At 71.1% G+C, this 112,900-nt stretch carries 105 protein-coding genes, 4 tRNA genes and 1 riboswitch (2 of these 110 cut by a window edge); of the genes, 67 read left to right on the top strand and 42 right to left on the bottom strand.

What is annotated here, in order from left to right; genetic code table 11:
• Together LY625_RS09160 and LY625_RS09155 are read right to left on the bottom strand one after the other, a co-directional pair.
• On the bottom strand, window positions 1-1,354 hold the 5' portion of the coding sequence (locus tag LY625_RS09160; protein WP_233739722.1) for a glycosyltransferase. 35 nt of this gene lie to the left of the window's left edge; 1,354 of the gene's 1,389 nt are visible here — the first part of the coding sequence; its start codon is at window positions 1,352-1,354; the stop codon falls past the left edge of the window.
• Between the two features lie 11 nt (window positions 1,355-1,365).
• The gene (locus LY625_RS09155; RefSeq protein ID WP_233739721.1) at window positions 1,366-2,742 is read right to left on the bottom strand and encodes a pyridoxal-phosphate dependent enzyme; all 1,377 of its coding nucleotides are present in this window, start codon (window positions 2,740-2,742) and stop codon (window positions 1,366-1,368) included.
• Between the two features lie 376 nt (window positions 2,743-3,118).
• Here LY625_RS09155 and LY625_RS09150 point away from each other — a divergent pair, with 376 nt between their 5' ends.
• Window positions 3,119-3,676, top strand: coding sequence for a heat-shock protein (locus LY625_RS09150; protein WP_233739720.1), 558 nt, complete (start codon window positions 3,119-3,121; stop codon window positions 3,674-3,676).
• A 285-nt stretch (window positions 3,677-3,961) separates the two neighbouring features.
• Here LY625_RS09150 and LY625_RS09145 read toward each other — a convergent pair whose 3' ends face one another.
• On the bottom strand, window positions 3,962-4,180 hold the full coding sequence (locus tag LY625_RS09145; RefSeq protein ID WP_233739719.1) for a YdcH family protein: 219 nt from the start codon (window positions 4,178-4,180) through the stop codon (window positions 3,962-3,964).
• 469 nt (window positions 4,181-4,649) lie between these two features.
• On the opposite strand from LY625_RS09145, the gene LY625_RS09140 reads away from it, so the two are divergent.
• On the top strand, window positions 4,650-4,904 hold the full coding sequence (locus LY625_RS09140) for a hypothetical protein (protein WP_233739718.1): 255 nt from the start codon (window positions 4,650-4,652) through the stop codon (window positions 4,902-4,904).
• Window positions 4,905-5,088: 184 nt separating this feature from the next.
• Here LY625_RS09140 and LY625_RS13440 read toward each other — a convergent pair whose 3' ends face one another.
• Together LY625_RS13440 and LY625_RS09130 are read right to left on the bottom strand one after the other, a co-directional pair.
• Window positions 5,089-5,676 carry a hypothetical protein gene (locus LY625_RS13440; RefSeq protein ID WP_305067671.1) on the bottom strand — a complete coding sequence of 196 codons (588 nt, stop codon included), beginning with the start codon at window positions 5,674-5,676 and terminating at the stop codon, window positions 5,089-5,091.
• Window positions 5,673-6,053: a DUF4398 domain-containing protein gene (locus LY625_RS09130; protein WP_233739717.1), complete on the bottom strand. Its 381-nt coding sequence runs from the start codon at window positions 6,051-6,053 to the stop codon at window positions 5,673-5,675. The genes LY625_RS13440 and LY625_RS09130 overlap by 4 nt, the downstream gene beginning before the upstream one ends.
• A gap of 109 nt (window positions 6,054-6,162) precedes the next feature.
• Here LY625_RS09130 and LY625_RS09125 point away from each other — a divergent pair, with 109 nt between their 5' ends.
• Window positions 6,163-7,266 carry a PilT/PilU family type 4a pilus ATPase gene (locus LY625_RS09125; protein ID WP_233739716.1) on the top strand — a complete coding sequence of 368 codons (1,104 nt, stop codon included), beginning with the start codon at window positions 6,163-6,165 and terminating at the stop codon, window positions 7,264-7,266.
• A 24-nt stretch (window positions 7,267-7,290) separates the two neighbouring features.
• On the opposite strand, the gene maiA is transcribed toward LY625_RS09125, so the two are convergent.
• The 5 genes from maiA to rplM all read right to left on the bottom strand — a co-directional run bounded on the left by maiA (window position 7,291) and on the right by rplM (window position 10,289).
• Window positions 7,291-7,953, bottom strand: coding sequence for a maleylacetoacetate isomerase (maiA, locus tag LY625_RS09120; RefSeq protein WP_233739715.1), 663 nt, complete (start codon window positions 7,951-7,953; stop codon window positions 7,291-7,293).
• A 121-nt stretch (window positions 7,954-8,074) separates the two neighbouring features.
• Entirely contained in the window at window positions 8,075-9,058 is a 984-nt protein-coding gene (locus LY625_RS09115; protein WP_233739714.1) for a fumarylacetoacetate hydrolase family protein, read from the bottom strand.
• A 278-nt stretch (window positions 9,059-9,336) separates the two neighbouring features.
• Window positions 9,337-9,411 (bottom strand) — tRNA-Gln (locus LY625_RS09110).
• A 45-nt stretch (window positions 9,412-9,456) separates the two neighbouring features.
• Window positions 9,457-9,849: a 30S ribosomal protein S9 gene (gene rpsI / locus LY625_RS09105; RefSeq protein WP_233739713.1), complete on the bottom strand. Its 393-nt coding sequence runs from the start codon at window positions 9,847-9,849 to the stop codon at window positions 9,457-9,459.
• Window positions 9,850-9,860: 11 nt separating this feature from the next.
• Window positions 9,861-10,289, bottom strand: a complete 429-nt coding sequence (gene rplM / locus LY625_RS09100; protein WP_233739712.1) for a 50S ribosomal protein L13 — start codon at window positions 10,287-10,289, stop codon at window positions 9,861-9,863.
• A gap of 174 nt (window positions 10,290-10,463) precedes the next feature.
• Here rplM and LY625_RS09095 point away from each other — a divergent pair, with 174 nt between their 5' ends.
• Window positions 10,464-11,693, top strand: a complete 1,230-nt coding sequence (locus tag LY625_RS09095) for a (Fe-S)-binding protein (protein ID WP_233739711.1) — start codon at window positions 10,464-10,466, stop codon at window positions 11,691-11,693.
• Window positions 11,694-11,702: 9 nt separating this feature from the next.
• Window positions 11,703-12,347, top strand: coding sequence for a 2-polyprenyl-3-methyl-6-methoxy-1,4-benzoquinone monooxygenase (coq7, locus tag LY625_RS09090; RefSeq protein ID WP_233739710.1), 645 nt, complete (start codon window positions 11,703-11,705; stop codon window positions 12,345-12,347).
• Between the two features lie 51 nt (window positions 12,348-12,398).
• Here coq7 and speD read toward each other — a convergent pair whose 3' ends face one another.
• Complete coding sequence (speD, locus tag LY625_RS09085; protein WP_233739709.1) at window positions 12,399-13,202, bottom strand: adenosylmethionine decarboxylase; 804 nt, start codon at window positions 13,200-13,202, stop codon at window positions 12,399-12,401.
• Between the two features lie 221 nt (window positions 13,203-13,423).
• Here speD and crp point away from each other — a divergent pair, with 221 nt between their 5' ends.
• The 18 genes from crp (at window position 13,424) to pncB (ending at window position 29,551) form a co-directional block, all read left to right on the top strand.
• Window positions 13,424-14,080: a cAMP-activated global transcriptional regulator CRP gene (gene crp / locus LY625_RS09080; RefSeq protein ID WP_233739708.1), complete on the top strand. Its 657-nt coding sequence runs from the start codon at window positions 13,424-13,426 to the stop codon at window positions 14,078-14,080.
• Between the two features lie 394 nt (window positions 14,081-14,474).
• Entirely contained in the window at window positions 14,475-14,747 is a 273-nt protein-coding gene (locus LY625_RS09075) for a ribbon-helix-helix protein, CopG family (RefSeq protein ID WP_233739707.1), read from the top strand.
• Window positions 14,744-15,046: a type II toxin-antitoxin system RelE/ParE family toxin gene (locus LY625_RS09070; RefSeq protein ID WP_233739706.1), complete on the top strand. Its 303-nt coding sequence runs from the start codon at window positions 14,744-14,746 to the stop codon at window positions 15,044-15,046. Before LY625_RS09075 ends, LY625_RS09070 begins: the two co-directional genes overlap by 4 nt.
• 135 nt (window positions 15,047-15,181) lie before the next feature.
• A complete protein-coding gene (gene gspE, locus LY625_RS09065) occupies window positions 15,182-16,894 on the top strand; it encodes a type II secretion system ATPase GspE (protein WP_233739705.1) in 1,713 nt (570 codons plus the stop codon).
• Window positions 16,895-17,008: 114 nt separating this feature from the next.
• A complete protein-coding gene (locus LY625_RS13495) occupies window positions 17,009-17,569 on the top strand; it encodes a GIY-YIG nuclease family protein (protein ID WP_343223478.1) in 561 nt (186 codons plus the stop codon).
• Window positions 17,570-18,787, top strand: coding sequence for a type II secretion system F family protein (locus LY625_RS09055; protein WP_233739704.1), 1,218 nt, complete (start codon window positions 17,570-17,572; stop codon window positions 18,785-18,787).
• 76 nt (window positions 18,788-18,863) lie between these two features.
• The gene (gene gspG, locus LY625_RS09050; protein ID WP_233739703.1) at window positions 18,864-19,298 is read left to right on the top strand and encodes a type II secretion system major pseudopilin GspG; all 435 of its coding nucleotides are present in this window, start codon (window positions 18,864-18,866) and stop codon (window positions 19,296-19,298) included.
• Window positions 19,276-19,749: a GspH/FimT family protein gene (locus tag LY625_RS09045; RefSeq protein ID WP_233739702.1), complete on the top strand. Its 474-nt coding sequence runs from the start codon at window positions 19,276-19,278 to the stop codon at window positions 19,747-19,749. The genes gspG and LY625_RS09045 overlap by 23 nt, the downstream gene beginning before the upstream one ends.
• Window positions 19,746-20,165 (top strand): prepilin-type N-terminal cleavage/methylation domain-containing protein, encoded by a 420-nt coding sequence (locus LY625_RS09040; protein WP_233739701.1) that lies wholly within the window; start codon window positions 19,746-19,748, stop codon window positions 20,163-20,165. Before LY625_RS09045 ends, LY625_RS09040 begins: the two co-directional genes overlap by 4 nt.
• Window positions 20,162-20,818, top strand: coding sequence for a prepilin-type N-terminal cleavage/methylation domain-containing protein (locus LY625_RS09035; RefSeq protein WP_233739700.1), 657 nt, complete (start codon window positions 20,162-20,164; stop codon window positions 20,816-20,818). The genes LY625_RS09040 and LY625_RS09035 overlap by 4 nt, the downstream gene beginning before the upstream one ends.
• Entirely contained in the window at window positions 20,815-21,738 is a 924-nt protein-coding gene (locus tag LY625_RS09030) for a type II secretion system protein GspK (protein WP_233739699.1), read from the top strand. Before LY625_RS09035 ends, LY625_RS09030 begins: the two co-directional genes overlap by 4 nt.
• The gene (locus LY625_RS09025; protein ID WP_233739698.1) at window positions 21,735-22,919 is read left to right on the top strand and encodes a PilN domain-containing protein; all 1,185 of its coding nucleotides are present in this window, start codon (window positions 21,735-21,737) and stop codon (window positions 22,917-22,919) included. Before LY625_RS09030 ends, LY625_RS09025 begins: the two co-directional genes overlap by 4 nt.
• Entirely contained in the window at window positions 22,900-23,523 is a 624-nt protein-coding gene (gene gspM / locus LY625_RS09020; protein ID WP_233739697.1) for a type II secretion system protein GspM, read from the top strand. The genes LY625_RS09025 and gspM overlap by 20 nt, the downstream gene beginning before the upstream one ends.
• Entirely contained in the window at window positions 23,513-24,220 is a 708-nt protein-coding gene (locus tag LY625_RS09015; RefSeq protein WP_233739696.1) for a general secretion pathway protein GspN, read from the top strand. The genes gspM and LY625_RS09015 overlap by 11 nt, the downstream gene beginning before the upstream one ends.
• A gap of 112 nt (window positions 24,221-24,332) precedes the next feature.
• Window positions 24,333-26,543 carry a type II secretion system secretin GspD gene (gene gspD, locus LY625_RS09010; RefSeq protein WP_233739695.1) on the top strand — a complete coding sequence of 737 codons (2,211 nt, stop codon included), beginning with the start codon at window positions 24,333-24,335 and terminating at the stop codon, window positions 26,541-26,543.
• Window positions 26,544-26,559: 16 nt separating this feature from the next.
• A complete protein-coding gene (locus LY625_RS09005) occupies window positions 26,560-27,393 on the top strand; it encodes a glycosyltransferase (RefSeq protein WP_233739694.1) in 834 nt (277 codons plus the stop codon).
• The gene (locus LY625_RS09000; RefSeq protein ID WP_233739693.1) at window positions 27,390-28,352 is read left to right on the top strand and encodes a glycosyltransferase family 2 protein; all 963 of its coding nucleotides are present in this window, start codon (window positions 27,390-27,392) and stop codon (window positions 28,350-28,352) included. The genes LY625_RS09005 and LY625_RS09000 overlap by 4 nt, the downstream gene beginning before the upstream one ends.
• A gap of 8 nt (window positions 28,353-28,360) precedes the next feature.
• Window positions 28,361-29,551 carry a nicotinate phosphoribosyltransferase gene (gene pncB, locus LY625_RS08995; protein ID WP_233739692.1) on the top strand — a complete coding sequence of 397 codons (1,191 nt, stop codon included), beginning with the start codon at window positions 28,361-28,363 and terminating at the stop codon, window positions 29,549-29,551.
• A 369-nt stretch (window positions 29,552-29,920) separates the two neighbouring features.
• On the opposite strand, the gene LY625_RS08990 is transcribed toward pncB, so the two are convergent.
• The 4 genes from LY625_RS08990 to LY625_RS08975 all read right to left on the bottom strand — a co-directional run bounded on the left by LY625_RS08990 (window position 29,921) and on the right by LY625_RS08975 (window position 34,911).
• Window positions 29,921-31,237 (bottom strand): NCS2 family permease, encoded by a 1,317-nt coding sequence (locus tag LY625_RS08990; protein WP_233739691.1) that lies wholly within the window; start codon window positions 31,235-31,237, stop codon window positions 29,921-29,923.
• 37 nt (window positions 31,238-31,274) lie between these two features.
• A complete protein-coding gene (gene pyrF, locus LY625_RS08985; protein ID WP_233739690.1) occupies window positions 31,275-32,087 on the bottom strand; it encodes an orotidine-5'-phosphate decarboxylase in 813 nt (270 codons plus the stop codon).
• A 31-nt stretch (window positions 32,088-32,118) separates the two neighbouring features.
• Window positions 32,119-33,780 (bottom strand): energy-dependent translational throttle protein EttA, encoded by a 1,662-nt coding sequence (gene ettA / locus LY625_RS08980; protein ID WP_233739689.1) that lies wholly within the window; start codon window positions 33,778-33,780, stop codon window positions 32,119-32,121.
• Window positions 33,781-33,921: 141 nt separating this feature from the next.
• Entirely contained in the window at window positions 33,922-34,911 is a 990-nt protein-coding gene (locus LY625_RS08975) for a putative sulfate exporter family transporter (protein WP_233739688.1), read from the bottom strand.
• Window positions 34,912-35,014: 103 nt separating this feature from the next.
• On the opposite strand from LY625_RS08975, the gene LY625_RS08970 reads away from it, so the two are divergent.
• From LY625_RS08970 to thiL, 9 genes are all read left to right on the top strand, one after another.
• Window positions 35,015-35,917: a LysR family transcriptional regulator gene (locus LY625_RS08970; RefSeq protein WP_233739687.1), complete on the top strand. Its 903-nt coding sequence runs from the start codon at window positions 35,015-35,017 to the stop codon at window positions 35,915-35,917.
• 26 nt (window positions 35,918-35,943) lie between these two features.
• On the top strand, window positions 35,944-37,212 hold the full coding sequence (gene glyA / locus LY625_RS08965; RefSeq protein ID WP_233739686.1) for a serine hydroxymethyltransferase: 1,269 nt from the start codon (window positions 35,944-35,946) through the stop codon (window positions 37,210-37,212).
• Window positions 37,213-37,302: 90 nt separating this feature from the next.
• A complete protein-coding gene (gene nrdR / locus LY625_RS08960) occupies window positions 37,303-37,821 on the top strand; it encodes a transcriptional regulator NrdR (protein ID WP_233739685.1) in 519 nt (172 codons plus the stop codon).
• Window positions 37,818-38,918, top strand: coding sequence for a bifunctional diaminohydroxyphosphoribosylaminopyrimidine deaminase/5-amino-6-(5-phosphoribosylamino)uracil reductase RibD (ribD, locus tag LY625_RS08955; protein WP_343223477.1), 1,101 nt, complete (start codon window positions 37,818-37,820; stop codon window positions 38,916-38,918). The genes nrdR and ribD overlap by 4 nt, the downstream gene beginning before the upstream one ends.
• 124 nt (window positions 38,919-39,042) lie before the next feature.
• Window positions 39,043-39,198: riboswitch (FMN riboswitch) on the top strand.
• A gap of 141 nt (window positions 39,199-39,339) precedes the next feature.
• Entirely contained in the window at window positions 39,340-39,936 is a 597-nt protein-coding gene (locus LY625_RS08950) for a riboflavin synthase (RefSeq protein WP_233739684.1), read from the top strand.
• Window positions 39,933-41,066: a 3,4-dihydroxy-2-butanone-4-phosphate synthase gene (ribB, locus tag LY625_RS08945; protein ID WP_233739683.1), complete on the top strand. Its 1,134-nt coding sequence runs from the start codon at window positions 39,933-39,935 to the stop codon at window positions 41,064-41,066. The genes LY625_RS08950 and ribB overlap by 4 nt, the downstream gene beginning before the upstream one ends.
• Before the next feature lie 37 nt (window positions 41,067-41,103).
• On the top strand, window positions 41,104-41,589 hold the full coding sequence (gene ribH / locus LY625_RS08940) for a 6,7-dimethyl-8-ribityllumazine synthase (protein ID WP_233739682.1): 486 nt from the start codon (window positions 41,104-41,106) through the stop codon (window positions 41,587-41,589).
• Complete coding sequence (gene nusB / locus LY625_RS08935) at window positions 41,586-42,047, top strand: transcription antitermination factor NusB (protein ID WP_233739681.1); 462 nt, start codon at window positions 41,586-41,588, stop codon at window positions 42,045-42,047. Before ribH ends, nusB begins: the two co-directional genes overlap by 4 nt.
• A 67-nt stretch (window positions 42,048-42,114) precedes the next feature.
• Window positions 42,115-43,125 (top strand): thiamine-phosphate kinase, encoded by a 1,011-nt coding sequence (gene thiL, locus LY625_RS08930; protein WP_233739680.1) that lies wholly within the window; start codon window positions 42,115-42,117, stop codon window positions 43,123-43,125.
• 10 nt (window positions 43,126-43,135) lie between these two features.
• Here the strand turns inward: thiL and LY625_RS08925 are convergent, their stop codons facing one another.
• The 4 genes from LY625_RS08925 to LY625_RS08910 form a co-directional block, all read right to left on the bottom strand.
• Window positions 43,136-43,729, bottom strand: coding sequence for a uracil-DNA glycosylase family protein (locus tag LY625_RS08925; protein WP_233739679.1), 594 nt, complete (start codon window positions 43,727-43,729; stop codon window positions 43,136-43,138).
• An 83-nt stretch (window positions 43,730-43,812) separates the two neighbouring features.
• On the bottom strand, window positions 43,813-45,210 hold the full coding sequence (locus LY625_RS08920; protein WP_233739678.1) for an FAD-linked oxidase C-terminal domain-containing protein: 1,398 nt from the start codon (window positions 45,208-45,210) through the stop codon (window positions 43,813-43,815).
• Window positions 45,211-45,227: 17 nt separating this feature from the next.
• Window positions 45,228-45,605: a YraN family protein gene (locus LY625_RS08915; protein WP_233739677.1), complete on the bottom strand. Its 378-nt coding sequence runs from the start codon at window positions 45,603-45,605 to the stop codon at window positions 45,228-45,230.
• Entirely contained in the window at window positions 45,589-46,704 is a 1,116-nt protein-coding gene (locus LY625_RS08910; RefSeq protein WP_233739676.1) for a penicillin-binding protein activator, read from the bottom strand. Before LY625_RS08910 ends, LY625_RS08915 begins: the two co-directional genes overlap by 17 nt.
• A gap of 160 nt (window positions 46,705-46,864) precedes the next feature.
• Between LY625_RS08910 and rsmI the strand changes: the two genes are divergently transcribed.
• Window positions 46,865-47,686, top strand: a complete 822-nt coding sequence (rsmI, locus tag LY625_RS08905; RefSeq protein ID WP_233739675.1) for a 16S rRNA (cytidine(1402)-2'-O)-methyltransferase — start codon at window positions 46,865-46,867, stop codon at window positions 47,684-47,686.
• A gap of 480 nt (window positions 47,687-48,166) precedes the next feature.
• Here rsmI and LY625_RS08900 read toward each other — a convergent pair whose 3' ends face one another.
• From LY625_RS08900 to LY625_RS08875, 6 genes are all read right to left on the bottom strand, one after another.
• Complete coding sequence (locus LY625_RS08900; RefSeq protein WP_233739674.1) at window positions 48,167-49,468, bottom strand: c-type cytochrome; 1,302 nt, start codon at window positions 49,466-49,468, stop codon at window positions 48,167-48,169.
• On the bottom strand, window positions 49,461-50,111 hold the full coding sequence (locus LY625_RS08895; protein WP_233739673.1) for a cytochrome c oxidase assembly protein: 651 nt from the start codon (window positions 50,109-50,111) through the stop codon (window positions 49,461-49,463). The genes LY625_RS08900 and LY625_RS08895 overlap by 8 nt, the downstream gene beginning before the upstream one ends.
• 11 nt (window positions 50,112-50,122) lie before the next feature.
• The gene (locus tag LY625_RS08890) at window positions 50,123-50,551 is read right to left on the bottom strand and encodes a hypothetical protein (RefSeq protein ID WP_233739672.1); all 429 of its coding nucleotides are present in this window, start codon (window positions 50,549-50,551) and stop codon (window positions 50,123-50,125) included.
• A gap of 4 nt (window positions 50,552-50,555) precedes the next feature.
• On the bottom strand, window positions 50,556-53,072 hold the full coding sequence (gene ctaD / locus LY625_RS08885) for a cytochrome c oxidase subunit I (RefSeq protein WP_233739671.1): 2,517 nt from the start codon (window positions 53,070-53,072) through the stop codon (window positions 50,556-50,558).
• A complete protein-coding gene (gene coxB, locus LY625_RS08880; protein ID WP_233739670.1) occupies window positions 53,069-54,025 on the bottom strand; it encodes a cytochrome c oxidase subunit II in 957 nt (318 codons plus the stop codon). The genes ctaD and coxB overlap by 4 nt, the downstream gene beginning before the upstream one ends.
• A gap of 163 nt (window positions 54,026-54,188) precedes the next feature.
• Window positions 54,189-54,623, bottom strand: coding sequence for a DUF4124 domain-containing protein (locus LY625_RS08875; RefSeq protein WP_233739669.1), 435 nt, complete (start codon window positions 54,621-54,623; stop codon window positions 54,189-54,191).
• A gap of 95 nt (window positions 54,624-54,718) precedes the next feature.
• Between LY625_RS08875 and pssA the strand changes: the two genes are divergently transcribed.
• The 12 genes from pssA to radA all read left to right on the top strand — a co-directional run bounded on the left by pssA (window position 54,719) and on the right by radA (window position 67,666).
• The gene (gene pssA, locus LY625_RS08870) at window positions 54,719-55,504 is read left to right on the top strand and encodes a CDP-diacylglycerol--serine O-phosphatidyltransferase (protein WP_233739668.1); all 786 of its coding nucleotides are present in this window, start codon (window positions 54,719-54,721) and stop codon (window positions 55,502-55,504) included.
• Complete coding sequence (locus LY625_RS13435) at window positions 55,501-56,049, top strand: hypothetical protein (protein WP_305067670.1); 549 nt, start codon at window positions 55,501-55,503, stop codon at window positions 56,047-56,049. The genes pssA and LY625_RS13435 overlap by 4 nt, the downstream gene beginning before the upstream one ends.
• Window positions 56,046-56,531: a ribosomal protein S18-alanine N-acetyltransferase gene (rimI, locus tag LY625_RS08860; RefSeq protein WP_233739667.1), complete on the top strand. Its 486-nt coding sequence runs from the start codon at window positions 56,046-56,048 to the stop codon at window positions 56,529-56,531. Before LY625_RS13435 ends, rimI begins: the two co-directional genes overlap by 4 nt.
• Before the next feature lie 604 nt (window positions 56,532-57,135).
• On the top strand, window positions 57,136-58,152 hold the full coding sequence (gene ribF, locus LY625_RS08855) for a riboflavin biosynthesis protein RibF (RefSeq protein ID WP_233739666.1): 1,017 nt from the start codon (window positions 57,136-57,138) through the stop codon (window positions 58,150-58,152).
• A gap of 59 nt (window positions 58,153-58,211) precedes the next feature.
• Entirely contained in the window at window positions 58,212-61,040 is a 2,829-nt protein-coding gene (gene ileS / locus LY625_RS08850) for an isoleucine--tRNA ligase (protein ID WP_233739767.1), read from the top strand.
• Window positions 61,041-61,074: 34 nt separating this feature from the next.
• Window positions 61,075-61,572: a signal peptidase II gene (gene lspA / locus LY625_RS08845; RefSeq protein ID WP_233739765.1), complete on the top strand. Its 498-nt coding sequence runs from the start codon at window positions 61,075-61,077 to the stop codon at window positions 61,570-61,572.
• 36 nt (window positions 61,573-61,608) lie between these two features.
• Window positions 61,609-62,562 (top strand): 4-hydroxy-3-methylbut-2-enyl diphosphate reductase, encoded by a 954-nt coding sequence (gene ispH / locus LY625_RS08840; RefSeq protein ID WP_233739665.1) that lies wholly within the window; start codon window positions 61,609-61,611, stop codon window positions 62,560-62,562.
• 104 nt (window positions 62,563-62,666) lie between these two features.
• Window positions 62,667-62,742 (top strand) — tRNA-Thr (locus LY625_RS08835).
• 125 nt (window positions 62,743-62,867) lie between these two features.
• Window positions 62,868-64,145 (top strand): Vi polysaccharide biosynthesis UDP-N-acetylglucosamine C-6 dehydrogenase TviB, encoded by a 1,278-nt coding sequence (tviB, locus tag LY625_RS08830; RefSeq protein WP_233739664.1) that lies wholly within the window; start codon window positions 62,868-62,870, stop codon window positions 64,143-64,145.
• On the top strand, window positions 64,142-65,182 hold the full coding sequence (locus LY625_RS08825; protein ID WP_233739663.1) for an NAD-dependent epimerase/dehydratase family protein: 1,041 nt from the start codon (window positions 64,142-64,144) through the stop codon (window positions 65,180-65,182). Before tviB ends, LY625_RS08825 begins: the two co-directional genes overlap by 4 nt.
• A gap of 63 nt (window positions 65,183-65,245) precedes the next feature.
• Window positions 65,246-66,160, top strand: a complete 915-nt coding sequence (locus LY625_RS08820) for a DUF808 domain-containing protein (RefSeq protein WP_233739662.1) — start codon at window positions 65,246-65,248, stop codon at window positions 66,158-66,160.
• 93 nt (window positions 66,161-66,253) lie between these two features.
• Complete coding sequence (radA, locus tag LY625_RS08815; protein WP_233739661.1) at window positions 66,254-67,666, top strand: DNA repair protein RadA; 1,413 nt, start codon at window positions 66,254-66,256, stop codon at window positions 67,664-67,666.
• Window positions 67,667-67,685: 19 nt separating this feature from the next.
• Here the strand turns inward: radA and LY625_RS08810 are convergent, their stop codons facing one another.
• Genes LY625_RS08810 through LY625_RS08795 form a run of 4 tightly spaced genes read right to left on the bottom strand, consistent with a single transcriptional unit; the run spans window position 67,686 to window position 72,390 of the window.
• On the bottom strand, window positions 67,686-69,245 hold the full coding sequence (locus tag LY625_RS08810) for a DHA2 family efflux MFS transporter permease subunit (RefSeq protein ID WP_233739660.1): 1,560 nt from the start codon (window positions 69,243-69,245) through the stop codon (window positions 67,686-67,688).
• Between the two features lie 19 nt (window positions 69,246-69,264).
• On the bottom strand, window positions 69,265-70,458 hold the full coding sequence (locus tag LY625_RS08805) for an HlyD family efflux transporter periplasmic adaptor subunit (protein WP_233739659.1): 1,194 nt from the start codon (window positions 70,456-70,458) through the stop codon (window positions 69,265-69,267).
• Entirely contained in the window at window positions 70,455-71,900 is a 1,446-nt protein-coding gene (locus tag LY625_RS08800; protein WP_343223479.1) for an efflux transporter outer membrane subunit, read from the bottom strand. Before LY625_RS08800 ends, LY625_RS08805 begins: the two co-directional genes overlap by 4 nt.
• Window positions 71,901-71,943: 43 nt before the next feature.
• On the bottom strand, window positions 71,944-72,390 hold the full coding sequence (locus LY625_RS08795) for a MarR family transcriptional regulator (RefSeq protein ID WP_233739657.1): 447 nt from the start codon (window positions 72,388-72,390) through the stop codon (window positions 71,944-71,946).
• A 156-nt stretch (window positions 72,391-72,546) separates the two neighbouring features.
• On the opposite strand from LY625_RS08795, the gene LY625_RS08790 reads away from it, so the two are divergent.
• The 9 genes from LY625_RS08790 to LY625_RS08750 all read left to right on the top strand — a co-directional run bounded on the left by LY625_RS08790 (window position 72,547) and on the right by LY625_RS08750 (window position 81,928).
• Complete coding sequence (locus LY625_RS08790; RefSeq protein WP_233739656.1) at window positions 72,547-75,642, top strand: TonB-dependent receptor; 3,096 nt, start codon at window positions 72,547-72,549, stop codon at window positions 75,640-75,642.
• A 52-nt stretch (window positions 75,643-75,694) separates the two neighbouring features.
• Entirely contained in the window at window positions 75,695-76,480 is a 786-nt protein-coding gene (ccsA, locus tag LY625_RS08785; protein ID WP_233739655.1) for a cytochrome c biogenesis protein CcsA, read from the top strand.
• Window positions 76,481-76,547: 67 nt separating this feature from the next.
• A complete protein-coding gene (gene ffh, locus LY625_RS08780; RefSeq protein ID WP_233739654.1) occupies window positions 76,548-77,918 on the top strand; it encodes a signal recognition particle protein in 1,371 nt (456 codons plus the stop codon).
• A gap of 64 nt (window positions 77,919-77,982) precedes the next feature.
• Window positions 77,983-78,258: a 30S ribosomal protein S16 gene (gene rpsP, locus LY625_RS08775; protein WP_233739653.1), complete on the top strand. Its 276-nt coding sequence runs from the start codon at window positions 77,983-77,985 to the stop codon at window positions 78,256-78,258.
• Window positions 78,259-78,295: 37 nt separating this feature from the next.
• Entirely contained in the window at window positions 78,296-78,814 is a 519-nt protein-coding gene (gene rimM / locus LY625_RS08770) for a ribosome maturation factor RimM (RefSeq protein WP_233739652.1), read from the top strand.
• A gap of 35 nt (window positions 78,815-78,849) precedes the next feature.
• Window positions 78,850-79,581 carry a tRNA (guanosine(37)-N1)-methyltransferase TrmD gene (gene trmD, locus LY625_RS08765; RefSeq protein ID WP_233739651.1) on the top strand — a complete coding sequence of 244 codons (732 nt, stop codon included), beginning with the start codon at window positions 78,850-78,852 and terminating at the stop codon, window positions 79,579-79,581.
• A gap of 166 nt (window positions 79,582-79,747) precedes the next feature.
• Window positions 79,748-80,221 carry a 50S ribosomal protein L19 gene (rplS, locus tag LY625_RS08760; protein ID WP_233739650.1) on the top strand — a complete coding sequence of 158 codons (474 nt, stop codon included), beginning with the start codon at window positions 79,748-79,750 and terminating at the stop codon, window positions 80,219-80,221.
• 100 nt (window positions 80,222-80,321) lie between these two features.
• On the top strand, window positions 80,322-80,726 hold the full coding sequence (locus tag LY625_RS08755; RefSeq protein ID WP_233739649.1) for an RNA-binding S4 domain-containing protein: 405 nt from the start codon (window positions 80,322-80,324) through the stop codon (window positions 80,724-80,726).
• 41 nt (window positions 80,727-80,767) lie between these two features.
• Window positions 80,768-81,928 carry an aminotransferase class I/II-fold pyridoxal phosphate-dependent enzyme gene (locus LY625_RS08750; protein ID WP_233739648.1) on the top strand — a complete coding sequence of 387 codons (1,161 nt, stop codon included), beginning with the start codon at window positions 80,768-80,770 and terminating at the stop codon, window positions 81,926-81,928.
• A 14-nt stretch (window positions 81,929-81,942) separates the two neighbouring features.
• On the opposite strand, the gene mgtE is transcribed toward LY625_RS08750, so the two are convergent.
• The 6 genes from mgtE to LY625_RS08720 form a co-directional block, all read right to left on the bottom strand.
• On the bottom strand, window positions 81,943-83,355 hold the full coding sequence (mgtE, locus tag LY625_RS08745; protein WP_233739647.1) for a magnesium transporter: 1,413 nt from the start codon (window positions 83,353-83,355) through the stop codon (window positions 81,943-81,945).
• A gap of 274 nt (window positions 83,356-83,629) precedes the next feature.
• Window positions 83,630-86,209: a DNA mismatch repair protein MutS gene (mutS, locus tag LY625_RS08740; protein WP_233739764.1), complete on the bottom strand. Its 2,580-nt coding sequence runs from the start codon at window positions 86,207-86,209 to the stop codon at window positions 83,630-83,632.
• A gap of 117 nt (window positions 86,210-86,326) precedes the next feature.
• Window positions 86,327-87,019: a class I SAM-dependent methyltransferase gene (locus tag LY625_RS08735; RefSeq protein WP_233739646.1), complete on the bottom strand. Its 693-nt coding sequence runs from the start codon at window positions 87,017-87,019 to the stop codon at window positions 86,327-86,329.
• 2 nt (window positions 87,020-87,021) lie between these two features.
• Window positions 87,022-88,107 carry a hypothetical protein gene (locus LY625_RS08730; protein WP_233739645.1) on the bottom strand — a complete coding sequence of 362 codons (1,086 nt, stop codon included), beginning with the start codon at window positions 88,105-88,107 and terminating at the stop codon, window positions 87,022-87,024.
• Window positions 88,104-89,183 (bottom strand): GNAT family N-acetyltransferase, encoded by a 1,080-nt coding sequence (locus LY625_RS13490; RefSeq protein ID WP_233739644.1) that lies wholly within the window; start codon window positions 89,181-89,183, stop codon window positions 88,104-88,106. Before LY625_RS13490 ends, LY625_RS08730 begins: the two co-directional genes overlap by 4 nt.
• Window positions 89,184-89,345: 162 nt before the next feature.
• Window positions 89,346-90,788: a diguanylate cyclase gene (locus LY625_RS08720; RefSeq protein WP_233739643.1), complete on the bottom strand. Its 1,443-nt coding sequence runs from the start codon at window positions 90,786-90,788 to the stop codon at window positions 89,346-89,348.
• A gap of 85 nt (window positions 90,789-90,873) precedes the next feature.
• Between LY625_RS08720 and LY625_RS08715 the strand changes: the two genes are divergently transcribed.
• From LY625_RS08715 to LY625_RS08680, 8 genes are all read left to right on the top strand, one after another.
• Window positions 90,874-91,374, top strand: a complete 501-nt coding sequence (locus LY625_RS08715) for a CinA family protein (RefSeq protein ID WP_233739642.1) — start codon at window positions 90,874-90,876, stop codon at window positions 91,372-91,374.
• A gap of 43 nt (window positions 91,375-91,417) precedes the next feature.
• Entirely contained in the window at window positions 91,418-92,068 is a 651-nt protein-coding gene (gene lexA, locus LY625_RS08710) for a transcriptional repressor LexA (RefSeq protein ID WP_233739641.1), read from the top strand.
• A gap of 160 nt (window positions 92,069-92,228) precedes the next feature.
• On the top strand, window positions 92,229-93,272 hold the full coding sequence (gene recA, locus LY625_RS08705) for a recombinase RecA (protein WP_233739640.1): 1,044 nt from the start codon (window positions 92,229-92,231) through the stop codon (window positions 93,270-93,272).
• Window positions 93,273-93,349: 77 nt separating this feature from the next.
• A complete protein-coding gene (recX, locus tag LY625_RS08700) occupies window positions 93,350-93,844 on the top strand; it encodes a recombination regulator RecX (RefSeq protein WP_233739758.1) in 495 nt (164 codons plus the stop codon).
• A gap of 150 nt (window positions 93,845-93,994) precedes the next feature.
• A complete protein-coding gene (alaS, locus tag LY625_RS08695; protein WP_233739639.1) occupies window positions 93,995-96,649 on the top strand; it encodes an alanine--tRNA ligase in 2,655 nt (884 codons plus the stop codon).
• 131 nt (window positions 96,650-96,780) lie between these two features.
• Window positions 96,781-96,981: a carbon storage regulator CsrA gene (csrA, locus tag LY625_RS08690; RefSeq protein ID WP_233739638.1), complete on the top strand. Its 201-nt coding sequence runs from the start codon at window positions 96,781-96,783 to the stop codon at window positions 96,979-96,981.
• Between the two features lie 61 nt (window positions 96,982-97,042).
• A tRNA-Ser gene (locus tag LY625_RS08685) sits at window positions 97,043-97,135 on the top strand.
• 83 nt (window positions 97,136-97,218) lie between these two features.
• Window positions 97,219-97,295 (top strand) — tRNA-Arg (locus LY625_RS08680).
• Between the two features lie 70 nt (window positions 97,296-97,365).
• On the opposite strand, the gene LY625_RS08675 is transcribed toward LY625_RS08680, so the two are convergent.
• A complete protein-coding gene (locus LY625_RS08675) occupies window positions 97,366-99,054 on the bottom strand; it encodes a GMC family oxidoreductase (protein WP_233739637.1) in 1,689 nt (562 codons plus the stop codon).
• 187 nt (window positions 99,055-99,241) lie between these two features.
• Between LY625_RS08675 and LY625_RS08670 the strand changes: the two genes are divergently transcribed.
• Genes LY625_RS08670 through LY625_RS08660 form a run of 3 tightly spaced genes read left to right on the top strand, consistent with a single transcriptional unit; the run spans window position 99,242 to window position 102,573 of the window.
• Window positions 99,242-100,636, top strand: coding sequence for a TIGR03013 family XrtA/PEP-CTERM system glycosyltransferase (locus LY625_RS08670; protein ID WP_233739636.1), 1,395 nt, complete (start codon window positions 99,242-99,244; stop codon window positions 100,634-100,636).
• A gap of 60 nt (window positions 100,637-100,696) precedes the next feature.
• Window positions 100,697-100,963, top strand: coding sequence for a phosphopantetheine-binding protein (locus tag LY625_RS08665; RefSeq protein WP_233739635.1), 267 nt, complete (start codon window positions 100,697-100,699; stop codon window positions 100,961-100,963).
• Entirely contained in the window at window positions 100,960-102,573 is a 1,614-nt protein-coding gene (locus tag LY625_RS08660) for an AMP-binding protein (protein ID WP_233739634.1), read from the top strand. Before LY625_RS08665 ends, LY625_RS08660 begins: the two co-directional genes overlap by 4 nt.
• A 37-nt stretch (window positions 102,574-102,610) precedes the next feature.
• On the opposite strand, the gene asnB is transcribed toward LY625_RS08660, so the two are convergent.
• The 3 genes from asnB to LY625_RS08645 are packed head-to-tail and all read right to left on the bottom strand — an operon-like array spanning window position 102,611 to window position 106,334.
• Window positions 102,611-104,581, bottom strand: coding sequence for an asparagine synthase (glutamine-hydrolyzing) (gene asnB, locus LY625_RS08655; protein WP_233739633.1), 1,971 nt, complete (start codon window positions 104,579-104,581; stop codon window positions 102,611-102,613).
• A 1-nt stretch (window position 104,582) separates the two neighbouring features.
• On the bottom strand, window positions 104,583-105,314 hold the full coding sequence (locus LY625_RS08650; protein WP_233739632.1) for a J domain-containing protein: 732 nt from the start codon (window positions 105,312-105,314) through the stop codon (window positions 104,583-104,585).
• A 12-nt stretch (window positions 105,315-105,326) separates the two neighbouring features.
• Window positions 105,327-106,334 carry a polysaccharide deacetylase family protein gene (locus LY625_RS08645; protein ID WP_233739631.1) on the bottom strand — a complete coding sequence of 336 codons (1,008 nt, stop codon included), beginning with the start codon at window positions 106,332-106,334 and terminating at the stop codon, window positions 105,327-105,329.
• Window positions 106,335-106,470: 136 nt separating this feature from the next.
• On the opposite strand from LY625_RS08645, the gene LY625_RS08640 reads away from it, so the two are divergent.
• Complete coding sequence (locus LY625_RS08640) at window positions 106,471-109,059, top strand: right-handed parallel beta-helix repeat-containing protein (RefSeq protein ID WP_233739630.1); 2,589 nt, start codon at window positions 106,471-106,473, stop codon at window positions 109,057-109,059.
• 9 nt (window positions 109,060-109,068) lie between these two features.
• Here LY625_RS08640 and LY625_RS08635 read toward each other — a convergent pair whose 3' ends face one another.
• Genes LY625_RS08635 through LY625_RS08625 form a run of 3 tightly spaced genes read right to left on the bottom strand, consistent with a single transcriptional unit; the run spans window position 109,069 to window position 112,380 of the window.
• The gene (locus LY625_RS08635) at window positions 109,069-110,082 is read right to left on the bottom strand and encodes an NAD-dependent epimerase/dehydratase family protein (RefSeq protein ID WP_233739629.1); all 1,014 of its coding nucleotides are present in this window, start codon (window positions 110,080-110,082) and stop codon (window positions 109,069-109,071) included.
• A gap of 1 nt (window position 110,083) precedes the next feature.
• A complete protein-coding gene (locus LY625_RS08630; RefSeq protein WP_233739628.1) occupies window positions 110,084-111,211 on the bottom strand; it encodes a Gfo/Idh/MocA family oxidoreductase in 1,128 nt (375 codons plus the stop codon).
• The gene (locus LY625_RS08625; protein WP_233739627.1) at window positions 111,202-112,380 is read right to left on the bottom strand and encodes a glycosyltransferase; all 1,179 of its coding nucleotides are present in this window, start codon (window positions 112,378-112,380) and stop codon (window positions 111,202-111,204) included. The genes LY625_RS08630 and LY625_RS08625 overlap by 10 nt, the downstream gene beginning before the upstream one ends.
• 227 nt (window positions 112,381-112,607) lie before the next feature.
• Here LY625_RS08625 and LY625_RS08620 point away from each other — a divergent pair, with 227 nt between their 5' ends.
• Window positions 112,608-112,900 carry the 5' portion of an oligosaccharide flippase family protein gene (locus tag LY625_RS08620; RefSeq protein ID WP_233739626.1) on the top strand. It continues 1,279 nt past the right edge of the window, so the window shows 293 of its 1,572 coding nt (coding positions 1-293); the start codon lies at window positions 112,608-112,610; the stop codon falls past the right edge of the window.

The raw sequence follows: 112,900 nt of genomic DNA, 5'->3' as shown, positions 1-112,900 counted from the left end.
CGACGGCACTGGCGCTCTGGGTCCAGGACCACGATTCCACCGCTTCCATGCCGAGCTGGAGTCCGGAGGCAAGCGCTCCTTCCCGGTGCGCCTCGGCCAAGCGGTGGAGCTCGTGCTCGATCGTGCTCCGATCACCGGCGCAACTCCATCCCCGGGCCAGCGCGCCGAGCAGTTCGCCGGTGGCGTCCAGCCCGGAGCCCGCCAGCAGGTGCAGCACCGGCCTGCCCGCGCCCAGGTACTCGTAGAACTTGCCCGGAACCTGACTGGGGTCCGGGTTGGCGAGGTTGACCAAGACATCGATCTGGCGCTGCAGCACAAGCAGGCGCCTGTGGGGCACCCGCCCGAGCAGGCGCACCTGCGCGGGACGTTCGCGCGCAACCCCGGCCAACCACTCGGGCACGTTGCCGGACGCAACGTTGAGCCGGACGCCTGGCACCGCCAGCACGGCATCGACCAACGCACGAGGATCGCGGAAGCTGTAGAAGCTCCCGGCGTACAGCAGCTCCAGCATCGAATCCGGCCTGCGCGACACGTCCTGGGCCGGCGGCATCCGCTCGTCGAACCCTTGTGTCACCACGGAGACGTCGGCGCCCGCGCCGTGCCGCTCCCGCAGCAGTGCCGCCGCTTGCGCGGTCGTGACGAGCACATGGTCGGCCCTTCGCATCACGGTGGCCTCCAAGGCATGTGCGCGGTGGCGCCAACGCCACGGCGTGTAGGCCGCGAGAACCGGGTCGCCCATGTCCACCACCCAGCGGAAACCCCGCCGTTCTGCCTGCAGGCCCAGCTGCAGCGTCGTGCAGGGCTCATGCGAGGTCACCACGACGTCTGGCCTGAGATCGTCAAGGAGGCGGTGCAGTGCCTTGCGCGCCGGCCTGTGCCACTCCGCCCGCAAATCCGGGAACAGCAGCCACGATACGCCGCGCTGGAAGCGCTCCAGCAACCGACCCTTCCAATTCAGCCGCGGGGGTTCGACTGCGGCAGGTATCTCCAGGGTGTCCCGGACCCCGTCTCCCGGCGTTTCGCTGGAGGTGGGAACGCCTGCGGAACTGCCGAACACAACAGGAGCGGGCCTCCGGCGCGCCAGCCAGCCCAGCGCACCCCTGACAGGCCCGGGAAAGGTTCGGTGCACCTGGATCGCCCGCCCAGGATCGGGGAGCCCTTCCATGCTTCCACCAATGTCTGGTGCCAGCACGTGCACTTCATGACCCAGTGCTGCGAGGCGGTCGGTCAGGTACGCCCAGCGCAGCGACTGCGGCGATGGACTGGGCGGAAACTCGTAGGCGATCAGGAGGATGCGGAGCGGCCGTTCGCGGCTGGAGCCGCCGGGGCCTGGGTTGGAGGGTGTCTCTTCCACGCCGCCCCGGATCACTCCACCCGCCTGCGCAGATGGTTCAACAGATCAATCCGCGTAATCAGCCCCAGGAACCGCTCCCCCTTGGTCACGATCGCCACGTGCCCGCGGTCGAACACCGGCAACAGCGCCTCGATCGACTCGCCCACGTCCACCTTGTCCAGCTTCCGCACCATCGCCGTACTCACCGGATCCCGGAACTTCGCCTCGTCTCCGTACACGTGCAGCAGCAGGTCGGACTCGTCGATCAGCCCGACCAGCTGGTCGTCCTCCATCACCGGCAGCTGGCTGACGTCGTACAGCTTCATCCGCTGGTAGGCGGTGACCAGCAGGTCGGCGGGGCTGACCACCACGGTGTCGCGCTTGGCGAACGGCCGCCCGATCAAGTCGCGCAGGTCCCCGTGGCGCTCGCGCTCTAGGAAGCCGTTGTCGGCCATCCAGTAGTCGTTGTACATCTTCGACAGGTACTTGTTGCCGGTGTCGGGCACCAGTACCAGCACGTTCTTCGCCTCGGTCTGCTCGCGGCAGTACTTCAGCGCGGCGGCCAGCAGGGTGCCGGTGGACGAGCCGCCCAGCACGCCTTCCTTCTCCAGCAGCTCGCGGGCGGTCAGGAAGCTCTCCTGGTCGCTGATCGCGTAGGCCTTCTTCACCCGGGTGAAGTCGGAGATGCTCGGCAGAAAGTCCTCGCCGATGCCCTCGACCATCCAGCTGGCGGACTTGTCGGACAGGGTGCCTTCGTTGATGTACTCGGTGAGGATCGAGCCCATCGGGTCGGCCAGGATCAGCTCGGTATCGGGCGATTGCCTGGCGAAGCAGCGCGACAGGCCGGTCATGGTGCCGGAGCTGCCGCAGCCGAAGACGATCGCGTCCACGCCGCCGGCCTCGGCCATCTGGGCCAGGATCTCCGGGCCGGTGCCGTGCTCGTGGGCGGCCGGGTTGTCCGGGTTGCCGAACTGGTTGATGAAGTAGGCGCCCGGGGTCTCGCTGGCGATGCGCTCGGCCAGGTCCTGGTAGTAGTCCGGGTGGCCCTTGGCCACGTCCGAGCGGGTCAGCACGACCTGCGCGCCCATGGCCTTGAGGTTGAAGATCTTTTCCCGGCTCATCTTGTCCGGGACCACCAGGATCAGTTTGTAGCCCTTCTGCCGGGCGACCAGGGCCAGGCCCAGGCCGGTGTTGCCGGCGGTGCCCTCGACAATGGTGGCGCCGGGCTTGAGGTCCCCGCGGGCCTCGGCGGCCTCGATCATCTGCAGCCCGATGCGGTCCTTGATCGAGCCGCCGGGGTTCTGCGACTCCAGCTTCAGGTAGACCGTGCAGGGGCCGGTGTCGAGGTTGCGGGCGCGGACGATCGGGGTGTTGCCGATCAGGTCGAGGACCGAGTGGGCGATGGGCATGGGGGGACTTGGTGCGGGTGTGGGGGGATTCTACCTGCCCGGGAAAGCGTCATCCCCGCGTACGCGGGGATCCATGGACGGTACGGGCGAGGAACGAGTGGAGAGGAACGAGGAACGAGTGGGGGCGACGTCCTTGGGTTCCCGCGTGCGCGGGAACGACGGTGTCCGTCACGTAACCCCGTAGCCCGGGTAAGGCGAAGGCTGCACCTGGCGCGCGCATCGCACAACGCCCCACCGCCCCTCGTCTACCAAGGCGCCCTGCGCTACAAAGATGGTAGCCGCGAAGCAGAGATCGAGCAGGTGCACGGGCGATGCAAGCGCGTCGCGCCAGATACGGCGTCTGACGACATGGAAGCCTTGGCGCAAGGAGGCGCAGTTGAACTCTTCGTACTATCTCCCACTCATCGTCGGCGGGCAGTCGATCGATCTGTCTCACCTGGAGCCGTTCAAGCTCCAGGTCGTCAGCACGCATGCGAAGACAACACTCAGGGTGCATGTGACGTTCACCAGCCATTGCTTCAGCGAGAAGCTGGACAGCACTTTACTCGCTCAAGGTGATCCAATTATCGATCGGAACACTCGGCATCCGCGAATGTTCTGCCCCACCCGCTACAGGTTGTCGCACAAGTTGCCAGGCTTCCTCCAGGAGCTGCCCGGACGGTCGGTGAGTCTGACAAGTGCCCAGCGGAACTGGGTTTACACAGTCACCATTGAGGATCCTGCGGGGCCTTACCATGTGTTCTTCGAACTGGGCCGCGCCCCAATCGAGCAACGCACTTGGCAGGACCTGAACCTGGTCGTGGAGAGCGCCTACCCTGAAACCAAGGCGCCTCCGGGTGTTCGCGGTCGTCCAAAGCCGTTCGCGCTGGTGTGCGGTGAGGTGTACACCGGGAACCGGGCCAAGCCCAAAGCCAAACCCAAGCGCCGTCGATAAAAAGAAGGCGCCCAAGGGGGCGCCTTCCATACAGCAGATCCGGAAAACCACTTGCGAACCGCCTTGCGCGATTACGGCTCTCGCCGCTGGGAGGCGCTCGATTTCATCCGGTCAGTCGCCTCAACTACCGAAGCAAGTCTACGCCAATCTTGACATGGCGTGTCAACTCAGCCATGCACCTGTTCAGCCCAGGATCCCAAAGACGTACATGGATCAAAAAAGCAGACGGGCGGTGGCAGCCCCGACGAGGATAGGGCCACCACCGCCCGTATGCGGTACGCGTGATCAGTGCGTGCGGGCTTCGTACATGCGTTGCAGCTGGTCCTTGGCGGCCAGCTTTTCGCGCTTCCATTGCGTCACCGTGTCCGGATCCATTGGCAGCACGCCCAGCTCGGCGTCCATGACCTTCTTGTCGAGCTTCTTGTGGTGCTGGTAGAGCTGCCTGAACTCGCGGTCGTTGTCCATGAGCGATTCAACGTCCCGCTGCGACTGGTCTTCGAACATGCGTGGCCTCCTGTGCGACAGAAACACGACGCCCCGGCCGGGGCCGGGGCGTACGGGGTGGAACGGACGGGGTTGGAGCAGCGCGGGCGAGGCGGTCGCGGCAATGGGCTCACCATCACGGGGGCGGGCGTCGTGGCGACGCGCCGCGGTGTGCCCTGTGGGCGGGATGGTGGTGTCGAACCCTCGCGTCATCGGCCTGGTCCTGCCAGGCGGCGGCCGGATGCCGCCCCTGGATGATCGACCCTACTCCGGACCTCCGGGGCCGGCAAGCGGGGCCGCACAGTCAGTGATGTGAGGGGGTGCGGAGGGGTTCAGGTAGGGGTTTCCGGCGCGTCGTTCCCGCGGACGCGGGAACCCATGGACTGCTTGGGTCCCGAGGTGCGCTTTGCTTCCCCGAGCCTACGGAATGCCTGATGGCCGATTGTGTAATCATTGTCTGTCGCTTGCACAATCATTGCCTGGAATCCCCATGCCAACCGCAATCGATTTGTCGGCTGCCCGCGCGGAGGCAATGCGGGTCAGGGACGAGGACGCGCGCTATGCAGTCATGCTGCGGGAGGCCGCTCTGGAAGCACAGGCTGATACCCGCCCGACGCTGTCCCACGCCGAGGTCCGGCGCAGGATGGACTGCCTCAAGGCCGATCTGCAGGCGCGGCTTGATGCAGCACTCGGTGACGGCAAGCAGGTACCCGCCTGTATGCCTGCCCTGACGGACGGCACCTGATCCTTTACCGCCGCGAGGACGACTGCGTCAGGATTGAGCGGGTACTCCCGAGCCGGTCGCACTGGGATCGGGGCGGCACGTAGCCCGGGTAAGGCCGAAGGCCGCACCCGGGGTTTCTGGTAGCGGGGGCCGGCAAGGGGGACCCGGGTGCGCTTCGCTTACCCGGGCTACGGGGTACGGGGCCTCAGTCGTCGGCATCCCGCATCAGTTCTTCCTCCATCCGCCGCAGCTCGGCTTCGCGCTGGCGGGCGGCGCGCAGCTGGGCGGCCTGGGTGTCGGCGACGCCTTCCAGGGCTTTTTCCACGTCGGCCATCATCTCGGCGTCGGTCATGGTGCGGGCGCGCAGGCGGGCGGCTTCCTCGGCCTGGATCTGGGCCTCGATGCGCAGGCGCTCGGCTTCGGCGCGGGCGGCGGCGGCGTCGCGGCGGCTGGCTTCGACGATCAGCTCGCTGCGCTCGCGGTCGAGCCGGTCGGCCTCGCGCTCCATGGCCGCAGTGCGGGCGACCACCTGGGCGATCTGCACCCGGCGTTCGGCGACGTAGCGGGCGCCGGCGAAGGTGCTGGAGCGGGCCTGGGCGGCGGCGTCGATGGCCTGGCTGGCCTGCAGGCGCTCGTAGGCGGCCAGGCTGCCCAGTTCCGGGTCGGCTTCCAGCCGGACCAGCTGGGCGCGCAGGTCGGCGAGGCGGTCATCGTTGGACTGCGCCTGTGCCGGGGCGGAGACCACGGCGAAGGCCAGCACGGCGGTGGCCAGGACGGTGCGGTGGGTGCTCATCGGCGGGCCTCCGGCTGCAGCTGGGTTTGCAGGCGCTGGATCTCGGCGCGCCGCTGGGCGACCTGGGCGGTGGCCAGGGCCTCGCGGCTCAGGGCGTGGGCCAGGTCGGCGTCGGCCTGGGCGGCCAGGGCGAAGGCGCGGGCGTTGTCGTTGTCGCCCTGGGCCATCGCCGACTGGGCGCGGGCCAGGGCCTGGCGGGCCAGCTCGATCTGCTCGCGCGCGTACTGGTCGGCATCGGCCCCGGTGGCACGCACCACCGCCTGCTGGGCGGCGTTGAGCTCGCTGGTCGGCGGCGGGAGGGTCGCGCAAGCGGCAAGTGCGCAAGCGAGAACTGTGCCCGCCAGCAGGCGGCGCATCTGTGAGAAGCTGGGCGTCATTGGGGAGCCGGCTCGCGATAGGGTTGCCGGCATTCTGGTCAACGTACCGCCGCGCCGCAACGCTTTGCCGTCGCGCGTGCCGGCTCTATCTGATTCCGGGGGCGATTTGATGGACATCGGCTACTTCCTGAAGCTGATGGTGGAGAAGAACGCGTCGGACATGTTCCTGACCACCGGCGCGCCGGTGTACATCAAGATCGAAGGTCGGCTGCACGCGCTCGGCAACACCGGACTGCCCCCGGGCATGGTCAAGAAGATCGCCTATTCCCTGATGGACGAGGGCCAGGTGCCGATCTTCGAGCGCGACCTGGAGCTCAACACCGCCTACGCCCTGGCCGACACCGGGCGCTTCCGCATCAACGTGTTCAAGCAGCGCGGCGAGGTGGCGATGGTGATCCGCGCGATCCGCAGCGTGATCCCCTCGATCGAGGAACTGCAGCTGCCGCAGGTGCTCAAGGACATCATCATGGCCCCGCGCGGGCTGGTGCTGATCGTCGGTTCCACCGGTTCGGGCAAGTCGACCACGCTGGCGTCGATGATCGACCACCGCAACTCCAACGTCGCGGGGCATATCCTGACCATCGAGGACCCGATCGAGTACCTGCACCGGCACAAGCGCTCGATCGTCAACCAGCGCGAGGTCGGCCTGGACACCCACGCCTTCCACAATGCGCTCAAGAACGCGATGCGCGAGGCGCCGGACGTCATCCTGATCGGCGAGATCCTCGACCAGACCACGATGGAGGCGGCGATCAGCTTCGCCGAGACCGGCCACCTGTGCCTGGCCACGCTGCACTCCAACAACGCCGACCAGACCATCGAGCGGATCCTCAACTTCTTCCCCGAGGCCGCCCACCGCAACGTGCTGATGAACCTGGCGCTGAACCTGCGCGCGGTGGTCAGCCAGCGCCTGGTGGTCGGCACCGATGGCCGCCGCGTGCCCGCCACCGAGGTGCTGATCAACACCCCGCACATCCGCGACCTGATGCGCCGCGGCCAGGTGCACGAGATCAAACAGGCGATGGAGGAGTCGCTGGAGGAAGGCATGGAAAGCTTCGACCAGTGCCTGTTCCGGCTGGCCAAGGAAGGCAAGGTCGACCAGGACGAGGCCCTGCGCGCCGCGGATTCCCGCGACGGCCTGGCGCTGAAGTTCCGCCTGTCCGAGGGCGCCGGCGCCGAGCACGATCCCTACGGGGATGTGTTCAGTACCTGATCCGGGCGGGAGCGACCGTTGGCATCAAACCCGGGGGGCGTCCGGCTGGTTTTCCGGGCGGGCGGCGTCGAACGCGGGCAGCGCCAGGCAGGCCGCTTCGATCCGGGTGATCGTCGGATACGGCGCCAGGTCCACTCCGAACCGCCGGGCGTTGTAGACCTGCGGTACCAGGCAGCAGTCGGCCACGCCGGGGATGTCGCCGACGCAGAAGCGGCCGGTGCCCGGGTGGTCAGCCAACATCTCCTCCAGCGCGGCGAAGCCCTGCCCGATCCAGTGCCGCACCCAGTCCTCGCGCTCGGGCTGGGGCACGTTCCAGGTGTTCTCGAAGTACTGCAGCACCCGCAGGTTGTTGATCGGGTGGATCTCGCAGGCGACGGTCTGGGCCAGTGCCCGGGCACGGGCGCGTCCGCGGCTGTCGGCGGGCAGCAGCGGATGCTGCGCCCAGGTCTCGTCCAGGTACTCCAGGATCGCCAGTGACTGGCGCAGCACCCGCTCGCCGTGCTGCAGCACCGGGACCAGTTCCTGCGGATTCAGGGCGTGATAGCCGGGCGTGTGCTGTTCCCCGCCATCGCGCACCAGGTGCACCGGCACGATGGCGTAGTCCAGGCCCTTGAGGTTGAGCCCGATGCGCACGCGGTAGGCGGCGCTGGAGCGCCAGTACGAATGGAGCTGGAGTTGGTCGGCCATGGTGGACCTTTCCCGGGTCATCGTATGCCGTCCGTCATCCCCGCGTACGCGGGAGGTGAGCGGAGCCCGCCGCGAACGGATGCCTTTACTCGTTCCTCGTTTCTCTCCACTCGTTCTCGCCTCACTCGGCTTGTTCGATCCGCTGCTCGATCGCACCGAAGATGCTGTTGCCTTCGCGATCGAGCATCTCGATGCGCACGGTATCGCCGAAGCTCATGAACGGCGTGGTCGGCTTGCCATCGCGCAGGGTCTCGACGGTGCGCTGCTCGGCGAAGCACGAGGCGCCCAGGCTGGTGTCCTCGTTGGCGATGGTGCCCGAGCCGACGATGGTGCCCGCCGACAGCGGCCGCGTTCGCGCCGCATGGGCGACCAGCTGGGCGAAGTTGAACTGCATGTCGACCCCGGCTTCCGGCGCGCCGAACCACTTGCCGTTGACGTGGGTGAGCATCGGCAGGTGGACCTTGGTGTCGCGCCAGGCATCGCCGAGCTCGTCGGGTGTCACGAACACCGGGCTCAGCGCCGAGCGCGGCTTGGACTGCAGGAAGCCGAAGCCCTTGGCCAGCTCGCCGGGGATCAGCCCGCGCAGGCTGACGTCGTTGACCAGCCCGACCAGCTTGATGTGGCCAGCGGTGGCCTCCGGACCCGCGGCCATCGGCACGTCGTCGGTGATGACCACCAGTTCGGCCTCCAGGTCGATCCCGTGCTCCTCGCTGGGCACCACCACCGGGTCACGCGGGCCATGGAAGCCGGCGCTGGTCGCCTGGTACATCAGCGGATCGGTGTAGAAGCTCTCCGGCACCTCGGCCCCGCGCGCCTTGCGCACCCGCTCCACGTGCGGCAGGTAGGCACTGCCGTCGACGAACTCGTAGGCGCGCGGCAACGGCGCGGCCAGCGCGGCGAAGTCGACATCGAAAGCGCCCTCGGCACGGCCGTCGTTGAGCGCGTCGTACAGTTCCCCGAGCTTCGGCGCGGTCGTGGCCCAGTCCTCCAGCGCACGCTGCAGGGTGTCGGCGATGCCGGTGGCACGCACCGCACGCGACAGGTCGCGCGAGACCACGATCAGGGTGCCGTCGCGGCCGCCCTCCTTCAGGGAACCGAGCTTCATCGTTGACTCCTTGGCTTGACCCGCGCCTTTGGGACGCAATGGTTTCAAGTGTAACCAAGGGCGAGGAACGAGTTAAGGGCGAGAAACGAGTGAAGAGGAGTGAGGAACGAGTGAGAGCAAAGGCCGAAGCAGGGGCCCGCCCACATCGGGGACGCACGCCTTTGCCGTTGCTTTTACTCGTTCCTCACTCCTCTTAACTCATTCCTCGCCTTTCTCGCTCCTCTTCACTCGTTTCCCGCAACAAAAAACCCGCCTTTCGGCGGGTTTCTTGTTGAAGATGGCAGCCCCGGATGGATTCGAACCACCGAATGCCTGAGTCAGAGTCAGGTGCCTTACCGCTTGGCGACGGGGCTGTGGGAGGCGGATTGTAAACCAATCCGCCCCGTGGGCAAAAGCCCTTAGCGCTTGGAGAACTGGGTCGCGCGACGGGCCTTGTGCAGGCCGACCTTCTTGCGCTCGACCTCGCGGGCATCGCGGGTCATGAACCCGGCGCGGCGCAGGTCGCCCTTCAGGGTGTCGTCGTAGTCCACCAGCGCGCGGGCGATGCCCAGGCGGATGGCGCCGGCCTGGCCGGTGGTGCCGCCGCCGCTGACGGTGACCTTGACGTCGAACTTGTCCAACGACTGGGTCAGCTCGAGCGGCTGGCGCACGATCATGCGCGCGGTCTCGCGGCCGAAGAAGTCCTCGATCGGACGGTCGTTGATGGTGATGGTGCCCTCACCCTTGCGCAGGAACACGCGGGCGGTGGAGGACTTGCGACGGCCGGTGCCGTAGTTCTGCTGGATTGCCATGATCGGTGACCTTAGATGTCGAGCGGCTGCGGCTGCTGGGCGGTGTGCGGATGCTCGGGGCCGGCGTAGACCTTGAGCTTGCGGTACATCGCGCGGCCCAGCGGGTTCTTCGGCAGCATGCCCTTGACCGCCATCTCGATGACGCGCTCGGGGTGGCGCTGCAGCGCCTGGCCCAGGGTCTCGCTCTTGAGGTTGCCGATGTAGCCGGTGAAGCGGTAGTACTTCTTGTCCGCCAGCTTGTTGCCGGTCACGGCGATCTTGTCGGCATTGACCACGACGATGTAGTCGCCGGTGTCGACGTGGGGGGTGTACACGGGCTTGTGCTTGCCGCGCAGGCGGTGGGCGAGCTCGGCGGCGAGGCGGCCGAGGGTCTTGCCGGAGGCATCGACCACGTACCAGTCACGCTGGACGGTCTCGTTCTTGGCGGTGAAGGTCTTCATGACTGATTGGGGTACCTGGTCGGGCTGGTTCCGTCTGCTGCCGCATGCCGTGTCCGGCCGCTGCCGCGGAACTCCACCATCGCGTTGTGAAAAGGGTGGAACGAAAGACGCGAAGTGTAGCCGCCACGGGCAGCCACCGCAAGTCGCGCGAGCCGGCCATGCTAGCATCGCCCGGTGCCCCGCGCCACTCCCCGTGACAACCTGATCGCACTGGCCGACCGCTGCGTGCAATGCGGCCTGTGCCTGCCCGCCTGCCCCACCTATTCACTGGAGCGGCTTGAGCCGCAGTCCCCACGCGGCCGTATCGCGCTGGCCCGCGGCTGGGCGCTGGACCTGGTCGAGCCGACCGCGGCCGGCGACCGGCACCTGGACGACTGCCTGGCCTGCCGTGCCTGCGAGGCGGTCTGCCCGGCGGGCGTGCAGTACGGCGAACTGCTGGTGGCCGCCCGCGGCATCCAGCGTGGGCGGCGCGGGGCCGGAACCGGGCAGCGGGTGATCGAGTGGCTGGTTGCGCGGCCGCGCTGGCTGGCACTGTTGTTCGGCCTGTACCGGCGATTGGGGCCGCTGGTTCCGGCTGCCTGGCGGCCACTGCCGGTTCCGCCCATGCCGACCCGGCCAATGCCGGGCCCGGCCCAGGCGACTCCGCCGCGCGCGGCGACCGGGGCCCCCAGCACCAACGTCGCCCTGCCCCGGCGCGTGCAGCTGTTCACCGGCTGCGTCGCCCGCGCCTACGAGCCGCCGGCCCGCGCCGCCCTCGTCCGCCTGCTGGCCGCACTGGGTATCGCGGTCGACGTCCCGCCGGACCAGACCTGCTGCGGCGCCCTGCACTCCCACGCCGGCAACCTGCAGGCCGCCGACGCATTGGCGGCACGGAACCGCTCCGCGTTCGCCAGCCCCCCATCACCCACGGGAGCGGCTTCAGCTGCGACCACCCCCATCCTCACCCTTGCCACCGGCTGCCACGAATCGGTGGCCCGCGCTGTCTCCGGCCGCAGCTTCGACGCACTCGACTTCCTCGACCGCCATGCCGATCGCCTGGCCTTCGCGCCCCTGGCCGAGCGCATCGCCCTGCACCTGCCGTGCACCCAGCGCAACGTGGTCGGCTCGGTCCCGGCGCTGCGCCGGCTGCTGGCGCGGGTGCCGGAGTTGCAGGTGCTCGAACTCGACGCCGGCCACGGCTGTTGCGGCGCCGCGGGCAGCGCCATGCTGCTCGATCCGCAGCGGGCCGACGCCTTCCGCCAGCCCCTGCTGGACCAGCTCCGGGCCAGTGGCGCGACCGCGGTGTTGAGCGCCAACATCGGCTGCCGCCTGCACCTGGCGAACGGCGCCGCGGTGCCCGTACAGCACCCGCTGGAACTGCTGGCGGATCAACTCCAGGCCGCCCCCATCCGGCCGCCGCATTAGAATCGCCCCATGACCACCATCCGCCGCCTCACCCCGCTCGACCGCCTGCTGGACCAGGGCCAGCGCGCCCTGGAGACCGTGTTCGGAAACCCGCCCGCCGCCCGCCCCAACCCCGCCATCGGCGAGCCGGAGGTCGTGCTGGAGGACGCCGAGCGCCGCCACGCCGCCGGCCTGATGCGCATCAACCACGTTGGTGAGGTCTGCGCCCAGGCCCTGTACCTGGGGCAGGCCACGGTCGCCCGCGACGAAGCCACCCGCGAACACCTGCTGCACGCCGCCCAGGAAGAGACCGACCACCTGGCCTGGTGCGCCGACCGCCTGCGCGAACTCGACAGCCGCCCCAGCCTGCTCAACCCGCTGTGGTACGCCGGCAGCTACGCGATCGGCACCGCCGCCGGCCTGCGCGGCGACGGCTGGAACCTTGGGTTCGTGGTCGAGACCGAGCGCCAGGTCGAGGCGCACATCGACGAGCACCTGGACCACCTGCCGCCGGCCGATACGCGCAGCCGGGCGATCCTGGAAGTGATGAAGGCCGACGAGGCGCGCCACGCCGACAACGCCGAAGCGGCGGGTGCGCGGGTGCTGCCCTTCCCGATCCCGTCGGTGATGGCGGCCGCGTCGAAGGTGATGAAGGCGGTCGCCTACCGGATCTGAGGCGCGTAACGTCCATGGATCCCCGCGTGCGCGGGGATGACGGCGCGGGGGTCAGTCGGCCAGGTTGCGGCCGTGGTAGAGCTCTTCGATCTCGCGCTTCAGGCGCATCTCGACCTTCATGCGGTCCTTGAACGACAGGTTGCGCGCGCGCTCCTCGAACAGGTACTGGTCGAGGTCGAAGTCCTTCAGGTGCATCTTGGTGTGGAAGATGTTTTCCTGGTAGACGTTGACGTCGAGCATCTCGTAGCGCGACTTGATGTTCTTGGCCAGATAGTCCTGGATCGAGTTGATCCGGTGGTCGATGTAGTGCTTCTTGCCCTTGATGTCGCGGGTGAAGCCGCGGACGCGGTAATCCATGATCACGATGTCGGACTCGAGCGACTCGATCAGGAAGTTCAGCGCCTTCAGCGGCGAGATCACCCCGCAGGTGGCCACGTCGATGTCGGCGCGGAAGGTCGCGATGCCGTTGTCCGGGTGGGTCTCCGGATAGGTGTGCACGGTGATGTGCGACTTGTCCATGTGCGCGACCACCGCATCGGAGATCACGCCCTTGGCGTCCTTCTTGTCGACCACCGGCTCCTCGGAAATGAGGATGGTCACCGACGCACCCTGCGGGTCGTAGTCCTGGCGGGACACGTGCAGGATGTTGGCGCCGATGATCTCGGCGACGCTGGTCAGGATCTGCGTCAGCCGGTCGGCGTTGTACACCTCGTCGATGTACTCGATGTAGCGGCGGCGCTCGTCTTCCGACGAGGCGTAGCAGACATCGTAGATGTTGAACGACAGCGCCTTGGTGAGGTTGTTGAACCCCTGCAGGCGCAGACGCGGCAACGGCTTGGGCTGGACCACTGGCATTTACCGGGTTCGGGACACAAGAGCGGAATTATGCGGCATGCGCCACCCGTGTTGGAACCATGCCCGGGCTGGAGTTGCGACGGTGTTCAAGTCGGCGGGGCGCGATGTCAGAAGCTGCCGCGCCGCGACATCATTTGCCACCGCGTGGCGTACCGCCTAAGCTCGCGTGAAAATTTCGTTCATGAACCATGTCTGCCTTCCCGGTCACTCCTACTACCCTGATGCGCCGCCCGCATACGCCGTTGACCCCTGACGGGGCGACGATCGAACGCTTCCTGGCGCACTGCCATCGCCGGCGCTACCCGTCGCGTACCGATGTGTTCCGGCCGGGCGATCCCGCCAATACGCTGTACTACCTGGTGTCCGGCTCGGTCAGCATCATCGCCGAGGAAGATGACGGGCGTGAGCTGGTGCTGGGCTACTTCGGGCCGGGGGAGTTCGTCGGCGAGCTGGGCCTGTTCGTGGAGAGCACCCACCGCGAGGTGATCCTGCGCACCCGCACGCCGTGCGAGCTCGCCGAGATCGGGCATGAGCGCTTCTACGAACTGCTGCTGTCGCGACTGGCGCCCGACGCGCCCAAGCTGCTGTACGCGATGGGCGCGCAGATCTCCCGCCGGCTGCTGGACACCAGCCGCAAGGCCAGCCGGCTGGCATTCCTGGACGTCACCGACCGCATCGTGCGCACCCTGTTCGACCTGGCGCGCGAGCCGGAGGCGATGAGCCATCCGGACGGCACGCAGATCCGGGTCTCGCGCCAGGAGCTGTCGCGCCTGGTGGGCTGCTCGCGCGAGATGGCCGGGCGGGTGCTGAAGAAGCTGGAGGCCGACGGCAAGCTGCATGCGCGCGGAAAGACCATAGTGGTCTACGGGACGCGATAAGCGCCCGTCATCCCCGCGCACGCGGGGATCCATGGACTTTGAGGTTTTCCGGGAGGGCGCGTGATCCTTCGGGGACTTCGCGGGGAGCCGGCTGTCGTGGGGGAGAGGCCGCCCTCCTGACGGGCCTTCGGCCCTTTTTGAAGTCGGGCGGCCTCTCCCCCACGACAGCCGGCTCCTGGCGGTTGGCGATGGCTTCGGAGGCACGCCTTCCGGATACGGCACCGGCGCCATGGCTCCCCGCGTGCGCGGGGATGATGGGAGGAGGGCTGTGTGTGTGTGGGTGCCTCGCCCGGCTACCCGCTTTTACTCGTTCCTCACTCCTCTTCACTCGTTCCTCGCTCCCGCCTGTAGCACGACGTACTACACTGTCCCGGGACCCCTATCCGGAGCCCCCATGGCCGTGACCAGCATCCGTTTGCAGCCCGAAGTCGAACAGGACCTTCGTGAAACCGCGCAGCAGTTGAACCGCAGCCGGAACTGGCTGGTCAACGAGGCGGTGCGCGAATACGTGGCCCGACACCAGGCGCAACGTTCGCGCATGGAGGAGACCCTGGCTGCCATCGATTCGGTCGCCCGCGGTGAAGTCGTGTCGGGGCAGGCGGTGCACGCCTGGCTCGACTCGTGGGGCAGTGACGACGAGCTCCCGCCGCCCGCTAGCGGCCAATGAGGCTCACGTATTCGAAGGACGCTGTCGCAGATCTCACCAGGCTGCGGCGATTCATCGCCGTGCATGACCCGACCGCTGCCGCGAGGGTCGCTGGGGATCTCACGGCCCGCGTGGAGCGGCTTTCTGCGTCTCCTTTCATGGGGCGCAGGGTGGAGGGGTTCCCCCCGCCTGCAGAAATTCGTGATTTCTCCTTTGGCGACTACGTAGTGCGCTATCTGGTGCGCAAGGACTTTGTGGTCATCCTGCGCGTATGGCATCACCACGAAAGTCGCGTGGGTGAAGCCGCCAGTCCCGGCTAAAGCGCTACTACATTCGTCGGTGGGCTACGCGCCTTTACTCGTTCCTCACTCCTCTCCACTCGTTCCTCGCTCCCCGTTCCTCGCTCTCCCTTTCCCACTGCTAAAGTCGGCGCCACCCCCCGGCGGAGGCCCGGCGTGAGCGCGGCCATCGAGTCAACTCCCATCACGACACCGGACGAGCGCATCGTCGAGGCGCTGCTGGCGCGCGGTGCGCTCAAGTCGCCCGACCTGGTCCGCGCCCGGCGGCTGCAGGCCGAGACCGGCGGCGGCCTGCTCGGGTTGCTGGGCCGGCTGGGGCTGGTGTCCGAGCGCGACCATGCCGAGTCCAGTGCCCAGGTGCTGGGGCTGCCGCTGGCCGATACGCGCGCGCTGCCGGAGTTCCCGCCCGAGGATGTGGCGCTCACCCCGCGCTTCATGAAGCAGTTCGCCGCCTGTCCTGTTGCGGTCGACGAAGGGACGGTCGACCTGCTCGCCGCCGATCCGCACGATGCCTACATCGTCGACGCGGTGCGCCTGGCGACCGGTCGCGAGGTGCGCCTGCAGGTGGGCCTGCGCTCGGAAATCGTCGATCTGGTCGAGCGCTGGCACGGCCAGGGCCGCAGTGCGATGGGCACGATCGTGGAGACCGCGGAGGGCGAGTCCGGGGACCTGGACGACGTCGAGCACCTGCGCGACCTGGCCTCCGAGGCGCCGGTGATCCGGCTGGTCAACCTGTTGATCCAGCGTGCGGTCGAGCTGCGCGCCTCGGACATCCACATCGAACCGTTCGAGAACCGGCTCAAGGTGCGCTACCGCGTCGACGGGGTGCTGGTGGACGGCGAGAGCCCGCCGGCCAACCTGACCGCGGCGGTGGTCAGCCGGATCAAGATCATGGCGCGGCTGGACATCGCCGAGCGCCGGCTGCCGCAGGACGGGCGGATCATGCTGCGGGTGCAGGGCAAGGAGCTGGACCTGCGCGTGAGCACGGTGCCGACCGCGCATGGCGAGAGCGTGGTGATGCGCCTGCTCGACCGCCAGGCGGTGGTGCTGGATTTCCACCAGCTCGGCTTCACCGATGAGTTCCTGCCGCAGTTCCGCAGGGTGCTCGCGCAGCCGCACGGCATCCTGCTGGTGACCGGCCCGACCGGTTCGGGCAAGACCACCACGCTGTACACCGCGCTGGGCCAGCTCAACACGCCGGACGTCAAGATCATCACCGTCGAGGATCCGGTCGAGTACCAGATCGAGGGCATCAACCAGATCCAGGCGCGGCCGCAGATCGGCCTGGACTTCGCCGGCGCGCTGCGCTCGATCGTCCGCCAGGACCCGGACATCATCATGATCGGCGAGATGCGCGACCTGGAGACCGCGCGCATCGCGATCCAGTCCGCGCTCACCGGCCACCTGGTGCTGAGCACCCTGCACACCAACAACGCCGCCGGCGGCATCACCCGGCTGCTGGACATGGGGGTGGAGGACTACCTGCTGACCTCGACGGTCAACGGCATCCTCGCCCAGCGCCTGGTGCGCCGGCTCGACCCGGCGAGCGCCCGGCGCTACCCGGCCAGCGCGGAGCAGATCGAGCGCTTCGGCCTGCGCCGTTTCCAGCCCGACGGCGAGATCCACCTGTATCGTCCGGTGCCGTCCGAGGCCGCGCCCACCGGCTACCGGGGCCGCACCACGATCATGGAGTTCATGCCCATCGACGACGCCCTGCGCGCGGCGGTGATGCGCCACGCCGGGATGGGCGAGATCGAGCACCTGGCCCGCGAGGCCGGCATGCGCACCATGTTCGAGGACGGCATCGCCAAGGCCCTGGCCGGCATGACCACGCTGGAGGAAGTCCTGCGCGTCACCGAGGACGCCTAGTCCCCCGTCATTCCCGCGAACGCGGGAATCCATGGACGTCGCTGTCGCCCGGTTCCCCGTCATTGCCGCGAACGCGGCAATCCATGGACCTGCCGCTTCAAGGAGTGAAGCAAAGTGGAAAGGCACCCCTGCGTCTACCTGCTGGCCAGCAAACCCAACGGCACCCTCTATCTCGGTGTCACCAGCAATCTCATAGCCCGCATATGGCAGCATCGGGAACACGCAGTCGACGGCTTCACTGCGAAGTACGACATCACCCGCCTGGTCTGGTACGAGCAGCATGAGACGATGGAATCGGCGATCCTGCGCGAGAAGCGACTGAAGAAGTGGCGGCGGGCCTGGAAGGTGGAACTGGTGGATTCGTCCAATCCCTCATGGCGTGACCTGTGGCCCGACATCGTCGGACTGGAGCCGCGACCTGCCGCACCGTCATCCCCGCACGTCGACACGTCATCCCCGCACATCGACACGTCATCCCCGCACATCGATTCGACAGCCCCGCACATCGATTCGACAGCCCCGCATGTCGATACGTCATCCCCGCGCACGCGGGGATCCATCACCGCGGACCAGGAAACCATAACGTCCATGGATTCCCGCGTCCGCGGGAATGACGATCGGGACGTCCGCGGGAATGACGATCGGGACGTCCGCGGGAACGACGGAGCCGGATAGATGCCGCTGTATTCCTACAAGGCCCTCAACACCCAGGGCGAGCTGCTGGAGGGCCAGATGGAGGCCGCCAGCGACGCCGAGGTGGCGGTGCGCCTGCAGGAGCAGGGCCACCTGCCGGTGGAGGCGCTGCCGGCCGGCCAGGGTGGCGGCACCGCCTCGTGGCGGGCGCTGTTCAAGCCCAGGCCACTGGCCGGCGAGCGGCTGGTGCAGTTCACCCGCCAGCTGGCCACGCTGCTGGGGGCCGGGCAGCCGCTGGACCGTGCGCTAACGATCCTGCTGGAGCTGCCCGACGACGAGCCGGCACGGCGGATCGTCGCCGACATGCGCGAGGCGGTGCGCGGCGGTGCCTCGCTGTCGGCGGCGCTGGAGCGCCAGCACGGGACGTTCTCGCGGCTGTACGTGAACATGGTCCGGGCCGGCGAGGCCGGCGGCGCGCTGGCGGAGACGCTGTCGCGGCTGGCCGATTACCTGGAGCGGGCGGCGGCGCTGAAGGCGCGGGTCATCAACGCGCTGGTGTACCCGGCGATCCTGCTGGTGATGGTCGGGCTGGCGCTGCTGTTCCTGCTCGGCTACGTGGTGCCGCAGTTCGCGCAGATGTACGAGAGCCTGGACGCGCCGCTGCCGCTGTTCACCCGCGCGGTGATCGGGGTCGGGATGTTCGTGCGCGAGTGGTGGATCGTGCTGCTGGCCGCGCCATGCCTGGCGCTGCTGTGGCTGGACCGGCGCAGCCGCGATCCGGCGTTCCGCGGGCGGCTGGACGGCTGGCTGCTGCGCCGGCGTTTCTTCGGCCCGCTGGTGGCCAAGGTCGAGACCGCGCGCCTGGCGCGCACCCTGGGCACGTTGGTACGCAACGGGGTGCCGCTGATGGCGGCGCTGGGCATCGCGCGCAAGGTGATGGGCAACCGGGTGCTCGGCGCCGACGTGGAGGCCGCCACCGAGCAGGTCCGCAACGGCGTGCCGGTGTCGTTGGCGCTGGGGCGCGGGGAGCGTTTCCCGCGGCTGGCGCTGCAGATGATCCAGGTCGGCGAGGAGTCGGGCGAGCTTGCCGCGATGCTCGAGCGCGCCGCGGACACCTTCGAGCAGCAGACCGCGGTGGCCCTGGACCGCCTGCTCGCCGCGCTGGTCCCGGTGGTGACCGTGGTGCTGGCGGCGGTGGTCGGGGTGGTGGTGATGGCGGTGCTGACCCCGCTGTACGACCTCACCGGCGCGATCGGCTGACCGCTCGCTGGCCGAGGCTGACCGCCACCGCCAAACCCGGCACACTCCCTGTTCCCGCGACACACAGGACACACGCATGACCCGCAAGCGCCTGCCGACCCGTTCCCGCCTCGCCGCCGGCCAGTCCGGCATGAGCCTGGTCGAGATCATCATCGTGATCGTGCTGATCGGCGCGGTGCTGACCTTCGTCGGTTCCAGGGTGCTGGGCGGGGCCGATCGGGCCAAGGTGAACCTGGCGAAGTCGCAGGTGATGACCCTGGCGCAGAAGGTCGAGGCCTTCCAGATGGACACCGGCCGCCTGCCGCAGAGCCTCGGCGAGCTGGTCACCGAGCCGGCCGGCGTCGGCGGCTGGTTGGGCCCGTACGCCAAGGCGCCGGAGCTCAACGACCCCTGGGGCAACCCGGTGCTGTACAAGGCGCCCGGCGAGAACGCGCCCTTCGAGCTGGTGGTGCTGGGCCGTGACGGCAAGCCGGGTGGCAGCAGCGCGGATGCCGACATCCGCCACGAGTAGGCGTCGCGGCCAGCACGGCGTCTCGCTGCTGGAGATGCTGCTGGTGGTCGTGCTGATCGCCGCGATCGGGATGATGGCGGCGGCGGCCTTCACCGGCGGGCTGGCCGGCGTGCAGCTGCGGCAGGCGGCACGCGAGGTGGCGGGCCAGCTGCGCCATGCCCGGGTCCGGGCGATCGCCACCGGGACCCCGCAGCGCTTCGCCATCGACCCCGTCGCGCATGCCTGGAGCGGGGCGGACGGGCGCGCCGGCGAGCTGCCGGAGGAACTCGGAATCCGCTTCATCGGCGCCCGCCAGGTGCAGCCCACGGAAGGGGAAGGCGCGGTGGTGTTCTTTCCCGATGGCGCCTCCACCGGCGGCCGGATCCGCCTGGTCCGCGACAGCGCCGCCTGGGACGTCGAGGTCGCCTGGCTGACCGGCGAGGTGAAGCTGTCGCGGGTGCAGGCACAGTGAGCCGGCGGACGCGACAGGATGGCTACAGCCTGATCGAGGTGGTCGTCGCCTTCGCCCTGCTGGCGCTGGCACTGACCCTGTTGCTGGGCACCCTGTCGGGCGCGACCCGGCAGCTGCGCTGGTCCGACGACGCCGGCCGCGCCGCACTGCACGCGCGCTCCCTGCTGGCCGAGGCGGGCGTCGACCGGCCGCTGCGGCCCGGGGTGAGCCGTGGGGAGCTCGAGGACGGCCGCTACCGCTGGTCGCTGCGGGTCGAGCCGTGGGACGAGCCGGGCCTGTCGCCACAGCCGCGCGATCCGGCCGGCGGCGGACTGCATGCGCTGGAGCTGCAGCTGCAGTGGGGCGACGGCGGCCCGGGCGAGCAGTTGGCGGTGCGCAGCCTGCGCCTGCTGCCGCCGGAGCCGGTGGGCCGATGATCCGCCGCCCGCCCTTGCGCAGCCGCGGCTTCACCCTGGTCGAGGTGCTGCTGGCGACCGTGTTGCTGGCGGCCGGCCTGGCGCTGGCCTTCGCCACGCTGACCGCCGCCAACGGCACCGTGATCCGCGGCGAGCGCATCGCCAGCGAAGCCGAGCGCATGCGCGCGGTGGAAGGTTTCGTCCGCCGGCGGCTGGCCGGCGCCCGGCACATGGCCTTCGACTCCCCCGCAGGCGAGCCGCCCCGTCGCTTCCTGGGCGCCCCGGACCGGGTACGTTTCGTCGCCGACCTGCCGGACTATTTGGGGCAGGGCGGCCCCTACCTGCACGACTTCCGCATCGAACGCGTGCCCCGGCGCGACGGCAGGGTCCGGCTGCTGGTCGAACTGCGGATGGTGCTGGCGGGGCAGGCGATGGAGGGCCCCTCCGGCCGCCCGCCGGAATTGCTGGCCGGTGAACTGCGTTCGGCGGGATTCCGTTACCGCGGACTGGACGAGGACGGGGAGCCCGGTCCCTGGCAGGAGCACTGGGACGAGGCGGAACGCCTGCCGCTGATGGTCGAACTGGTGCTGGTCGGCGAAGACGGGCGGGCGTGGCCGCCGGTCCGGGTGCTGTTGCCGCAGGCCGCCGCGCCGCCGCCGGGAGACAACCGGTGAGCGGCCGGCCCGCCCGCGGCGCCGCGCTGGTACTGGTGCTGTGGCTGATCGTGCTGCTGACCGCGGTGGTCGGCGGCTACGCACTGGTTGCCCGGACCGGGCACCTGCAGGGGCGGGTGGAGACCGGCCAGCTGCAGGGGGATGCCGTCGCGCGGGCCGGACTGGAGTACGCGGTCTGGCGCCTCAACCATCCCGAGCCGGCACTGCGCTGGCACCCGGACGGGCGACCCTACCGGTGGGAGTACGACGGCGCGCAGGTCGAGGTGCGGATCACCGACGAACGCGGCCGGGTCGACCTCAACCGGGCACCGCCGCAACTGCTCCAGGCGCTGCTGCAGGCGCTGGGCACCGATCCCGGCCGGGCCGCCGCGCTGGCGGCCGCGATCGCTGACTGGCGCGGTGCCGACGGCACGCCCGGTCCCGGCGCGGCCGGGGACGCGGCCTACGCCGCCGCCGGGCGCGCCTATGGCGCCAAGGGCGCGCCGTTCGAGTCGGCGGCCGAGCTGCTGCAGGTCCTGGGGATCGAGCCCGACGATTACCGGCGCCTGCGCCCCTACGTGACCGTCCATTCCGGCCTGCCGCAGCCGGAGGCCGCATTCGCCGCGCTGCCGGTGCTGGAGGCGCTGGGGGTGCGCGACGCCGCGTTGCTGGTGCAGCTCCGCGGCCAGGCTGGCGGGGCCGGGAACCCGGCTGCACCCGACCTGCAACGGCCCGGCGCCGATGCCGCGTCGGCCGCCCACCTGCTGCAGCGGGCGGAGGGCGGGGCGGTGCGGCGTGGAACGTATAGTATCGACAGCCTTGCCCGCCTCCCGGACGGCAGCCGGACGGTGACGCGGGCGGTGGTACGCCTGCAGGGGACGGGGGCGCCGGGAATGGCGTACATGGTGTTGGCCTGGGAGGAGGGAGCTTCGCCGCAATGAGCGTGACGGGTGCCATCCCGGGCTCGGCCCTGGACCGGATCGGCGTGCGCCTGGCCGGGGCGGGCGGCTTCATGGGCTGGTGGGGGCGCTCGCTCGCCCAGCTGCTGCCGCGCCGCCTGCGCCGCGCGCTGGAACTGGAGCCTGGCCGGATCCTGCTGGAACCGGTCGGCGAGAGCGTCCGCCTGCGCCTGCAGCGCGAGGACCGGCTGCGGGATCTTGCCGCGCTGGACCGGTCCCTGCTGGACCCGGCCCTCCAGGCCGGCCTGGCGCCCGCGCCGGACCGCGACCCGCTGGCCAGCCAGCTGGATCCGTCCTGCCGCCACCTCCCACGCTGGCTGCTGCTGCCTCCGGCGGCCGCCCTGTGCCGTCGCCTGCGCCTGCCCGCGGCCGCCGGCGAGCGCCTGCGCCAGGTCGCCGGCTTCGAGATCGAGCGGCAGACCCCGTTCACCGCCGATGCGGTGGTGTTCGATGCCCGCGCCCTCGGACCGGCGGCGGACGGGCAGCTGGACGTCGAACTGGTGGTGGTGCCGCGCGCCCAGCTGCAGCCGCGGCTGGATGCGCTGGGTCCGCTCGCCGGCACGCTCGCCGGCATCGACGTCGCCGCCGGCGACGGGCGCCCGCTGGGCATCAACCTGCTGGCCCCGGCACAGCGCCACCGGCTGCGCGACCCGTGGACGGCGGTGAACTCGGTCCTGCTGGTGATCGCGCTGCTGGCACTGGTCGCGGCCGGTGCGCAATTGCTCGACAACCGCCGCGATGCCGCCGATGCGCTGGAGGCCGCGCTGGCCGCCCGCGCCGAGGCCGGCCGGCAGGAGGCCGCCAGCCTGCGCCAGGCACAACTGCTGTTGCAGGGGCAGGGTTTCCTGGAACGCACCCGGGCCGCCCGGCCCACCGCCACCGCGGTGCTGGCCGAACTCACCGGGCGGCTGCCGGACGACACCTACCTGGAAAAGCTTTCCATCGAAGGCGACCAGCTGATGCTGATCGGCCTCGGGCGCAGTCCGGCGGGGCTGGTCGAGCGCCTGCAGGGCGCGGCGCTGTGGCAATCGCCGGCGCTGGCGGGCGCGGTGATGCCCGACCCCGCCAGTGGCCGCGACCGCTTCACCCTGACCGCGCGCCTGGCCACCCCGGCCACGCCCGCCGGCAACCCGGAGGCCGCCGATGGCGACGGCCCTGGCTGAGCGCCTGCGCGGGCAGGACCGCTGGGTGGCGCTGGCGCTGTTGCTGGCGCTGCTGGCCCTGGTCTATGCGCTGCTGGTCCATCCGTTGTGGACCCGGCCGATGCTGGAGGCCGGCGAACGCATCGACGGGCTGCGCGAGCGCGAGCTGCGCCTGCGCATGCGCGAACAGCAGGCCCCGCAACTGCGCGAACGGATGGCCGAGCTTGCCCGGCGCCAGGGCGACCGCCCCGGCTTCCTGCTCGCCGCAACCCCCGAGCTGGCCACCGCCGGCCTGGTGCAGCGGCTCGAGGCGGTGGTTTCGGAGGCGAGCCCCGGCAACCGCAGCTGCGCGATCAGCAACCGCTCCCCGCTGCAGCCCGACACCCGCGGCGAGTACGTGCGGGTGGCGGTCCAGGTCCGCCTGAGCTGCGGCACGCCGGAGCTGGCGGCGGTACTGCACGCGCTGGAAGGCGGCAGCCCGCGGCTGTTCGTCGACAACCTGGGCATCCTCGCCCAGCGCATGTATGGCGCGGGCGGGGCGGCGAATGACAGCGGCGGCCTCGACGTGGCCTTCGACCTGTCCGGCTACCTGCTGGCCAGCGGGGAGGGCGGCGATGCGCCTTGAGCACGCCGGGCCGCGCACCCGCCTGCTGGCCGTGCTCGCCGGCGTGGCGGTGCTGGCGTGGGTCGCCACCCTCAGCGGGCTGGGCGGCCGGGTCACGCCGCTGGCCGACGACCCGTCCCTGCTGCCGGCGCTACCCGATCCGGGAACCGACGCCGCGCCGGCGCTGGAGCCGTTGTCCGCCTACGCCGTGATCGCCGAGCGCCCGCTGTTCTCGATGGACCGTACGCCCAGGCCGTTCTTCCTGGCCGGGCGCGACGGCGAACCCACGGGCGGCGGCTTCGACTACCAGCTCACCAGCGTGATGCTGACCCCTTCGCTGCGCATGGCGATCCTGCAGCCCGCCGGCGGCGGCGAACCGGTGCGCGTGCGCGAGGGTGCGGCGCCGCCCGGCGCGCCGGACTGGCGGCTGGCCGGCCTGGACCGTCGCAGCGCGGTTTTCGAAGGGCCCGACGGGCGCCTGGCGCTGGGCCTGCGGGTTTTCGACGGTTCCGGCGGCAGCGCGTCGCCGGAGCCGGTCGCCACGGAAATGGACGCCGACTCCTCCGACGCCGATGCCGAGCCCGCGGCCGATGCAGATGCCGCCGCCAATGCAGATGCCGCGGCCAGGGCGGTCCAGCCCGATGCCGCCCAGGTCGATGCGATCCGCCAGCGCATCCAGGCCCGCCGGGCCCGCCTGCAGCAGCAGGCCGGGCAGTAAACCCATGCCGCAACGCGCCCGAACCAGAGTGCACCCGATGACGCATCACGACCGCCCCCGTCCACCGCTCTTGCCCGCACGCGCCGCCGCTACCCGGTGGCCCGCGGCCCGCGTGCTGCTGTCCGCGCTGGCGGTGACCCTGGTGCTGGGCGCTTGCGCCAATGTCCCGGTGGCCGACATCCGCCGTGCGCCGACCCTGCCCGACGCGGGCGTGGCGGGCACCCCGGCGCAGTCGCCGGCGACACCGGCGGCCGCGGGGCAGGTGGCGGTCGAGGGGCTGGCCGACGACAGCCCGCAGGCGCAGATCCGCCGCGGCACCGGCGAGGTGATCAACCGCGCCGCCGCCGCGGCGCCGCGTCCCGGCGTGGGCGGCACCAGCGGCGAGGCCACCTTCAACTTCGAGGGCGAATCGCTGCACGCGGTGGCCAAGGCGATCCTGGGCGACATGCTGGGGCAGAACTACATCATCGCCCCCGACGTGCAGGGCACGGTGACCCTGGCCACCCCGCGCCCGGTCAGTTCCGCCGAGGCGATCAGCCTGCTCGAGCAGGTGCTGGCCTGGAACAACGCGCGGATGGTCTACAGCGGCGGGCGCTACAACATCGTCCCGGCCGAACAGGCGCTGGCCGGCAACGTCGCCCCGCGCACCGGCAGTGCCGCCGGGGCGCGCGGCTTCGAGGTGCGCACCGTGCCGCTGCGCTACGTCTCGGCCGAGGAGATGAAGAAGATCCTCGAGCCCTACGCCCGGCCGGACGCGATCGTCGGCACCGACAACGCGCGCAACGTGATCAGCATCGGCGGCAGCCGCGCCGAGCTGGAGAATTACCTGCGCACCATCGAGGTCTTCGACGTCGACTGGCTGGCCGGGATGTCGGTGGGCGTGTTCCCGCTGGAGACCGGCCGCGCGGCCCGGGTGGTCGAGGACCTGGAAGCGATCTTCGGCGAGCAGGGCGAGTCGCCGGTGTCCGGGATGTTCCGCTTCATGCCGGTCGAGGGTGCCAACGCGGTGATGGTGATCACCCCGCAGGCGGAGTACCTGGAGCACATCCGCCAGTGGCTGGAGCGGATCGATGGCGCCGGGGCCGGGATCCGCCTGTACAGCCATGAGCTCAAGTACATCCGCGCCCGCGACCTGGCCGACCGGCTGGCCGAGGTCTTCGGCAGCGGCAACGCCGGCGGCGAGCCGGGGACCGACGGCCGCGACGGGCCCTCGCTGATGCCCGGAAGCGAGGCGATGGAACTGTCCTCCGACGGCGGCAGCGCGCGCGGCGGGGTGTCGTCACGGCGCGGCGGCACGCGCAGCGGCGGGGGCGGCGGACTGGCCGGCAGCGGCGGCGGGCTGGAATCCGAGCTTGCCCTCGACCCGGCCACCGAGGGAAACGCCAGCGCCCGGATGCAGGTCGAGGGCGACCCGGTCGGGGTGTCCGCGGTGGAGGAAACCAACTCGCTGCTGGTACGCACCACCCCGCGCGCCTGGAAGTCGATCCGCGAGGTGATCGACCAGCTCGACGTGATGCCGATGCAGGTGCACATCGAGGCCCAGGTGCTGGAGGTGCAGCTTTCCGGGGCGCTGGAGTACGGCGTGAACTGGTTCTTCGAGCGCGCGGTCACCGACGCCGGCCTGCCCAGCGCCCGCGGCCGCGACACCTGGAGCACCCTGGCCGGCAGCGTGCGCTCGGCGAGCGGCGACCCGGCCGGACTGGCCTGGACCTTCCTCGGCCGCGACGCCGCCGCGGTGGTCAGCGCGCTGGACGAGGTCAGCGACATCAACATGCTGCAGACCCCCTCGGTGGTGGTGCGCAACAACGCCGAGGCGACCTTCAACGTCGGCAGCTCGATCCCGGTCGCTTCGGTGACCATGAACCCCGGGTATGGCGGCGACAACACCTACAGCCAGGTCGAGTACATCGACACCGGCGTGATCCTCAAGGTGCGCCCGCGGATCACCCGCGACGGCCTGGTGTTCCTGGACATCGTGCAGGAGGTCAGCGCGCCCGGCGCGCAGGAGGACCGCTGGGGCAACGTGCGCATCGACACCCGCCGGCTCAAGACCGAGGCCGCCATCAGCAGCGGCGAGACGGTGATGCTGGCCGGGCTGATCCGCGACAGCGTGGCACGCGGCTCGTCGGGCTTTCCCGGCCTGAGCCGGATCCCGGTGATCGGCGGGCTGTTCGGCACCCAGAGTTCGGAGACCCGCCGCGAGGAAACCATCGTCCTGCTCACGCCCACCATCGTGCGCAACCCGCTGGAGGCGCGGAACCTGACCGACGAGTACGGCCGCCGGTTCCGCGCGCTGGAACCGCTGCGCACCGGCCAGCCGTAGCAAGCCAGGAGTACCGATGAGCGAACTGCCCATCGTGGTGCTGCCGGTCGGCAGCGACGACGACGCCCTGGATGCCACCCTGGCCGCGCTGGAGGCCGGCACCGCGCCCGGTACCCGGGTGTGGCTGGCCGACAACGCCAGCACCGGCCCGCGCGGCGCGGCGATCATCGAGCGCTGGCTGGCCGCCACCCGGCTGCGGGCCGACTACAGCCGCCGCCAGCGCCGCATCGCCGAACTCGACCACCTCGACGAGGTGCTGGCTGCGTGCGGCGGCGCCGACGTCGCGGTGCTGGCAGCCGACGCGGTGCCGTTGCCGGGCTGGCTGGAACGGATGGCCGCCTGCCTGGCCTCCGACGGCGCGGTGGCCAGCGTCAGCGCCTGGAGCAATGCCGGCGAGGCGGTGGCCTGGCCGCGCATCGGCGAGACCGTCCCCCCGCCCGCCGAACCGGCCCGCCTGGCCCGCGCCGCGGCCCGCATGCCCGCCGGCACTCCCGAGCTGCCGGCCGCGGTCGGCCATGCGGTGGTGTTGCGCGGGGCGGCGCTGCAGAAGGCCCGCGGGCTGGACGTGGACAGCTTCGGTTCCTGGGATGCCGGGCTGACCGACCTGTCGCTGCGGCTGGCCGGGCTGGGCTGGCGCAACGTGCTGTGCACCTCGGCCTTCGTCGCCCGCCCGGCCGAGGGCCTGCCGGCCGATGGCGACATGGAGCGGCTGGCCGCGCGCTGGCCGGACTGGCATGCCCGGCTGGCCGGTTTCCTGATGGACGACCCGCTGCGTGGCGCGCGGGCGCAGCTGTCCGCACTGCTGGCGGACACCGGCCCGCCGCACCCGCAGGCCGACCTGTTCCCATGAGCCCGCCCCCCGGCTCCATCGCCGCGGTTGTGGTCACCTACCAGAGCGCGTCCACCATCGACGAATGCCTGCGCCGGCTGCGCGCCGCGCAGGGCGTGGCCGCGATCCGCGTGGTCGACAACGCCTCCGGCGACGACACCCTGAGGCTCGTCCAACGGCACGCCACCGCCGACGCCCGGGTACGCTTCATCGCCAACCCGGACAACCCGGGCTTTGGCACCGCCTGCAACCAGGGCGTGGCGGAGGTGGCGCCGGATGCCGCGGAATGGGTGGCGCTGGTGAATCCGGATTTGATGGTGGAAGGGGACTCGCTGGCGCGGGTGGCGGCGCTGGCGGGGACGTCCATGGATTCCCGCGTCCGCGGGAATGACAGGGAGGATTCCCGCGTGCGCTGGAATGACGACGTGCCCCCGTCGCGTCATCCCCGCGAACGCGGGGATCCATGGACCCTGCTCGGCGCCGACCTCGTCGGCGAGGACGGCGTCCGCGACCCCGCCGCCCGCCGCCGCGATCCCGATTTCGCGGCCATGCTGCGCACCCTGCTGTCCGGCGGCAGCACCGCCGCCGCAATGGCCATCCCCCCCGACGACCGCCTCGCGCTGCAGCCGGTGGAGGCGGTCTCCGGCGCGCTCATGCTCCTGCCGCGCGCGCTGTACGACCACCTCGGTGGCTTCGACGAAGCCTACCGCCTGCACGCGGAGGACCTCGACCTGTGCCGTCGTGCGCGCCAGGCCGGCGCGGCGATCGCCGTCGCCAACCAGGTCCGCGTGCTCCACGTGCGCGGCGTCTCCAGCCGCTCCAACCCGGTGTTCGTCGAGTGGCACAAGCACCACGGGCTGTGGCGCTACTTCAGCCGGTTCGAGGCCCCCCGGCGCGGCCTTGCCACCCGCGTCGCCGTCTGGCTGGCAGTGTGGGCGCGTTTCGCACTCGCCATGCTGCGCCATATCGCGCGGCCCTGAGGACAGCCATGCCGGTCATCGAATCCCTGCTCGACACCGATCTGTACAAACTCACCATGATGCAGGCGGTGCTGCACCAGCACCCCGGGGCGCACGCGCAGTACCGCTTCCGTTGCCGCACCCCCGGCATCGACCTGGCCCGCGACATCGACGCCATCTCGGAGCAGATCGATGCGCTGTGCCAGCTGCGCTTCACCCAGGACGAGCTGGACTACCTGCGCGGGCTGCGCTTCATCAAGCCCGACTTCGTCGACTTCCTCGGCCTGTTCCGGCTCGACCGCAAGTACCTGACCCTGCGCCCGGACGCGGACGAGCCGGGCGGGATCGAACTGGAGGTCGCCGGTCCCTGGCTGCACACCATCCTGTTCGAGGTGCCGCTGCTGGCGATCATCAGCGAGGTGCACATGCGCGGCCTGGCCGGCGCGGGCACCCGCGCCGAAGGCCTGCGCCGCCTGCGGGCCAAGGCCGCGCAACTGCGCGACGCGGTCGGCTACGAGGACTGCCGCATCACCGACTTCGGCACCCGCCGGCGCTACTCCCGCGCCTGGCACGGCGAAGTGGTGGAGATGCTCATGGCGGAACTGGGCGAGAAGTTCGCCGGCACCAGCAACGTCGACCTGGCCCGCCGGCTCGGCCTGAACGCCCAGGGCACCATGGCCCACGAATGGCTGCAGGCCTTCCAGGCCCTGGGCCCGCGCCTGCGCGACTCCCAGGTCGCGGCCTTCGACAGCTGGGCCCACGAGTACCGCGGCGACCTGGGCATCGCGCTGACCGACGTGATCGGCCTGGACGCCTTCCTGCGTGATTTCGACCGCTACTTCTGCAAGCTCTTCGACGGCATGCGCCACGACTCCGGCGACCCCTTCGAATGGGGCGAGCGGCTGATCGCCCACCTGCAGGGGTACCGCATCGACCCGCGCACCAGGGTGCTGGTGTTCAGTGACGGCCTCGATGTCGACCTGGTGATGCAGCTCTACGCCCGCTTCCGCGGCCGCGCGCGCACGTCCTTCGGCATCGGCACCAACCTGACCAACGACCTGGGCGTGCCGCCGCTGAGCATCGTGATAAAGATGATCCGCTGCAACGGACAGCCGGTGGCCAAGCTGAGCGATTCGCCGGGCAAGACGATGTGCGACGACGAGGGGTATTTGGCGTATCTGCGGCAGGTCTTTGAAGTCGGCGGGCGAGGAACGAGTTGAGAGGAACGAGGAACGGGTAAAAGCCGGTGGTTTCGGAGAGGTCGCGGCTGGAGCCGGCTGTCTTGGGGGACGGGCCGCCCTCCTGCGCACATGTGCTTCTTAACGTCGGGCGGCCCGTCCCCCAAGACAGCCGGCTCCCTCCACAACACTGCCCCTTCGGGGTGTGGTGGATGGGCTTCGGTGCCTGCCACCGGAGCCAAGGCACTTCCGCCGCGTTGGCAGTTCGAATGGAATACCAAGCCCCCGAACCGGCAGTGCGTCACGTGGGAGGTGGCTGTCGTACAGGCGGGGCCGCCCGACTTTAAAAAGCACATGTGCGCAGGAGGGCGGCCCCGCCTGTACGGCAGCCACCTCCCCCGCGATACCCCCTCACTCCAAAGCGAACCGCAACACGAACAACCCCGCCACCACCCACACCGCCGGATGCACCTCCCGCCAGCGCCCCGTGCCCGCCTTCAGCGCGGCGTAGGAGATGAAACCGAACGCCAGTCCGTTGGCGATCGAGTAGGTGAAGGGCATCGCCAGCGTGCACAGCGCGGCCGGGACCGACTCGGTGATGTCCGGCCACTCCACGTCCACCAGTTCGCGCAGCATCAGCCCGGCGACGAACAGCAGGGCCGGGGCGGTGGCGTAGCCGGGGACCATGGCCGCCAGCGGGGAGAACAGCAGGGCGAGCAGGAACATCGCCGCGACCACCAGTGCGGTCAGGCCGGTGCGGCCGCCGGCCTGCACGCCCGAGGCGCTCTCGGCGTAGGCGGTGGTGCTGCTGGTGCCCAGCAGCGAGCCGGCGAGGATCGCGCTGCTGTCGGCCAGCAGGGCGCGGCCGAAGCGCTTGCGGCCATCGGGCAGTTCCATCAGCCCGGCGCGGCTGGCCACGCCGTAGAGCACGCCGGTGGCGTCGAAGACCTCCACCAGCACGAACACCAGCACCACCTGCAGCAGAACCGCCATCGGGGCGCCGCCATCGTGGTGGAGCAGGCCGGGCAGGTCGAGTTGCAGGAAGGTCGGGGCCAGGCTCGGAGGCAGCGAGACGATGCCCTGGAAGCCGACCTCGCCCAACAGCAGGGCCGCGCCGGTGACCGCGAGGATGCCCAGCAGGATCGCGCCGCGGATGCCGCGTGCCTCCAGCACGGCGATCAGCAAAAAACCGCCCAGCGCCAGCAGCGGCGGCGCGGAGTCCAGCGGGCCGAGGGTCACCAGGGTGTCGGGACTGGCCACGATCACGCCGGACTTCTGCAGCGCGATGATCGCCAGGAACAGGCCGATGCCGGCGACGATCGCCGAGCGCAGCGAGGCCGGAATGCCCGCTACCAGCCAGGCCCGCACCCCGGTCAGCGACAGTGCCAGGAAGATCAGCCCGGAGATGAAGACCGCGCCCAGCGCCTGCTGCCAGGGATAACCGGCCGCGCCGACCACGGTGAAGGCGAAGAAGGCGTTCAGCCCCATGCCCGGTGCCATGCCGACCGGGAAGTTGGCCACCAGTGCCATCACCAGCGAACCCAGCGCCGCGGCCAGGCAGGTCGCCACGAACACCGCGCCCGGATCCATGCCGGTGCTGCCAAGGATCTCCGGGTTGACGAAGACGATGTAGGACATCGTCAGGAAGGTCGTCAGGCCCGCCAGCACCTCGGTGCGCACGCTGGTGCCGTGCTGTTGCAGGCGGAACAGGCGCTCGCTCAGAGGCATGGCGGGTCAGGCGGATGGATGGACGTTCCTCGCCTCATCACCGCCAGCAGTTGATCGCATCCCGCAACTCGCGCGCGGCGCCCGCCGCCGCCTCGGCAAAATCATCGCCCGACGAGGCATACAGGATCGCCCGCGACGAGCTGATCACCAGCCCGGTGCCGTCGGCGCTTTTCGCGTTGGTCACCACGGCCTCGACGTCGCCGCCCTGGGCGCCGACACCGGGAACCAGCAGCGGCATGTCGCCGACGATCGCGCGCACCTCGCGCAGCTGCGCCGGCCAGGTCGCGCCGACCACCAGCGCGCAGTTGCCGTTGCCGTTCCACTCGCCGGCGACCTTCTGCGCCACGTGCTGGTAAAGCGGCCTGCCATCGACGACCAGGTCCTGCAAGTCGCCGGCGCCGGGATTGGAGGTGCGGCACAGGATCACCACGCCGCGGTCGGCGTGATCGAGGAACGGCTGCACCGAGTCGCGGCCCAGGTACGGGTTGGCGGTCACCGCATCGGCGGCGTAACGCACGAAGGCCTCGGTGGCGTAGTGCTGCGCGGTGCTGCCGATGTCGCCGCGCTTGGAGTCCAGGATCACCGGAATCCCCGGATGGACCTGGTGGACATGGGCGACCAGCCGCTCCAGCGCGTCCTCGGCCCCCAGCGCGGCGAAATGCGCGATCTGCGGCTTGAAGGCGCAGGCGTACTCCGCGGTCGCATCGACGATCGCCCGGCAGAAGCCGAAGACCGCGTCCGGATCGTCGGCGAAGCGCACCGGGAACTTCCCCGGCTCCGGATCCAGGCCCACGCAGACCAGCGAGTCGGAGGTGGTCCAGCGGTGTTTCAGGGCCTGCATGAAGCGCATGGGCTGCCTCTCCACTCGTTCCTCGCTCCTGCTATTTAAGCGCCTTGAACCGCAACCGCTTCGGCCCGGCGTCATCGCCCAGCCGGCGCTTCTTGTCTTCCTCGTACTCGCGGTAGTTGCCCTGGAAGAACTCCACGTGGCTGTCGCCCTCGAAGGCGAGGATGTGGGTGGCGATGCGGTCCAGGAACCAGCGGTCGTGGCTGATCACGAAGGTGTTGCCGGGGAACTCCAGCAGCGCGTCTTCCAGTGCGCGCAAGGTCTCGATGTCCAGGTCGTTGGACGGTTCGTCCAGCAGCAGCACGTTGCCGCCCTGCAGCAGGGTCTTGGCCATGTGCAGCCGGCCGCGCTCGCCACCCGACAGGGTGCCGACCTTCTTCTGCTGGTCCTGGCCCTTGAAGTTGAAGCGGCCGATGTAGGCGCGCGACTGGATCTCGACGCCGTTGATGTTGAGGATGTCGGCGCCGCCGGAGACTTCCTGGAAGACGTTGTGGTCGCCCTCCAGCTTGTCGCGGCTCTGGTCGACGTAGGCGATGTTGACCGTCGGGCCCATCTCGATGCTGCCCGAGTCCGGCTTTTCCTGGCCGGTGATCATCTTGAACAGGGTCGACTTGCCGGCGCCGTTGGGGCCGATGATGCCGACGATCGCGCCCGGCGGGGCGATGAAGCTCAGGTCGTTGATCAGCAGGCGGTCGCCGAAGCTCTTGGAGACGTTCTTGAACTCGATGACCTTGCTGCCCAGGCGCTCGCCCGGCGGGATGAAGATCTCGTTGGTCTCGTTGCGCTTCTGGTAGTCGACCGACTGCAGTTCCTCGATCCGGGCCAGTCGCGCCTTGCCCTTGGAGCGGCCGCCCTTGGCGTTGGAGCGGGCCCATTCCAGTTCCTTCTGGATCGCCTTCTGGCGCGCCTTCTCCTGGTTCTCCTCGCGCTTGAGGCGGTCTTCCTTCTGCACCAGCCACTCGGTGTAGTTGCCCTTCCACGGGATGCCGCGGCCGCGGTCGAGCTCGAGGATCCACTCGGCGGCGTTGTCGAGGAAGTAGCGGTCATGGGTCACTGCCACCACGGTGCCGGTGTAGCGGGCCAGGAACTGCTCCAGCCACTCCACCGACTCGGCGTCCAGGTGGTTGGTCGGTTCGTCCAGCAGCAGCATGTCGGGCTTCTGCAGCAGCAGGCGGCACAGCGCGACGCGGCGCTTCTCGCCACCGGACAGGTTGCCGATCACGGCATCCCACGGCGGCAGGCGCAGCGCGTCGGCGGCGACTTCCAGCTGGTTCTCCAGGGTGTGCGCGTCGCCGGCGGCGAGGATCGCCTCCAGGCGCTCCTGCTCCTTGGCCAGGGCGTCGAAGTCGGCGTCTTCCTCGGCATAGGCGGCGTACACCTGCTCCAGCTGGGCCTGGGCCTGCAGCACCTCGCCAACGCCTTCCTCCACCGCCTGGCGGACGGTGTGCTCGGGGTTGAGCTCGGGCTCCTGGGCCAGGTAGCCGACCTTGATGCCCGGCTGCGGGCGCGCCTCGCCGGAGAAATCGGTGTCGACGCCGGCCATGATCCGCAGCACGGTCGACTTGCCCGAGCCGTTCAGGCCGAGCAGGCCGATCTTGGCGCCGGGGAAGAAGGACAGCGAGATGTCCTTGATGATCTGGCGCTTCGGCGGAACGGTCTTGCTGACCCCGTTCATGGTGTAGATGTATTGCGACATGGGGGCTCCGGAGTGAACGCGGCTGCCGCCGGGCAGTGGCACGGCGGGCCAGGATCGAAAAGGGATCGCGCGGATTATAGCGGCTTGGCATTGCCCCGGCCGCCCCCCGCCGGCGGCCGGCAGGTGCCGTTGCGGCGGGGGTCAGGCCTGCCCGCCGGCAACCTGCAGCAGCAGGCTGCCGCAGGCGACCGCGATCCAAACCCCCAGCCCGAGCAGGATCGGCCGCGGCCCGGTGGCGCCCATCCGCCGCAGGTCGGCCGACAAACCGATCGCGGCCAGCGCCAGCACCATCAGTGCCACCGCGCCCAGGTGCAGCGGCGCCAGCAGGCCCGCCGGCAGCAGCCCGGCGGTGCGCACCGCGGAGGCGGCCAGGAAGCCGAGGATGAACCACGGGAAGACCCGCGCCAGCCCGGGCCGCGCCGCCTGCGCGCCGGTGCCGCCGCCGCGCCAGGCCACCGCCGCGGCCAGCGCGAGGCAGACCGGCACGATCATGGTCGCGCGGGTGAGCTTGACGATGGTGGCGTAGTCGCCGGCCTCGCGGCTGTAGGCGTAGCCGGCGGCGACCACCGAGGAGGTGTCGTTGATGGCGGTGCCGGCCCACAGCCCGAAGCCGGCATCGCTCAGTCCCATCAGGTGTCCCAGCGGCGGGAACAGCAGCACCGCCACCAGGTTGAACAGGAAGATGGTGGAGATCGCGAACGCGGTTTCGTGCTCCTGCGGGCGCAGGATCGGGGTCACCGCGGCGATCGCCGAACCGCCGCAGATCGCGGTGCCCACGCCCACCAGCACGGTCAGCTTGCCGGGCACCTTCAGCCAGCGCCCCAGTGCCCAGGCGGCGAGGAAGGCGACCACGAGCGTGCCCAGCATCACCCCCAGCGACTCCGCCCCGGTGCGGGCGACCTCGCCCAGGTCCAGCCCGAAGCCGAGCAGGATGATCGACCACTGCAGGCCCTGCTTGCCGGCCAGGCGGACGCCCGGGTCGAACCGCGGCCCCGGCGCGAACACCGCCCGTGCCAGAACCCCCAGCACGATCGCCGCGACCGCCGCGCCCACCAGCGGCAGCGCGGCGCCGATTCCCCACGCCAGCACGGCCACCAGCAGCGCCAGCCCGATCCCGTCCAAACGCCCCATGCCGGGACCTCCGCAGTGCGGCAACGCCGCGATGGCCGCATCGTGCGGTATCGGTCCCATAAGTGGAACTTCTTGTTTCTGATTGCCGTTATCATTTTTCCTGATGATCAACGTCAGCCCGCGCCAGCTCCAGGTGTTCGTCGGGACCGTGGACGCCGGCAGCCTGCGTGGCGCGGCGGCGCGCCTGCACCTGACCCAGCCGGCGGCCAGCATGGCGCTGGCGGAAATGGAGCGGCTGCTGGGCGTGCCCGTGTTCGACCGCGAGCGCGGGCGCCTGCGCCTGAATGCCCGTGGCCGCGAGCTGTTGCCGCTGGCGCGGGAACTGCTGGAGCGCCACGCCGAGTTCGGCCACCGGGCGGCCATGGACGGAGGCCGGCTTTCGGGCGAGCTGCGCATCGGCACCAGCAATACGGTGGGCAACTACCGGGTCGGCGAACTGCTGGGACCGTTCGTGCGGGCACAGCCCGGGGTCTCGATCCGGCTCCAGGTCGACAACACCACGGCGATCGCGCGGGCGTTGCTGCGGCACGAGCTGGACGTGGGCTGCGTGGAGGGCCCGGTGCTGGATCCGGCGCTGGAGGCGCTGCCGTGGCGGGAGGACCGGCTGCTGCTGTGCGCGCCTCCCGGGCACCGGCTGGCGGGCCGCGCCGCGCTGCAGCCGGCGGACCTTGCCGGCACCGCCTGGGTGCTGCGCGAACCCGGTTCGGCCACCCGCGCGCTGTCGGAGCTGGTCCTGGCGCGCCTGCCGCCGCCCGCCAGCATCCTCGAGCTGAGCCAGAGCGAGGCGATCCGGCAGGCGGTCGCGGCCGGCCTGGGGGTCGCGCTGCTGCCGGAGGTGGCGGTGGCGGAGGCCGTCGCCGCGGGCCGCCTTGCCCGCCTGGAGGTCCCGGTCCTGGAGCCCCTGCTCACCCGGCGGATGTCGCTGCTGCTGCCCTGCGGGCGGTACCGCGGCGCGGCCCTGGAGGCGTTCGTGCGGGCCGCGACCCGCGGGCTACAATCGGCCTGAACCCACCCCAGCGTCCTGGAGTCCCGATGTTCCCGCGCGATGCCCGCATTGAAGGTTATGACCCCGAACTGGCCCAGGCGATCGCCGCCGAGGCGCAGCGCCAGGAGGACCACGTCGAGCTGATCGCCTCGGAGAACTACGCCAGCCCCCGGGTCATGGAGGCCCAGGGCAGCGTGCTGACCAACAAGTACGCGGAAGGCTATCCGGGCAAGCGCTACTACGGTGGCTGCGAGCACGTGGACGTCGCCGAGCGGCTCGCGATCGAGCGGCTGAAGGCGCTCTACGGCGCGGGCTCCACGGAAGGAATGTATGCCAACGTGCAGCCGCACTCGGGCAGCCAGGCCAACCAGGCGGTCTACCTCGCCCTGCTGCAGCCCGGCGACACCATCCTGGGGATGAGCCTGGCGCATGGCGGCCACCTCACCCACGGGGCGAAGGTCAACGCCTCCGGCAAGCTGTTCAACGCGGTGCAGTACGGCGTCGACGACCACGGCCTGATCGACTACGACGAGGTCCAGCGCCTGGCCGACGAGCACCGGCCGAAGATGCTGATTGCCGGGTTCAGCGCCTATTCGCAGGTGGTCGACTGGGCGCGCATGCGCCGGATCGCCGACTCGGTCGGGGCGATCTTCTTCGTCGACATGGCCCACGTCGCCGGCCTGGTCGCCGCCGGGGTGTACCCCAGCCCGCTGCCGCACGCGCACGTGGTCACCTCGACCACCCACAAGACCCTGCGCGGTCCGCGCGGCGGCATCATCGTGGCGAAGGACCCGTCCGAGGAGCTGGTCAAGAAGCTGCAGTCGATCGTCTTCCCGGGCATCCAGGGCGGACCGCTGATGCACGTCATCGCCGCCAAGGCGGTCGCTTTCAAGGAAGCACTGGAGCCGGAGTTCAAGGCCTACCAGCAGCAGGTGGTGAAGAACGCCCAGGCGATGGCGAAGACCATCATCGAGCGCGGCTACCGGATCGTCTCCGGCGGCACCGAGAACCACCTGATGCTGGTCGACATGATCGGTAAGGGCATCACCGGCAAGGACGCGGAGGCCGCCCTCGGCCGCGCCCACATCACGGTCAACAAGAACGCGGTCCCCAACGACCCGGAAAAGCCCTTCGTCACCTCCGGCCTGCGCATCGGCACCCCCGCGGTGACCACCCGCGGCTACCTGGAAGCCGACTGCATCGAGCTGGCCAACTGGCTGTGCGATGTCCTCGACGCCCCGGCCGACGAGGCAGTGATCGCCCGGGTCCGCGACGCGGTGACCGCCCAGTGCCGCAAGTTCCCGGTTTACGGGTGAGAGCGAGAAACGAGTAAGCGAGAAACGAGTAAAGGCAAAAGCAAGCGCTCTCCTCTCGTTCCTCACTCCTATTCACTCACTCCTGCTCCCATGCATTGCCCCTTCTGCCAGCACACCGACACCCGGGTGATCGACTCGCGGGTCTCCGACGACGGCGCCACGATCCGCCGGCGGCGGGTGTGCGAGGCGTGCGGGGAGCGGTTCAGCACGATCGAGACCATCGAGCTGAAGTTGCCGGCGATCATCAAGTCCGATGGCCGCCGCGAGGCCTTTGATGCGCGCAAGCTGCGGGCCGGTTTCGACCGCGCGCTGCAGAAGCGCCCGGTGGCCGAGGAGCAGGTGGAGGCCGCGGTGCGCGCGGTGGTGCACCAGCTGCGCATGAGCGCCGAGCGCGAACTGCCGTCGATGCGCCTGGGCGAGTTCGTGATGGGCGAGTTGCGCAAGCTCGACCACGTCGCCTACGTACGCTTTGCCTCGGTGTACCGCGACTTCAAGGACGTGGCCGACTTCCGCGAGGAACTCGACCGGCTCGAGAAGGACAACAACGGCGAGGCGCAGCTGCCCTTGCTGGACGCGGCCGGCCCCCCGCCAGCCCGGAGGAAACGTTGAGCGAATTCACTGCCACCGACCACCTGCTGATGGCCCGCGCCCTGCGCCTGGCCGAACGCGGCGCCTTCACCACCCGCCCCAACCCGATGGTCGGCTGTGTCCTCGCCCACGGCGGGGAGGTGGTGGGCGAGGGCTGGCACCAGCGCGCCGGCGGCGCACACGCCGAGCCGCTGGCCCTGCAGGCCGCCGGTGAGCGGGCCCGCGGCGCCACCGCCTACGTGACTCTGGAGCCCTGCGCCCATACCGGCAGCACGCCGCCGTGCGCCGATGCCCTGGTCGAGGCCGGCGTGGCGCGGGTGGTGGCGGCGATGCGCGACCCGTTCCCGCGGGTCGATGGCGCCGGTTTCGACCGCCTGGCCGCCGCCGACATCGAGGTGGCCACCGGGCTGATGGAAAAGCAGGCGCGCGCCCTCAACCGCGGCTACCTCTCGCGCATGGTCCGCGGGCTGCCTTGGGTGCGGGTCAAGCTGGCCACCAGCCTGGACGGGCGCAGCGCACTGGCCAGCGGCGAGTCCAAGTGGATCAGCGGCGAGGCCTCGCGGCTGGATGTGCAGCACTGGCGCGCCCGCTCCGGGGCGATCCTGACCGGCGCCGGCACGGTGCTGGCCGACGATCCCGCGCTGACGGTGCGGCTGGGCGACGACACGCCATTCGAGCCGCCGCTGCGGGTGGTGCTGGACGCCGGGCTGGCGACGATCGCCCGCGGCCGGGTCCGCGAGGGCGATGCGCCCACCCTCTACATCCACGCCCCCGATACCAAGCTCAGCCGCGGCATCGACGCCCAGCTGGCCACCGCACCGGTGCAGGGCGCGCGCTTCGACCTGCACCAGGTGCTGCGGCTGCTGGCCGGGCGCGGCATCAACGAGGTCCAGGTCGAGTCGGGCGCCACCCTGGCCGCGGCCTTCCTGGAGGCCGGACTGGTCGACGAGCTGCTGCTGTACGTCGCGCCGGTGCTGCTGGGCTCGCATGCCCGGCCGCTGTTCGACGGCCTCAACATCCACAGCATGGCCGACCGGCTGGAGCTGGAGATCGTCGACACCCGCCAGCTGGGCGAGGACATCCGGGTGCTGATGCACCCGCGCCCGCGCGGCCAATAGCGCCGTCATCCCCGCGAACGCGGGGATCCATGACCATGAACCATCCCACCCGCGCGCCCACAGCTTTCCACGCGCCGCTCCCCGCCGCGCGCTAGAATCCACCGGCCGGCCCGTCCGGCACACACGACGTCTTCAGGGCGGGGTGCAATTCCCCACCGGCGGTAGGTCTGGGCGCACCCGTCCCGACGAGCCCGCGAGCGCTCCCGGCCCCGCCGGGAGGTCAGCAGATCCGGTCCGACTCCGGAGCCGACGGTCACAGTCCGGATGAAAGAAGACGGCCCGCGCACCTGCTGCGGCAGCCTGCGCGTGCCCCTTGCCTTGGGGCGTTTTTCGCTGGCTCTGATCGCGGGAAACGTTTCATGACCCACCACTTCGCACCACCGTGCCCGACCGGCCAGCGCTGCCGGCAGGGGGCGGTCTGATGTTCACCGGCATCATCGAGGGCGTCGGCCGGCTGGCCGTGCGCGAGCCGCGCGGCGGCGATGTCCGCCTGCGCCTGGAAACCGGCAGCCTGCCCTTCACCGGCGTCCGGATGGGCGAGAGCATCGCGGTCAACGGCGTCTGCCTGACCGTGGTCGGCCACGGGCCGGACTGGTTCGACGCCGACGCCTCCAACGAGACCCTCGCCCTGACCACCCTCGGGCGCCTGCAGGCCGGCGCGCCGGTCAACCTGGAACGGGCCATGCGCCCCGACGACCGGCTCGGCGGCCACCTGGTCAGCGGCCACGTCGACGGCCTGGGGGCGGTCGAATCGGTCACCCCCGACGCCCGTGCCCAGCGCTGGCGCTTCAGTGCGCCGGCGGCGCTGCTGCGCTACATCGCCCGCAAGGGCTCGATCTGCGTCGACGGGGTCAGCCTGACCGTCAACGCCGTGGACGAGGGCGGCTTCGAGGTCGCCCTGGTGCCGCACACCGTCGCCCACACCGCCTTCGCGTCGACCCGCCCGGGCGACGCCGTCAACCTGGAAATCGACCTGGTCGCCCGCTACGTCGAGCGCCTGCTGGGAGAACGCACATGAGCTTCGCCACTGTCCCCGAACTGATCGAGGAGATCCGCGCCGGCCGCATGGTCGTGATCGTCGACGACGAGGACCGCGAGAACGAGGGAGACCTGATCATGGCCGCCGAGCTGGTCCGCCCCTCGGACATCAACTTCATGGTCACCCACGCCCGCGGCCTGGTCTGCCTGTCGCTGACCCGCGAGCGGGTCAACCAGCTCGGCCTGCCGCCGATGGTCCGCGACAACACCTCCCCGCACCACACCAACTTCACCGTCAGCATCGAGGCCGCCGAAGGGGTGACCACCGGCATCAGCGCCTACGACCGCGCCCACACCGTGCGCACCGCGGTGCGTCCGGATGCCTCGCCGGCCGACGTGGTCCAGCCCGGGCACATCTTCCCGCTGCAGGCGCAGCCGGGCGGGGTGCTCAACCGCGCCGGCCACACCGAGGCCGCGGTCGACCTGGCGCTGCTGGCCGGGCTGGAGCCGGCCGGCGTGCTGGTGGAGGTGCTGAACCCCGACGGCACCATGGCCCGGCGCCCGGAACTGGAGGCGTTCGCCGCCGAGCACGGGCTGAAGATCGGCTCGATCGAGCAGCTGATCCGCTATCGGCTGGAGACCGAGCACACCGTCGAGCGCATCGACGAGCGCGACATCGACACCGACCACGGCCCGTTCCGGCTGGTCACCTACCGCGACCGCCTGCGCCACGGGCTGCACTTCGCCCTGCTGCGCGGCGAACCCGACGCCGCCACCCCGAGCCTGGTCCGGGTGCACGTGCACAACCCGCTGGCCGATGCGCTGCACTGGCGGCGGGCGGACTTCGGCCCGGCGGTGGGCGACGTGCTGGGCGCGATCGCCGCCGAGGGCCGCGGCGCGCTGGTGCTGCTGGCCGACCACGCCGATGCCGACGCGCTGCTGGCGCGGATCCGGCGCGATCCGTCCGAAGCCGAGGCCCCCGCACCCGAACTCAGCCCGGGCGCCGGCCAGGGCCTGACCGAGTGGCGGCGCAACGGTGCCGGCAGCCAGATCCTCGCCGACCTGGGGCTGGGCAGGCTCAGGGTGCTGGGCACCCCGCGCAAGCAGGTGGGCCTGGCCGGCTTCGGGCTGGAAGTCGTCGAGTACGTCGACGCCGTGCCCGCACGTTAAACTGGACGCTTTCCCCGCACCGACACCGACCGAGCCCATGGCCCATCTTGAAGGCGATCTGCGCAGCCCGCCGCAGGCGCGTTACGCGATCATCGCCAGCCGCTGGAACCCGCGCATCACCGACACCCTGGTGGCCGGCGCGCGGCAGACCTTCGCCGACCACGGCATCGACGGGTCGGCGGTCGACGTGGTCCGCGTGCCCGGCGCCTGGGAGATCCCGGTCGCCGCGCGCGCGCTGGCGGTGGCCGGCGCCCACGCCGCGATCGTCGCCCTGGGCTGCGTTGTCCGCGGCGACACCCGCCATTACGAGCAGGTCGCCGACGGCTGCGCGGAGGGCCTGATGCGCGTCGCCCTCGACCACGGCATGCCGGTGATGAACGGCGTGCTGGCGGTCGAGCGCCACCAGGACGCCGAGGCCCGCGCCGGCGGCAGCCACGGCAACAAGGGCGAGGAGGCCGCGCTGGCGGCGATCGAGATGGCCAACCTGCTCGCGCAGGACGCCTTCCGGGGAGCACGCGCATGAACCGCAAGCGCAACGACGGCATCGACCCGGTCACCCGCTCGCGTGCCCGCAAGCGCGCCCTGCAGGCGCTCTACGCCTGGGCGATGTCCGGCGGCAGCGCCCGCGAGGTCATCACCCAGTTCGCCCACGAGCAGGCCCGCGAGATCGCCGACCTGGCCTATTTCGAGGACCTGGTGAGCGGCGTGATCACCCACCACCGGGGGCTCGACACCGGGCTGGAGCCATTCCTCGACCGCGAGATCGCCCAGGTCGATGCCGTGGAACTGGCCGCCCTGCGCATCGCCGCCTACGAACTGGTCCACCGTCCGGACGTGCCCTACCGGGTGGTGATCAACGAGGCGATCGAGGGCGTCAAGCGCTTCGGTGCCGAGCACGGCCACACCTACGTCAACGGCGTGCTCGACCGCGCCGCCGCCCAGTGGCGCCAGCCCGAAGTCGAAGCCGCGCGCCGGCGCTGAGCCGGCCGCCGGGCCGGCGGCGCGGACCTGCCGGCCGCCGCGGCCGGCCAACCACCGGAGCCAGGCCGTGGCCGAGTTCGACCTGATCGACCGCATCCGCAGCCGTGCCCCGGCCCGGGCCGACGTGGTGCTGGGCATCGGCGACGACGCCGCGGTGCTGCAGCTGCCTGCCGGGCGCCAGCTCGTGGTCTGCACCGACGCCCTCAACGCCGGCGTGCATTTCCCGCACGATACCGCCGCCACCGACATCGGCTGGAAAGCCCTGGCGGTGAACCTGTCGGACCTGGCCGCGATGGGCGCCGAGCCGGCCTGGTGCACGTTGTCGCTGTCGCTTCCGGATCCCGGCGAGGCATGGCTGGACGGCTTCCTGGACGGCTTCCTCGAACTCGCCGCCCTGCACCGCGTGTCACTGGTGGGCGGCGACACCACTTGCGGCCCGCTGGCGGTCGGCGTGACCGTGCACGGGTTCGTCGAACCCGGCCGCGCATTGCTGCGCAGCGGCGCCCGCCCCGGCGAGGACATCTGGGTCAGCGGCACCCTGGGTGATGCCGCCGGCGCGCTGGCCCTGCTCGGCCACGCCGACCTGGCACCCGCGGAAGAGGGCGCGGCACCCGCTCCGGGCGCCGCGGAAGGCGACCCCGCCGGGATCCTCGCCACCCTGCGCCCCAGGCTGGACCGGCCCACGCCACGCGTGGCACTCGGCCGAACCCTGCAGGGCACCGCCAGCGCCGCCCTGGACCTCTCCGACGGCCTGCTGGCCGACCTCGGCCACCTCTGCCGCGCCAGCGGGGTGGGCGCCGAAGTGGCCCTGGACGCGCTGCCCGCCTCCGAGGCACTGCACGCCGCCTTCGCCGCGCAACAGCGCCACCTCCTGCAGGCGACCGGCGGCGACGACTACGAACTGTGCTTCACCGCGCCCCCGGCGATGGCGGAGCGGATCGGGGCCGCGGGCAGCGCGGCCGGCGTCGCGCTCACCCGGATCGGCCGCACCATCCCCGGCTCGACCGCAACCGCGTTCACCGTCGACGGCCGGCAGTGGCAGCCACCACGCAGCGGGTACATGCATTTCGCCGGGTGACGGGTGGGCGTCACAGCAGCTCGCCCACCCGCGCCCGCAACCCCGGCAGCACCTCGCCCTCGAACCACGGGTTGGCCTTGAACCAGGCCACGTTGCGCGGGCTCGGGTGCGGCAGCGGAAGCAGGCCGGGCAGGAACTCGCGCCAGGCGCGCAGGTTCGCCGTCAGGCTGCCCTTGTGGCGATCGCCCAGGTAATAGCTCTGCGCGTACTGGCCGATCGCCAGCACCAGCCCGATGTCGGGCAGCAGTGGCAGCAGGCGCGGGTGCCAGGCCGCGCGGCACTCGCGGCGGGGCGGGGCGTCACCCGAGCCCGCCTTGCCGGGATAGCAGAAGCCCATCGGCACCAGCGCGACCTTCTGCGGGTCGTAGAAGGTGGCCTCGTCCATCTGCAGCCAGTCGCGCAGGCGGCGGCCGCTGGCGTCGTCCCAGGGCACGCCGCTCTCGTGCACCTTGCGCCCGGGTGCCTGGCCGGCCACCAGGATGCGTGCGCCGGTGCCGGCCTGCAGCACCGGCCGCGGCTCGTGGCCGAGCACGCCGGCGCAGAGGCGGCAGGCCTCGATCTGCCGCAACAAGCGGTCGAGCTCGCAACGGTTCGACCCGGCCATCGCCTATTTCCCCCCGCGCACGTAGGGCGCAATAGGCGGCACGCCGTATTGCGCCGGAACCTTCACGGTTGCGGCAAAGCCAATCACCGTGGTGGCAACAACTTGCCCGGGTTGAGGATCCCGTCCGGGTCGAACACCGCCTTGATCTGGCGCATCAGTTCCAGCGTCTGCGCGCCGACCGCCTGGGGCATGAAGTCGCGCTTGGCCAGGCCGATCCCGTGCTCGCCCGACAGCGTGCCGCCCAGTTCGACCGCCAGGGTGAACACCCGGCCCATGGCCTCGCGTGCGCGCGCCGACTGGTCGGCATCGGCCGGGTCGTACATCAGGTTGACGTGCAGGTTGCCGTTGCCGGCGTGGCCGAAGCAGACGATCGGCAGCCGGGCGCGGGCGGCGATGTGCTGCACGCCGTCGACCAGGTCGGGGATGCGCGAGACCGGCACCACCACGTCCTCGTTGATCTTGCCCGGCGCCAGCGTGCGCAGGGCGGGGGAGAGCGCCTTGCGCGCGGCCCACAGGCGGGCCCTGGCGGCCTCGTCGTCGGCGGCCTCCAGGCTGACCAGGCCGTCGCCCATGGCGGCGGCGCGCAGGGCGGCGAGGTCGGCCTCCAGGTGCTCCGCGGGGCCGTCGGCCTCGATCATCAGCAGCGCCCCGGCGTCGCCCGGCAGGTCGGCGCCGCCGATGTCGCGTGCCAGCCCGACCGCATGCGAGTCCATGAACTCCAGCATTGACGGGGTCACCGGCTGGGCCATCAGCCGTGCCACCGCGCGCGCCGCGCTGGACACGTCGCGGTAGACCGCGCGCAGGGCCCGCCGCGCCGGCGGCGTCGGGACCAGCCGCAAGGTCGCCTCGACGATCAGCCCCAGGGTGCCTTCGCTGCCGACCAGCAGCCGCTGCAGGTCGTAGCCGGTCGAACCCTTGGTGGTCGCGCTGCCGAGCCGGACCCGTTCGCCGGCCCCGGTCACCGCGGTGATCGCCAGCACGTTGTCGCGGCTGGCGCCGTACTTCACCGCCCGCGGCCCGCCGGCATTGCAGGCCAGGTTGCCGCCGATGGTGCTGAAGGCGGCGCTGGTCGGGTCCGGGGGCCAGAACAGGCCATGGCCGGCGAGCGCCTGCTGCAGGGCGCCGTTGAGCACCCCGGGCTGGACCACCGCGCAGCGGTCGCCGGGGCGGATGTCGACGATCCGGTCCATCCGCTCCAGCGACACCACCACGCCACCGGCCACCGGCACCGCGGCGCCGGTGGTGTTGGTGGCCCGGCCGCGCGGCACCACGGGCACCGCGGCGGCGCGGCAGGCGCGCACCAGTGCCTGCACCTGGGCCGCCTCGACCGGCAGGGCCACCGCGTCGGGCAGCGACTGCCGGCGTGAGTTGTCGTAGGAGTAGGCCAGCCGCTCGTCGGGGGCGGTCAGCCACGCGGCGCCCAGCAGCGCGCGCATTTCACGGTCGAGCGTGGCCGGCAGGCGGGTAGGGGTTTCAGCCATCGGACGGCGCGGCCGGCTCAGTCGTCCGCCCGGAAGGCATCGCGGATCCAGTTGAGCTCCGGTGCCGCCGGATCCCCGGCCGCTTCCACCACGTCGAAGCGGCAGGGCACGTCGGCGAAGCGCGGGTTGCGCTGCAGGAACAGCTGCGCGGCGCGCACCAGCCGGCGGCGCTTGCGCCGGTCGATCGATTCGGCCCCGCCACCGTAATCGTCGCGGCCGCGGTAACGGACCTCCACGAAGGCGAGCGTGTCGCCGTCGCGCATCACCAGGTCCAGCTCGCCCAGGCGGAAGTTCACGTTGGCCGCGACCGGCGCCAGGCCGTGCGCGAGCAGGTGGGCACGGGCCGCGGCCTCGACCGCGGCGCCGCGCGCGCGCCGGTCAATTGCGGCTGGCATCGGCCAGCGGCGCGACGTGGCCGCCGCGGAAGGTCGACCACGCCGGCGCGCGCTCGACGTTGCCGTCATCGCCCAGCGCCAGCAGCCCGGTGGCGCCGGACACGTGGGCGCCGGGCTGCCCGCCCAGCCGCTCCAGGTAGGCGGCCAGCAGCCAGGCGTCGTGGCCGAAGCCGAACAGGCGCGCCGCCCCGCCGCGCGCGGTCGGGACCAGCGCGGCGGCGCTCGCCGCCGAGGGCATGCCCGGCGCGTAGCCGCGGCTGGTCCACGGCTCGCTCGGGAAGGCGATGCCGTCGAGCACCGCGTCCACGCCGGCATCGCCGGTGCCGCTGGACAGCTGCGAAGTGGCGACCTTGGGCGCGCCGCCCAGGCCGGCCATCGACAGGCGCGGCACCACCTCGCGCGCCGCATCGCCGCGCAGGGCCAGGAACACCCCGTCGATCGCCCCCTGCTGCGCGAACGGCACGAAATCGGTCACCGCCGTGGTCACCACCGCGGCCACTTCGACTCCCGCGTCCGCCAGCCGGGCGCGCAGGGCCTCGGCCGAGCGCCGCTGGCTGTCGCTGTTGCCGATCACTGCCAGCACCCGGGTCGCGCCCTGCTGCAGCAGGCGGTCGGCGGCGGCGATGCCGGCATCCTCCGGCGACAGCGAAAAACTGACATTGCCGGGCGGCGGGGCAACGTCGCCCCGGTTCAGCGCCAACACCGGCACCGCCAGCGTGCCGCGGCGGAACAGACCGTCGACCCCTTCGCGCGACAGCGGGCCGACCACGAAATCGTGCCCTGCCGCGACCGCCTGGTCGTAGGCCGACAGCGCGCCGCCAACCGTGCCGTGGGTATCGAAGAAGGTCACCTCCGGCCGCCGGCGGTTTTCGCCGTGGTAGCCGGTCATGAAGCCGTCGCGCACCGGCGCGGCCGCGGCCGCCATCTCGCCGGACAGCGGCAGCAGCACCGCCAACCGCATCGGCGGGCGGTAACCGTCGCGCCCGGCCGGCGGGCGCTCGCCCATGTCGACCTCCCAGCCGCGAACCGGCTGCGTGCTGTCCTGCACCAGCCCCGGATCGGTCGACTGCACCGGGGTGACGCCCGTGCGCGTCGTCATGGTGCTGCAACCGGCCACCACCAGGCAGGCGGCGACCAGGGCGGGCCAACGTCGGCGGAACGGGAAACCAGGAGCGGAGGCGAACGTACTCATCGGCGGGCGCTTGCCGCGACGCGGCATTGGCGAAGGTGCGACCGATTCTACCGGCTACCATCGGCGGATGAACCCCGGCACCCTCCACGTCGTCGCCACCCCCATCGGCAACCTCGGCGACCTGTCCCCGCGCGCACTGGACGTGCTGGGCAAGGTCGACGCGATCTGCGCCGAGGACACCCGGCACACCCGCCAGCTGCTGTCACGGTTCGGACTGGAGCGCCCGCTGGTCGCCCTGCACGAGCACAACGAGGATGCCCACGCCGGCGGGCTGGTCGAACGGCTGCGCAGCGGCGAGTCGCTGGCACTGGTCTCCGACGCCGGCACCCCCCTGGTCAGCGACCCCGGCTACCGCCTGGTCCGCGCCGCCCGCCAGGCCGGCCTCCGCGTCTCCCCGGTCCCCGGCGCCAGCGCCGCGATCGCCGCCCTGAGCGTGGCCGGACTGGCCTCCGACCGCTTCGCGTTCGAAGGCTTCCTGCCGGCCAAGGCCGGCGCCCGCCGCGAACGCCTGCAGGCCCTGGCCGCCGAACCGCGCACCCTGGTGTTCTACGAATCCTCCCACCGCATCGTCGACTCGCTGGAAGCAATGGCCAGCGCCTTCGGCCCCGACCGCCCCGCGGTGGTCGCGCGCGAACTGACCAAGCTGTTCGAGACCGTCCTGGACGGCAGTCTCGGCGAACTGCGCCAACGCGTGGAAGCCGACCCGAACCAGCAGAAGGGCGAGTTCGTGGTGATCGTGGAAGGCGCCGGCGACGACGCCGACGCCCGCCTGGCGGAAGGCCTGCGCCTGTACCGCGTCCTGGGCGCGCACCTGCCGCCGTCCACCGCGGCGAAGCTCGCCGCGGAACTCAGCGGCGCCCCGCGCAAGGCGCTCTACGGGGCGGAGTAGTCCCGTCATCCCCGCGCACGCGGGGATCCATGGACGTTGGGGTTTTCGGGGTGGGCGCGTATTCCTTCGGGGCCTTCGCGGGGGAGCCGGCCGCCGTGGTGGGACGGGCCGCCCTCCTGACGGGCCTTCGGCCCTTTTTGAAGTCGGGCGGCCCGTCCCACCACGGCTGCCGGCTCCGGCGGGTGTCGATGGCTTCGGAGGCACGCCTTCCGGAGACGACACCGCCGCCATGGATCCCCGCGTGCGCGGGGATGACGGTGGAGGGGTGTTTGTGTGTGTGGTGATCTCCACCCACGTACCCACGTAGCCCGGGTAAGGCCGCAGGCCGCACCCGGGACTCCGTCCTGTCACCAGGCCCGCAGCACCCGCACACGGTGTCGTCTCCGAAGCCCACACCAAGCCCCCCCTCGCAGCAGCCGGCTCCCCCCGCGACCTCTCCGAAGCCTCCCCTCGCAACCTCCCCGAAACCCAACCCCAAGACTACGGCGGGTCCGGGTCCAGTGAGGCGTAGTACAGCGACAGGTCGTGGATGTCGGCCGGGTCCAGGGAGTGGGCGGCCAGGTGCATCAGGTGCTGGTAGCCGGAGCCGCCGCGGGAGTGGGACTGGAAGAGTTCGAGTTGCCGCGCCAGATAGCCGGGGTACTGGCCGGCGATGCGCGGGTAGCGGGGGTTGCGGTGGTCGCCGGCAGGGCCGTGGCATTCGATGCAGGCGGGGATGCGGCGGCGGGGGTCGCCGGTGTGGGCCAGTTCGCGGCCGCGGGCGAGGGCGTCGGGGGTGGCGGCCGGGGACGCGGCGGGCGGTCCGGCCGGCTGGCGGGCGAAGTGCCGGGCGAGGGCGCGCAGGTCGTGGCCGTCCAGGCCGCGGACCGCCGGTTCCATGATGCCGCTGTGGCGGTCGCCGCCGGCGAAGGCCTGCAGGCTGGCGAGCAGGTAGGCCTCGCTCTGGCCGTCGAGGCGGGGGAAGGCACCATTGGGGTCTCCGCGCCCGTCGACGCCGTGGCAGCGGGCGCAGCCGGCGAGGATGTCGGGCGCGGGTCCGGCGGCATCCGCGCGTTCCCCTGGGGAATCCCCCGGTCCGGCGGCACCCGCGCGCGCCGCCGCGGACGCCGCGGGTCCGGGGACGGCGGCCGGGGCGGCAAGTTCGCCCATCGGCTGGGGCTGCACGTCGCGCTCCACGGTTCCGGTCAGGACGGCGAATTCCTGCGGCGACATCCCGGGCATGCGCTGCAGGAACTCGACCATCGCCCAGATTTCGTCGTCGCGGCGCTCGCCGGGCCAGGCGGGCATGGCGGTGTACTTCACGCCGTGGCGGACGATGTGGAACAGCTCGCGGGCGTCCCACTTGTCCAGGGTGTCCGGCAGCCAGGGCGGCTCGGGGGTCATGTGCAGGACGATCCGCGAGCGGGGGTGGCCGGGGCCGCCGTGGCAGGCCAGGCAGCCGGTGGCATAGTGGCCGGCGGCCTGGCGGGCCTGGGCGTCGGGCGGGGTCAGGCGGTCGGCGGCGCCGTTGCCGTCGGGGGCGGTCACCGACAGGGCGCGCACGCGGGTGGCGCGGGTCATCGCCCAGTGCAGCAGGACCCGGGTCACCGGCCAGTGGCCGGCGCTGGCGTTGACCGGGGCCAGGCCGGCGGCGACCCCCAGCAGTGCGGCCAGGCCCACCACCGCCAGTACCAGGGCGGCGGTGTACAGCCCGCGCGGCCACTGCAGCAGGTGGCGGGCGGCGGCCAGCAGCTCGCGCCACTGGCGGCGCAACCAGGTGGAGGCTCGTGGCTGCTCAGGCATCGGCCACCACCCCCTCGTCGGGCCGCCCGTCCGGACGCCGCAGCAGGCCGGCCAGCAGCACCAGCGCGCCGGCCAGGTAGGCCACGCCGCCGAACACCAGCATCAACACGCCGCCCAGTTGCTGGTCGCCGAGGGCACTCAGGCCGAAGGCGGCTTCGCCGTGGTGGCCGTACAGCGGCCGGTCGGCAACCGCCAGCAGCACCCCCAGCAGGGTCATGTGCATCGAGGTCATGAGCAGCGCGGCGATGCCGGCGCCGGCGCGGTCGTGGCGCCGGGCGTGTCCGCCGCCGAAGGCCGCCAGCCACACCAGGAGGCCGACGGCGAGGAAGCTGCCCTGCTCGAGCAGCAGCATGCCGGGGGTGTGCCGCGCGGCGTGGTGCAGCGCCGGTGCATGCCAGCCCCAGACCACCACGAACTCCAGCGCCGAGGCCGGCAGGGCCGGGAACAGCCAAGGGCGGCGGGCCACCGGATCCCAGCGTCCGCGTGCGAGCCCGGCGGCGACCAGCGGCGCCGCCACCGCGACCACCGCCATGTGCATCAGCATGTGGCTGGCGAAGGAATGCGCTGCCAGTCGCGGCAGCGGGCCCAGCCAGGTGGCGGCCAGGACCGCCAGCCCGGCCACCAGGCACGCTTGCCGTGGCACCGCCCGCGCCATCAGCGGCAGGTCCCGAGCACGGCGATCGCCATCGCCGAATACACCACCGCGACAAAGCTCAGCCCGCACAGCAGCAGGCTGGCAAAGCCGAGGAAACGGTGGCGGTCGCCGGGCGTGTCGTCATCGTGCGGCAGTCCGGCCGAGCCCCACCGGTGCCGGCGCAGGCTGCGCCAGCCGAAGGCGGCGATGAACCCCAGGGCGATGGCGGTGTACACCCACAGCGCCGTGCGGGCACTGCCGAGTGGGGCCCACGGCCCGGCGGCCCGGGCGCAGAACACCGCCGCGGTGACGTAGGACACGAGGAAGTGCAGGGCCCACGCGCTCGGGCCGGCGACCAGCTGCCACAGGCTGTCGCGGCGTTCGGGCAGCTGGCCGCTGCCGGTGGTGGCCGGGGCGGTGGAGGAGTCGGGGCGCGATGGCGTGGTCATGGCGTCAGGCGACCTGCGGGAACCCGGCGATCGTGGCGACCGTCACCAGCGCGGTGATGGCGACGAAGTGCCAGTACAGGGTGGCGTTGCGGATGTCGATGTCGTGTTCCGCGTCCATGTGTCCGCGGGCGCGGCGGGCCAGGCAGTACAGCTGCATCAGCACGCCGACCAGCACATGCAGCACGGTCCAGCCGGCCAGCAGCCAGACGATCGCCGGGTAGACGTGCGCGGTCGGATCCATGCCGTGCAGGCGCGGCCCGGCCACCAGGGCCGCGGCGCCGGCCACGCCCAGGGCCGCGGCGGTCCCCGCCGCCAGGTACAAACCCAGGCCGGAGCGGCGGCGGTTGAGCCGGACCGCCAGCATCGTCAGCACCCAGGACGCCAGCAGCAGGCCCAGCGCCAGCACCGGCCAGGCCACCCCGGGCCCGGCATCGCGCGGCGGAAAGCCCTCGTGCACGGTCCAGAAGAAGTAGTAGCCGAACACCAGGCTGGCGAAGGCCGCCATGTCGCCGATCATGGTGATGAACAGCCCCCACCAGCCGGCCGACTTCGGACCCGAGACGTACAGCGGCAGCCGCACGCCCATGCCGACGTCCTTGGACGGCTTCTCCGGGCGCAACGCGGTACCGGTCCACAGCCACCACAGGATCGCCGCCACCGCCAGCACGCCGCCCAGTGCGGCCCAGCGGTACAGCCCGAACACCGGCAGGATGAACGCCGCGCCGGTGAACACCGCCGCCAGCAGCGTCTTGTAGCTCGGCCCGGGCATGCGCATGCACTGCTCCGGGGTGGCATCGACCGGGGAGGTGACCAGGGTCTCGCGGCGGGTCTCGGCGGCATCGGCGAGGAAGAACCGGCCGCTGTCGACGTCGTCCATCAGGTCCGGCTGCTGCCACAGCGGATAGCGGCTGGTGATCTGCGGGATCGAGCGCACCGCCCAGGGCTTGGCCGGCATCTGCCCCAGCCACTCCAGGGTGCCCGCGCGCCACGGGTCGCGGGGGGACAGCTCGCGCCGGCGCACCAGCCACACCGCGTCCACCAGCACCAGCAGGAAGCCGGCCGCGAGCACGAACGCGCCGATCGTGGAAAGGAGATTGGGCAGCTCCAGCCCGTACCCGCCTGGGTAGGTGAACACCCGCCGCGGCATGCCCGCCAGGCCGGCGATGTGCATCGGCATGAAGGCCACGTTGAAGCCGGCGAACATCAGCCAGAACGCCCACTTGCCCAGCCGGTCCGACAGCTTTCGCCCCACCGCCAGCGGGTAGAAGTAATAGGCACCGGCGACCACCGGGAACAGCATCCCGCCGATCAGCACGTAATGCAGGTGGGCGACGATGAAGTAGGTGTCGTGGACCTGGAAGTCGAACGGCGCGACCGCGACCATCACCCCGGTCAGCCCGCCGAGCACGAAGATCGCCAGCGCGCCGAGCACGAACAGCATCGGCACCGAGCGCACCAGCCGCCCGGCGAGCACCGTTCCCAGCAGCACGAAGATCTGCACCCCGGTGGGCAGCGCGACCGCCTCGGAGGCGGCCGAGAAGAACGCCAGCGAGATGTTCGGCAGCCCGGTGGTGAACATGTGGTGCACCCACAGCCCGAAGCTGAGGAACCCGGTGCCCACCGCCGCCAGCACGATCCAGCTGTAGCCGATGACCGGCCGGCGGGCGAAGGTCGGGACGATCATCGCCGCCAGCGCGACCGAGGGCAGGAACACGATGTAGACCTCCGGGTGGCCGAAGATCCAGAACAGGTGCTGCCACAGCATCGGGTCGCCGCCGCGGGCCGGGTCGAAGAACGGCCAGTCGAGCGCGCGCTGCAGCTCGAACATGATGTCCCCGGCGATCAGCGGCGGGAACGCGAACAGGATCATCACCGCCACCACCAGGATGTACCAGGCGTACAGCGGCATCAGGTTGACCTGCATGCCCGGCGCGCGGGTCTTGAGCACCCCGGTGATCAGCTCGACCGCCGCGGCGATCGAGGCGACCTCGATGAAGCTCAGCCCCAGCAGCCAGATGTCGGCGCCGATGCCGGGCTGGTAGGCGGTGGTCAGCGGCGGGTACATGAACCAGCCGCCCTGCGGCGCGGCGCCGAAGAAGATCGACCCGCACACGAACAGCCCGCCGATCACGAAGCACCAGAAACCGTACGCCGACAGCCGCGGGAACGGCAGGTCGCGGGCTCCGAGCATCTGCGGCAGCACCAGGATCGCGAAGGCCTCGAAGATCGGCACCGCGAACAGGAACATCATCGCCGAGCCGTGCAGGCTGAACATCTGGTTGTAGGTTTCGGCGGCGAACAGCGCGTTGTCCGGGGCCGCCAGTTGCAGCCGCATCAGCAGGGCCAGCGCGCCGGCGAAGAAGAAGAAGATGAACGCGGTGGCGATGTACCACAGCCCGACGTTGCTGTTGTTCACCGACGACCAGTAGCGCCAGCCGGTCGGGGTGCGCCAGGCCTCCTCCAGGCGGTCGATCTGCGCCTGCTCGTCCGCCGAGCGGACCTCGTGGCCCGGTACGCTCATTCCAGTCCCTCCAGGTAGGCGGCGATGGCCTCGACCTCGTCGGCGGCGAGCATGTGGAAGGCCGGCATCAGCACCCCCGGCTTGGATGCGTGGGCATCGGCGATCCAGCCGCGCAGCGCCTCGCGGTCATTGGGCAGGATGCCCGCGCCGAGCGAGAGCCGGCTGCCGATGTGGGTCAGGTCCGGGCCGACTCCGCCGGCCGCGCCGGTGCCGCGTACCGCGTGGCAGGCGCCGCAGCCGTGGTCGCGGAAGGCCGCTTGGCCATGGCGCGCGAGTGCACCGTCCGGTGGCCGGGCGGGAGCGGCCTGGCGGTCCAGCCAGCCGTCGAAGGCATCGGGTTCCATCACCACCGCCTTGAACCGCATCAGCGCGTGGGCGGTGCCGCAGTATTCGGCGCAGATGCCCTCGAACACGCCTTCGCGGGTGGGTTCGAGCACCAGGGTGCTGGTGCGGCCCGGGGTCATGTCCAGCTTGCCGGCCAGCGCCGGCACCCAGAACGAATGGATCACGTCGGGGCTGGACAGGCGCAGCTCGGTACGCTCGCCGCGCGGCAGCCGGACCTCGTTGGCGGCGGTGACCGGCGGGCGGCCTTCGCGCAGGTAGCGCACCCGCCACCACCACTGCTCGCCGGACACCTCCACCACCACCCGGCGCTGCTGCGGCGGTTCGCGCAGGCCGGGCATCATCAGCAGGCCGTGGTACAGCAGGGTCCCGAGCACCACGGTGGGCACCAGCACCCCGCCGACGAGGACCAGCCGGCGCGCGCTGCGGGGGGGATGCGGTGCGGCCCGCCTGCGCGTGGCGTGCAGCGCGAGCGCCATCACCGCCAGCCAGACCACGGCGGCGCCGGCAAACATCACCCACGACAGCCGGGCGATCTCCTGCGCGCCGGTGCCGGCGGGGGCGAGCGTGGACTGGGTGTCGTTGCAGCCCGCCAGCAGCAGCGCGAACACGGCCGTCCTGCGGTGATGCACTGGCGGCTCCCCTTGCTCCGATCCCGGAGGAGGGTGGCAGCGCAGCCGCAAGGCCCCGTGAAGCCGTATCTGGAACCCGGTATGTATCCGTAGCCCGGGCAAGGCCGCAGGCCGCACCCGGGCCGCGATCCGGCCCCCGGACTCAGCCCCCGCTTGCCCCGGCCCCGCCGCAATGGACCCGGATCGACGCCTCGGCCAGTTGCAGCTGCGCCTGGCGCTGGGCGGCGTCGAGCTCGGAATCCGGGATGCCGTCACCGTCGGTGTCCTCGCCCACCGGACCGTCGCTGCGCAACAGGTTCAGGTTGCTCCTGGCGGTCAGGCAGGCCTCGCTCTCGGCGGGCGCATCCGCGGGCTCGGCCGCGGCGGCCCGGCCGGCGGTACCGGCGTGGCTGATCTGCCGCACGCTGTGGTCGGAACCGGCCGGCGGCGGGGTGTCGGAGTAATGGGTGACGCCCTGGGCGTCCTTCCATTGGTACACCTCCGAGGCGAGCGCAGGCGTGGCCAGCAGGCCGGCGGCGAGCAGGGCGGCGGCGAGCAGGGCGGCGAGGGTCAGGCGTGAACCGGTCTGGAGGGGCATGGGGCGGCGTTCCGTTGCGGCAGATGGAAGGGTGGTGCAGTCCATCGCCGATTGCAGCACCGCGCGGGGCCGCAGGCAAGCGCTAAACTGCCGAAATGGAACCCGAACCCCCGTCCCGGCCCCCGGCGCGCCATCGCGGCCGCGGCATCTACCTGCTGCCCAACCTGTTCACCACCGGTGGGCTGTTCGCCGGCTTCTACGCGATCATCGCCGCCACCCAGGGCATCTACGACAACGCCTGCATCGCGATCTTCGTGGCCGCGGTGCTCGACGGCCTGGATGGCCGCGTGGCCCGGCTGACCAATACCCAGAGCGAGTTCGGCGTGCAGTACGACTCGCTGGCCGACCTGATCAGCTTCGGCCTGGCGCCGGCACTGGTGATGTACCACTGGTCGCTGGCCTCGATGGCGCTGGACGGCGTCACCCTGCGCAAGGTCGGCTGGGCCGCCGCCTTCCTCTACGCCGCCTGCGCCGCGCTGCGGCTGGCGCGCTTCAACTCGCAGGTCGCCCAGGTCGACAAGCGCTGGTTCATCGGCCTGGCCAGCCCGGCCGCCGCCGGGCTGGTGGCCAGTTTCGTGTGGACCTTCTTCGACCGCGGCTTCGTCGGCGGCGAGCTGCGCTACGCCGCGCTGGCGGTGACGGTGCTGGCGGCGCTGATGATGGTCAGCCCGATCCGCTACTTCAGCTTCAAGGGCGGCGGCCCGCGCAGCGACCGGATGCCGTTCCTGATGGGCGTGGTGATGCTGGTGGTGGCGGTGGCCCTGGCGGTCGACCCGCCGTTCGTGCTGCTGGTGGCCGGAGTGCTCTATGCCCTGTCCGGCCCGCTGGTCGCCGCGTGGCGGCGCCTGCGCCCGGCCCCGGCCCCGGAGGGCACCCCGTGAGCGGCTGGAGCGCGCAACAGGCCCAGTGGCTGGGCGCGCTCGGCTACCGCGTGCTGGTGCGCCGCGAGGCCACCTGGCCGGCAGCCGCCGCACGCGGGGCCGCCGGGCCATCGCCCGCCGCGGGACCGCGCGCTGTCCCCGGAGCGACAGCGGCACCCATGGCCGACCCCGCGCCGGCAGCACCGCGCGTCGCCGCCCCGGACGCGCCGCCGCATGCGCCAGCCGCGCCGCGCACCCCGCCGCCGCGACCCAGGCTCGAACCGGTAGCGGAAGCGATACCGGCGCCCACCACCCCGGCGCCGCGCGTCGACGCGTCCGCCAAGCTGGTGGCGCTGGCCCAGGCGCGGCGCGAACGCGCCTTCACCCACCCGCGTTACGCCGGGTTGCTCGAGCAGGTGATGCGCGCCGCCGGCCTGGAGGGCGACGCCGGCCGCGAGCGCCTCCGCAGCCTGGAGGTCGACCTGCCCGCGCTGCATGGCGACCCCGCCGCAAAACGCGCCCTGTGGCCCCTGCTGCGCGGCCTGCGCCGCAACTCCCGGCAATGAGCGCGGCGCGCCCGGCCCCGCCCACGGCGCCGGCGACCGGACGCCTGCGCCCGATGCGCGAGGCCGACCTCAACGCGGTCCATGCCCTGGAGGTCCGCGCCTACGACTTCCCCTGGAGCCTGGGCACCTTCCGCGACTGCCTGCGCGCGAACTACGCCTGCTGGGTGCTGCAGCACGGCGAGCACCTGATCGGCTACTTCCTGCTGTCGGTCGCCGCCGGCGAGGCGCACGTGCTCAACATCTGCGTCGACCCGAAACTGCAGGGCCAGGGACTGGGGCGGACGATGATGGGCAACCTGCTCAAACTCGCCCGGCAGTACCGGGCGGAGCGGGTGTTCCTGGAGGTGCGCCCGAGCAATCCGGCGGCGGTCCACCTGTACGAGTCGCTGGGCTTCAACGAGATCGGCCGCCGGCCGCGCTACTACCCCTCGCGCGATGGGCGCGAGGATGCGCTGGTGATGGCAATGGAGCTGCTGGACTGACCGTCATCCCCGCGCACGCGGGGATCCATGGGCGTTGGGACTTCGGAGAGGTCGCGGGGGGAGCCGGCTGCTGCGAGGGGGGTGCTCCGCGCTCCTGACGGCATCCATGCCTTTAAGTCGCGGCGTGGGCCATCCATGGCCCACTCTCCGCACCCCCCTCGCAGCATCCGTCTCCCGCCACAACGCTGCTCCTGCGGGGGCTGGGTGTGGGCTTCGGGGCCGACGCCGTGGGCGGCTGGTGCGGGCCTGGCGACAGGACGGAGGTCCCGCGCGCGGCCTGCGGCCTTACCCGGGCTGCGTGGGTGGAGATCACCACACACACAAACACCCCTCCACCGTCATCCCCGCGCACGCGGGGATCCATGGCCACGGTGTCGTCTCCGGAAGGCGTGCCTCCGAAACCCGCACCACCGTGAGGAGCCGGCTGTCGTGGGGGACAGGCCGCCCGACTTCAAAAAGGGCCGAAGGCCCGTCAGGAGGGCGGCCTGTCCCCCACGGCGGCCGGCTCCCCCGCGAAGGCTCCGAAGGAATACGCGCCCACCCGGAAAAGCCAAAGTCAATGGATCCCCGCGTGCGCGGGGATGACGGCCTATAATCGGCGCGGATGAACAGGCTGTTTCGCGACGTCGGCGGCGGGCCACGGTGCCCGCACGGTAGCGTGGTCTGCATCGGCGCGTTCGATGGCCTGCACCTGGGGCATCAGGCCCTGGTGCGCCACGCGGTTTCGCGTGCCCGCGCGCTGGACCTGCCGGCGCTCGCCCTGAGCTTCGAACCGTTGCCGCGCGAGCTGTTCGCCCGTGGCGCCCCGCCGCCGCGCCTGCTCGGGCCGCGGGCCAAAGTGCTGGGGCTGTGCGGGCTGGGGGCCGACCGGGTCGGGTTGCTGCGCTTCCGCAAGGCGATGGCCGCGCTGGATGCCGGGGAATTCGTCGAACGGATCCTGGTCGAGCACCTGCGTGTCCGCGAGGTCTGGACCGGGCCCGGTTTCGGCTTCGGCAAGGGGCGCGGGGGCAACCTGGAACTGCTGCAGCGCATGGGCCGCGAGCTCGGGGCGGCGGGGCAGGGCTTCACCGCCGGGGAGATCGATACCGTCACCCTGGAAGGCGAGCGCATCTCCGCGACCCGCATCCGCGAGCTGCTCCAGGCCGGCGAATTCGGGCATGCCGCGCGCCTGCTGGGTCGTCCGTACAGCATCAGTGGCAAGGTGGTGCATGGGGCGCGGCTGGGGCGGACGCTGGGGTATCCGACCGCCAATCTGCGGCTGCATGGGCGGGCGCCGCTGTCGGGGATCTTTGCCACGCGGGTGCATGGAATCGACGGGTCCCGGGTGCGCTGCGCTTACCCGGGTTACGGGGGCGGGAGCGGAGACGGGCAGGCGGGATGGCCTTCGGTTGCCAGCCTGGGGACGCGGCCCACGGTCGACGGGGGGGAGCCGTTGCTGGAAGTGCACCTGTTCGATTTCGATGGCGACCTGTACGGTCGCAGGATCGAGGTCGAGTTCGTCGGCAAGCTGCGCGACGAGGTCCGTTTCGACAGCCTTCCCGCCCTGGTCGAGCAGATGCACGACGATTCCGCCCGGGCGCGCGCCCTCCTTTCGCAACAGCCAAACCGAGTTCCCGCGTGAGCGACAAGAAAGACAACCCCTACAAGGACACGCTGCACCTGCCGGCGACCGACTTCCCGATGCGCGGCGACCTGCCGCGCCGCGAGCCGAAGACCCTGGAACGCTGGGAAGCAGAGGGCCTGTACGGGCAGATCCGGGAACAGGTGAAGGACCGTGGGCGCAGCTTCGTGCTCCATGACGGCCCGCCCTACGCCAACGGCGTGATCCACATCGGCCACGCGGTCAACAAGGTGCTCAAGGACATCGTGGTCAAGTCGCGCCTGCTGTCCGGGTTCGACGCGCCCTACGTGCCGGGCTGGGACTGCCACGGCCTGCCGATCGAGATCGCGGTCGAGAAGAAGCACGGCAAGGTCGGCACGAAACTCGACGCGCGCGCATTCCGGCAGAAGTGCCGCGAGTACGCCGCCGAGCAGGTCGAGCTGCAGCGCCGCGACTTCAAGCGCCTGGGCGTGCTGGGCGACTGGGATAATCCCTACCTGTCGATGGACTTCCGCTACGAGGCGGACATGTTGCGCTCGCTGGCCAGGATCATCGAGCGCGGCCACCTGCTGCGCGGCGCCAAGCCGGTGCACTGGTGCTTCGACTGCGGCTCGGCGCTGGCCGAGGCCGAGATCGAGTACGCCGACAAGGTGTCCCCGGCGGTCGATGTCGCCTACCCGGTGAAGGACGGCCAGGCCTTCGCTTCGGCCTTCGAGACCGTGCTGCCCGGGGGTGTCGAGATCGCCGTGCCGATCTGGACCACCACCCCGTGGACCCTGCCGGCCAGCCTGGCGATCAGCATCGGACCGGAACTGGACTACGTGCTGGTGGAAGGCCCGGCACGCGCCGACGGCGGCCGCCGCTGGCTGGTCGTCGCCGAGGCGCTGGCCGCCCGGGCGCTGGCCCGCTACGGCATGGAGGAGGTCGACATCCACGGCCGCGCGAAGGGCGTGGAACTGGAGAACCTGGTCGTCCGCCATCCCTTCTATGCCGAGCGCGACATCCCGCTGCTGCTGGGTGGGCACGTTTCCGCCGAGGACGGTACCGGCGCCGTGCACACCGCGCCCGGCCACGGCCAGGAGGACTTCGCCGTCGCCCGCCAGTACGGCCTGGTCGGCAAGTACGAGGCCGCCCAGCTCAACCCGGTGGACGCCCGCGGCGTCTACCTGCCGGGCACCCCGGGCATCGGTGCGGTCGAGCTCGCCGGCCAGCACATCTGGAAGGCCAACGACGCCATCGTCGAGGCCCTGCAGGCCAGCGGCGCGCTGCTGGCCTTCCGCAAGCTCGAGCACAGCTACCCGCACTGCTGGCGACACAAGACCCCGGTGGCGTTCCGGGCCACCCCGCAGTGGTTCATCTCGATGGACAAGGCCGGCCTGCGTGCCGATGCGCTGGGTGCGATCGACAAGGTCGCGTGGGTGCCCGACTGGGGCGAGGCGCGCATCACCGGCATGGTCGAAGGCCGTCCGGACTGGTGCATCAGCCGCCAGCGCACCTGGGGCGTGCCGATCGCGTTGTTCGTGAACAGGGTCACCCACGAGCCGCACCCGCGCTCGGTCGAGTTGATGGAGCAGGTCGCGCGGCAGGTCGAAACCGGGGGCATCGACGCCTGGTACGACCTCGACCCGGCGACGCTGCTGGGCGCGGAGGCGGCCGACTACGAGAAGGTCACCGACATCCTCGACGTCTGGTTCGACTCCGGCGTCAGCCATGAGTGCGTGCTCGCCCAGCGTCCCGGGGACGGCCTGCGCAAGCCCGCCGACCTGTACCTGGAAGGTTCCGACCAGCACCGCGGCTGGTTCCAGTCCTCGCTGCTGACCGGCGTGGCGATGGACGGCGCCGCCCCGTACCGGCAGGTGCTGACCCACGGCTTCACGGTCGATGCGAAGGGCCGCAAGATGTCCAAGTCGCTGGGCAATGTCATCGCCCCGCAGAAGGTCATCGACCAGTACGGCGCCGACGTGCTGCGGCTGTGGATCGCCGCCGCCGACTACCGCCACGAGATGACCGTCTCCGACGAGATCCTCAAGCGCAGCGCCGACAACTACCGCCGCATCCGCAACACCGCCCGCTTCCTGCTGGGCAACCTGCACGGCTTCGACCCGGCGCGCGACCTGCTTCCGCTCGACGGCACGGCGGAGGAGGGCATGGTCGCCCTCGACCGCTGGATCGTGCACCGCGCCTGGACCGTGCAGGAGAAGATCATCGCCGCCTACGGCCGCTACGACTTCCCCGCCATCGTCCAGCTGCTGGCCAACTTCTGCAGCGTCGACCTGGGCTCGCTGTACCTGGACGTGACCAAGGACCGCCTGTACACCATGGGCGGGGACTCGCGCGGCCGGCGCAGCGCCCAGAGCGCGATGTACCGCATCGCCGAGGCCTTCGCCCGCTGGATCGCCCCGGTGCTGTCGTTCACCGCCGAGGAAGTCTGGTCGCACCTGCCCGCGGTGACCGCCGACGGTCCGCGTGCCGGCAACGTCCTGTTTGCCACCTGGTACGACGGCCTGGCGCCGATGGAGGAGGGCGCGCCGCTGACCGACGCCGACTTCGAGCGCTTGCTGGCCCTGCGCGAGAAGGTCGCGGGGGTGCTGGAGCCGATGCGCGCCGCCGGCGAGATCGGCGCCGCGCTGGAGGCCGAGATCACCCTGGCTGGCGGTGTCTCCGACCAGAACTGGCTGTCCCCGCTGGCCGAGGAACTGCGGTTCCTGTTCATCAGCGGCGACGTGCAGGTGGCCGCGGACGACGAGGCCAGGGACATCGCCGTCAGCGCGACACCGACTGCCAAGGAAAAGTGCGGCCGCTGCTGGCAGCACCGCGCGGACGTCGGTGCGGACCCGGCGCATCCCGCGATCTGCGGGCGGTGCGTGAGCAATATCGAAGGGCCCGGCGAAGACCGCCGCTGGTTCTGAGCGGAACAAGGGACAACAGGCCGGATCCTCCATGATCGACAAGAAGCCCAACGCCGCTGTCTGGCTCATCCTTTCCGCGGTGGTCCTGGTCCTTGATCAGCTCACCAAGGCCTGGGTGCTCGCCTCGCTGCCGGAATACACCGCCATCCCGGTGATCGACGGCTTCTGGAACTGGTACCGCACCTACAACACCGGCGCGGCCTTCAGCTTCCTCAGTGATGCCGGTGGCTGGCAGAAGTACTTCTTCCTGGCGCTGGCCGTGGCCATCAGCGGCCTGCTCGCCTTCTGGCTCACCCGCACCCGCCGCAATGACTGGAAGACCGCGCTGCCGTTCGCCCTGGTGATCGGCGGGGCGATCGGCAACGTCATCGACCGGATGCTGCACGGGCACGTCGTCGACTTCATCCAGTGGTACGTCGGCGACTACTACTGGCCGGCGTTCAACATCGCCGACGCCGCGATCGTGGGCGGCGCCATCGGCATAGCCCTGTTCGGCTTCTTCGGCACGAACTCCAGGTCCCGCGCCCCGTAGGGCGCGATGCGGTGCGTGCCGCGTATCATGTGCGCCATGGACGTCATCCTCGCCAACCCCCGCGGCTTCTGCGCCGGTGTCGACCGCGCGATCGAGATCGTCAACCGGGCGCTCGAAACGCTCGGGGCGCCGATCTACGTGCGCCACGAGGTGGTGCACAACAAGTTCGTGGTCGATGACCTCAAGGCGCGCGGGGCGATCTTCGTCGAGGAGCTCGACGAGGTGCCCGACGGCAACACGGTCATCTTCAGCGCCCACGGGGTGTCCAAGGCGGTTCGCGCCGAGGCGGAACGGCGGCGGTTGAAGGTGTTCGACGCCACCTGTCCGCTGGTGACCAAGGTCCACATGGAGGTCACCCGGCACTGCCGCGCCGGACACGACATGGTGCTGATCGGCCATGCCGGCCACCCGGAGGTGGAGGGCACCATGGGCCAGTGGCAGCGCAATGACGGCACCGGGAACATCTACCTGGTCGAGAACCTGGACGATGTCGCCACGCTGGCGCCGTCGCAGCCGGGCAACATCGCCTACACCACGCAGACCACGCTGTCGGTCGACGACACGCTGGAGATCATCGAGGCCCTGCGCCAGCGCTTCCCGGCGATCCAGGGCCCGCGCAACGACGACATCTGCTACGCCACCCAGAACCGCCAGGACGCGGTGCGCGAGCTGGCCCGGCGCTGCGACCTGATCCTGGTGGTCGGCTCGGTCAACAGCTCCAACTCCAATCGCCTGCGTGAGCTCGCCGAGCGCGAGGGCGTGGAGTCCTACCTGATCGACGGCGCCGGGGAGGTCGACCCGGCCTGGGTCGCCGGTCGCAGGCACGTGGGCGTCACCGCCGGTGCCTCGGCGCCGGACGTGCTGGTGCGCGGGGTGATCGACCGCCTGCGCGAGCTCGGCGCCGGTTCGCTGGAGGAACTGCAGGGCGAGCCGGAGAACATGGTCTTCGCGCTGCCGCGCGAACTGCGGATCCGGCTGGTGGAGGCCTGACCCGCCTGGCCTTCCGCTGATCGCGCCAGAGACCCGGGCGCACCCGCCCCATCGGATGCCGCGTTGACCCTGCTGGACCCGGACACCTACAATTCCGCTTCTTTGCCGCAATAGCTCAGTTGGTAGAGCAACTGATTCGTAATCAGTAGGTCGACGGTTCGATTCCGCCTTGCGGCACCAAATTCGCGATACCCGTCACTGATCCGCGTTGCCATGCCGCCGCGGACGGCGGTGGCACCTGATCGGCAGCAGTTGCGTTTACAGTGATTGCAGTCTTGCACGAGCAATCAGGGGCCGGGGATCGCATGCCTTCCATCGACAACGCTCGCCTGGCCATCATTGGCCTGGGTTATGTCGGCTTGCCGCTGGCCGTGGAGTTCGGCAAGCACTACGAGACAGTGGGGTTCGACATCAATCCGGCCCGGATCGATGAGTTGCGGGCCGGGCACGACCGTACGCTCGAGGTTGATGGACAGGAGCTCGCCACTGCGGCGCAGCTGCGCTTCACCGGCCAGACAGAGGACCTGCGCAGCTGCAACGTCTTCATCGTCACCGTACCCACGCCGATCGATTCGGCCAAGCGCCCGGACCTGACGCCGTTGACCCGGGCAAGCGAGGCGCTGGGCCAGGTGCTGGAGCGCGGTGACGTGGTGGTGTACGAATCCACGGTCTACCCCGGCTGCACCGAAGAGGTGTGTGTTCCGGTCCTGGAGCGTGTGTCGGGCCTGGTGTTCAACCGGGACTTCTTTGTTGGCTACAGCCCGGAGAGGATCAACCCGGGCGACAAGGCGCATCGGGTCACCAGCATCCTGAAGGTCACCTCGGGCTCCACCCCGGAGGCCGCGGACTTCATCGACGCGCTGTATGCCAGCGTCATCACCGCCGGTACCCACAAGGCCAGCAGCATCAAGGTGGCCGAGGCGGCCAAGGTGATCGAAAACACCCAGCGCGACCTCAACATAGCCCTTGTCAATGACCTGGCTATCCTGTTCAACAAGCTGGGGATCGACACCCTGGAAGTGCTGGAGGCGGCCGGGACCAAGTGGAACTTCCTGCCATTCCGGCCGGGCCTGGTGGGCGGGCACTGCATCAGCGTCGATCCGTATTACCTGACCCACAAGGCGCAGGAGGTGGGGCACCACCCTGACGTGATCCTCGCCGGACGGCGTACCAACGACGGGATGGGACCCTACGTGGCGGGCGAGGTGATCCGCCTGATGGTGCGCAAGGGCATCAACCCGGCCCGCGCGAGAGTGCTGGTGCTGGGACTGGCGTTCAAGGAGAACTGCCCGGACCTGCGCAACACCCGGGTGGTGGACATCATCGGTGCCTTGCAGGGCTACAGCGTGCAGGTGGACGTCCACGACCCGTGGGTGGACCCGGACGAGGCCATGCGTGAATACGGGATTGAGCTGATCAGCCAGCCGGTGACCGGCGGGTACGACGCAGTGGTGCTGACTGTCGCGCATCGCGAATTCCGCGACCTTGCGTCCGCTGGCGTGCGGCGGCTCACCTGCGACGGGGGCGTGGTGTACGACGTAAAGGGTCTGCTGCCGAGGGACGCCGTGGACGGGCGGCTGTGAGCGGGGCCGCCTGCGCCACCGCCTATGCGCGCGTGCAGGCGGAGTTGCGGGATCGCCCGCGCCACTGGCTGCTCACCGGGTGTGCCGGCTTCATTGGCTCCAACCTGCTGGAGGCGTTGTTGCGCCTGGACCAGCAGGTGGTAGGTCTGGACAACTTCGCCACCGGGTTCCGGCACAACCTGGATGAAGTGCGAGGGCTGGTGACGCCTGCGCAATGGGCCCGCTTCCGCTTCATCGAAGGCGATGTCTGCCGGCTGGACACCTGCCAGCGCGCCTGCGACGGCGCGGAGCACGTCCTGCACCAGGCGGCGCTCGGCTCGGTACCGCGTTCGCTCGCCGACCCGATCGCCACCAACCGCGCCAATATCGACGGCTTCCTCAACATGCTGGTGGCTGCCCGCGACGCCGGGGTGGCCAGCTTCACCTACGCGGCCAGCAGTTCCACCTACGGCGACCACCCCGCGCTGCCGAAGGTGGAGGACCGCATCGGCAAGCCGCTGTCGCCCTATGCGGTGACCAAGTACGTCAATGAGTTGTACGCGGACGTGTTCGCCGGCAGCTACGGCTTCCAGAGCATCGGCCTGAGGTACTTCAACGTGTTCGGCAGGCGGCAGACCCCGGCCGGTGCGTACGCGGCGGTGATCCCCAAATGGACCGCGGCGATGATCCGCGGCGAGGACGTGGTGATCAATGGTGACGGCGAGACCAGCCGTGACTTCACGTTCGTCGAGAACGCGATACAGGCGAACCTGCTGGCGGCCACCGCGACCGACGGGGCGCGCACCCGCGTCTACAACATGGCCGCCGGCGACCGGAACACCTTGCGCCAGTTGTTCGATGCGATCCGTGGGGCACTGCGCCGGTGTGGTGTGGAGTACGCCCGCGAGCCGGTGTATCGCGACTTCCGTCCTGGGGATGTGCGCCACTCGCTGGCCGATGTCTCACTTGCGCGCGAGCTGCTCGGCTATGTGCCGACGCATCGCCTCGCGCAAGGGCTGGCGGAGGCGATGCCCTGGTACGTGCGGCACCTGGGCTGACCGGACTCGCGGCCCTCACGGGTGTCGTGGACAATCGGCGGAACGTGCAATCCGGGACACCCCATGGCCGGCGCCAGCCTGTTCACCCTCCTTGACGACATCGCCACGCTGCTCGATGACGTTTCGATCCTGGCCAAGGTCGCGGCCAAGAAGACCGCCGGGGTGCTGGGCGATGACCTGGCGCTCAATGCGCAGCAGGTGACGGGGGTCACCGCGGCGCGTGAGCTGCCGGTGGTGGCCGCGGTGGCCAAGGGCGCACTGGTCAACAAAACGATCCTGGTGCCCGGCGCGCTGGCCATCAGTGCCTGGCTGCCGTGGCTGATCACGCCGTTGATGATGGCCGGTGGCGCCTTCCTCTGCTACGAGGGCGTGGAGAAACTGGCCCACCGCTTCCTGCACTCGAAGGAAGAGGATGCGCAGCGGCACGCGGAGCGCGTGCAGGCGCTGGCTGACGGGAATGTCGATCCGGTCGCATTCGAGCGCCGGAAGGTGAAGGGCGCGATCCGCACTGATTTCATCCTGTCGGCCGAGATCATTGTGCTGACCCTCGGCGTGGTCGCCGGGCAGGCCGTGATGCAGCAGCTGATCGTGCTCGCACTGGTGGCCGTGGGAATGGTGGTGGTGGTCTACGGCCTGGTGGGCGGGATCGTGAAACTGGACGATCTCGGCCTGTTGCTTTGCCGCCGCGGCGGCGTGCTGGCACCGGTCGGCGGCTGGTTGGTCACCGCGACGCCGTGGCTGATGCGGGGCCTGTCGATCGCCGGGACCGCAGCGATGTTCCTCGTCGGTGGCGGCATCCTGGTGCACTCGATCCCGGCGGTGCACCACTTCATCCTGTCGTTCGTGCCCGCGGGCGCGGTCGACTGGCTGGTGGAGAACCTCGCCAATGCCGTGTTCGGGATCCTGGCCGGCCTGGCCGTCCTGCTGGTGGTCCAGGGGATCAAGCACGTGCGCGGCAAAACCCCCGCGACCACGTAGGGCGGCTTTCGCGCCCTGCGGCATGCGCCGTCGCAGCGGCGGCGACGGGGGCGGGATACATTGATCGCCCGCTTAAGCCACGCCGCCACGCCCATGTCGATTGCCAGCAAGTCCCCCCGCACGGCCGCCAGGGCCAAGGTTGCCTACGTCTGCAGCGAGTGCGGCGAGGACCATTCCAAGTGGCAGGGCCAGTGCGCCGGCTGCGGGGAGTGGAACACGCTGTCGGAGTTCGTGGTCGAGCCCGCTGCCGCGGTGAAGGCGGGTGCGCCGGCGCGGCGCAGTGGCTGGGCCGGCAAGGTCGATCCGCCGAAGGTCACCGCGCTCAAGGACGTGCAGTACTCGGAAGAGGCGCGGGTCTCCACCGGCATCGGCGAGCTCGACCGGGTGCTGGGGGGCGGGCTGGTGCCCGGCGCGGTGGTGCTGGTCGGCGGTGACCCGGGCATCGGCAAGTCGACCCTGTTGCTGCAGGCGGTCGCGACCATGGGTGGGCGCCTGCCGTCGCTGTATGTCACCGGCGAGGAGTCGCTGGGCCAGGTCGCCGGCCGCGGCTCGCGCCTGGGGCTGCCGCTGGACGGGGTCAGTGCGCTGGCCGAGACCGGCATCGAGCGCATCCTGGAGCAGGCGGCGGCGATGAAGCCGGGCCTGATCGTCGCCGACTCGGTGCAGACGCTGTGGACCGAGTCGCTGACCGCCGCGCCCGGCTCGGTGAGCCAGGTGCGCGAGAGCGCGGCGCGGCTTGTGCGCTATGCCAAGGAGACCGGCACCGCGGTGTTCCTGGTCGGCCACGTGACCAAGGAGGGCGGCATCGCCGGGCCGCGGGTGCTCGAGCACATGGTCGATGCGGTGCTGTACTTCGAGGGCGAGTCCGGCAGCCGGTTCCGGGTGCTGCGGGCGTTCAAGAACCGCTTCGGCGCGGTCAACGAGCTGGGTGTGTTCGCGATGGGCGACAAGGGCCTGCGCGAGGTGCCCAACCCCTCGGCGATCTTCCTGTCCGGCAGCAGCGGCCCGCAGCCGGGCAGCTGCGTGATGGTCACCCGCGAAGGCACCCGGCCGTTGATGGTCGAGGTGCAGGCGCTGGTGGATTCCTCGCCGCTGGGCAACCCCCGGCGGGTGGCGGTGGGCCTGGAGGGCAACCGGCTGGCGATGCTGCTGGCGGTGCTGCACCGCCACGGCGGGGTGGCGACCGGCGACCAGGACGTGTTCGTCAACGTGGTCGGCGGCATCCGCGTGCAGGAGACCGCCGCCGACCTGCCGGTGCTGCTGGCGGTGCTGTCCAGCCTGCAGGACCGGCCGCTGGCCGAGCGCACGATCGCCTTCGGCGAGGTCGGCCTGTCGGGCGAGATCCGCCCGGTGCCCAACGGCGAGGACCGGCTGAAGGAGGCGGCGACGCATGGTTTCCGGCGGGCGATCGTGCCGAAAGCGAATGCGCCCAAGAGCGGGAAACTGGGCGAGCTGGAAATCGTCCCGGTCCGCACCCTGGCCGAGGCCCTGGAAGCCGCCTCCTGATTCACCCGCAAATACGCCGTCAGTGTCCGCCCGCGGCCGCCCCCGGTCCGCCCTTGGCGGTGAACGGTGGCTTCGCCAGCCAGACGAAGGCGATCACCACCAGGAACAGGATGCCCAGCAGGTGGAAGATCTCGTTGAAGCCGATCTGGGTCGCCTGCTGGGCGATCATGCCGTCCAGCATCATCGCCCCGCGCTGCACGTCGCCCTGGCCGAGCTGGGCCACGGTCTGCTGCATGGCCGGATCGTAGGCGTCGATGTGGGCGGTCAGCTGGGCGTGGTGCAGGGTGCTGCGCTGGCCCCAGCCCCAGGTGGTCAGCGAGGCAGCGAAGCTGCCGCCGAGGGTGCGCACGAAGGTGGCCAGGCCCGAGCCGGCGGCGATCTCGTGCGGTTCCAGGTCCGACAGCAGGATGGTCAATATCGGCATGAAGAACAGCGCCACCCCCAGGCCCTGGATCAGCTGCACCTCGGCGACGTGGCGGAAGTCGACATCGAGGTTGAAGCCGGCGCGCAGGAAGCTGGTCAGTGCCATCACCACGAACGCCGCGCTGGCCACCATGCGCAGGTCGAAGCGCATCGCGTACTTGCCCACCAGCGGGGTCAGCAGGATCGGCAGCACGCCGATCGGCGCGGTGGCGAAGCCGGCCCAGATCGCGGTGTAGCCCAGGTTGCGCTGCAGCCACAGCGGCACCAGCAGGCCGACGCTGAAGAACGCCGAATAGGCCAGCACCATGGCGATGGTGCCGCTGGTGAAGTTGCGGTGGCGGAACAGCCGCAGGTTGACGATCGGGTCGCGCTCGGTGAGCTCCCAGATCAGGAACACCGCCAGCGCGATCACCGCGGTGATCGACAGCACCACGATCTCGGTCGAGGCGAACCAGTCCTTCTCGTTGCCCAGGTCCAGCACCAGCTGCAACGCGCCCACCCCCAGCACCAGGGTGGCCAGGCCGACGTAGTCCATCTTCGGCTTCTCCAGCCGTTCCGGGCGGCCCTTGAGCTGGCGCCCGACCACGAAGCTGCAGAACAGCCCGATCGGCACGTTGATCAGGAAGATCCACTCCCAGCTGTAGTTGTCGGTGATCCAGCCGCCCAGGATCGGCCCGGCGATCGGCGCCACCACGGTGACCATGGCCAGCAGGGCGATCGCCTGGCCGCGTTTTTCCCGCGGATAGACCGAGATCATCAGCGCCTGGGTGATCGGGTACATCGGCCCGGCGACGAAGCCCTGCAGGGCGCGGGCGCCGACCAGCGTGCCCATGCTGCCGGCCAGTCCGCACAGCAGCGAGGCCACCGAGAACGCGGCGGTCGCCCACATGAACAGCTTGCGCTCGCCGAATCGGCGGGTGAGGAAGCCGGTCAACGGCAGGGCGATCGCGTTGCTGACCGCGAACGAGGTGATCACCCAGGTCGCCTGGCTGCCGCTGCCGCCCAGGTTGCCGGTGATCGCCGGCAGCGAGACGTTGGCGATGGTCAGGTCCAGCACCTGCATGAACGAGGCGAGCGCCAGCGCGACCGTGGTCAGGCCGAGGTGGGGCGGGACGAAGCCGCCGGCGGTCGCAGGCTTGGTGGGGGAGGTGGCCATCGGTGTTCCGGGGGGCGGCTCAGCCGCGGGCGGCGAGGTTGTCGTGCACGATCTTCTCGATCAGCGCATCGACCTCGGCGATCTGCCGGGCATAGGCGTCGGTGCTCAGCACCGGCTGGGTCGGCGGCTGCGCGGCCAGCACCGCGCCGTCCTGGTCGTGCAGGTCGACCTCCACGCTCATGCTCAGCCCGAGCCGGAGCGGGTGGCTGGCCAGCTGTTCGGGATCGAGCTCGATGCGCACCGGGACCCGCTGGACGATCTTGATCCAGTTGCCGCTGGCGTTCTGCGCCGGCAACAGCGAGAACGCGCTGCCGGTGCCCATGCCCAGGCTGGCGAGGTGCCCGGTATAGCGGATGTCGCCGCCGTACAGGTCGGCGCGCACCGTGACCGGCTGGCCGATGCGCATCCTCGCCAGCTGGGTTTCCTTGAAGTTCGCCTCCACCCACATCTGCTCCAGCGGCACCACGGTCATCAGCGCCGCGCCCGGCTGCACGCGCTCGCCCAGTTGCACGCTGCGCCGCGCCACGTGGCCGGACACCGGGGCGACGATCTGCGCGCGCTGCAGGTCCAGCCAGGCCCGGCGGACCTGTGCGGCGGCGGCCTGGACCTGCGGCTGGCGGGCGACGGTGGTCTCGTCGACCAGCGCCCGGCTGCGCGAGAGCTGCCCGCGGGTGGCCGACAGCGCGGCCTCGGCGGCGTCCAGCTGGGTGCGCGCGTGAGCCAGTTCCTCGGCCGAGACCGCGCCACTGGCGACCAGCCCTTCGCGTCGTGCCACGTCGGCCCGCGCCCGGGTGACCGCCACCCGCTGCGCCGACAGTTCCGCCTCGCCGGACTCCACCGCGCTGTACAGCCCGCGCACCTGGCGCACGGTGGCGGCGAGATTGGCGACCGCCTGGTCGTAGGCGACCTGCGCGTCGTTGGGGTCGAGCTGCACCAGCACCTGTCCGGCTTCGACCCGCATGCCGTCGTCGGCACCGATGCTGACCACGGTACCGGCGACCTGCGGGGTGACCGCGACTACGTTGCCCTGGGCGTAGGCATCGTCGGTTGACTCGTGCCAGCGCGCCACCAACAGGTACCAGGCGGCCCAGGCGATGCCGGCCACCGCGATGACCAGGGCGAGGATCAGCAGTGCCTTGCGGCGCCGTCCGCGGACGGGGGCAGGCGCGGGCCGGGGCGGCCGGGCGGCGTTGGGATTGGGTTCGGTGGTCATTGCGGGCGGGTCCGGTCCGGGACGGTGGAAAGGGAAGGTGCGGCGGGCGCCAGGCCGCCGCCGAGCGCCTGGTCCAGGGCGACGGTCGCGGCCAGGCGCTGCGCGCGCAGCGAGGCGAGCTGCTGGTCCAGCCGGGCGAGGGGTTCCTCGGCGGCGAGCACGTCCAGCTGGTTGCCGAGCCCCGCCTGGTAGCGCGTCCGGGCGATCCCGGCCGCCGCGTCGGCGGCCTCGCGGGCGCGGGTCGCCTCGACCAGGCGGGCATCCAGCGAACGGGCCGCCTGCAGCGCCCCGGTCACCTCGCGCAGGGCATCGAGCAGCTGCTGGTTGTACTGGGCGACGGCCAGGTCCTGGGTGGCGCTGCTCTCGGCCAGCCGGCCGCGCAGGCGCTCGCCATCGAAGATCGGCAGGCTGAGTGCCGGGCCGCCCTGCAGCAGCAGGGCGTCGCTGCCGAACAGGTCCGACAGGCTGCCGGCGGCGAGGCCGGCGATCGCCGCCAGGTTCACGCTCGGGCGGAATGCCGCCCGGTCGGCTTCCACGCCCTGGTGCGCGGCCTCGACCCGCCAGCGGGCGGCGACCACGTCCGGGCGGTGGCCGAGCAGTTCGCTGGGCAGCACGTCGGGGAGGCGCGGGGCGGGAGCGGCGAGCAGGGCGGGGCGTTCGATCTCCAGGCCCCGGTCCGGGCCCTTGCCAAGCAGTGCGGCCAGCGTGTTGCGCTGGCTGTCGATCTGCGCCTGCGCGGCCTCGGCCTGCTCGCCCGCGCTGGCGATGGCGCTTTCGGCCTGGCGCAGCTGCAGTTCGCTGTCCAGGCCGGCCTCGACCCGCTGGCGGCCCAGCTCCAGCAGGCGCCCGGCGCGGGCGCGGTCGGCGACCGCGGCATCGCGGGTTTCGAAAGCCTGCGCCAGACCGATGTAACTGCGGGCGATGTTCGCCGCGAGCGTGAGCCGGGCGGCCTGCGCCTCGACTTCGGTGGCGCGCGCCTCGCCCAGCGCCGACTGCCAGCGGGCGCGCTGGCCGCCCCACAAGTCAGGGCTCCAGGACAGGTTGAGCATCAGCACGCCGCTGGTGTTGAACTCGCCGCCGATCGGCGGCTCGACGATCGATTCCGGGATCTGCAGGCCGGAGATCCGCGCCGAGGCGCCCACGGTCGGCCGTCGCGCGGCGTCCGCCTGGCCGGCCCGGGCCAATGCCTGGCGCAGGCGCGCGTCCGCGGCATCGAGCCCGGGCGTACCGGCCAGCGCCTCGTCGATCAGCGCGTCCAGTTGCCGGTCGCCCAAGACGGTCCACCAATTGCGGACGGGGAATGCGGCATCCGCCAGCCGGGCCGTGGCCAGGCTGCGGCCGGCATCAAGACCGTCGGCATCGAGCAGGCCGTCACGCGGCGCGATGCCGCCGGTGCTGGCGCAGCCGGCCAGCAGCAGGCCAAGCGCGAGCGCGGACAACACGGGCTTCAGCCCGCGGGGCGGGCGAGGTCGGATCGGGGGCATGTCAGGAGCCTTGGAGAGTGAGGTTGTCGCGGACCCGGTCGAGCAGGGCGAGCAGCCGGGCGCGGTCCCCGGCGTCGAGGCCTTCCAGGGCCAGCGTGCGGACGCGCTCGCCACAGTGGTCCACGTCCTTCCACAGTGCGGCGCCGGCCGCGGTCATCGTGACCTGGACCGCGCGCCGGTCGCTGGGATCGGCGCTGCGTTCGACCAGCCGGCGGGCCTCCAGGCGGTCGATCAGCCGGGTCATCGCACCCGGATTGAGCTCGGCCGCACGCGCCAGCTCGGTGATTCCGGTCGCGCCCGTGGCCAGGTGCCTGAGGGTGATGTACTGGCTGAAGGTCAGCTCGTGGCCGGCTGCCTGCAGCTCGCTTTCCATCCGCGCCCACATCGCGTCGCGAAGCTGGCGGAACACCAGTCCGAGGGTGGTGGCGGAGGCGGTTGCGGTCGACATGACCGGGGAATTTTATTGCGCGCGCAATAATTGTCAATGCAATTGATTGCTGCCGGAAAGCCGGGGCTCACGTGCCGTGAGGGCGGCCGCGGGCGCTTTTCTGTTTCAATGCCGCCCCGCGACACCTCGGCAATCATGGAAAGGCAAGGAAAGACGATGTCGGTAATGGAAAAGGGAGCGCTGGCCGGCGCCATCATGGTCGCGCTCGCGGCAGCCCCGCCGGCCCTGGCGCAGGAGGCACGGCCCGCGGTGACCGGGGTGGTCCAGCCGGAGCAGGCGGGTTCGCTCAGCGGCTACATCTTCGACCCGGCCACCGACGGGTACCTGCGCAATGCGATCGTCAGGGTCAGGAGCGCATCCGGCCAGCAGACCGTCACGTCCGGCAGCGGCGGCGTGTACCGGGTGCACGGCGTCCCGGCGGGACCGGTGGAACTGACCGTCGAGTTCACAGGCTATCTGGTCCAGTCGTTGCAGCTCGAACTGGCACCGGGCGAGGCCAGGCGCCAGGACGTGGACCTGCACAGCGCCGCGGTTTCCGCCGACGGGGCCAGGACGCTGGACACCCTGCGGGTGGTCGGGGTGCGCGAGGGCGATGCCCGCGCGTTGATGGAACAGCGCGCCTCGATGGACATCACCAACAGCCTGTCGGCGGAGTCGTACGGCGACATCTCCGAGGGCAACCCCGGCGAGTTCATCAAGTTCATGCCCGGGGTGGACACCGACAGCACCGGCGACGGCACCGTGCGCACCCTCGGGCTGCGCGGCATGCCATCGGCCTACACCGCGATCACCTTCAACGGCGTGGGGCTGGCCGCGGCCGACGCCAACACCGGTGCCGGCAGCTCGCGCAGCTTCAGCTTCGAGCAGATGTCGCTGAGCAACCTGGACTCGATCGAAGTGTCCAAGACGGTCAGCGCCGACGTCGATGCCAACGCGCCGGCCGGCACCATCAACCTGAAGACCAAGCGCGCCTTCGACCGTGAGGGGCGGCAGCTCGTCGCGCAGCTCAGCGGCACCACCCATTCCAACGTCTGGGATTCAAGGGGCCGGACCGGGCCGGGCGAGGGCGGCTATGGCGGGCGCCGGGTGCTGCCCGGCGGCCAGGTCGAGTATTCGGACGTGTTCCTCGACCGCCGGCTGGGCGTGGTGTTCACCGCCAGCGAGTCGAACCTGTACGTCGAGCAGGAGCAGATCACCGCCAACCGCAATTACCTGCCGAGCGCCGCAAGCCCGGAGCCGCTGGCGATCACCTCCATCAACCCGCAGATGGGGACGCGCGAGATCATGCGCGCGGCGGCCTCGCTGAACGTCGACTACAAGGCCAGCGACAACCTGGTCCTGGCGCTGGCGACGGTGTTCAACCGCTCGGGGATCTGGGCCGGCTCGACCAACTACACCTTCACCAGCGGCGCGCGCGCCCACGGGGTGGACGGGGACCCGGTCCGGGACTTCAGCACCCGGCAGCCGGACACGGCCGACACGCTGTCGATCACCAACTCGATGACCTACAAGGACGGACGCGGGCGCACCCTCGTGCCCAGCTTCGAGTACAGCAACGAACACCTGAAGCTGGAAGGCCACCTGTCGTTCTCCAACTCGATCAGCACCTACGACCCGCAGGGCCGCAAGGGCGCGGCCAACACCATGAGCGCGCTGGTGGCCCGGGGCAACTTCTCGGCCTCGCGCGGCGACACGACGCTGGGCCAGCCATGGCAGATCACCCAGCTGGACGGCGTGGACTGGAGCGACCCGGCGGCGTTTTCCTCGGTCGATCCGCTGATCCTGCGCACCAACAGCGGTCCGTACGCCGAGGTGAACCTGCGTGGCGGGGCGCTGGACCTGACCTTCGACCAGGACTTCGGCCGGGTGCCGGTGGAGTTCAAGACCGGCCTGAAACGGCAGCGCGCCGACTACGACTTCCACAACCGTGGCGACCTGGACCGCTACGCCTACGCCGGCCCGCTCGACCTGACCGAGCTCCTGCGCCGGATCCAGAGCGACAACCAGGCCTCCTACGCCGACAGCGGCGTCGGCTTCACCTCGCTGGACGGGCACACCGACCTCTACCTGCCCAGCATGTACAAGCTGCTGGAACTGTGGCGCGCGAATCCGGAGCACTGGGTGCCCACCACGGCCAGCTCGCCCAGCGAGTGGTACGGGGTGTACGTGGGCAACACCACCGACTACCGCGAAGAGGTCGACGCGCTGTACTTCATGGGCACCGCCGACCTCACGCCGCGGCTGAAGGCGCGGGCGGGGCTGCGCTGGGAGCAGACCGGCACGCGCTCGGTGGAGCATGACCGGCTCTCGCCACAGGAGCTCGCCGCGGCCGGGTTCGACGTCAACCCGGACACCGGCCTGGCGACCACCATCGAGGGCCTGGAGCACCAGTTCCTCTCCCGCCCGAAGGTGGCCCGCAAGGGCCGCTACGACCACTTCTTCCCCAGCGGCTCGCTGAAGTACTCGTTCGACGACAGCACCGACCTGCAGCTCGGCTACAGCCGCACCATCCGGCGCCCGGAGGTCAGCCAGCTGTCGGGCACCTGGTCGATCGACGAGATCGAGCGGATCGTCCGTGCCCCGAACGCCGGCCTGGAGCCGGAGATCTCCGACAACCTGTCGGTGCGCCTGGCCCGCTACTTCGAGCCGGTGGGGGTGGTGGCGCTGAACTATTTCCAGAACCGGATCGACGGCCTGTTCCAGAGCCAGGAGATGACCGCGGAGGAGTTCGGCTACACCGGCGAGGAGTACGCCGACTACACCTTCATCACCACCGAGCGGGTGAGTGGCGACGCGATCCGGATCCACGGCTGGGAGCTGGAATTCAGCCACGCCCTGGACTACCTGCCCGGTGCCTGGGGCGGACTGTCGGTGCGTGGCTCGTTCATGGTCAACGAACCGGAGGTCCCGATCGTGCGCATGGCCGACAAGCTCGGCTCGCTGTCGATCTCCTGGCAGCACGGACCGGCACGGCTCTACCTGAACACGGTCTGGACCGACGACAAGTACCGCTCGACCACGCCATCGTGGTTCGCCGAGCAGTGGGATACCAACCTGTCCGGCAGCTATGCCTTCGGCCGGCACTGGGAAGGTTTCTTCTCGGTGCGCAACCTGCTCGACCGCAACCGCAACGTGATCGTGCCCAACTCGCTGGCGCCGGACGGCGCACTCAACGGTGGCCACGGCAACCACGGGGCGATCTACATCCACGGCGGCCGCAACGCCATGGTCGGCCTGCGCGCGCGGTTCTGATCCCGCCGCCCGCGGTGTACCCGCCGCGCGGCGGGCGTGCGACACTTGCGCGATGACAATCGTTCTCATCGCGGTGGCCTGCTACCTCGCGGCGGCGGCGGCGCTCGTGGCTTCGATCGTGGCTGACCGCGCCGGCTCGCGTGCCTGGTTGCTGCCGGTGGTCCCCGGCATCGTGCTGCACGGCCTGGACCACGTGCTGGACTGGCGGGCCAGCGGTGGCGCCGACCTGCACCTGTTCGCCGCGCTCTCGCTGGTGACGCTGGGCATGGCGCTGATGACCACGGCGGTCGGCGCGCGCGGGCGCATGGCGCTGCTGGGCGTGGTGGTCTACCCGCTGGCGGCGCTGGCGCTGCTGGGCCATGGGCTGCGCGGCGACCTGGCGCCGATGCCGCTGGACTGGCGGCTGCAGCTGCATGCCTGGCTGGCGTTGCTGTCGTACGCCACCCTGGCGATCGCGGCGCTGCTGGCGGTGATGCTGTGGCTGCAGGAGCGGGCGCTGCGCCGGCGCGACCTGCACGGCTGGTTGCGCGCGCTGCCACCGCTGGTGGAACTGGAAACCCTGCTGTTCCGCAGCATCAAGGTCGGCTTCGTGCTGCTGAGCGCGACCCTGCTCACCGGCGTGCTGTTCGTCCACGACCTGCTGGCCCAGCATTTGGTGCACAAGACCGTGCTCAGCGCGCTGTCGTGGGTGGTGTTCGGCGCGCTGCTGGCCGGGCGCTGGCGCTACGGATGGCGCGGAAGGACCGCGGTGCGGTGGACCCTGGTGGCGATGGGGTTGCTGGTGCTGGCGTTCTTCGGGACGAAGGTCGCGCTGGAGGTGGTGCTCGGCGTCCGGTGATTGGCCCGCGCACCCGGCCGGGAATGCGCCGTACAATGACCGGTCCGTTCGTCCGTGGTCCCCGTCAATGTTCGAATCCCTGTCCCAGCGCCTGTCCGGCACCATCGAGCGCCTGCGCGGCCGTGGCCGGCTGACCGAGGAGAACATCCGCGAGGCGACCCGCGAGGTGCGCATCGCGCTGCTGGAGGCCGACGTCGCGTTGCCGGTGGTGCAGGCTCTGGTCGAGCGGATCAAGGTGCGCGCGGTCGGGCAGGAGGTGGCCAGGTCGCTGACTCCCGGCCAGGCGCTGATCAAGATCGTGCGCGACGAGATGGCGACCGTGATGGGCGCCCAGTCGTCGGAGCTGAGCCTCAACGTGCAGCCGCCGGCGGTGATCCTGATGGCCGGCCTGCAGGGCGCGGGCAAGACCACCACGGTCGGCAAGCTGGCGAAGCTGCTCCGCGAGCGCCGCAAGAAGAAGGTGATGGTGGTCAGCGCCGACGTCTACCGTCCGGCCGCGATCGACCAGCTGGAGACCCTGGCCGGGCAGGCTCAGGTCACGTTCTTCCCGTCCACTGGCGACCAGCGCCCGGAGGACATCGTCCGCGCCGCGATCGCCGAGGCGAAGAAGACCTACATCGACGTGCTGCTGGTCGATACCGCCGGCCGGCTGGCCGTGGACGAGGCGATGATGGCCGAGATCAAGGCCCTGCACGCCGCGGTCAACCCGGCCGAGACCCTGTTCGTGGTCGACTCGATGACCGGCCAGGATGCGGCGAACACCGCGAAGGCCTTCGGCGAGGCGCTGCCGCTGACCGGCGTGGTGCTGACCAAGACCGACGGCGATGCCCGCGGCGGCGCGGCGCTGAGCGTGCGCTACGTCACCGGCAAGCCGATCAAGTTCATCGGCACCAGCGAGAAGCTCGACGGGCTGGACGTGTTCCACCCCGACCGGGTCGCCAACCGCATCCTCGACATGGGCGACGTGCTCAGCCTGGTCGAGCAGGTCGAGCAGCAGGTCGACCAGGACAAGGCCGCCAGGCTGGCGGCCAAGGTCGCCAAGGGCAAGAAGTTCGACCTGGCCGACATGCGTGACCAGCTCGAGCAGATGCAGAGCATGGGCGGGATCGGTGGCCTGATGGACAAGCTGCCGGGCATCGGCCAGATCCCCGACGAGGTCAAGGCGCAGGTGACCGGCAAGGAGGTCCCGCGGCAGATCGCGATCATCAACTCGATGACCCAGCGCGAGCGCCGCAATCCCGCGCTGCTGAACGGCTCGCGCCGCAAGCGCATCGCCGCCGGCGCCGGCGTCACCCCGGCGGACGTGAACCGGCTGATGAAGCAGTACCAGCAGATGGAAAAGATGATGGGCAAGCTGGGCCGCGGCGGCATGAAGGGCATGATGCGCGGGATGAAGGGCATGATGGGCGGCGGCATGCGGGGTCTTCCGTTCCGCTGATCCGGCCCGCTATACTTGCAGGCTTACCCCGTCACTCCGACGGCTGGGCAACAAGGAAACCACCATGGTCAAGATCCGACTGGCTCGCGGCGGCGCCAAGAAGCGTCCCTTCTACCACATCGTCGTCACCGACAGCCGCAGCGCCCGCAACGGCCGCAACATCGAGCGCCTGGGCTACTACAACCCGGTCGCGACCGGTGGCGAGCAGCGCATCGTCCTCGAGGACGCGCGCGTCCAGCATTGGCTGGGCCACGGTGCGCAGATGACCGACAAGGTCGCCGCGCTGTACAAGGACCACAAGAAGGCCGCGGCCGCCGCCCCGGCGGGCGACGCCGCCTGATCCGGCCGCGCGTCCGCGCGCGGGCAGGGTTCGCATCATGAACGGGCAAGGGCGCCGCATCCTCCTGGGCAGGGTGGCTGGCGCCCTCGGCTTGCGCGGGGAAGTGAAACTGGAGTCCTTCACCGACCCGCGCATCGCCATCTTCGACTACCAGCCCTGGACCGTCGTCGACGCCCGCGGCGTCGAGCGCGAACTCAGGGGCGTGCACGGCGAGGAGAAGGGCAGGCACATCGTCGCCCGGTTCCCCGGCGTCGATGACCGCACCGCCGCCGAGGCGCTGTTCGGCCTGGAGATTCACGTCCCGCGCGAGCAGTTGCCGAAGGCCCGGCCCGGCGAGTTCTACTGGGCGGACCTGGAAGGCCTGCGGGTGGTGAACGCCGAAGGCCTGGAGCTGGGCCGGGTCTCGCACCTGTTCGCCACCGGCGCCAACGACGTGGTGATGGTGCGCGGCGGCGACGCGGAACACCTGATCCCGTTCGTGCGCCCCGACTACGTGACGGGCATCGACCTGGAAGCCGGGGTCATGACCGTGGACTGGGATCCCGACTGGTCCTGAGAGGGGGGCGGCTATTGCGCCCTACAATTGCCGGTATGCGAATTGACGTCGTGTCGCTGTTTCCGGAGTTCATCGCCCAGTGCGCCGCCTTCGGCGTGACCGGCCGCGCGATCGAGCGCGGGCTGCTGTCGCTGCAGGGCTGGAACCCGCGCGACCATGCCGAGGGCAACTACCGGCGGGTCGACGACCGTCCGTTTGGTGGCGGCCCGGGGATGGTGATGCTGGTCGATCCGCTGCGCCGGGCGATCGCCGCCGCGCGCGCGGCCGATCCGCGTCCGGTGCGGGTGGTCTACATGAGTCCGCAGGGCCGGCCGCTGGACCAGGCCGGGGTCCGCGAACTGGCCGGCCGCGAGCGGGTGATGCTGCTGTGCGGGCGCTACGAGGGCGTGGACGAGCGGCTGGTGCGGGCCGAAGTCGACGAGGAGGTCTCGATCGGCGATTACGTGCTGTCGGGTGGCGAACTGGCCGCGGCGGTGGTGGTCGATGCGATTGCGCGGTTGCAGGACGGCGCGCTCAACGATGCCGGTTCCGCCGAGCAGGACAGCTTCGAGGGCGGCCTGCTGGACTGCCCGCACTACACCCGGCCGGTGGAGCACGAACTGGGCAAGGTCCCGGACGTGCTGCTGTCCGGCAACCACGCCGAGATCGCCAAATGGCGCCGCGAACAATCCCTGCGCCGCACCCTGGAGCGCCGGCCGGACCTGCTGGATGGCGCGGCGCTGACGGAGGCGGACCGCAGGACCCTGGATCGCCTCCGCCAGGGGTGAGCGGCCTTTACTCGTTCCTCGTTCCTCTCCACTCGTTTCTTGCTCCTCGAAGCCCCGTCCCGGCGGGATTGCGCCAAGCGGGTGGCGTGTTCCATAATGTGCGGCTTCATGCCATGACGCGGGTCCACGTGCACTCGCGCTACAACCATTCCAACAGGCCAAAGCCATGAACAAGCCCTCCATCAACACCCTGCTGCAGGAGTTCGAATCCCAGCAGATCCAGCGCGAGCTGCCCGCCTTCGGCCCCGGTGACACCGTGGTCGTCAATGTGAAGGTCAAGGAAGGCAACCGCGAGCGCGTGCAGGCCTACGAGGGCGTGGTGATCGCCACCAAGAACGCCGGCCTGAACTCCTCGTTCACCGTGCGCAAGATCTCCCATGGCTTCGGCGTGGAGCGCGTGTTCCAGACCCACAGCGCGACCATCGATTCGGTCGAGGTCAAGCGCCGCGGCAAGGTCCGCGCCGGCAAGCTGTACTACCTGCGCGGCCTGGAAGGCAAGAAGGCGCGCATCAAGGAAGACCTGGCCGGCAACGCCCGCGCCAAGGCCCTGGCGCAGGCCGCCGCGGCCAAGGCCGCCGAGGAAGCCGCGAAGGCTCCGAAGGCCCCGGCCGAAGAGGCGCCGGCTGCCGACGCCGAGTAATAATCCGACGCAAGTCGCGCACGACGGCCGCCCCCGGGGCGGCCGTCGTCGTTTCCGGCTTCAGCATGCGCCCATCGGTGGCGCGGCATCATGGCGCTGCATGGATCACTCCGAACACAACGAGACCGTCCGCCTGGACCTGTGGTTGTGGGCCGCGCGCTTCTTCAAGACCCGCAGCCTGGCCAGACAGGCCGTCGAGCACGGCAAGGTCGAGGTCGGCGGGCAGCGCCCCAAGCCGTCGCGCGCGGTGCGGGTGGGGGACGCGCTCAAGGTCACCCGCGGTGAGGAGGTGTTCGAACTGCAGGTGCTCGGGCTCAGCGACACCCGCGGACCGGCCGTGGTGGCGCAGGCGCTGTACGCGGAATCGGACGCCTCGCGGAAGGCGCGCGAGGACGCGAGGGCACGGCGCGCCGCCGAACGCGTGGGCTACCGGGCGCCGGAAGGAAAGCCGGACAAGCGCGCGCGCCGCCTGATCCGCGCACTCGGCGACATCGACGCACTGTGAGGACGCGTTAGCATCCGGACTCCACAACAGGGGCCTGATGCATGCGTCGTTTCCACACCACCGCGGTACACGCCGGTCGCGAGGACTTCATCGAACTGGGCGTGCACGCGCCGCCGCTGGACCTGTCGACCACCTACCCGGTGACCGACCTGGACGCGGGAGGCGACAGCTTTTCGGCCCTGGTCGCGGGCCAGGCCCGCGCCGACAACCCGATCTACGCCCGCCTGCACAATCCCACCGTGGCCCGGACCGAGCGCGCGATCGCCGCGCTGGAGGGGACGCAGGCCTGCGTCGCCTACGGGTCCGGCATGGCGGCCCTGACCGCGGTGCTGATGGCCCGCCAGGCCCACGGTCGCCACGTGCTGGTGGTGCGCCCGCTGTACGGCACCTCCGACCATCTGCTGTCCAGCGGACTGTGCGGGCTGGAGGCCGAATTCGTGCAGCCCGGCGAGATCGCCGCCCGTCGCCGCGACGACACCGCGCTGGTGGTGATCGAGACTCCCGGCAACCCGACCCTGGACCTGGTCGACATCCAGGCCGTGGTCGAGGCCGCCGGCGGGGTGCCGGTGCTGGTGGACTCCACCTTCGCCACCCCCGTGCTGCAGAACCCCGCGAACCTGGGTGCGACCTACGTGTTGCACAGCGCGACCAAGTTCCTGGGCGGCCATGGTGACGTGATCGCCGGCGTGGTGTGCTGCAGTGAAGAGGACGCCGCCCCGTTGCGCACGATGCGCGCCGCCACCGGCGCCCTGCTGCACCCGATGGCCGCCTTCCTGCTGCACCGCGGCCTGCCGACCCTGCCGCTGCGGGTGGAGCGGGCGCAGGCGAATGCGCGCGAACTGGCGACCCGCCTGCAGGGCCATGCCGCCGTGGCTGCGGTCTATTACCCGGGCCTGGGCACGGTGCGCAATGCGGAACTGGCCGGCACCCAGATGCGCGGTCCGGGCACGCTGATTTCCTTCGAGGCGAAGGGCGGCCACGCTGCGGCCGCGGCGCTGATGTCGAAGGTGAAGCTGATGACCCCGGCGGTGAGCCTGGGTTCGGTGGACACGCTGGTCCAGCACCCGGCCGGCCTGACCCACCGGATGCTGGACCAAGCGACCCGCAAGGCGACCGGGATCACCGAGGGGTTGCTGCGGCTGTCGGTCGGGATCGAAGACGTCGAGGACCTGTGGGAGGACCTCGACGCCGCGCTGGCGTGATGCACGTTGAAGCCTCAACCGCCCAGCATCCCCAGCAGCCAGGTCGCGATGCCGAAGTAGATCAGGATGCCGATGCCGTCGGCCAGCGAGGTGATCAGCGGGGAGCTGGCGGACGCCGGATCGGCGCGGAACCGGCTGAGCAGGAAGGGCAGCGACATGCCCATCAGGCTGCCGACCATCACGATCAGCAGCATCGCCACCGCCACCACCAGAGCGATCGGCGGCCCGCCGCGGAACACTCCGATGGCGCTGACCGCCAGGGCCATGGTGACGCCCAGCAGCAGGGCCACGGCCAGTTCGCGCAGCAGCATCGAGCTCCAGTCGCGTAGCTCGATGTCGCCGGTGGCCAGCGCGCGCACCATGAGCGTGGCCGACTGCGCGCCGGCGTTGCCGCCACTGGCGATCAGCAGCGGGAGGAAGAACACCAGCGCCATGTTGGTGGCGATCAGGTCCTCGAAGTGGGCGATGCCGGCACCGGAAAACAGGTTGGCGAACACCAGCACCACCAGCCAGTACACCCGTTGCCGGTACAGCAGGCCGACGGTGGCGCTCTTCATGCTGACGGTCAGGTTGCCCAGCGAACCACCGGTCTTGTGGAAGTCGTCGGTGGCTTCGGCCGCGGCGACGTCCATGGCGTCGTCGGCGGTGACGATGCCGACGATGCGTCCGTCGTGGTCGACCACCGGCAGGACGATGAAGTCGTAGCGGGCGATCCGCCTGGCCGCTTCGCGGCGCTCGGCGTCGACCTGCACGGTGATCGGGTTGGGCGCCATCACCTCGGCCAGCGGGGTGTCGGGCTCGGCCAGGATCAGCCGGCGCAGGCTGACCACGCCGATCAGCCGGCGCTGGGGGTCGACGACATAGGCGTTGTAGATCGTCTCGGCATCGGGAGCGACCCGCCGCAGCTCGGCGATCGCCTCACCGGCGTTGAGCTCCGCGGTCAGCACCGCGTACTCGGAGGTCATGATCGAGCCGACGCTGCCGGGCGGGTAGCTGGCCAGGCGGCGGATGTCCTCGCGTTCGGCGTGGGCCAGCGCCGGCAGCACGCGCTCGCGGCGGTCGGGTGGCAGGGTGTTGTAGAGGTCGACCCGCTCGTCGGCCGACATCAGGTCGAGCAGCTCGACCACCTTGGCCCGCGGCATCTTCGCCACCAGGCTGGTCTGCAGCTCCAGTGGCAGGTAGCCGAACACCAGGGCGCGCTCCTCGCCCGGGATCAGTGGCAGCACCGTGGCCATCGCCAGCGGCGGCAGGCGGCTGAGGATGTCCGCCAGGTCGACCGCCAGCACGTCCGGCAGCGCCGCCCGCAAGGCGTCCAGGTCATCGGCCTGTAGCCGGCTGCCGAGCCATGCGGCCGCCTGGTCGGCATCGAAGTTGCCCTGTGCATCGACAGGGTGGAGGGGACGTACGGCGAGGGTGTCCAGGGTCATTGCATGCCTCCGGTCCGGGCGCGGGTGGCGGCCGCGGAGGCGGGCGGCGGTTCAGCCGCCGGGGCGCTCCCCACGACGCCACGGACCGCCTCGGCCCATGGTGAAGTTGGTTGATCTAGGTCGATCGGGTGTGTCCACGGCGTGGAAGTGGCCGGGGACGAGGGGCCCCGGCGGACCGCCGGAGTTTAGGCATCGATCGCCGGAGGGGCAAACGATTACGGGCTGCGTAGGGCGCAATAGCCGCACCGCGGCGTATTGCGCCGGAACCCCCCGATCACCCCAACGACTTCAACCGGTACAGGGCCTCCAACGCCTGTTTCGGCGTCAGCTCGTCCGGATCCAGCGCGGCAAGCGCCTCGAGTGCTGCCGAAGGCGGCGCAAACAATCCGATCTGCTGGGGCGCATCCAGCGCCGGTGCGGCCATCGAAGGGCGCGGTGCGTCCCGGCTCTGTGCTTCCAGCTCGGCCAATCGTCCGCGTGCCTGGCTGATCACCGTCCTGGGCAGGCCTGCCAGCGCCGCCACCTGCAGGCCGAAACTGCGGTCGGCGGGGCCGTCCTTGACCGCATGCATGAACACCAGCGCTTCGCCATGCTCGACCGCGTCCAGGTGCACGTTGGCGATCCCGCTGGACGGCTCGGCCAGGGTGGTCAGTTCGAAGTAGTGGGTCGCGAACAGGGTCCAGGCGCGGTTGGCCCCGGCCAGGTGGCGGGCGCAGGCTTCGGCCAGGGCCAGGCCGTCGTAGGTGGAGGTGCCCCGGCCGATTTCGTCCATCAGCACCAGCGACTGGTCGGTGGCGTGATGGAGGATGTAGCTGGTCTCGCTCATCTCGACCATGAAGGTCGACTGCCCGCGGGCGAGGTCGTCGCCGGCGCCGATGCGGGTCAGGATGCGGTCGATCGGGCCGATCACCGCGCGCGCGGCCGGCACGAAGCTGCCGATGTGCGCCAGCAGCACGATCAGTGCGTTCTGGCGCATGTAGGTGCTCTTGCCGCCCATGTTGGGGCCGGTGATCACCAGCATGCGCCGGTCGGGGTGCAGGACCAGGTCGTTGGGTTCGAAGGGCTCGTCGCGCACCGCCTCGACCACCGGGTGGCGGCCGCGCTCGATGTGGATGCCGGGCTCGCCGGTCAGCTCCGGCCGTGCCCAGTCGAGTTCCTGCGCGCGTTCGGCCAGGCCGGCCAGCACGTCGAGCTCGGCCAGCGCGGCGGCGCACAGCTTGAGCGGCTCCAACTGGCCGCCGAGCACGTCCAGCAACTGCTCGTACAGCAGCCGCTCGCGTGCAAGCGCCCGCTCGCGAGCCGACAGCACCTTGTCCTCGAAAGCCTTCAGCTCCTCGGTGATGTAGCGCTCGGCATTGGTGAGGGTCTGGCGCCGGGTGTAATGGGTCGGTGCCTTGGCCGCGTGGGCCTTGCTTATCTCCAGGTAATAGCCGTGCACGCGGTTGTAGCCGACCTTCAGGGTCGGGATGCCGGAAGCTTCGCGCTCGCGCAGCTCCAGGTCGACCAGGAACTGGTCGGCGCTGGTGGACAGCCGGCGCAGTTCGTCGAGTTCGGCGTCGTAGCCTTCGGCGAACACGCCGCCGTCGCGGGCCAGCACCGGAGGCTGCCCGACGATCGCCGAAGACAGCAGGTGCGCGTGTGAGTCGTGCTCGCCCAGCTGCGCGGCCAGCTCGTCGAGCCGCGGCGAGTCCAGCGGGGCGAGCAGGCCGCGCACGTCCGGCAGCATGCCCAGCCCGTCGCGCAGGGTGGACAGGTCGCGCGGGCGGGCGCTGCGCAGGGCGATGCGGGCGAGGATCCGCTCCAGGTCGCCCAGGCCGCGGAACCGGGTGCGCAATGCGTCGCCGGCATCCGATTCCAGCAAAGTGGCCAGCGCGTGGTGGCGCCTGCGCAGGGTGGGGTGGTCGCGCAACGGGCGATGCAGCCAGCGGCGCAGCAGCCGGCCGCCCATCGGGGTCACGGTGGAGTCGAGCACGCCCAGCAGGGTGTGGCGGGTCTCGCCGTCGGTGCGGGTGTCGAGTTCGAGATGGCGGCGGGTGGCGGCATTCATGGCGATGGCGCCGTCGCCGGACTCCACCGCGATCGCGGTCAGGTGCGGCAGCCGCTGCTTCTGGGTTTCCTCGACGTAGCCCAGCAACGCGGCTGCCGCGGCGATCGCCAGCGGCCGGTCGTCGATGCCGAAGCCGGTGAGATCGTGGGTGCCGAAGAACCTCAGCAGCTGGCGGCGACCGGAATCGGGATCGAACAGCCACGGCGCCCGCCGCCGTACGCCGGTGCGCGAGGTCGCGAAAGGCGGCCAGCCGTCCTCGTCGGGCAGCAGCAGCTCGGCCGGCTCAAGCCGTGCCAGCTCGGCCTCCAGCGCATCCTCGCTGGCGACCTCGTTGACCAGGAAGCGTCCGCCAGCCAGGTCCGCCCATGCCACGCCCCAGCCATCACGGCCGCGGGCAACCGCCAGCAGCAGGGTGTCGCGGCGCTCGCTGAGCAGGGCCTCGTCGGTCACCGTGCCCGGGGTGACGATGCGCACCACCTTGCGCTCGACCAGGCCCTTGCTGGTCGCCGGGTCACCGACCTGCTCGCAGATCGCCACCGACTCGCCCAGCGCCACCAGCCGGGCCAGGTAGCCCTCGGACGAGTGATGCGGCACGCCGGCCATCGGGATCGGCTGGCCGGCCGAGGACCCGCGCTGGGTCAGGGTGATGTCGAGCAGCTTCGCCGCCTTGCGCGCGTCGTCAAAGAACAGCTCGTAGAAGTCCCCCATCCGGAAGAACAACAGCACGTCCGGATGCTCCGCCTTGGCGGCGAAGAACTGCTTCATCAGGGGGGTGTGCTCGGGCTGGGTCCCGGTCGGGGCGGCCATCTGGTTCAACGACAAGTCCACGTGTAGGGAACGGCCTGGTGGACGCGGGGGAGCAGCGCACGCGACCCGGCCGGCGACCGGGGATTGTAGTCGGTCGCGGCGGGGCCGACGAACGGCTCAGTGGCGCCGGTTGCGGTAGATGCGCAGGCCGTCGCTGCTGTGGTGCAGGCGCAGGAAGCCCGCCGAATCGAACACCCCGGCGTGGACCGGGTTGGAGTAGGCGATGAGGATGCGCCGCGCGGCGCTGGCATCGGCGGCCTCGAGATGGGCCAGCACCTGACGCATCACCACGTCGTCGAACGGGTTGTAGAAGTAGCAGAACAGGTCGCCGGCGGGCGGGCGGTAGAGCGCCGCGTCCATGCACAGCAGTTCGATCCGGGCCGCGGCCGGGTCGCGGGCGGCAACCGCGTCCAGGTTGCGCCTGGCGTGGCGGCAGAGCGAGTCGAACAGCTCGATGCCCACCACCCGGCGGAATCCCAGGCCGCTGGCCAGCACCAGGGCGCGGCCCTTGCCGGCCCCGTAGTCGATGAAGGTGTACTGCTCCGGATCGAATGGCCGCGCGGCGCGGATCAGCCGGCGGAACTTGGCGAACTGCAACGGCGCGTAGAAGACCGCGTTGGCCAGGTGGTCATGGCCGGGCTCGAGCAGCGCCGAATCGGCGACCTCGACCTGGCCCACGGTGGCGATGCCCAGGCGGCGGTCCAGCCTGGCCTCGCAGTGGCCGCGCAGCCAGAGTGGCACCTTGGCGAGCACCCCGGCCACGCCGTCGATGCGGATCTGCCGGACCAGCTTGCGCGCGAAGCCCGCCATGCTCACCCGTCCTGGTCCAGCCAGCTCATGTGCAGATCCGCCGCGCCGTCCGGCGCCAGGCACCGGTTGAGCCAGAGGCCGATCAGCGGCTGTGCGCTGCGGGCGACGAAGCCTTCCGCACGCCAGCTGGCCATTGCCGCCTCGCTGGTGGTCACCAGCAGGTGGATGGCGCTGCGGCCTTGGGCACGGGCCGCGGCGACCAGCACCCGGATCAAGGGCCGGTCGATCCCGGTCATCGCACCGGCCGACCAGTAGTCGACCACCCGCAGCGGATCGTCCGGTCCGACATGCGCGTCGCAGGCGAACCACGCCACCAGCCGCCCGGCATCGTCAGCCACCAGCAGGAAGCGCGCGCGGCCGGCCGGCGGGCGATCGAAGCGCCACTGCAGCAGCCGGTGGGTGCGCACGCTGGTCAGCGCACCGGCATGCGCGGATCCATGCCACAGCGCGTCCATCCGCGGATCGCTGCGCGCCGACCAGGACCAGTGCAGCCGGGGGCGGACCCCGTCGGCCACCCTGTCGCGCAGTTGCGCGGCCATGTCGACCAGCGCGCCCGCGGGCCGTGCGACCGCGGCCGGCAGCCGGCGCTGCAGATAGCCGCCATGGCGAAGGACCCGGGCATGCCGGGTCAGCTTGCCCAGTGCCGCAAAGCCGGCCCGGCGCGCAACGCCGGCCGCGCTCGGCCTTGGCAGGCCGTACAGCAGGTCGAAGCGCTCGCGCGCAGTCGCCACCAGGGCCTGCTGCAGCATCAGTGCCGGCCCCAGCGAGCGATGCTGCGCCAGCACCGCGAAATGCGCCACGACCGCCGCGCGGATGGGCTGTCCCCGCCAGATCATCGGGCGCGGGCCGGCGCCGATGACGCCCACCGGTTCGCCGTCGGACTGCCGGCACAGCAACTGGAGCATCGCCGGTCCGAACGGGTTGTCGCGATAGAAGTGGTCGTACTTGTGCGGCTGCATGGCCAGCGGGCCGAAGTTGTCGCCCCAGATGGCGAGGACGGCATCGCGGTCGCGCACCGGGTCGCCGGGGCGGGTGCAGTAGCGCGGCGTCGTATCGATCCTGGCTGCCAGTGGCGCGAGCGTACTCATGCAACCGCCTCGGCCGGAGGGCGCAGCATCCGCTGCAGGCGCTCGCCGTGCTGCAGCGCGGCCCGGTTGACCAGGTTGTTGCGCAGGATCGCGTAGTCGCCCAGTTCGCACGTGCCCGGCCACAGGTTCGGGAACATGGTGTTGTCGGCCACGGTGCAGGAATCGACCGCCTCGAGCTGCGGGTGGGTCTCGCGGATGCAGCCCATCTGGAACAGCTCCAGCAGGATGCCCGGCGAATGCCGCGCGTACGCCTCGTCGTAGGCGATCTTGAAGGTGAAGGCATGGGTCCCGCTGAGAAAGTTGCACTTCATCGCGATCGGCTCGCCGTCCAGTTCCAGGGCCAGCATGTGCAGCTGCCCGGCGGCCCGCGCGGCCCGGCAGGCGGCGACCAGGAACGCACGGTCGGCCTCGCCGGCATCCATGGCGGTGCCGGCACGCCCCTTCCAGCCGCTGGCCTCCACGCGCAGGAAGTTGCCGACCCAGGCCATGAGGTCGTCGTCGTCGGACATCACGCGGTAGCCGAGCGCGCCTTTCTCGGCCAGCCGGCGTTCCTTGCGGCGCAGCGTGCCGCGCTGCCGGTTCGACATGTGGGACGGGTCGTCCGGCGCGTCCAGCCGGTGCATTGCGCGGGTCCAGCGGATGCAGCGCGACAGCAGGCCGGGACGCCGCGCGATCCCCGCGTCCAGCGCCGCGGCCACCGGGCCATCCATGCGGATGTTCGCCAGCTCCACGACCCCGGCCGTCGTGCAGGTGTCGGCGAACCAGTCGAGCAGGGCATCGACCGCTTCCTGGAGGTGGTCGCGGTGAACCAGCGGCGCGGCCAGGAACGCATAGTCATGCTGCCACGAACGCAGGGTGCGGCGGGGCAGCCGCTTGAAATGCGGGCGACGGGTCAGCGGTAGCAGGCAGATCAGCCCGCCCGCGGCGGTACGTACGGTCAGCAGCTCCAGCGGAGCGGTGGCCAGCAGTTCCAGCGCCGGCCGCAGGCACCAGCTTTCATAGAAGGGGTTGGGTTCGGCGGCGCTGGCTGCCAGCCGGTCGATCTCCGCCGCCAGTCCATCCCCGATGCGTGCCACCGGCGTGAGGCACACCCTTGGACCGGTTGAAACGTGCATGGCTGCGCTGGCTCCCGTCACCGCCCACAGGCGATCGTCTCCGGGGAACAACGCAGGCGGAGCCGGGCGAGGGCCAGCGCCCGCCGGGGCGCGGCCAACCGGCCTCCCGTTTCCGGACCTGACTCAGTGCGGAGGCGGGGATTGCGCGCCGGGAGGCTCTGGGAGCGAATCCTCGGCGAGCACCACGCGGTCGCGACCGGTGCGCTTGGCGTGGTACATCGCCGCGTCGGCGCGCGCGAGCATGCGCTCGTAGTCGGGATGCCCGTCGTGCATGGCCACGCCGATGCTGGCGGTCAGCGGCAGCGAGTTGCCGTCGGGCAGGGCCGCGGGCGAGGCGGCGATGCGCTGGCGCAGGTTCTCGGCGATTGCCAGCGCCTGCTGCTGGTTCACCGAGCCGAGTACCACCACGAATTCCTCGCCGCCATAGCGGAACAGGTAGTCGCTGCCGCGGGTGCTCTGGGTCAGCACCGTCGCCAGATGGTGCAGGGCGCGGTCGCCGGCCTCGTGGCCGTAGCGGTCGTTGATCGGCTTGAAGTGGTCCAGGTCGAGCAGCAGCAGCGCGAAGTCGTCGCCGCTGCGGCGCTTGTGCTCGATCTCCCGCCGCAGCACGGTGGGCAGGAAGCGGCGGTTGAGCAGGCTGGTCAGGGCGTCGCGGCCGGCCTCCAGGTCGCCGATGTTCTCGAACAGCAGCCCCATGACCGCGCGGATCCGGCCGACGATGGCGCGGACCTGCCGCAGCATGTCCTGGCGCCGCTGGGGGTCGTCGACGTCGGGCAGCCGGGCGGTGAGCTCGGCGTCCACCTCCGCCATCAGGCTGGTGATCTCCCGGGTCTCGGCGGTCTCGCCGAAGCTGGGCAGTCCCTTGTGGGTGAACCACAGGCCGAACTCGGAGCGGCGGATGCCGCACTCGGCGATCGCCGGTACCGCGCGCCCGGCGACGGCGTACAGCAGGGCGTTTTCCCAGTCCAGCAGCAGGGCCCGCTGGCGCTCGCGCTCGGTGCTGATGTTCTGCACCAGCGAGAACAGCCGGTAGGACGCGTCGATCGCGCTGGAACGCTCGCGCGCGCTCACATAGGCCTGGGTCATGAACTCCAGCGCCAGGTCCACCGAGTGGCTCACGCAGGTGGTCGCCCGCAGCGCCTGTTCCGGGTCGGTCGCCAGGCGCTCGATATGGTGGTAGAGCCGGCCCTTGAGTTCCCGCGCGCCACGGCTCACCAGGTCGACCGGGACCCCGATGCGCGCGTGCACGTCGCCGACGACCTTCTGGGTCGCGACCAGGGCATCGACATCGCCGGGAGCGGCCGACAGCACCTCCCGCAGCCAGCGCTGCATCGACGGCTTGAGCCGGTCGCGCACCTTCTCCACCGACAGGTAGCGGCTCGCGCGCGGGTCGGCCAGCATGCCGCCATAGAAGTGGTCGGCCATCTCCGGCAACGCGGCCCCGCATACCCGGTCGAGCAGCCCGGCCACGTCCGTCCCGGCCGCCGCCAGGAGTTCCCGCCAGCGCGCGGCCAGTGGGTCGACCGCGGCTGCGGTGGCGGAACCGGGGGAAGTATCGGGAGTCACGCTGGTGGAGTCCTGCAGGGGCGATGGCGGTGCATTGTCCCACCGTCGCAACCGGCCGGGGTGGATCGCACGCTATAGTCCACCGATGAGCAAGCACATCAGTGACGAGGCCCTGGAGGAACTGGCCACCCGCGTCGGAACGGCGGTGCAGCGCCAGCACCATCGGCTGGCCACTGCCGAGAGCTGCACCGGTGGCTGGATCTCCAAGGCGCTGACCGACGTGCCCGGCTCGTCGAGCTGGTTCGAATGCGGCCTGGCGGCATACAGCTACGAGGCCAAGCAGGCGTTGCTGGGGGTCCAGCAGGCGACGCTGGAAGAGCACGGTGCGGTGAGCCGCGAGACCGCGATCGAGATGGTCTCCGGGGCGCTGGTGCATTCCGGTGCCAGCCTGGCGGTGGCGGTGACCGGGATCGCCGGTCCCGGCGGCGGCACCGAGGACAAGCCGGTCGGCACCGTCTGGATTGCCTGGAAGCGTCGTGGCGGCTACCCGACCGCAGTGGTGTTCCACTTCGACGGCGACCGCGAGCAGGTCCGGCGGCAGACCGTGGAGGCGGCGTTGCACGGATTGCTGGAGCTGGCGACGTAACGCGCATTGCGCCGCATTGTTGCCATTGGTAGCATTGCTACTAATGGAACTTACCGAAACCCAGTCCGCCATCCTCGCCCACATCGCCGAGCGCATCGCGGCCGACGGCATACCCCCGTCCCAGACCGAGATCGCGCGGGCCATGGGCTTTGCCAGCGTGCGTGCGGCGCAGTACCACCTGGAGGCGCTGGAGCAGGCCGGGGCGATCGAGCGGATCCCGGGCAAGGCGCGCGGGATCCGGCTGCTGTGCCCGCCCGCCGGGATCGACGGAAGCGGGGACGCCACGGCGGCACGCGAGCGCGCCGATGCCCTGCGCCTGCCGGTGCTGGGCCGGGTCGCGGCCGGCCTGCCGATCGGTTCCGGCGCGGGCCCGGAAGTGGACGACTACGTCCTCCTCGACCGCAACATCTTCTTTCCGTCGCCCGATTACCTGCTGAAGGTGCAGGGCGACTCGATGCGCGACGAGGGCATCTTCGACGGCGACATGATCGGCGTGCACCGCACCAGCGAGGCCCGTTCCGGGCAGATCGTCGTGGCGCGGGTGGACGAGGAGATCACCGTCAAGCTGCTGAAGCTCGGCAAGGATTGCATCCGCCTGCTGCCGCGCAATCCCGATTACGCGCCGATCGAGGTCGGCCCGGACCAGGATTTCGCCATCGAAGGCCTGTACTGCGGCCTGGTCCGGCGGGGCTGATGACATGGTGCGGAGTTTTCCCACCGTCCTCCCGCGCCGCCGCCGATGGGCCTGCCCCGGCATGGCCGCCACAGTGACCACACGCACCGTCGCAATCCGTGCGACCGGCTGCCCCCATGCTTCACCACATCCACATACCCGGACCTGAGGAACAGCCACGATGGACGAGAACAAGAAGCGCGCACTTGCCGCCGCCCTGGGCCAGATCGAGAAGCAGTTCGGCAAGGGCTCGGTCATGCGCATGGGCGACCGCGTTGTCGAGGCCGCCGAGGTCATCGGCACCGGCTCGCTGATGCTGGACATCGCGCTGGGCATCGGCGGCCTGCCCAAGGGTCGCGTGGTCGAGATCTACGGCCCGGAGTCCTCCGGCAAGACCACCCTGACCCTGCAGGCCATCGCCGAGTGCCAGAAGGCCGGCGGCACCGCGGCCTTCATCGACGCCGAGCACGCGCTGGACCCGATCTACGCCGCCAAGCTGGGCGTGAACGTCGATGACCTGCTGCTCAGCCAGCCCGACACCGGCGAGCAGGCGCTGGAGATCGCCGACATGCTGGTGCGCTCGGCGGCGGTGGACATCGTGGTCGTCGACTCGGTTGCAGCGCTCACGCCCAAGGCGGAGATCGAGGGCGAGATGGGCGACCAGCTCCCCGGCCTGCAGGCCCGGCTGATGAGCCAGGCGCTGCGCAAGCTGACCGGCAACATCAAGCGCTCCAACACGCTGGTGGTCTTCATCAACCAGCTGCGCCACAAGATCGGCATCATGATGCCGGGCCAGAGCCCGGAGACCACCACCGGCGGCAACGCGCTGAAGTTCTACTCTTCGGTGCGCCTGGACATCCGCCGCATCGGTGCGATCAAGAAGGGCGACGAGATCATCGGCAACCAGACCAAGATCAAGGTCGTCAAGAACAAGATGGCACCGCCGTTCAAGCAGATCTTCACCGAGATCCTCTACGGCCAGGGCATCTCCCGCGAGGGCGAGCTGATCGACATGGGCGTGGAGGCCAAGCTGGTGCAGAAGGCGGGTGCCTGGTACAGCATCGGCGAGGAACGCATCGGCCAGGGCAAGGAGAACGCCCGCCAGTACCTCAAGGACAACCCGGCACTGGCGACGAGGCTGGAGGCCGAGCTGCGCGAGAAGTTCGTCCCCGCCGAGGCCCGTCCGGGCGAGGACGAGGACGCGGCGGAAACCGCGGAAGCCTGAGTGGCGGGGCGGTACTCCCGCGCGGACCCGTCCGGTGGCCGGGCGTGACCGGGGATGACGCGGAGCAGGGCGGCGGGCTGTTCGAGGACGGCTCCGCCGCGGCCACCCCGCGCCGGAGCAGGCGCCCGCCGCAGACCCCGGTGCAACGTGCGCTGGGGTTGCTGGTCCGGCGTGAGCATTCACGCCGGGAGCTCGGGCGCAAGCTCGCGGCCCGCGGCGTGGAGCCGGCCGAGGCCGAGGCGGCGGTCCAGCGCCTGGCCGAGGCAGGCTGGCAGGACGATGCCCGGTTCGCCGAAAGCCTGGTGCGCCAGCGTGCAATGGGCGGTTACGGCCCGTACCACATCCGCGCCGAGCTCGGGACCCATGGCCTGGACACCGCGATGGTCGAGGCCGCGATGGAAGGCTGCGAGGTCGACTGGCTGGAGAACGCCCGCGAGCTGGCGCGCAGGCGCCACGGCGAAGGTTTTGAACTCGACCCGGTGCGGCGGCGCAAGGCCGCCGACCTGCTCGCCCGCCGCGGCTTTCCCGGTGAACTGATCCGGCGGGTCACGCGGCTGGATGACGAGTGGTGAGCGCTCCCGCGCCGTTACGCTGAACGGCCACCCGGGTTCCCGCCAGGGCGGACCCGGACCGTCGCCTCTGCGGCCCTGCCCCTGATACGCTAGGCCGATTGCCTCCGCACCCTTTTGCGGGGGCTTTGTCCTGTTCCCGGCACAGCCTCGATGAATACACCTTCGTTCCGCAGCACCGCTGAAATCCGTCGCGACTTTCTCGAGTTCTTCCGCGAGCGCGGCCACACCGTCGTGCCGTCCGCGCCGCTGGTACCGGCCAACGATCCGACCCTGCTGTTCACCAACTCCGGAATGGTGCAGTTCAAGAACGTGTTCCTGGGCAGCGAGAAGCCCGGTTACGTGCGCGCGGTCGACGTCCAGCGCTGCCTGCGTGCCGGCGGCAAGCACAACGACCTCGACCAGGTCGGCTACACCGCGCGCCACCACACCTTCTTCGAGATGCTCGGCAACTGGTCGTTCGGCGACTACTTCAAGGAAGAGGCGATCCGCTGGTCCTGGGAGCTGCTCACCCGGGTCTGGGGCCTGCCGGCCGAGCGGCTGACGGTCACCGTCTACCAGACCGACGACGAGGCCTACGCGATCTGGCGCGACCGGATCGGCGTGCCCGAGGAGCGGATCATCCGCATCGGCGACAACGGCGGCGCGCCGTATGCCTCGGACAACTTCTGGCAGATGGCCGACACCGGCCCCTGCGGGCCGTGCAGCGAGATCTTCTACGACCACGGCGAGCAGTACTTCGGCGGCCCCCCGGGTTCGCCGGACGAGGACGGCGACCGCTTCATCGAGATCTGGAACCTGGTGTTCATGCAGTTCGACCGCCAGCCCGACGGCACGATGCTGCCGCTGCCGGCGCCCTGCGTGGACACCGGCATGGGCCTGGAGCGCATCGCCGCGGTGCTGCAGGGCCGGCATGGCAACTACGAGATCGACATCTTCCAGCGCCTGATCGCCGAGGCGGCCGCGCTGACCGGCACCACCGACCTGGACGACAAGTCGCTGCGGGTAATCTCCGACCACATCCGGGCCTGCGCCTTCCTGGTCATCGACGGCGTGCTGCCCTCCAACGAGGGCCGCGGCTACGTCATGCGCCGGATCATCCGCCGGGCGCTGCGCCACGGCTGGATGCTGGGCCAGAAGCAGCCGTTCTTCCACCGCATGGTCGAGCCGCTGGTCGAGGTGATGGGCGAGGCCTATCCCGAGCTGGGCCAGAAGCGCGACTTCATCGAGCGCACCCTCAAGGCCGAGGAGGAACGCTTCGCCGAGACCCTGGACTCGGGAATGCGCATCTTCGACGAGGTCGCGGCGCGCTCCACCGGCGCGATCCCCGGCGCGGACGCGTTCCGCCTGTATGACACCTATGGCTTCCCGCTGGACCTGACCCAGGACATCGCGCGCGAGCGCGGGCTGGAGGTCGACGTGGCCGGCTTCGAGACGGCCATGGAGCAGCAGCGCGAGACCGCGCGCGCCGCCGGCAAGTTCGGCAACGCCGCCGCGATGCCGGCGGAACTGGCCGCGCAGCTGCCGGCGACCGAATTCCTGGGCTACGAGGCGCTCGATTCCGACGGACTGGAGGTGCTGGCCCTGCTGCAGGACGGTCGCCCGGTCGAACAGCTGGAGGCCGGCGCCGGGGCGGTGGTGATCCTGGACCGCACTCCGTTCTATGCCGAAGGCGGCGGGCAGGTCGGCGATGCCGGCGTGCTCGAGGGCCAGGGCAGCCGCTTCGTGGTCGACGACACGCGCAGGTTCGCCGGGCAGTTCCATGGCCACCTGGGCCGGCTGGAGTCGGGCACCTTGCGCCGTGGCGAACGGGTGGCCGGCCGGGTGCAGGGCGGGCGGCGCAACGCCACCGTGCTCAACCATTCCGCGACCCACCTGTTGCACGCGGTGCTGCGCAGGATGCTGGGCGAGGGCGTGGTGCAGAAGGGTTCGCTGGTCGCGCCCGACCGGCTGCGCTTCGACTTCGCCCACGAGCGGCCGGTGACCACCGCCGAGCTCGCCGCGATTGAGCAGCAGGTCAACGCCGAGATCCGCGCCAACCACCCGACCGAGGTCCGCCACATGGGCATGCGCGAGGCGCTGGACTTCGGCGCGCTCGCCCTGTTCGGCGAGAAGTACGGCGATCAGGTCCGCGTGCTGCGCATGGGCGGGGCGTCCACCGAGCTGTGTGGCGGCACCCACGTGGCGCGCACCGGCGACATCGGGCTGTTCAAGATCCTGTCCGAGGGCGGCGTGTCCGCCGGGGTGCGCCGGATCGAGGCGGTGACCGGGCAGGGCGCGCTCGACCACGTGGCCAGGGAGGAAGCGCGCCTGGCCGAGGCCGCGCGCCTGCTTGGCGGCACACCATCCGAGCTCGCCGACAAGCTCCGTACCGTGCTGGAGCGGCAGAAGGCGCTGGAGCGCGAGCTGGAAGCCCTGAAGGCCCGCGCGGCATCCGGCGCCACGGCGGACCTGGCCGGCTCGGCGGTCGACATCGGCGGCATCAAGGTGCTGGCGGCCCGGGTCGAGGGGCTGGACTCCAAGGCGCTGCGTGAGGCCCTGGACCGGCTCAAGCAACAGCTCGGCGATGCCGTCATCGTCCTGGCCGGCGCGCGCGAGGGCAAGGCCGCCCTGGTCGCCGGCGTCAGCGGTGCGGCGCTGGGCAGGGTCAAGGCCGGTGAGCTGCTCGCCCATGTGGCGGGGCAGATCAACGGCAAGGGCGGTGGCCGTCCCGACATGGCGCAGGGCGGGGGCGAGGACAGTCCCGCGCTGGCGCCGGCACTGGCCGGGGTACCGGACTGGGTTGCCGGCAAATTGGGTCAAGCCTGACCCATGACTTCCTTCGCTTGCCGGGATTGGCCGGCGGAGATCACACTTCGCGTTTGTCCCGGAGTTGGCGTGGCTGTCACACGCCGGGGCGCATATTCCGGCGCCACCGGCGTCGGCCAAGGAGAACACCCATGCTTATCCTGACGCGTCGCGTCGGCGAAACCCTGATGATCGGCGACTCCGTGACCGTGACCGTGCTCGGCGTCAAGGGCAACCAGGTCCGCATTGGCATCACCGCCCCGAAGGACGTCGCAGTGCACCGCGAAGAGATCTACCAGCGCATCCAGCGCGGCGAGGATCCGTCGACGGACGTCGGCGAGGACGCGTCCTGATTCGAGGGTTTACCGCGCAGGATCGAGCCGTTATGCTTCCCGCCCGCACACGGTTTCGTGCGGAGAGTTGCCCGAGTGGCTGAAGGGGCTCCCCTGCTAAGGGAGTATAGGGTTTATAGCTCTATCGAGGGTTCGAATCCCTCACTCTCCGCCAGTTGTACCGCCGCCCCGCAAGGCGGCCAGCCCTGAAAAAGCTGTTGACGGAATGCAGATCCACCGTCATAATTTTTCGACTACGCGCCCGTAGCTCAGCTGGATAGAGCACCAGGCTACGAACTTGGGGGTCGGAGGTTCGAATCCTTCCGGGCGCGCCATACAGAATGAAGGGCCGATGGAGATTCCATCGGCCCTTTGTTTTTGCGCGCCGCGTCGGGTTCGTTTTCCTCAGGCATTGGCACATTCGCGGGCGGCGGACAGCGGCGATGCGGCCAGCTGCCCGTGCAGCCGGTCCGCCAGGCGCAGCGCCATGGCGATGATGGCGAAGGTCGGGAATGCCCAGCCGCCGGTGGGGAACACCGAACTGCCGGCGATGTGGAGGTTGTCGATCCCGTGCACCCGGCAGTCGCGATCCACCACGCCCTGCCGCGGATCGTCGGCCATCCGTGTGGTGCCCAGGTGGTGCGCGGTGCCGGTCAGCGGCAGGCTGCCGACGTGGTCCGCCTCCAGCCACGGCTCCATCACGAAGCTGCCTCCACAGATCCGCGCCAGTTCATCGCCGAACAGGCGGGCGGCGATCCGGTGGGTGCGGCGGTCGAGTTCGTCCAGGCGCCAGTCGATGCAGACCTTGCGTTGCCCCAGCGCATCGAGCTGGCGGCCCAGGAGGACGCGGCTGTCCGGATTGGGCGCCTGCTCGAAGAAGCCGACCAGGTCCACGCGGTTGCTGGCCACCGAAGGGCGGCCGCTGGCGCGACGGATCGCGGCCGCGCCGATGTCGCCGATGCCCAGCACGGTGCGGATCGCCAGTATCGGCAGCTGCCCCCGCGGGGCGGGGGCAGTGCTGGCCGGGCCGGGCTCACCGTTGCGGCGGGTCGACAGCCGCTGCCTGAGCGCGCTGGATTCGTCCCGTCCCGCCGGACGCAGGGTGGCGCGCAGCTGGCGCAGGGCCTGGATGCCGCGGGGAACCGCTTCCTCCACCATGAACGGCCGTACCCGTGCGCCGAGGATCCGCTGCTGGTGCTGGATCCGGGGCGAGAGACAGATTTCCGCCGCAGCGGGTCCCGGCCGGGTGGTGGGAGGCGCTCCGGTGGCAAGGCAGATGGCTTCCGGAGTGCGGGTACGGATGGTGCCGAGCCGCCCACTGGGGTGGTCCATGAAGTACCGCCCGACCAGGTCGTGGCGGTTGCCCAGCCCGCCGGGCACCACCGAGTCGGAGAGCAGCAGCAGTCGCGCGTTCTCGATTCCGCCGCAGGCCAGCACGTACTGGCGTGCATGCACCCGCGCGCCGTGCCCGTCCAGCGTTCCCAGCCGCGCGGCGCGGATCGACGTGCCGTCGGCTTCGGCTTCCAGTTCCAGCAGGTTGGCGTGCAGCAGTACCCGGACATTGCCGGCGCGCTCCAGCTCCTGGCGGTACGCCTCGCCCGGGAGGACCGGACTGTCCGCGGTGACGTGGTTGACGAGCACCTCCGGGTCGAGCGGCAGCAGCGGCGTCGCCGGACGGGAGAGGAAGCCGTTCTCGCCCGGTTCGTGCCCTTCCAGGCCGCAGAACGACAACGCGCGCCGGTAGTACGGCACCAGTTCGGCGTGGGACAGCGGCCAGCCGCTGTGCGGGACCCAGTCCCGCGGCGACACGCCGTCCAGCGGGACGCATCCGCCGCCCCACAGGTTGCAGCTGCCGCCGAACGCGCGCATCCGGCAACTGGCCGGATCCAGTTCCGGGCTGCCGATCGAGTCGCCTTCGTAGAGCGCCTGGTCGCGCCGGGTACCCTGCAGGCCGCCGCTTTCCACCACGCACACCTGCAATGGCGTGCCGATGAACTCGCGCGCGATCGCCAACCCGGCCACTCCGGCGCCGATGATGCACAGGTCCGCCTCCATTCGCGGCGGGCAGGCGCCACTCCGGAAATCGATGATCAAGATGTGTTCCCGTGTCGGCCGCTCCTGCGGTCGTCTGTAAGAACGCGTGCCGGGTGGGAACCGGCCACTTGCCCCGCAGCCCGGGATGCGGGAGCCGGACCGGCGGCGTGGCCGGATGGGCGTGGCTCCGGCGTTGATCCGGGTGGGCGCGGTGGTGGCCCGGCGTCGACGCAGGGGGTACTCGCCAATGAAGAACATATCGGCCAGCCGGGCCCGGCGCATGATCCGCGGGCTGTGGCTGATGGAACTGTCGATCCTGCTGCTGGCGGTCACCGCCGCGGTATGGCTGCGCTTCCTGGACGATCCCGAGAGCCGCGGGATCTTCGTCCAGACCGCCCCGGTGCGCACGCTGCTGGTGGCGGTGGTCCTGACCGCCTCGATGGCGGCCTTCGGGCTGTACCAGGCGCATGGGCGGCTCAACCGCAAGGAGTTCGGGCTGCGGCTGGGGGCCGCGTTCGCCTTCGGCGGCATCGGCCTGCTGGTGCTGTATTACCTGTTGCCGTCTACCTACATCGGCCGGGGCGTGCTGACCATCGCGCTGGTGCTGGCGTTTGCCGGGGTCTACCTGTTCCGGGTCCTGGTCCAGTACCTGGTCGGTGCCGAGGTCCTCAAGCGCCGGGTGCTGGTGCTGGGCGCGGGGGGCAATGCGGACCTGATCAACAGCACCATGCGCCGGCGCAGCGATCGCGAGTCCTTCAACGTGGTCGGCTTCGTGCCGTTGCCGGGGCAGCCGGTGACGGTCCCGGCCGCGCTGCACGTGGACATCGGGGCGGGGCTGTGGAGCACGGTCCGCGCCCTGAACATCCACGAGCTGGTGGTCGCGCCGGACGAGCGCCGCGGCGGCCTGCCGATGGCGGAGATGCTGGTGTGTGCCCAGCGCGGGGTACGGGTGACCGACCTGCCGGATTTCTTCGAACGCGAGGCCGGGCTGCTGCGGCTGAACGTGGTCGAGCCCTCCTCGCTGATCTTCTCCGGCGGGTTCGACCACTCCCTGCCGCGGCGGCTGAGCAAGCGCTTCTTCGATGTGCTGGCGGCCAGCGCGCTGTTGCTGGTCGCCTGGCCGGTGATGCTGCTGGTGGCGCTGTGCGTATGGCTGGAGTCGGGCTCGCCGGTGCTGTACCGGCAAGTGCGGGTGGGGCAGGCCGGGCGCGACTTCGAGCTGGTCAAGTTCCGCAGCATGCGGCCCGACGCCGAGGCCGACGGGGTGGCGCGCTGGGCCAGCAAGGGCGATGACCGGACCACCCGGGTCGGCGCCTTCATCCGGATGGCGCGGCTGGACGAGCTGCCGCAGCTGTTCAATGTGCTGCGCGGGGACATGAGCTTCGTCGGTCCGCGGCCGGAGCGGCCGCAGTTCGTGGCCCGGCTCGACCGCGAGCTGCGTTACTACAGCGTGCGCCACTCGGTGAAGCCCGGCCTGACCGGCTGGGCCCAGCTGCGCTATCCCTACGGCGCCTCCACCCATGACGCCGGCGAGAAGCTGAAGTTCGACCTGTTCTACGTCAAGAACCACGGCTTGCTGTTCGACCTGATGATCATGCTGCAGACGGTCCAGGTCGTGCTGTTCCGCCAGGGCGCCAGGTAACGGGCGCACCCACTGCCGGCGGCGTGCCGGCGCATCCAGTCCATACACAGGGCCACCCGCGTGGAATCAGCCGAAAGCCGCATCAGTGAGTTCGTCCACTTCTCGTTTCCCCCGCTCGACGACGGGGAGGTGTACCCCGCCACCCGCAGCCTGCTGGAGACCGGCGTCATCGATTCGATGGGCGTGCTGACGGTGGTCAGCTGGCTGGAGGAGGAGTTCGGCATCGTGGTCGAGGACGAGGAGGTGGTGCCGGAGAACCTGGACAGCATCGCCAGCCTGGCCGGTTACGTCGCGCGCAAACAGCTCGAGGCGGGGCTGGCTGGATGAACCGCTACGAGCACCACCTGGCCGAGGCGGCCCGCCGGCATCCGCGCAAGACCGCGCTGGTCGCCGCCGGCCGCCGCGTCGCCTATGGCGAGCTGCACGACCGTGTCGAGCGCTTCGCCGCCGGGCTGGCGGGGCAGGCGGGGCTGGCCAACGGCGAGCGCTGCGTGATCTTCATGGACAACTGCGTGGAGGCGGCGGTCGGGATCTTCGGCACGCTGCGCGCCGGTGGGGTGTTCTGCGTGATCAATCCCACCACCAAGCGCGACAAGCTGGCGTTCGTGCTCGCCGACAGCGGCGCCTCGGTGCTGTTCACCCAGGCCCGCCTGCTGCCGGTGGCGCTGGCGGCCGCCGCCGGGGCGCCGGCGCTGCGCAAGGTGGTGGTGGTCGATGGCGACGGGCGCGGGGCGACGATCGACTACGCGCGCCTGCTTGAAGCCGCCAACGCGCCCTTGGCGGCGCCGGAGGTGGGGATCGATATCGACCTGGCGATGCTGGTCTACACCTCCGGTTCCACCGGCAACCCCAAGGGCGTGATGATGACTCACGCCAACATCGAACATGCCGCCGGCTCGATCGGCTGCTACCTGCGGGCGGGCGGCGACGACGTGGTGCTCAGCGTGCTGCCGCTGGCCTTCGACTACGGTCTGTACCAGTTGCTGATGTGCGTGAGGAGTGGCGCCACCCTGGTGCTGGAGAAGTCCTTCGCCTTCCCGCAGAAGGTGCTGCCGCTGCTGGCGCGCGAGAGGGTGACCACCTTCCCGCTGGTGCCGACGATGGCCGCGCTCATCGTCCAGCTGCGCAATTTCGACCCGCAGTGGGCGCGCAGCGTGCGCTGCGTGACCAACACCGCCGCCGCGTTGCCGCCGAGCCACATCCAGGCATTGCAGGCGCGGTTCCCGCAGGCGCGGATCTACTCGATGTACGGGATGACCGAGTCCAAGCGCTGCACCTGGCTGCCGCCGGAGGAGCTGGCGCGGCGCCCGGGCAGCGTGGGCATCGCGATCCCGGGCACCGAAGCCTGGGTTGCCGACGAGGCCGGCAGGCCGGTGCCGCCCGGCGTGGTGGGCGAGCTGGTGGTGCGCGGTGGCCACGTGATGCAGGGCTACTGGAACAATCCGGAGGCGACCGCCCGCGCCTTGCGCCCCGGCCGCTACCCGTGGGAACGGGTCCTGCACACCGGCGACCTGTTCCGGATGGACGAGGAAGGATTCCTGTACTTCGTCGCGCGCCGCGACGACGTGCTGAAGTCGCGTGGCGAGAAAGTCAGTCCCACCGAGGTCGAGAACGTGCTGTACGCCATCGCCGGCGTGCGCGAGGCGGCGCTGGTCGGTGTGCCCGACCCGGTGCTGGGCCAGGCGCTGAAGGCGCTGCTGGTGAGCGATGACGCGGCGCTGGATGCGCGCGCGGTGATCGCCCATTGCCGCGCGCACCTGGAGGAGTTCATGGTGCCGCGACTGGTCGAGTTCCGCGCTGCATTGCCGCGGACCGCGACCGGCAAGATCCACCGCAGCCGGTTGCAGGCCGAAGCCGATGCCGAAGACATGGCCATGGCCGCAACCGCGGAGGCGAGCGGCGTGGTCGAGGCATCGTCGGAAGCCGCCGGGGCCTGAGCGCCCGCGGCCCTGTCCTGCGGCGGGTCCCGGCTGCTCAGGCGGTTTCAGCCAGCCCGCTGTCCGCGGGCTCGGCCGGGGCCGGCGCGCGGTGCGCCAGCAGCAGCGTCGACAGGATCCCGACGAAAGCCTGGTTGTCGGCGAAGCCGGTGGCCTTGCCGGCGCGCGCCTTGGCGTACAGGCGGCCGGTCGCGACCGGGTCGAACAGGCCGCTGGCGCGGAGGTTGCCGGGTTCGAACATCTCCGCGACATAGTCCAGCGGACGGCCATCGACGAAGAAGCTCTGGCTGTCGGGCGCGCGGTAGGGCTGCTTGCCGCGCGCGAGGATGTCCGGCGGCAGCAGTCCGGCCAGTGCCTTGCGCAGGATGTGCTTCTCCGACAGCCCGTGGATCTTCCATTGCGGCGGCAGCCGGTTGGCGAACTCCACCAGGGTGTGATCCAGGTACGGGAAACGGCCCTCGACCGAGGCCGCCATCGCCACCCGGTCACCCTGGCTCGACAGGAGGTAGCCGGCCATCAGGGTCCTGGCCTCGACGTACTGGTCGCGCGACAGCGGTGCCCAGCGCATGATCGCCTCGGGCAGGCCCGCCTCGATCGTCGCCAGCGGATCCCAGTCGCGCGCCGCGTCACGCAGTTCCGGTGCCAGGAACGCCAGTGCACGTGCCGAGGTGGACCAGCGCGGCAGGTGCGCGAACACCGGCCGCCCGATGTGCTCCATCCCCTGGCCGAAGAACGCGGCGGCGAAGGCCGGGTTGGCGGAGGGCGAGTGGGCGAGATAGCCGTACAGCCGTGCCAGCAGCCTGGGGCGCATCGCCGAGCCGGGCTGGCGGGCCCAGAAGCGGCGGATCTTGGCCTCCTTGAACAGGTCGTAGCCGCCGAAGACCTCGTCGGCGCCTTCGCCGGTCAGCACCACCTTGCAGCCGTGGCGGCGGGCCGTCCCGGCCAGCAGCATCAGCGGCACCGCCGCGGTCCGCAGTACCGGGGTTGCGGTGTGCGCGATCAGCCGCGGGAACGCGGCACCGATGTCGCGCGCGCCCACCCGCAAGGTGGTGTGCGCGGTGTCCAGGTGACGGCTCATCGCCTGCTGGTGCGCGCTCTCGTCGAACTCGGACTGCTCGAAGGCCACCGAAAAGGTACGCACCCGGGCGCCGGTGGCGGCGCGCGCCAGGGCGACGATACCGGAGGAATCCAGGCCGCCGCTCAGGTAGGCGCCGACCGGCACGTCGGCGCGCAGCTGCAGGCGCACCGCATCGAACAGGCGCTCGCGCAACTCGCCGGCGGCGTGGTCGATGTCGCGCCAGCCCGCTGTGCCGGCTGTTTCCGCCTCCGGGAACGACCAGTCCCAATAGCGGTGCAGCGACTGGCGCCCGTCGGCCTCGAGTGCCAGCAGGTGCCCCGGCGGCAGGCTGTGCACGTCCTGCCAGACGGTGTCCGGGTCCAGCGGCGCCCAGTAGGTGAAGGTGGCGAACAGTCCCTTGGGGTCCAGCCGCGCGTGCCTCGGTAGTGCGGCGAACAGTGCCCTGGGCTCGGAACCGAACCAGAAGCTGCCGCCAGCGCGCGCGTGGTACAGCGGCCGGATGCCCAGCCGGTCGCGGGCCAGCACCAGCCGCCGGCGCGCCGCGTCCCACACTGCGATCGCGAACTGGCCGTTGAGGTGCTCGACGAAGGCGTCGCCGTAGCGCTGGTAGAGGTGGACGATCACTTCGGTATCGGACCGGGTGCGGAACACGTGGCCTTGCGCCTGCAACCGCGCGCGCAGTTCGATGAAGTTGAAGATCTCGCCGTTGAACACGGTCCAGGTCCGGCGGTCCGGACTGCACATCGGCTGCTCGCCAGTGAGCGGATCGATGATCGACAGCCGCGCGTGGGCCAGGCCGACGCCGTCGTCCACGTGGTAGCCGTAGCCGTCGGGGCCGCGGTGGGCGAGGGTGGCGATCATGCGGTGCAGCAGCGCCCGTGCGCCTTCGCGTGGTACCGGGGTCCCCAGGTAGCCGGCCAGCCCGCACATCTCAGCGGCCCCCGCCGAGCGCGTCCGCCAGCGGTGCGTCCAGCGGCGCCCGGCAATGCCGCGCCGGCCCGGCCGCAAAGGAGCCGCGGGCCGGACGGGACGGGCCCGGCGCTGCATGCAGGGGTTGCAGCGGCGAGCTGTACCACTCCACCAGCCGGCCGCACTCGAAGCGCAGCCAGGAGGGGCCGTAGATCCAGTGCCCGTCATCGCCATGGCCACTGACGGGGAGTCCGAGCAGGGCGGTGACCGTTGCCGGATCCATGCCGGGCTCGAGTCCGGCCCGCGCCCGGAGCGGCCGCGACGGGGCGGTCCCGGAGGAGGGTGCGTCGTGCGCCTGTACCTGCCCCGCCTCCTGCGGCCCGCAGGCCGGTGGCAGCTGCCAGATCGCGGCGGCGGCGAGCAGGCCCGGCAACAGCAGCAGGCGGGTGCCGGGCGCATGGCGTGGCGGCCGCGGGCGGGTCCGCAGGGGCAGGGTGGCCGGCGCCGCGCCGTGCGGGGCAGCCGCGGCCGGGGCGGCTCCCGGCATTCGATGGTGACGCCGGTGGAATGCGAGCACCTCGGCATAGCGCCGGTTCAGCACTTTGAGGGCTTCCGGATCACGCGGCCCGCGTGCCGGCCGGTCGGGGTGCAGCTCCGCGACCCGCCGACGGTACGCCTGCCTGAGCGCCGCCAGACTGCAGCCGGGCGCGAGCCCGAGTTCGGCATACAGGGCCGGGAAGTCGGGGGTGCCCATCCGCCGGGCCGCTCAGGCGCCCGCCGGCCGGCAGAACACCTGCGGCAGTTGCACCATCGCGCGGAACAGGTTGCGGTCGATCCCGTTGGCGATCGCGGTGCGCTGCAAATCCAGCCGGGTGGAGGCGGCGGTGGCGATCCCGCCATAGAACGAATAGGCATACCGGACCCCGGCCTCGCGCAGCAGCCGGCGGGTATCGGCATTGGCCGAGCCGCGGCTGCCGACCGGGTAGGCGAAATGGGACATCGCGATGCCCAGTTCCTCGCGCAGGCGTGCCGCGCACCCGGCGATCTCCTCGCGCTGGACGTCCACCGGCAGGCTGGAAAGCACCGGGTGGCTCACGGTGTGGCCGCCGATGGTCATGCCGGCAGCGGCCATCCCGCGGATCATGTCCCAGTCCATCCAGTGCCCCTCCACCACCTCGGGGGCCTCGATCCCGGTCTGTTCGGCCAGGCGCTCGCGGAACCGGGTCGCCTGGTCGATCGGCAGCGACTTGTAGGCCGCCAGCACCCGGCCGATCGCCGCCTCGCGATCCCCGTGCTCCAGCACCAGCGGCGCCGGCATCCATTCGCGCAGGTCCAGCCGTTCGCGGGTGGTTTCCCGCACCTGCATGGCGATCGCGTCCCACCAGGGCAGCAGGCGGCGGTCGATGAAGCCGGTGGCGATGAAGAAGGTGGCCGGCACCCCGTGGCGGCGCAGGACCGGGAATGCGATCTCGTGGTTGTCCAGATAGCCGTCGTCAAAGGTGATCGCCACGTGGCGTCCGCGCCGCTGCCGCAGGGCATCGCCGATCTCGTCCAGGCCGACCACGTCGCAGTTCGCCTTGAGGAAGCCGACCTGGTCGTCGAACCCCTCGGCGGTCGCGCTCCACAGCGCGCGGTCATAGCGCGAGCGCGTGCCATCGCCCACGCGGTGGTAGTTCAGCACCAGCACACCGGCACGCGGCAGCGCGGTGGACAGGGCACTGCGCAGGCCCGGCGCGGCCAGGCACCTGGCGGCGATTTCCCTCTTCATCTTCATCCCCCCTCCACCGCGGCCTCTCGCCGTCGGGATTCGCGTTATCCGGGACAACGTGAAACCCCGTCATAACCTGCCAACGCGGCTCCGGAGCTCCATGGACCACCCCTCCCCCTTGCCCGGACCGGGTCGCCGCACGATGTTCCGTCCCGTCCGCCGCCGGCATGCGGCCGGCGTGCTGGCCTGTGTCCTGGCGTTCGCCGCCCCGGGGCTCCAGGCCGCGGAATGGTTCGTCTCGCCGCTGGGCGATGACGCCGGCGATGGCAGCGAGCAGCGCCCGTTCCGTACCGTGGGCCGGGTGCTCGCCCCGGGCAGCGGGGTGGTGGCGCCGGGCGATACGGTCACCCTGCTCGCGCCGCCGGGCAACGGCACCTACCACGAGTGCGACGTGCGCCTGCGGATGCCGCTGACGCTGCGCTCCCCGCCGGGCGAGCGCGCCCACATCCACTGCGACATCGACACCGCCGACAGCGTCACGGTGCAGATCGACCCGGACGCCTCCGGCAGCCGGTTGAGCAACCTGGAGATCAGCGGCGGCCGCTATTACGGCGTGATGCTGCAGACCAACTGGTACCAGGGAGGCCCGGCGGGCGATACCGGCGCGACCGGCGTGGTGCTCGAGGACCTGCTGATCCACGACACCGGCCGCGACGGGATCAAGATCACCCCCAAGTCCGACAACGCCACGATCCGGCGGGTGGAGATCCACCACACCGGCAGGATCGATCCGCCGGGCGCCCCGCTGGAATCCAGGAACGCCGACGGCATCGACAACGTCAACGGCTCCGGGATGGTGGTCGAGGACAGCTACATCCACGACATCGCCACCACCGGGGTGTACTTCAAGGGCGGCGCGGCCGACGTGCTGGTGCAGCGCAACCGGATCGAGAACACCGGCATGGCCGGGATCCTGGCCGGATTCGACACCAGCCCGGAGTTCTTCGACCTGCAGCTCAACCCCGCCTACCACGAGTCCATCCGCGGCACCGTGCGCGACAACCTGGTGCGCAACACCGGCTACGCCGGCATCGGCCTGTACGCCGCGCTGGACGCGGTGGTGGCCGACAACACGATCATCGACGTCGCGCGGCTCGGCCATGCCGGGCTCTACTACGGGATCGCCTTCCAGGACCACGGGCCGCACCCGGGCCGGCCGCCGAGCATCGCGCCGCGGGTGGTCAACAACCGGGTGGCGGCGCATGGCGGGCGCTGTCTGGAGATCCGCCATTCGCACGAGTTCGGCGGTCTGTCGGCACTGCGGGGGGGGCCGGGCACCGATTACAACGACTACCAGGAAGGCTGCCGTTTCGTCGACCAGCGGGCGGCCGGGCTGGCAGCGCGGCCGCTGTCGCTGCAAGCCTGGCAGGCGGCGACCGGGGCCGACCGCCACAGTGCCGTGACCGCGCTTCGCCTGGACGGGGAGGGCGGAGCACCATCCGGCAACACGGTACCCGCGGCCGGCGCCGTGCCTGTGGAGGCTGCCATCCAGGGGGCCGCCGAGGAGGTTGCCGTATCGCCGGCGAAGGGTGCCGCGATCCCGCTGCTGGGGTGGCTGGCGCTGCTGGCCGTCGTGTGCGTGCTGGCGGCGCTGGCGGCGCTCGTGTACCTGGCGCACCGGCGCAACGTGGCCGGATGGCTGTTCGCCTGGCTGCGGCAGGACTGGCGCGCGCCGGTGCCGCCGGGCACGACCCGGCACCTGCTGTTCTGCTTCGTCGACCATTACGAGCCCGGCTGGGGCGGGCCCGGGCTGGAGCGCGAGCGCGCGCGGGTCGCGCGCTGGCGGCAGGAACTGCCAAGCCTGTGCGCCGGCCATCGCGATGCCGACGGCCGTCCGCCGGTGCACTCGTTCTTCTTCCCCGGCGAGGAGTACCGCCCCGAGCACATCGATACGCTGGTGGAGCTGTGCCGCCTGGGCCTGGGCGAGATCGAGATCCACCTCCACCATGAGGACGACACCGAGGCCGGGCTGCGCCAGTCCCTGTCGCAGTTCACCGGCGTGCTCGCCGACCGCCACGATGCGTTGCCGCGCGATCCGCTCACCGGCCAGCCGCGCTGGGCCTTCATCCACGGCAACTGGGCGCTGGACAACAGCCATCCGCAGGGCCGCCATTGCGGGGTCGACAACGAGCTGGTGGTGCTGCGCGAGGAGGGCTGTTATGCGGACTTCACCTTCCCGGCCGCTCCCGATCCCTGCCAGCCGCGGACGATCAACCGGATCTACCACGCCACCGATGATCCGGCGCGTCCGAAGTCGCACGATCGCGGCCAGCGGGTGCGGGTGGGCGGGGTGGACGAGGGCGACCTGATGATCATCCAGGGTCCGCTGGGGCTGCGCTGGAAGAGCCGCAAGTTCGGCCTGATCCCGCGCATCGAGAACGCCGACGTGCGCGCGGTCGCGCCACCCAGCCGCGACCGCATCGATGCCTGGGTGGACACCGGCATCCATGTCGAGGGCCGGCCGGAGTGGATCTTCGTCAAGATCCACACCCACGGCGCCGAGGACGCCGACATGGACACGCTGCTCGGCCCGGCGATGGACCAGGCGTTCACGTACCTGGAAAGCCGCTACAACGATGGCCGCGACTGGAAGCTGCACTACGTCAGCGCGCGCGAGATGTACAACATCGCGAAGGCGGCCGCGGCGGGGAAGGCCGGCGAGCCGGGCCTGTGGCGCGACTACTGCATTCCCCGCCCGGGTTACGCCGCGGCCCGTCGCCGGGCCGCGTGAGCGTGCGTCTCAGCGCGCCGGTGCGGAATCGCCCGCGTCCGCGTCCGTGCCCGCGTGCAGGCGGGCCGGCGGCCGGAAGCCGAGCGCGTGCAGGCGGCCGGCGGGGTAGTGCAGCGGCCGCCAGGTGGTACGCCTGCGATAGGGGCTGAGCAGCAACGGCACGCGGCCGTGCGAAAGGGCATGCAGCACCGGGAACAACGCGGCGGCCACCCGCAGCAGCGGCGGTGGAACGGGCACGACCAGCAGCTGCCCGCCGCGCGCGGCGCGGTAGCGCGCGAGTGCTTCCCGGCAGGTCGGTGGATCGGGGTCGACGAGGTTGTACGTGTCTGCGTCGAAGCGGGCATGCGCGGCCACGTGCACCAGCGCCGCGGCGCAGCTGTCCACGTGCACCAGCGGCAGCGGATTGTCGCCGCCCAGCAACACGAACAACCCGCGCCACGGGCCGAAGCCCACCCGTGCGCCGGGGGCTCCGGCCCGGTCCTCGTGCAGCACGCCGGGGCGCACCACCGCCAGCGGGATTCCCTGCCGGCCGCAGTGATCGCGGAACAGCCGCTCCTGCTCCAGCTTGGCGTAGGCATACAGGTCGCGCTCGCACGGGTGCGGCTCCAGCGGCGTGTCCTCGTCGACCGTGGCGTGGTCGGCCAGCGTTGCGGTGCCGTACACCGACAGTGAGCTGACCAGCAGCACGCGTGGGGGGCGGGGCCGTCCCGCCAGGGCCTGCAGCAGCTGGCGGGAAGTCCCCAGGGTGCCGCCCAGCACGGCCGCCGGGCCGCCGCGCATGGCCGCCGCCAGGTGGTACACCAGCTCCACGCCGGCGAGTGCCTCGTCCAGGTGCCGGGGCGGGTCCAGCGAGCCGGTGACCCGCTCGATGCGCGCCTGCGGAAAGGCGGCGCAGGTGGCGTCGATCGCGCGCTGGTCGCTGCCGGCGCGCACCAGGACGCGCACGGCCTGCCCGGATGCGGCCAGCCGCCGGACCAGTGCGCCACCGAGCCGGCCGGTGGCTCCGGTGACCAGCACCGTCATGTCAGCGCGCCCACGGCATCGGCTCCAGCGGCGCAAAGCGCGATTCGATCCGCACCCGCGGCGGGCCGTCCATTGCATCGGTGATCGCCAGCGCCAGCTCGGTGATGTGCAGGCAGAATTCGGCCGCCAGCCGCCCGCGCCGGCCTTCCCGCACGGCCCGCGCCATCTCCACCGGGCCCAGGCAGAAATCGACCTTGCGCCGTCCCTTCGACAGCGCGATCGCCTCGGCATCGCCGAGCAGGGGCTGGCGTCGGGCCAGCGGCGATTCCACGGTGCGCCCGAGCACAGCCAGCCGCCGCCGCACCCGGACCCGTGCGCGCGGCTTCCAGACATCATCGACCGACAGGATGCCGTCTTCGCCGAACACCCGAAGGCCGTGGTCGTGCGGGGCGACGATGCTGCAGGTCAGGCGGGCGACCATGCCGGACTCGAACTCGATGCCGGCGAAGGAGACATCGGCGGCCTGTTCGGCGAGCGGTACGTCCAGGCCTTTCTCGCGCACTGCCCGGGCGCCGAACGCGGTCACGCTGCGCGCCGGTCCGAAGAACGCGGCAAGCCAGGTCAGTGCATAGCCGGCGTGCTCGAGCGTGTTGCCGACCCGCAGTTCGTCGCGGTACGGCCACGGCGCGCCGGAGGCCCCGCGCCAGTGCCGCACCGACATCCGGTGCAGCAGCCCGTCGTCCATCTCGGCATAGGCCAGGTGCGGCTGGCCGATCGCGCCCTCGCGCAGCAGCCGCCAGGCGGTCTGTGCCGGGCGGCCGAGCAGGCGGCTGGGCGCGCCAGACAGGTGCAGGCCCTTGCGCGCGGCCAGTTCGACCAGCGCCCGCGCATCGGCCAGCTCCATCGCCAGGGGCTTTTCCGAGTACACGTGCTTGCCCGCGTCCAGGCACGCCCACGACACCGCGAAGTGGCTGGCCGGGTTGGTGAGGTTGAGCACCGCGTCCAACCGCCGGTCTTCGAGCAGTGCCTCCAGCCCGGTGTAGGACGGCACCCGGTAATGGCGGCAGAACAGGCCCAGCCGTACCGGGTCGCGGTCCCAGGCGCCGACCAGCTCCAGGTCCGGGTGCAGGCGCAGGGTCTGCATGTAGAGGTCGGCGACGAAGCCGCAGCCGACGATCGCTACCCGCATCGCGCCGGCTCCCCGAGCGCCTGTGCATAGAAGGCGTCGTAGCTCGTCCGCAGCGCCGGCATCGAGGCATGGGCGCCCACCCATGCACGCGCCGCGCCGCCCAGCCGGGCGCGCGCCGCCGGGTCGGCGAGCAGCGATTCCAGGGTCCGCCGCAGTGTCGCCCCGTCCCCGCTGGCGAACAGGCGTCCGGTGTCGCCGTCGCGGACGATCTCGGGATTGCCGCCGACCGCGCTGGCGACCGTCGCCAGGCCGGCCGCGCAGGCTTCCAGCAGGGCGATCGACAGCCCCTCGGTACGCGAGGGCAGCACGAACACATCCAGTGCCGGCAGCAGCTGCGCGACGTCCCCGCGCGCGCCGGCGAAGCGCACCCGATCGGCGATCCCCAGCGACGCCACGGTCCGCTCCAGCCCGGTGCGCAGCGGCCCGTCGCCGATCAGCACCAGTTGCAGGGCGGGGAACCGGTGCGCCAGCGCGGGCAACTCCTGCAGCAGCAGGCGGTGGTCCTTGAGCGCGACCAGCCGGCCCACGCTGCCCAGCACCAGTGCATCCCCGGCCAGCCCCAGGCGCGCGCGCGCCGACTGCCGTTCCGCAGGCCCCGCCACCGGTGGCAGCGGCACGCCGTTGAGCACCGTGGCCGCGCGCCGTGCGGGCACCAGGCCGCCGGATACCAGCCGCTGCCGGACCTGCTCGCCGACCCCGGCCACCCGCGCGGTGCGTGCCAGCGACAGCCGGTACAGCCAGCGCAGCCGGGTGGCGGCCAGCCGACTGCCCATGTTGTGGCATGTGTTGACCAGCACCCGCCCCCGCGGGCGTGGCCACCCCAGTGCCATCGCGGCGTAGTAGTTCGGCACGAAGTTGTGGCTGTGCACGACCTCCACGCCGCGGGCCGCCAGGGTGCCGCGCAGCCGGCGCAGCAGCACCCGGTCCAGTCCGGGGCACTTGTTGCCTGCCAGCACCGGCACGCCGGCCGCCTCCAGCTCCGATCCCAGTCCCTGCGTGTCGCCCAGGCTGAACACCGCGACCGCGTGGCCATGGGCGTGTTGCGCGACCGCCAGGTCGGTGACCACGCGCTCGAGTCCGCCGAGCTCCAGCGAGTCCACCAGATGGAGGATCGACAGCCGGCGCGTGTCGTACGCGCGTGCGGCCGCGGCCAGGACTGCGGCGTTCATGTCCCGGCGGCCGGCAGGCGGGTGCGGCCTCGGTCGACGCGGTCGATGCGACAGGCGTGGTGGTCCATGTGGCCCCTGAATGCTCCGCGGCGGCTGCGGAAGCCTTGTTGGGTGATACGTGGGGCCGGGGGTGATCCGGTCACTCGATATGCGGGCTGTTGTCCGCTGGACGCGGGTTAGCGCGTTGGTCCTGGACGGAATACCCGGGCTTCCCAGCGACCACCGACTTGGCACGCCAGCAGACGACCCAGCCGTTCAGCGGCCTGTCCGCGATCCGCGGCGCGATGATGATGACCGGCTCCACCTACGTCACGTACGGGCTGGGAATGCTGGTCAGCATCGTGATCGCGCGCAGCCTGGGACCGGAGGATTTCGGCCGCTACTCGTACGTGGTCTGGCTGGCCGGACTGGTGGTGGTGCTCGCCAACAACGGCCTGAGCACCTCGGCGATCCGGTTCCTGTCCGAGTCGCTGGGCCGGGGGGTGCCGGCGACCGCGCGCCGGGTGCACGGCTGGATGCG

This window comes from Lysobacter sp. GX 14042, assembly GCF_021390425.1.
Classification (GTDB): Bacteria; Pseudomonadota; Gammaproteobacteria; order Xanthomonadales; family Xanthomonadaceae; genus Novilysobacter.
The sequence above is the reverse complement of the archived record's forward strand: the minus strand, read 5'-3'. Positions and strand labels throughout refer to the sequence as shown.

Excerpts from the sequence above, each read along its gene's own strand:
- LY625_RS08990 (WP_233739691.1), bottom strand. The coding sequence starts at position 31,237 with ATGCCTCTGAGCGAGCGCCTGTTCCGCCTGCAACAGCACGGCACCAGC.
- LY625_RS08640 (WP_233739630.1), top strand. The coding sequence starts at position 106,471 with ATGTTCCGTCCCGTCCGCCGCCGGCATGCGGCCGGCGTGCTGGCCTGT.
- ccsA (WP_233739655.1), top strand. The coding sequence starts at position 75,695 with ATGACAATCGTTCTCATCGCGGTGGCCTGCTACCTCGCGGCGGCGGCG.
- LY625_RS08790 (WP_233739656.1), top strand. The coding sequence starts at position 72,547 with ATGTCGGTAATGGAAAAGGGAGCGCTGGCCGGCGCCATCATGGTCGCG.
- tviB (WP_233739664.1), top strand. The coding sequence starts at position 62,868 with ATGCCTTCCATCGACAACGCTCGCCTGGCCATCATTGGCCTGGGTTAT.
- ribF (WP_233739666.1), top strand. The coding sequence starts at position 57,136 with ATGAACAGGCTGTTTCGCGACGTCGGCGGCGGGCCACGGTGCCCGCAC.
- LY625_RS09130 (WP_233739717.1), bottom strand. The coding sequence starts at position 6,053 with ATGACGCCCAGCTTCTCACAGATGCGCCGCCTGCTGGCGGGCACAGTT.
- LY625_RS09140 (WP_233739718.1), top strand. The coding sequence starts at position 4,650 with ATGCCAACCGCAATCGATTTGTCGGCTGCCCGCGCGGAGGCAATGCGG.
- LY625_RS08625 (WP_233739627.1), bottom strand. The coding sequence starts at position 112,380 with ATGAACGCCGCAGTCCTGGCCGCGGCCGCACGCGCGTACGACACGCGC.
- LY625_RS08975 (WP_233739688.1), bottom strand. The coding sequence starts at position 34,911 with ATGGGGCGTTTGGACGGGATCGGGCTGGCGCTGCTGGTGGCCGTGCTG.
- rplS (WP_233739650.1), top strand. The coding sequence starts at position 79,748 with ATGAACAAGCCCTCCATCAACACCCTGCTGCAGGAGTTCGAATCCCAG.
- ffh (WP_233739654.1), top strand. The coding sequence starts at position 76,548 with ATGTTCGAATCCCTGTCCCAGCGCCTGTCCGGCACCATCGAGCGCCTG.
- LY625_RS08630 (WP_233739628.1), bottom strand. The coding sequence starts at position 111,211 with ATGCGGGTAGCGATCGTCGGCTGCGGCTTCGTCGCCGACCTCTACATG.
- LY625_RS08920 (WP_233739678.1), bottom strand. The coding sequence starts at position 45,210 with ATGGCTGAAACCCCTACCCGCCTGCCGGCCACGCTCGACCGTGAAATG.
- LY625_RS09145 (WP_233739719.1), bottom strand. The coding sequence starts at position 4,180 with ATGTTCGAAGACCAGTCGCAGCGGGACGTTGAATCGCTCATGGACAAC.
- rpsP (WP_233739653.1), top strand. The coding sequence starts at position 77,983 with ATGGTCAAGATCCGACTGGCTCGCGGCGGCGCCAAGAAGCGTCCCTTC.
- LY625_RS09045 (WP_233739702.1), top strand. The coding sequence starts at position 19,276 with ATGCCGACATCCGCCACGAGTAGGCGTCGCGGCCAGCACGGCGTCTCG.
- LY625_RS08950 (WP_233739684.1), top strand. The coding sequence starts at position 39,340 with ATGTTCACCGGCATCATCGAGGGCGTCGGCCGGCTGGCCGTGCGCGAG.
- gspG (WP_233739703.1), top strand. The coding sequence starts at position 18,864 with ATGACCCGCAAGCGCCTGCCGACCCGTTCCCGCCTCGCCGCCGGCCAG.
- mgtE (WP_233739647.1), bottom strand. The coding sequence starts at position 83,355 with ATGACCCTGGACACCCTCGCCGTACGTCCCCTCCACCCTGTCGATGCA.
- LY625_RS13440 (WP_305067671.1), bottom strand. The coding sequence starts at position 5,676 with ATGAGCACCCACCGCACCGTCCTGGCCACCGCCGTGCTGGCCTTCGCC.
- LY625_RS09015 (WP_233739696.1), top strand. The coding sequence starts at position 23,513 with ATGCGCCTTGAGCACGCCGGGCCGCGCACCCGCCTGCTGGCCGTGCTC.
- LY625_RS08925 (WP_233739679.1), bottom strand. The coding sequence starts at position 43,729 with ATGGCCGGGTCGAACCGTTGCGAGCTCGACCGCTTGTTGCGGCAGATC.
- LY625_RS09125 (WP_233739716.1), top strand. The coding sequence starts at position 6,163 with ATGGACATCGGCTACTTCCTGAAGCTGATGGTGGAGAAGAACGCGTCG.
- glyA (WP_233739686.1), top strand. The coding sequence starts at position 35,944 with ATGTTCCCGCGCGATGCCCGCATTGAAGGTTATGACCCCGAACTGGCC.
- LY625_RS08735 (WP_233739646.1), bottom strand. The coding sequence starts at position 87,019 with ATGGCGGGCTTCGCGCGCAAGCTGGTCCGGCAGATCCGCATCGACGGC.
- LY625_RS08795 (WP_233739657.1), bottom strand. The coding sequence starts at position 72,390 with ATGTCGACCGCAACCGCCTCCGCCACCACCCTCGGACTGGTGTTCCGC.
- LY625_RS08910 (WP_233739676.1), bottom strand. The coding sequence starts at position 46,704 with ATGACGACGCGCACGGGCGTCACCCCGGTGCAGTCGACCGATCCGGGG.
- gspM (WP_233739697.1), top strand. The coding sequence starts at position 22,900 with ATGGCGACGGCCCTGGCTGAGCGCCTGCGCGGGCAGGACCGCTGGGTG.
- ileS (WP_233739767.1), top strand. The coding sequence starts at position 58,212 with ATGCGCGGCGACCTGCCGCGCCGCGAGCCGAAGACCCTGGAACGCTGG.
- recA (WP_233739640.1), top strand. The coding sequence starts at position 92,229 with ATGGACGAGAACAAGAAGCGCGCACTTGCCGCCGCCCTGGGCCAGATC.
- LY625_RS08805 (WP_233739659.1), bottom strand. The coding sequence starts at position 70,458 with ATGACCACCGAACCCAATCCCAACGCCGCCCGGCCGCCCCGGCCCGCG.
- LY625_RS08650 (WP_233739632.1), bottom strand. The coding sequence starts at position 105,314 with ATGGGCACCCCCGACTTCCCGGCCCTGTATGCCGAACTCGGGCTCGCG.
- radA (WP_233739661.1), top strand. The coding sequence starts at position 66,254 with ATGTCGATTGCCAGCAAGTCCCCCCGCACGGCCGCCAGGGCCAAGGTT.
- pyrF (WP_233739690.1), bottom strand. The coding sequence starts at position 32,087 with ATGCGCTTCATGCAGGCCCTGAAACACCGCTGGACCACCTCCGACTCG.
- LY625_RS08970 (WP_233739687.1), top strand. The coding sequence starts at position 35,015 with ATGATCAACGTCAGCCCGCGCCAGCTCCAGGTGTTCGTCGGGACCGTG.
- pncB (WP_233739692.1), top strand. The coding sequence starts at position 28,361 with ATGCCGGTCATCGAATCCCTGCTCGACACCGATCTGTACAAACTCACC.
- LY625_RS09055 (WP_233739704.1), top strand. The coding sequence starts at position 17,570 with ATGCCGCTGTATTCCTACAAGGCCCTCAACACCCAGGGCGAGCTGCTG.
- asnB (WP_233739633.1), bottom strand. The coding sequence starts at position 104,581 with ATGTGCGGGCTGGCCGGCTACCTGGGGACCCCGGTACCACGCGAAGGC.
- mutS (WP_233739764.1), bottom strand. The coding sequence starts at position 86,209 with ATGGCCGCCCCGACCGGGACCCAGCCCGAGCACACCCCCCTGATGAAG.
- LY625_RS08730 (WP_233739645.1), bottom strand. The coding sequence starts at position 88,107 with ATGAGTACGCTCGCGCCACTGGCAGCCAGGATCGATACGACGCCGCGC.
- ispH (WP_233739665.1), top strand. The coding sequence starts at position 61,609 with ATGGACGTCATCCTCGCCAACCCCCGCGGCTTCTGCGCCGGTGTCGAC.
- rsmI (WP_233739675.1), top strand. The coding sequence starts at position 46,865 with ATGAACCCCGGCACCCTCCACGTCGTCGCCACCCCCATCGGCAACCTC.
- ettA (WP_233739689.1), bottom strand. The coding sequence starts at position 33,780 with ATGTCGCAATACATCTACACCATGAACGGGGTCAGCAAGACCGTTCCG.
- LY625_RS08875 (WP_233739669.1), bottom strand. The coding sequence starts at position 54,623 with ATGCCCCTCCAGACCGGTTCACGCCTGACCCTCGCCGCCCTGCTCGCC.
- LY625_RS08715 (WP_233739642.1), top strand. The coding sequence starts at position 90,874 with ATGAGCAAGCACATCAGTGACGAGGCCCTGGAGGAACTGGCCACCCGC.
- LY625_RS08645 (WP_233739631.1), bottom strand. The coding sequence starts at position 106,334 with ATGAAGATGAAGAGGGAAATCGCCGCCAGGTGCCTGGCCGCGCCGGGC.
- LY625_RS08755 (WP_233739649.1), top strand. The coding sequence starts at position 80,322 with ATGGATCACTCCGAACACAACGAGACCGTCCGCCTGGACCTGTGGTTG.
- coq7 (WP_233739710.1), top strand. The coding sequence starts at position 11,703 with ATGACCACCATCCGCCGCCTCACCCCGCTCGACCGCCTGCTGGACCAG.
- rimM (WP_233739652.1), top strand. The coding sequence starts at position 78,296 with ATGAACGGGCAAGGGCGCCGCATCCTCCTGGGCAGGGTGGCTGGCGCC.
- trmD (WP_233739651.1), top strand. The coding sequence starts at position 78,850 with ATGCGAATTGACGTCGTGTCGCTGTTTCCGGAGTTCATCGCCCAGTGC.
- LY625_RS08660 (WP_233739634.1), top strand. The coding sequence starts at position 100,960 with ATGAACCGCTACGAGCACCACCTGGCCGAGGCGGCCCGCCGGCATCCG.
- LY625_RS09035 (WP_233739700.1), top strand. The coding sequence starts at position 20,162 with ATGATCCGCCGCCCGCCCTTGCGCAGCCGCGGCTTCACCCTGGTCGAG.
- LY625_RS08900 (WP_233739674.1), bottom strand. The coding sequence starts at position 49,468 with ATGCCTGAGCAGCCACGAGCCTCCACCTGGTTGCGCCGCCAGTGGCGC.
- crp (WP_233739708.1), top strand. The coding sequence starts at position 13,424 with ATGCGCCGCCCGCATACGCCGTTGACCCCTGACGGGGCGACGATCGAA.
- LY625_RS09005 (WP_233739694.1), top strand. The coding sequence starts at position 26,560 with ATGAGCGAACTGCCCATCGTGGTGCTGCCGGTCGGCAGCGACGACGAC.
- nusB (WP_233739681.1), top strand. The coding sequence starts at position 41,586 with ATGAACCGCAAGCGCAACGACGGCATCGACCCGGTCACCCGCTCGCGT.
- rimI (WP_233739667.1), top strand. The coding sequence starts at position 56,046 with ATGAGCGCGGCGCGCCCGGCCCCGCCCACGGCGCCGGCGACCGGACGC.
- LY625_RS09075 (WP_233739707.1), top strand. The coding sequence starts at position 14,475 with ATGGCCGTGACCAGCATCCGTTTGCAGCCCGAAGTCGAACAGGACCTT.
- LY625_RS08750 (WP_233739648.1), top strand. The coding sequence starts at position 80,768 with ATGCGTCGTTTCCACACCACCGCGGTACACGCCGGTCGCGAGGACTTC.
- lexA (WP_233739641.1), top strand. The coding sequence starts at position 91,418 with ATGGAACTTACCGAAACCCAGTCCGCCATCCTCGCCCACATCGCCGAG.
- LY625_RS09000 (WP_233739693.1), top strand. The coding sequence starts at position 27,390 with ATGAGCCCGCCCCCCGGCTCCATCGCCGCGGTTGTGGTCACCTACCAG.
- LY625_RS09070 (WP_233739706.1), top strand. The coding sequence starts at position 14,744 with ATGAGGCTCACGTATTCGAAGGACGCTGTCGCAGATCTCACCAGGCTG.
- LY625_RS08820 (WP_233739662.1), top strand. The coding sequence starts at position 65,246 with ATGGCCGGCGCCAGCCTGTTCACCCTCCTTGACGACATCGCCACGCTG.
- ribB (WP_233739683.1), top strand. The coding sequence starts at position 39,933 with ATGAGCTTCGCCACTGTCCCCGAACTGATCGAGGAGATCCGCGCCGGC.
- csrA (WP_233739638.1), top strand. The coding sequence starts at position 96,781 with ATGCTTATCCTGACGCGTCGCGTCGGCGAAACCCTGATGATCGGCGAC.
- LY625_RS08810 (WP_233739660.1), bottom strand. The coding sequence starts at position 69,245 with ATGGCCACCTCCCCCACCAAGCCTGCGACCGCCGGCGGCTTCGTCCCG.
- ctaD (WP_233739671.1), bottom strand. The coding sequence starts at position 53,072 with ATGAGCGTACCGGGCCACGAGGTCCGCTCGGCGGACGAGCAGGCGCAG.
- speD (WP_233739709.1), bottom strand. The coding sequence starts at position 13,202 with ATGCCAGTGGTCCAGCCCAAGCCGTTGCCGCGTCTGCGCCTGCAGGGG.
- LY625_RS09025 (WP_233739698.1), top strand. The coding sequence starts at position 21,735 with ATGAGCGTGACGGGTGCCATCCCGGGCTCGGCCCTGGACCGGATCGGC.
- LY625_RS08670 (WP_233739636.1), top strand. The coding sequence starts at position 99,242 with ATGAAGAACATATCGGCCAGCCGGGCCCGGCGCATGATCCGCGGGCTG.
- LY625_RS09115 (WP_233739714.1), bottom strand. The coding sequence starts at position 9,058 with ATGAAGCTCGGTTCCCTGAAGGAGGGCGGCCGCGACGGCACCCTGATC.
- maiA (WP_233739715.1), bottom strand. The coding sequence starts at position 7,953 with ATGGCCGACCAACTCCAGCTCCATTCGTACTGGCGCTCCAGCGCCGCC.
- pssA (WP_233739668.1), top strand. The coding sequence starts at position 54,719 with ATGGAACCCGAACCCCCGTCCCGGCCCCCGGCGCGCCATCGCGGCCGC.
- rplM (WP_233739712.1), bottom strand. The coding sequence starts at position 10,289 with ATGAAGACCTTCACCGCCAAGAACGAGACCGTCCAGCGTGACTGGTAC.
- LY625_RS08890 (WP_233739672.1), bottom strand. The coding sequence starts at position 50,551 with ATGACCACGCCATCGCGCCCCGACTCCTCCACCGCCCCGGCCACCACC.
- rpsI (WP_233739713.1), bottom strand. The coding sequence starts at position 9,849 with ATGGCAATCCAGCAGAACTACGGCACCGGCCGTCGCAAGTCCTCCACC.
- LY625_RS09155 (WP_233739721.1), bottom strand. The coding sequence starts at position 2,742 with ATGCCCATCGCCCACTCGGTCCTCGACCTGATCGGCAACACCCCGATC.
- LY625_RS08915 (WP_233739677.1), bottom strand. The coding sequence starts at position 45,605 with ATGCCAGCCGCAATTGACCGGCGCGCGCGCGGCGCCGCGGTCGAGGCC.
- LY625_RS08635 (WP_233739629.1), bottom strand. The coding sequence starts at position 110,082 with ATGACGGTGCTGGTCACCGGAGCCACCGGCCGGCTCGGTGGCGCACTG.
- alaS (WP_233739639.1), top strand. The coding sequence starts at position 93,995 with ATGAATACACCTTCGTTCCGCAGCACCGCTGAAATCCGTCGCGACTTT.
- ribH (WP_233739682.1), top strand. The coding sequence starts at position 41,104 with ATGGCCCATCTTGAAGGCGATCTGCGCAGCCCGCCGCAGGCGCGTTAC.
- nrdR (WP_233739685.1), top strand. The coding sequence starts at position 37,303 with ATGCATTGCCCCTTCTGCCAGCACACCGACACCCGGGTGATCGACTCG.